The organism is Lysinibacillus sp. NPDC096418 (genome assembly GCF_044762775.1).
Taxonomy (GTDB): domain Bacteria; phylum Bacillota; class Bacilli; order Bacillales_A; family Planococcaceae; genus Lysinibacillus.
In genome coordinates, this window is sequence record NZ_JBIWEY010000002.1 from 1 (window position 1) to 115,343 (window position 115,343).

Consider the following 115,343-nt stretch of genomic DNA (forward strand, 5'->3'; position numbering starts at 1 on the left):
ATGCCACAGCAGGACGATATTCCGCTATTTGGCTTTGCGATTCAGGCGCGTGTGACAACAGAAGACCCTGCGAATGGCTTTATGCCGGATACTGGAAAGTTGATGGTATATCGTTCAAGTGGCGGTTTTGGCGTCCGCTTAGACGCGGGAAATGGCTTCCAAGGCGCGGTTGTTACACCTTACTATGATTCGTTGCTCGTGAAAATTTCGACATCGGGCATGACATTTAAAGAAGCTGCGGCGAAAATGGACAGGAATTTACGTGAATTCCGTATTCGCGGCGTGAAAACGAATATTCCGTTTTTAAATAATGTCGTTGTCCATGAGAAGTTTTTAAGTGGCGCATTCGATACAAGCTTTATCGATACAACACCTGAACTATTCGAATTCCCTGATCGTAAAGACCGTGGCACAAAGTTACTAAGCTACATTGGGAATGTCACATTAAATGGTTTCCCAGGCGTAGAACAGAAAGCAAAGCCAATTTTCGCGCAACCAAGCATTCCAAAAGTAGACAAGTTAATCGTACCACCAGCGGGCACAAAACAAATTTTAGACACGCAAGGTGCAGATGGGTTAGTGAAGTGGATTTTAGCGCAAGAAGATGTGCTGTTAACAGACACAACTTTCCGTGATGCGCATCAATCTTTACTAGCGACACGTGTTCGCTCACAAGATATGTTCGATATCGCGGACGAAACAGCGCGTATGATGCACAATTACTTCTCACTAGAAATGTGGGGCGGTGCAACATTTGACGTAGCTTATCGCTTCTTAAAAGAAGACCCTTGGGCGCGTCTAGCAAAACTACGCGAGCAAGTGCCAAACGTATTATTCCAAATGTTATTACGTGGGGCGAACGCAGTCGGCTACACGAATTATCCAGACAATTTAATCCGTGAATTTATCGCAGAATCTGCGTCAACTGGTGTCGACGTGTTCCGTATTTTCGATAGCTTAAACTGGATTAAAGGAATGGAAGTGGCGATTGATGCCGCGCGCCAATCTGGCAAAATTGCAGAAGCATCCATCTGTTACACTGGTGATATTTTAGATGATTCAAGGGCGAAATATTCGGTGCAATATTATAAAGATATGGCAAAAGAGCTTGAACAAACAGGTGCACACATTTTAGCGATTAAAGATATGGCGGGCTTACTGAAACCAGAAGCTGCGTATCGTTTAATTTCTGAGCTGAAAGAAGCTACAAACCTACCAATTCATCTGCATACGCATGATACAAGTGGCAATGGTATTTTCTTATATGCAAAAGCGATTGAAGCAGGCGTGGATATCGTTGATACAGCACTCGGTTCAATGGCCGGTTTAACATCACAACCAAGCGCGAACTCATTGTATTATGCGATGAAGGGCGGCAAACGTGAGGTGCGAGCGGACATTGCCTCGCTTGAAGATCTATCATACTACTGGGAAGATGTACGAAAATACTATGAAGATTTCGAAAGTGGCATGATTAGTCCACATTCTGAAATTTACGTCCACGAAATGCCGGGCGGTCAGTATAGTAACCTACAACAACAAGCGAAAGCAGTAGGTTTAGGCGACCGTTGGGATGAAGTGAAGCACATGTATTCTCGCGTAAATCTACTATTTGGTGATATCGTCAAAGTAACACCATCATCAAAAGTAGTCGGTGATATGGCATTATTTATGGTGCAAAATGATTTAGACGAGGAAACAGTCATTACGAGAGGGCAAGCCATTGACTTCCCAGACTCAGTAATCGAGTTCTTCCAAGGCTATTTAGGACAACCTCATGGCGGTTTCCCAGAAGAACTACAAAAAGTTGTCTTAAAGGATCGTGAGGCCATCACAGTTCGCCCTGGTGAGCTGTTAGAGCCAGTGAATTTTGAACAGCTTGAAATGATACTAGAAGAGAAATTGAATCGTTCTGTGACGAAACAAGATGTGTTAGCGTATGCGCTGTATCCGAAAGTATTTGAAGAATATGCAAAAACACTTGATAACTTCGGAAACATTTCTGTATTAGACACACCAACATTCTTATATGGCTTGAAATTAGGCGAAGAAATCGAAGTGGAAATCGAAAAAGGAAAAACGCTTATTATTAAGCTCGTATCGATTGGCGAATCGCAGCATGATGGCACACGTGTGATGTACTTCGAGCTAAACGGTCAATCACGTGAACTCGTTATTCAAGATATGACCGTGGAAGTGGACGGCAGCATCACGCTAAAAGCAGATCCAAGCAATCCAAACCAAATCGGTGCAACGATGCCTGGTACGGTGTTGAAAGTCGTTGTCTCAAAAGGCAGCTCAGTGAAACGCGGGGATCACCTACTCATTACAGAGGCGATGAAGATGGAAACAACTGTACAAGCACCGAAAGACGGTGTGGTAAAAGAAGTGTATGCGAGTGCAGGAGATGCGATATCAACAGGGGATTTGTTGATTGAAATTGAATAGTTACTAATGAAAAAAGACTATTTCACGGCTTATAGAGCGTGTTAATAGTCTTTTTTTGTATGAATGTTGAAATAGCAAAGGAATATTACCGAAATACGCATTTGATTTAGATAAAATTTTACTATAGGCAAGCGTATGGAACGGAAGACGAAGACTTCTAGGGGGATTAGCTAGTAACTGGAGTTCCTGCTGTGGAATGAACTATATAAGTACAGATATTAGTGTAGAGTCAAAATAAACGATATATATTTTAATAGAGGCGTGATTGGTTCAGAAGTTACAAAGTAGAAAAATATAAAAAAACGACGCACAATTTGCTGTCGTTTTTTTAATATTATTTAATTTTCTTATTATTGTTGCTACGTGAAACTAGCATTATCATATAGCATAGTAGACCAAATAGAAGTGAAATGAGTAATGAATGTACGAGTGCAATAGATAAATTCAATCTTGTTAGTACGACTAACATACCAGCTATAACTTGTAAAACAACAATACTGAAGGCGATGATCCAGCCCCAATAGATAACACGTTGATCTTTGTATTCTTTTACTGCATGCCACGTTATGTATGCAATCCAGATGAAGATTATAAGAACGGCAAAGCGATGGCCCATTTGTACCCATTCATACATGTTGTTTGGTAATGCATTCGGTGTTTCGTTATAACAAAACGGCCAATCTGGACAAACCAAACTTGAATCTGTATGGCGTACAAGAGCACCTGTATAAACGACTAAATAAGAATAAATTGTGACAGCAATCGTATGCCATCGTAATTTCTTTCCAATAAATACTTGGTCAGCATCAAACTTCCGATCTACTTCAAAAACTATCATAGAAAGGAGTAAAACCGCTGCAAAGGAAATAAGTGAAATTCCGAAATGAAGTGCTAAAATGAAATCCCCTTGACCCCATAATACTTGAGCTGCACCGATTAAAGCTTGTGCGATTAAGAAGAACATCGCTAAAAATCCTAAAAACTTCACTTCACGAATATGACCAAGTTTACGCCAAGTCCAAACTGTTAAACCAAGAATAGCAATCGATACGACTCCTGTTACTAGACGGTGTGAAAATTCGATTAATACTTCTGGTGTAATTTCTTTTGGAATAAGAGAACCGTTACAATCCGGCCAGTTTCGACCACAGCCCAAGCCACTATCTGTCTTTGTTACGAGTGCGCCTCCAATTAAAATGAAGAGCATTCCAAGCGTAGCGGCAACAGCAAACCACTTCATATACCTGTTGTGTTGCATCAAATAAGTCACCCACTTTGTCTATCCACATTACATCTTCGTGTAATGTTTCTGCTACTAGATGATATCTAAAAAATGTATAAAAAACAACTTGTATTCCAATGGCGATAAAAGATGTCAGTTCCATTTCACAAATTGTTCATAATTTCGTACTTTAACCTTCACAATTCAATTTGGAAAATGATTTACTATAGATATGTTGATTTTAATTATATTTCTAGACGAGCTAAATTTTACATCTTCATCTAAATTTCACTAAACGTCTAGAAATCAATCGCAAATTTCGCTATAGTTATGGTTAGCGGAATATGCTTACAAAAATGAAAGGAGAGGTATTATGTCAAACGGTCGTACTGTGACTGCTACAAGAAATACTGGTCCAGAAACAACATCCGTTGTAAAAGATTTCCTAGCACTGATTAAAATCGGCATTGTTAACTCGAATCTTGTCACAACCTTTACAGGAATGTGGTTGGCGTTTCAGTTTACAGGCGGGCACTTCTTGCAAGAGCTTGATGTCATCTTTTGCACGATGGTAGGTGCAGCACTCATTATTGGTGGTTCTGGCGCGATGAATAATTTCATTGATCAGGATATTGATCCGATAATGAAAAGAACAAAGTCAAGACCTACAGTTACTGGCAGATTTAAACCAAGTCTTGTACTGACCATTGCCCTCTCATTTTTATTTGTAGGTGAAATTTTGTTATTTGCGGCATCATTTGCGGCCGGCATGTGGGGACTAGCAGGGATACTTGCTTATGTAGTTCTATATTCAATGTGGTCAAAAAGGAAGCATGTTAGTAACACGATTGTCGGAAGTCTTTCAGGAGCCATCCCGCCAATTATTGGGTGGGCAGCTGTCGAACCAGCGTTAGCTTCAGGAGCACTTGCTTTATTTCTCATTATGTTTGCTTGGCAACCTCCGCATTTTTATGCACTTGCGATGAAGCGAACAGAAGAGTATCGTGCAGCTAATATTCCAATGTTACCTGTTGTAAAAGGGTTTAAACGAACGAAGTACTCTATGTTTTTTTGGATTCTTTTATTATTACCGTTACCGTTCCTTTTACCCGAGCTAGGAAGTGGCTTTTTACTCCTTGCAACAGCATTGAATGTAGGTTGGTTAATTCTAGCGCTTAAAGGCTTCACAGCAAAAGATGATTTGAAATGGGCAAATAAGATGTTTATTTATTCGCTGAATCATATGACAATCTTATTTGTATCAATGATTATCTTTGCAGTGTTTAGCTAACTACTGGAATTCTTTCTTACTATAAGAATTCACATAGACAGAACCAATGTCCTAGGTACACATGAAAATACAACAAAGAAAGAGGGGTTTAATTAAGCTATGATGAAAGGGCTTAAAAAGTGGCGTCTTTTTTCACTACTAGCGGTGATGATGGTCTTCCTTTCTGGATGTGGTGAAGAGTTTATTTCTACACTAAAACCATCTGGACAAGTAGGTAAAGAACAATTCAATCTATTACTGTTAGCTACTGGAATCATGACGTTAGTAGTAGTAGTTGTGTCTGTTATCTATTTACTTGCATTCTTAAAGTTCCGACGTTCTAAAGTCGGCGAAAACGTAATTCCTAAGCAAGTAGAAGGAAGTCACACTCTTGAAGTGATTTGGACTGTTATTCCGATTATTTTATTATTAATTTTAGCTGTACCAGTTGTTACGGCTACTTACAAATTTGCAGATGTAGCTGCAATGGACGAAGTAGACGAAGATGGCAACAAAACTGCACTTACAGTTAATGTAACTGCAAAACTTTACTGGTGGGAATTCGAATATCCTAACCAAGGCATTATTACAGCTCAAGAATTAGTTGTACCAACAGGTCAAAAGGTTTACTTTAACCTAAAAGCAGCTGATGTTAAGCACTCATTCTGGATTCCTGCAGTCGGCGGTAAAATGGATACAAACGTAGAAAACGTAAATAAATTCTACCTAGTATTTGACGAAGAATCAGAAGGCCTAAAAGATGGCGTATTCTATGGTAAATGTGCTGAGTTATGTGGTCCTTCACATGCTCTAATGGACTTCAAAGTTAAAGCGTTAAGCCCAGATGCATTTGATGCATGGGTTGCAGCAATGCAAGCGACAGAAGGACAAACTGCTGATAAAGAATCTGCGGATCTTGGTGAAGCAACATTTGGTAAAAGCTGTCTAGCATGTCACGCAGTTTCAGGTTCAGGTTCGACTCCAGGAATGGGTCCAAACTTAGCGACATTCGGTGATCGTAACCGACTAGCTGGTTTCTTAGACCACACTGAAGAAGATTTAAAAGCGTGGATTAAAGACCCTGAAGAATTCAAACCTGGTAACTTAATGATGAATGCTGATGGCACTGCTCCAATCTACGGCGACTTAACTGACGAAGAAATTCAAGCTCTTGCAACTTATATCATGGGCTTATCTGTTGAAAAATAATTTTTAGTTTATGTTACAAACTTTAAGGGAGGTAAAAAGTTGTGAGCTCATATACACAGAAAAAGGGCTTCGGAGCAACTGTCTGGGATTACATTACTACTGTTGACCATAAAAAGTTAGCAGTCATGTATTTATTAGCCGGTACATTGTTCTTCGCTATCGCTGGTTTTGAAGCGTTATTAATGCGTATTCAGTTAATGAAACCAAATAATGATTTCATTTCAGCAGGTTTTTTCAATGAATTATTAACAATGCACGGAACAACAATGTTATTCCTAGCTGCGACTCCATTGCTATTCGCATTTATGAACATGCTTGTACCATTACAAATTGGTGCACGTGACGTTGCATTCCCATTCCTTAACTCTTTAGGGTTCTGGTTATTCTTCCTAGGTGCGGTATTCCTTCACCTGTCATTCTTTATGGGTGGCGCTCCTGATGCGGGCTGGACTTCTTATGCATCATTATCATTATATTCTCCAGGTCATGGTATTGACTTCTATGTACTTGGTTTACAAATTTCAGGGGCAGGTACATTAATTTCTGGTCTTAACTTCATCGTTACGATCATTACAATGCGTGCTCCAGGTATGACATTCATGCGTATGCCATTATTCGTGTGGACTTCACTTGTATCAAGTGCTTTAATCTTATTCGCGTTCCCTCCACTTACAATCGGTTTATTAATGATGTTAATTGACCGTATGTTTGGCGGTCAATTCTTTAACCATGTTATGGGTGGTAACACAGTAATTTGGGAACACTTATTCTGGATCTTCGGACACCCAGAGGTTTATATCTTAGTATTACCAGCGTTCGGTTTATTCTCTGAGATTATTCCAACGTTCTCTCGTAAGCGTTTATTCGGATACTCTTCAATGGTATTCGCAACAATTTTAATCGGGTTCCTAGGCTTCATGGTTTGGGCTCACCACATGTTCACAACTGGTCTTGGGCCAACTGCAAACGCAATCTTTGCTGTTGCAACAATGGCTATCGCCGTTCCAACAGGTATGAAAGTGTTTAACTGGATCCTCACAATTTGGGGCGGTTCTATTAAAGTTACAACACCAATGCTTTATGCACTTGGTTTCATCCCGTCATTCGTTGCGGGTGGTGTTACAGGGGTAATGCAAGCATCTGCTCCTCTTGACTATCAATTACATGATTCTTACTTTATCGTAGCTCACTTCCACTACGTAATCGTTGGTGGTATCGTTACAGCATTATTCGGTTCAGCGCACTTCTACTGGCCAATTTTCTTCAACCGTATGTTAAACGAAACGCTTGGAAAATGGACTTTCTGGGTATTCTTCATTGGGTTCCATTTAACATTCTTCGTACAGCACTTCCTTGGTTTAATGGGTATGCCACGTCGCGTATTCACTTACATGGAAGGTCAAGGTTGGGATCAGTTCAACTATATTTCAACAGTCGGTGCAGCAATGATGGGTGTAGGGGTTGTCATGATGGTAATCAACTGCTTACTGTCAATTAAACGTCCACCAGCTGGTCAAGATCCATGGGGAGATGGACGTACTTTAGAATGGGCGATTCCACAACCAATTCCATTCTATAACTTCCGTCAAACTCCACTAGTTCGTGGATTAGACCCATACTGGATTGAAAAACAAGAAGGTAACAAAGAAGGTATGACATATGCTGAGCCAATTGGCGATATCCATATGCCAAACAACTCTGCAATTCCATTCGTAATTTCAATGGGTATGTTTATTGCAGCATTCGGTGCTCTTTACAACCCAGATGCTGATAAACCTTGGTCAATCTATATACTAATTGCTGGTTTAGCAATTACATTTGGTGCTATGATTACTCGTTCTGTTAAAGACGACCATGGTTTCCATTTACACAAAGAAGAAATTCTTGAAATTGAAGAACAACTTTACGGCAAAGGAGGAAAAAAATAATGGATTACAACACTAAATTTACTCCTCATACTTGGCCAGATCATCCTGAACAAGCTACAATGGAGGGGAAGAATAAAGTTGTTGGTTTCTGGATTTTCCTTGCATGTGAAGTTGTACTTTTTGCAAGTTTATTCGCAACATACTTAGCACTTAAGAACAAAGGGCCAGCAGGCATGAAGTTCTCAACACAAGAATTATTTGAATTACCGTTAGCATTTGCAATGACAATGTTACTTTTAACATCTTCATTGACATCGGTTTATGCAATTTACCATATGCGTAACTTTAACTTTAAGGCTATGCAAACTTGGTTAGCAATTACGTTACTTTTAGGTTTAGGTTTCTTATGTTTAGAAATATATGAGTTCTATCACTATGTACACCTTGGCTTCACATTTGGCCAATCTGCATTCGCAACTGCGTTTTATTCGCTAGTTGGTACACATGGTTTCCACGTAACGTTAGGTCTAGTTTGGATTTCAACATTAATGATTCGTAACGCTAAACGTGGTCTTAACCTATACAACGCACCAAAATTCTTCGTAGCTGCTTTATACTGGCACTTTATCGATGTAGTTTGGGTGTTCATCTTTACAGTAGTATACTTGATGGGAGTGATCGGATAATATGTCACACGATACACCTGTAGTTGCTAAGTCTCAAGCGCAGTACGAGTATGATCGTCATCACAATGCCGTTCATATGCGTAAACAAGTAATTAACTTTGCGATCATGATTTTCTTAACGTTCATCGCGTTCGCAGTAGTTGCTGCTGATTTTTCAGTATATTTAATCGTACCTTTCGTTTTGTTATTAGCAGGTATTCAAGTAGTGCTTCAACTTTATTCATTCATGCACTTAGAAGATAAAAAAACTCACTTCGGTGGCGTTATTGCGTTCTTCATGTGGTTTGGTATTCTTATAGCATTCACTTTCTTCCTTGCGTTCTTGACGATCGTTTGGTGGTAATCTTTAAAAAGCACGTTCCTACTAATAGGAACGTGCTTTTTTTGCCTCCATATCATGTTAAATGTGGAGAAATTGTTCACTGATCGTTCATTGCAGTTCACATGTAAGGGCTTTATAATAGGAGTATTGAAGTTTAAAGGGGTGCGTTTAACATGTCACTTAGTATATTTGGTTTCCAAGCATTATGGAGCCCGTATTTAATAGGGGTTCTCGTTTTCATAACAGGATTGTATTTTTTAGTAACAATTAAATGGAGAAAAGACTTTAAAGTAAATGAGCCTTTGAAAAAGGGTGAGGCAATATACTTCCTATTAGCCATGGTGACGATATATATTATTAAAGGGTCTCCTTTAGATTTAATGGCACATATAATGTTTACGGTACATATGGTGCAAATGGCTGTGTTATTATTACTTGTACCAATCTTCATTATTAAAGGGATTCCTTGGTGGCTGTGGAAGGTTGTAATTGAGGCACCGGTCATAAAGACAATTTTTAGGGTGCTTACATTACCTGTAGTAGCTGTTTTAGTATTTATCGGACTTTTCTCATTTTATCATTTACCATCTGTATTAGATTACATTAAGTTAAACGAAACATTCCATGGTACGTACACATTTATATTGTTTATTTCTGCGGTATTAATGTACTGGCCAATCATTCAAAAAATGCCAGATCGACAACAAATGAAGCCGCTGTATAAAATAGGCTACATTATTGCAAATGCAGTATTGATCACACCGGCTTGTGCCCTTATAATTTTCGCACCAGAACCTATGTATGATACATATACAAATGGTGATGCATGGTTGAAAGCAATGGAGTTATGTGTACCTGCATCGACTTTATCAGGATTATCGCTATCTGGTCCCGAGCTATTTACAGATATGAAGCCTATTGAGGATCAACAACTTGGCGGTGTAATAATGAAAATTTTACAAGAGCTGATTTTTGGGGTTTTACTTGCTTCTATCTTTACAAAATGGTATCGCTCTGAACAAAAGGATTCCGATAAAATTACTGCAGATGCATTAAAAGCGCATCAACAGAAATGGGAAAACGAACATCAAATGTAAAACTAGAAATTTTATATGTATAAGGGGTTTTGAGGATGAGTTTAGAAATTTTACCCACGATTAGTACATCATTTATCGTCATTAGTGCGGTATTAGTGGCAATTGGTTGGGGTTTAGTAGTAAAAGGAAAAGTAGAAGCACATAAAAAAGTAATGTTGGCTGCAGGTGTTGCTGCCCTTATTTTCTTCATTATCTATGCTTCACGTACAGTCTTTATTGGTAATACTGCATTCGGTGGTGGAGATGATTTAAAACCATACTATACATTCTTCTTAATTTTTCACATTATTTTAGCAACAACAGGAGCTGTTTTTGGTATTGTTAGTATTATTTCAGGTTTAAAAACAAACTTGAAACTTCACCGTCGTATTGGGCCGATTACGAGTATTATTTGGTTCTTTGTAGCAATTACTGGTGTCATGGTTTATTGTCTGTTATACGTACTGTTTGAGCCAGGTGAAACTACATCAGTTATTAAAGCGATTCTAGGGTTTTAATATGAATCAGTGGCAAATCTGCTAAAAGCGGAGCTATGGCTAAGAACGCCGCTTCTGCGACAATGCTTGAGTGACTACGGAATTACGCCGAGTCGTTAATTGTTTAATAAAATCTCCCTTCTTACTCTTCGGTAGGAGGGAGATTTTTTGATGGTGGTGGATTGATGAGGGTCATAATAACAACAATAACTAATGGACCGATTAATATGCCAAGAAAGCCGAAGATTTTGAAGCCAATGAACATCGAGATGAGTGTAGAAAGAGAAGATAATCCAATTTGGTCACCAATGATTTTAGGTTCAATCATACGGCGAATTAAAAATAGCACGACAGTTAAAATTATTAGAGCCAATGAAAATAAATATTCGCCAGTTACAACATTGTAGATAGCCCAAGGACCGAGCAATATAATCGAATCTAAAAAAGGAATAAAGTCAAGTATCACGAGCAGCAGCGCTAATACAATTGGAAATGGCATCTTTAATAAGAAGAATGCAAGCAATGCCACAATAAAAATGCAGACTGCTACTAAAACTTGTGCCTTGATAAATCCAAACAAAGCAATCTTAACTCGCTGTGCAATAAGTATTAGTTTTTGTTGATGATGAAAAGGAACAGGTGACAATAACTTTTGATTAATGGATGGTAACTCTAATAGTAACATGTATAAGACGAGCCAATAGATTAATACATCAAAAAGTAGTGTCGGTAAATGGGTCATAAAAGATGACCAATAATTTAAATTTGTTAGTGAAAAGGCAAAATCTTCGAGAGAAATAAGCCCTCGAGAAATTAGTGTTTGAATTTGAATCACAAGTTCGAGAGGTAGAGGATGCGTATAGACGGCTAGTTTTGATTGCATCTGAATCCAAAATGCAGATAATTGGTTAATATATTCTGGGAAATGGTTTAAAAATGTTGAAAATTGCTTCCAGGCTATATATCCTATTAACAGACATATCAAAGTGCTGAGAATGAAAAAAATTATGGATAATATCGAAACGGTGGCACTTCTTTTGAAACGAAGTCGCTTTCCGATCTTTAAGACAAAGGGCTCCAGTAAAAGGGCAGTTAAATAGGCAAGGATAATCGGAAGCGATAGGGATATTAACCAAAGCATCGCAGTACCTATTAAAATAACTGTAATTGGATGACGGAAAAAGGGTTTTTGGAAAAAGCTTTTCAATTTAACCACCTACATCATTATGAAAGATGTTGTTAGTATGAGGAGAAATTTCTTTTTTACAAGGGCAAAATAAAAAAGACTGGGTATCCAGTCTTTGATCAGTAAATTATGCGCGTACTTCAAATGCTTCTAAATCTAATTTTACTTTTTTTAGAATTTCTTCACATTTTTTTACAAGGTGTGCTGGGAAAACTTCATCTTCACCATATTCTACACCGTGTGGATAGTAATATTTACCGATAACTGGTTTCATTAAAGTTAAGACTGCATCGTGTGCGCCAACATCACCAGATTTAGCATATGCGAATACACGAAGGTAGTAACGACCCTCACGAGTATCGAAACGACGGTCGAATGTCATGCGTTCATAATCCCAGCCACCATCACATTCAAGACCATTTTTATTCATAACGCTTTCAATTAATTCTTGGTCGGCTATTACATTTTCAAGGTTAGTATTTTCAAAATACATCTAAATAATCCTCCTTTAGCATTTCGTACATATTATACGCTCATTTTTATAATAGAGCATATTTGACATTGTTGCAATGACAACATTGTGTCAAGCGACTTACAATTGATATAATAACTACCAATAATGGTGATGAAAAGGAGTAATATATGAAAGCTTTATTTCGCATATTATTAGCTTGTGCAGCGATTGCATTGATCGGCTTTATGTTCTTTAATACCGCTCGTGAAAATGAGCCGTTAAAAGGCCCTAATGCAAATTCCAATGTAATTCCCAAAACAGAATTAGAACAACCTGATGAAGGTGCGATAACACGTCCACAAAGCGGCTTGTCGCTATTTATTGGGCAAGGAGTGGGGGCAGTCCTTGAACAGTATGGAGAGCCAGCAAGAATAGAGCCGTCGTCGTTCGGGTATGATTGGTGGGTATATAAAGAAAGTGCTGCGACGTTTTTTATGTTAGGTGTACAAAATGACATTGTGACACAAGTATACATAGCTGGTGATGAGCTAGATGCTTCTCCTTTTAAAATTGGTCAAAAGCGAGATGACATATATCGCATGACGATCATTGACTATGAAGTTGCCGCCAATGTGGACGATAATATTTTCATTTTCTCCATGGATGAAAAAGATATGCAGACACGTTTACTCGTTAAATTTGACGGCGTTTTTGCACAGTTGTATATAGATGGTGAAACAGGTGAATTGCAAGGTGTACGTTTTACAGATAGCGAAACGTTAGTATTACATCAGCCTTATGAAATGATATATCAAGGTGAGCTTGTAACATCAACACCGCCATCTTCTTTTTTACAGCAAGATATTAACGCAGCAAATGCTGCACAGCTAAATGATTTAATTAATATCACACGGGAGCATCATGAGCTGCCATCTTTAGAAGTAGACAAGGCTCTTGGAAATGCTGCACAAATGCATAGTGAGGATATGAAAGTACAAAATTTCCTCGCACATGAGTCACCAACCCATGGAGATTTAAAAAAGAGATTAGAAACACAAGAAATATCCTTTAGCGATGCACATGAAAATCTAGCGACTGCTTATTTTGATGCAATTGAGGCGATGCATGGATGGCTCAATTCAGCAGAGCATCGTAAGGTTATTATGAATGAGAAATATTCTGTTGTTGGCTCAGGTGTATATTTAAATTACTATACACAGATCTTTATTGAACCTTCTAAAGATAAAGAGAGCAGTGAGAAACAGAACAACGAAACCCCTGTTGAAGAACCAGAAAATATCACTAGGTAAATGAAAAGCAGTGTACACGGTAGGAAACGTGTGCACTGCTTTTTTTCGTCACCCCGTTACAAGCGCCGACATATGATAGGGAAAATAGGGGAGGGGAGTTGTATGATGCAATTAGCAGAGCTGTTAAAAGAATGGCCTTGTACCGTTACAGGGGGCTCGATTCGGACTATTATTACAGGGGTGGAGGATTATGCACAGGCAGTTAAGCCAGGTGATATTTTTGTCATACGAAAAGGTGTCAAAACAACAGGAAGTCGTTTTATAAAAGAAGCTTTGGAACGAGGCGCTGTTGCGATTGTGTCAGAAGAGAGTATCACAATTCCTTCAAATGACAAAAAGATACCTTATGTATGGGTTCCTAATACAGCTTTGTTTCTTTCATATGCAAGTGCGAAATTAGCTGGTTTTCCAGCAGAAGCATTAACGGTAATTGCTGTAACAGGAACAAATGGAAAAACAACAGTTAGTCACTTTATCAGTCAATTACTAAGGGCCTTACATAATAATGTGGCGGTGATTGGAACTGTTGGCTATTTTATCAACGGTCAAAAACAGCAAACAAACTATGAAGAATTAACGACAGTACAGGCAAAGGAGCTACATCCGATTTTAAAAGAATGTGTGTCTGCTAGAGTCAAATATATCGTACTAGAAGCTTCATCGATGGGCTTGCAGCAATATAGACTTGATCATTGTGATATTGATTGTGGTGTTTTCTTAAATTTATCTGAAGATCATTTAGAGGATCACGGAGGAATTGAAGCATATAAACGTGCAAAAAAGAGATTAGCAGATTTGTCGAAAAAACTTGTATTAAACGGTGATGATAATTTTTGCCGTTCTGTAGGGATTTATGATAAGAAAAAGGCATGCTCATTTGGCTTTGAGAATCACAATGATTTACATGTTCAAATATTAGGTGAATCGACTGGAAAAACAACATTATGTTTGCAAACGAGTGCAAGTGAGCATATTGTGGAAATTCCTTTTGTTGGCCGTTATCATGTTCAAAATACGATTGCTGCGTTAATGGCTGTCTGGCGCCTCGGCTTTACAATAGAAGAAATAATTACGCATATGTGGGCTTTGAAATTACCACAAGGGCGGCTCGAAAAAATAGATAATCCATTTGGTATTGATGTTTATGTCGATTATGCGCATACAGCAGAAGCATTACAAGCGGTTTTACAGACTTTTGATGATAAAAAAACAATTCTTCTTGTGTTTAGTTGTGGTGGAAATCGAGATAAAGCAAAGCGCTTTTCAATGGGGGCCGTGGCGAGTAAATATGCGGACATTATTTTTTTAACGACCGATAATCCTCGTGATGAGGATCCTATTACTATTAATGAAAGTATTATAGCCGGTTTTTCTGAACAACAATATTATGAAGTATTTTTAGACCGACAAGTTGCCATTCATCAAGCGTTATCAAAGGCGAAGAAAGGTGATATCGTGCTTGTTGCTGGAAAAGGGCATGAACAAACGCAGCAAATTAAAAATCAAAAGTTCCCCTTTTCCGACCAACAATGCATTCAAGATTATTTTGCCAATCTCACGACGGGCGACGTTTAATGACGAAGAAGGAAGCTGTTGCAATGGCTAGCTTACGTCCAGTTTCATCCTCAACATCGCACTCCATTACTAATGTTTGACGTCCTTTATGCACAAAACGACCTCGAGCAATTAGCTCTTTATTTGTTGTTGTCGCAATATATGAAATGTTGATGTTTGTAGTGACCACGTTAAAGCCTTCTGGTACAGAGCGTGAAGCGAGCCCTCCCATCGCCGCATCAGCGATTGTTGCAATTATTCCTCCATGTGGCACTTTAATCGTATTATGAATAACTGGCGTAATTGGTATTCGAACCTTACTTTCTTCAGGTTTGAATTCTCCCACCATATGAAGTGCAGCATTTATATATCGACGATGGGTGCCTTGTTGCTTATCGCGAAGCCCACCTAGTAAATGACGTAGTACCTCCTCATCTTCTTCCGTACTATTTTGTAAAATGTCAGCTAGTAACTCTTCGATTTGTTCTTTCGATGATATGGCCAATTGTAAAAAACTCCTTTAAGTTGAAATATCATTAATGTAAAATTACCATAAAATCTGTTATGATGGGAAAGAGATTGGGGGAATTAATAATGATGATGACCTCTGAATGGGCACTCATTTTAGATAAGGCCGATGCGCTTTGTGAGATGATTCTTTCCTCCGAACCAGCAAATACGCTACAGCAAGCGTATAATGCCGTTTATAGCGATCCGAAATTAGTAGAAGCTATTCACGCATTTGGGCGTATGAAAGAGCAATACGAAGATGTACAACGTTTTGGGAAATATCATCCTGATTATCATACAATCATGAAGTCGATCCGCCAGCAAAAGCGTGAGCTCGATTTAAATGATAAAGTTTCAGCGCTAAGGCTAGCTGAAAACGACTTTCAAGATTTGCTTGATGAAATTAGCTTACTGATCGGTAAAACTGTATCTGAAGCGGTAAAAGTTCCAGTAAGCAATCCATTTTTTGCATCAAATTCTGCTTGTGGGAGTGGCTGTGGTTCAGGAGGCTCTTGCTCTTGCTCGGCATAACGATAGAAGAAGTGTAGGCGTTACACTTCTTCTATTTTTTTTGTGGTGAGAAGCGTGTATAGTAAATTATGTAAGGTAAGTTCAAACAAGGTTCATCATCAAAAGTAGGGTATGCAATTTAATCAAGATGCGTATTGACTTTAAAAAGTTCGTTGATTGGAGTAGGGCTGGGCAACTCCTGGGGAGACAATAAAGGAACGAAGGCTAGAACGTCACGTCTCGTGACAATTTATTTGTGCTACTGCAGTGCACGCCCTGAAAAGCGCCTAGCACGAACGAAAATCAACCCCATGATCTGGTGATGAGCTTCAAACAGGGGGTTATACATATGAAAATTTATCGAATTGCAGTAATACCAGGAGATGGCATAGGAAAAGAAGTTGTTCCAGCAGCAATGGAAGTACTCGACAAGGCAGCACAACTAGATGGCAGTTTCCAATTTGAATGGACAACATTTCCGTGGGGCTGCGAATATTATTTAGAAACAGGAAAAATGATGCCAGACGATGGCATTGATATTTTAAAAGGCTATGATCAAATTTTTTTAGGTGCGGTGGGCATGCCAGACCTTGTGCCGGATCATATATCACTTTGGGGCCTACTCATTAAAATTCGTCGTGAGATGGAACAATCCATTAATGTACGTCCGGCAAAATTATTACAAGGTTTATCCTCACCATTACGTAATCCAAATGGTTTTGATTTTGTAGTTGTTCGTGAAAATTCTGAAGGAGAATATTCAGAAAGTGGCGGCCGCATCCATAGTGGACAGGATGAGGTAGCTATTCAAAATGCTATTTTTACACGCAAAGGAACAGAACGTGCGATGCGCTATGCCTTTGAGATGGCACAAAATCGTCGTCAGCATGTTACAAGTGCTACAAAGTCAAATGGTTTAACATACAGTATGCCATTTTGGGATGAAGTATTTGGAGAAGTAGGGAAAGATTACGAAAATATCGGACAATCAACAAATCATATTGATGCATTAGCTGCTTTTTTAGTGATGAAGCCACAAGTGTTTGATGTGATTGTTGCATCGAATTTGTTCGGAGATATTTTAACGGATTTAGGTGGGGCAATTATGGGGAGTATCGGGATTGCACCTGCTGCCAACTTAAATATTGAACGAGAGTATCCATCGATGTTCGAACCTGTTCATGGTTCTGCACCAGATATCGCTGGTAAAGGTATAGCAAATCCACTTGGACAAATTTGGACAGGCAAGATGATGCTCGATTTCTTAGGCTATTCAGAAGTAGGAACAAAGGTGTTAAATGCTATAGAAGCGACATTGGCTCAAGGAGTGAAAACAGGTGATATAGGCGGTACAGCCAATTTACGTGAAGTAACAGATGCAGTGCTTGCTAACTTAAAATAGGTAATAGTGAAAAGAACGTCTCCTAAGTCGAATTGAACTTAGGGGACGCACTTTGTTATTGATACTTTTGTAGTAGCACCATTGCGATATCAGGGCGGTCGGTAATAATACCTTTTGCACCATTTCGTATAAGCTTATTCATCGTTACTAAATCATTGATTGTCCAATAATGGACTGGAATATTAAGATTGTTCAAGAACTGAATGAACTTTGGTGAATCCAGTGCAACTACACCAGACTTTGTAGGGAGTTGGAATACATCCACTTTTGGATGATACAAATGCCCGAATTGACTTGAAAAAGATGTAAATGCTTTTCGTACATCTGATTCACCGGCGCTAAGTGCAACACGGTTTTGTGCATATAAATTAAAGCGATCTACTTGTTCGCCATAGTAGCTTGCTACAATAACGCGATCTTCTACGCCGAGCTCTTCAATTAAACGCCATAGTTTGGACGGTATTAAACTACCTTCATACGTATCTGGTGCATCTTTTATTTCAATATTTATTAACATATCTGAATATGTTTCTAGTAATTCACGAAGTGTTACAACGTCGACTTTCTGATCACGGTAAGTAGGTACACCATCTAAATCTTCAAACTGGTAGCCATGGTTAAAAGCATTAATCTCTTCTAATGTCATGTCAGCTACTAGGCCATAACCATCTGTTGTACGGTCAATTGTCGCATCATGGAAGACTATAATCTCTTCATCTTTAGTTAAACGAATGTCGACCTCAAAGCCATCAACGCCTAATTGTGCAGCTTTTTCAAAAGCTGGCATCGTGTGCTCTGGTGCTAAATGTGCACCACCGCGATGTGCAAGTACAATTGGGCGATCAAATTGTAACGCTGTTTTTCCTTCTCGCTGTTGCGGTTTAGAAATAGCTTTACTCCCTGCCCATGCTGCTGCACTAGCAGCTGCGATGGCAATTGCTATCTTTGTTTTCTTCCCCATATTCGTCCTCCTTAACAATCATTTTTATCCTAAAAGGTACTGGTGAATTCACTTAATCAATCACAAGTGAGTAGACTTCGGTCATCAAAAAATTCTATGCTTTTCCATTATAACGGAAAAACGATCCAGCTGTCAGCTAAACTCTGTTGCTATCAATTTCACGTGTATGGTATTCTTTTAGATAAGAAATGAGGGAATACTTATGAACGAACGACAAGGGCTAATCGTTTACGTCCATCAATTAAAACATGCAAAATCACTTCGGAAATATGGTCATGTTCATTACATTTCTCGTAAGCAAAAATATGTTGTACTTTATTGCAATCGAGAGGACATTGAAACGATGACTACAAAAATACAACGCCTTCCTTTTGTAAAAGACGTTGTGGAATCTTATCGTCCATTCCTAAAAACTGAGTTTGAAAATGCTAAACCAGATAAAGCGAAGGAATATGACTATAAAGCGGGTCTATAATATCAGTTTAATGCTGGGATATAGTGATGTAGTCTCATTATTCCAATAAGGTATTGATAAAATAGTTTTGACTCCGAAAATATAGATGAGTGCTTTATTTCTACAACTACTGCTTTTCTACCGCGTTGTTCAATACATTCTTCGAACATTAATTGACGTTTTGATGGCTTCTCCTCATTATAAGGAATGCCTTCACGGCAAATGTAAATGGGCATGAATTTACTGTCACCTGCTGGTTTAAGGGCAACTGCTAAAGAAGCAACTGTTTGTTCTTCTTTTGTTGATGTTAGAATGAAGGCTTGATGGAAGCGGCTGTTATTTGATTTAATAATCTCCAGTAGCTCGTATACATCACCGTAGCCTTCACCTAGTTCTATAAATTGTTGTGGCATTATATCTGCACATCCTTTCCAATACACATAGTATCATGCTGCGGGAGGTCTAGCATATGAAATTTGCATTGAGTTTTTTTTCCATACTAGCGTTAATTATTACAGGTACATTGTTTTTCCAATATCAGGCATACTCGTCTGATTTAGAAGCAGGTAATGGCGAATTCCACTATTCGCAAGAAATTGAGATTGTTTATCGTGAAAATAGTTTAGATGTTAGACAGCATTTTAAAAATTTACCAAATCAAAAAGTAAAAATTAAATGGCCAAAAAATGCAGTTGATCCAACTTGTTTCATTGAGACTGAAAATAGTTGTAACCGATTATCAGAAGAAACAACATATTTTAAAAAAGGTGAGACGAAAGCACAATCGGTTTCATACATAATTCCACTTGAGGGTGGTCTACAAGATAAAATGTTGATCCAGGATGTATTTGCTACACTTCAGAATGGAGAGACCTCGTACTCTGTTGTACATATTTCAACGGACGTTAAAATGGCAGGACAGTGGGTAACAGGTCTGCCATTAATAGGGCAACAACAATTATCGCTTGTGAACTATACAATGTTTAGTGGAGACGGTGCAGTTCGTGATTTATATTGGCAAGCAGGAAATTTACAAGTGCAAAAGCAAACCCCAGTATTATCGATTTATGCAAAGCAAGCGGTATCTAACGAATTTTTAAAAGCTCTTGAAAGCATACAGTTTTTAAATGATGAGCATATTTCTATTATACAGGAGCAAAAGCCAGTTGCTGAGCATGATGATCGTATATTATTCTTACCGGAGCTAACGACACAGGCAGTAGAACAACAGGTTATTCTTTCGCAAATCAAGTCAAAGTTAGCGTTTAAGGATGCGCCTGAATGGTTAATAGAAGTTGTAGCGTCGTACTTAGTAAGTGGCTCAATCGGCTCTGATAAGGCGAAAGAAATGGTGGCTACATTGAAGGAGTTCATGTCTAATGACCAAGAACGTGCTTGGCAGGAAGCTGTGAATAACTTAGGTGAAGGGCCAATTTCCCCAACTACAATGGATGAACTATTATCAGAAGTATTAACAGAAAAAACATCTTATTTTGAGTTAAATGTTGCGCAAGAAAAGGGCGTTTATCCATTATTAATTGAAGATGAGAGAAGCGTTTATGTTGATGATGTCATTAAAGAAGATGTAGATATAATTCAATATGAGGGCCAAATATTATATAATGCTGATACACTCTTACCGCATTTAGGCTACACTGCTAATGAAGGGGAAAATGGTTACTATGTAAATAGTGAGACACGTACATTCCGATTCCCGAAAGAACCAGGGTTTTATGTATTTAATCAGCGCAGATATTCAACAATATCTGAACCAATCCTCAAAATTGCCAATAGCTATTATGTAGAAGAAGCGTGGTTACAACGTTTATTCTTAGTAGAATTGCAAAAAAGTGATGGACGTATCCAAGTATTAACACAGAATCAAGAATAGTAAGTGTAAAAAGCGACACATTTGTGTTGCTTTTTGCTACTAGGCGTAAATGAAAGTATGGTGAAAATTACATCTATGAGAGTGGTAGCAGGAGAACGTAAAGGCATGCCGTTAAAGGCGATTGCAGGTAATACAACGAGGCCGACAACAGACAAAGTAAAGGAATCAATCTTCAATATTATTGGCCCTTTTTTTGACGGTGGAACCGCGCTCGATTTATTTGCAGGTAGTGGTGGCCTTGGTATCGAGGCACTAAGCAGAGGCGCTGAGCATGCCGTATTTATCGAGAAGGATTTTAAGGCTTTTCAAGTACTACAAGAAAATATCGTGAAATGTCGATACGAAGAATATTCCGAGCTTTTCCGTATTGATGCTAAACGTGCTGTGAAAGCGCTGTTAAAACGTGATATCGAATTTAAATTGGTGTTTTTAGATCCGCCATACCATCACAAAGAGTATTACGATTTAGTGCAAGTACTTGTCGACAACGGTAAAGTGCAAGAAGATGGCATCATTTTATGTGAACATGCGAAGGAAGTAGAGCTACCACAAAACTTTAATACCTTCACATTACAAAGACAAGAAACATACGGTGGAACGATTATTTCGGTGTATCGTTGTACTGGGGAAGAGGGAGAGTAAGGTGTCAGAGAAAATTGCTGTTGTTCCTGGAAGTTTTGACCCTGTCACATTTGGTCATTTAGACATCATTAAACGGGCTGCTGATATTTTTGATGTCGTATATGTGGCAGTCTTAAATAATTCATCTAAACAGCCTTTGTTTTCAGTAGAAGAGCGCATAGCGTTAATGGCGGAAGTTACAAAAACGTTGCCAAATGTTCGTATTGAATCTTCGTCAGGCCTTCTTATCGATTATGCTAAAGAGAAAGGTGCTAAAGCAATCGTACGTGGCTTACGAGCAGTTTCAGATTTTGAATATGAAATGCAAATAACTTCGATGAACCGTTTCCTAGATGAAACTATTGAAACTTTTTTCATTATGACAAAAAATCAATATTCATTCTTAAGCTCAAGTATTGTTAAAGAGGCAGCGAAATATGGTAGTGATGTTCGTGAGCTTGTACCTGATTGTGTGGAACGCGCATTAAAAGAAAAATACGGTTTTGCAAAATGATAAAAGCACATGTACCTGTTCGGGTACGTGTGCTTTTGTCTATAAAAAAAATAATGCATAGATTGTTGGCACGACGACGATGCTAAGAAGACGAAATTTAATATATGGGCGAACGGACAGTTTAGCTGATTTGGCGATTACAAATATTTGTAAGTGAATGCTAATACTTTGCATCGTCAACAAGATGACCACGAATAACGGTAAGTACGGATGTGAGGAGAAGCTTGTAATGGTCATTTTTATGCCATTTGTTACTTCTAATACGGCAGCAATCATAAACTCTAACGAATGAGGTAAGCCCGGAATCAATTCTACTAAACTTTTTTGAACAATCGTTTGAATAGCTGTGAAAAAAATAACGGTTGTTCCGACTAGTAGTAATGTAGGGGCGGTTTCCTTAATACTTTCAGAAAAAGGTGATCCGTGTAATGGTGTATTGTGTACAGAAATAGTAGGAGGCTCAGTTTTACGAAATAAAAAATAGCCACTGAGTAAACAAACAATGTTAAAACTATGTAATAAACATAAAAACAACCATCCAAACGTATTGTTTTGTAATAAATCTAGACTGACAAAGCCAAGTACAAAAAGTGGACTAGGTGCATGACAAACAGCTAATAAAAAATTCGCTTCTTTTGGATGAAGTTGCCCACTGTTTTTTAAGTACACAATTGTTGTTGCACCTGTCGGATAGCCGCCAAGTGCGCTAATAACGTAAGCTTGTACGTATAGAGAAGCTCTTTTTGCTTTGGTACGAAGTGGTGCAGTTAAACGCAGTAGCCATTGTGTCAGTATGAGATAAGGGAGTAGATATGGGAAAAGAGCTTCCATAAAAAGTTTTAGACCTAAATCAGTCCCCGAATGAGCGGTCTGTGGAAATAACAAGAGTAATAGAATAAGAAGTATACAGAGCAATATTTGGACTGTCGCAATCATCATATCATCTCGTTTCAACTTTTTGTCATTCACATAGGCAAATGCTAAAATTAATATATGTGTAAAAGGAGAAAACATGAACAAGTTGGTTTAGTGCGTCTAGGGAGGTGTCTTTCATTATGAAGAAAAAGATTAGTTTTTATGTTTTGTTTTTATTGCTCATTGTTTTTTTGTCGTTGTACCGAATAGACGCTTATATTATGAAGCCAGGAAGTGCTTATGATGTTAGTAAATTTGTTACTGTAGCTGATGGTGATACAGATGACAAGGGATCATTAAGTCTGATGACTGTTGCCATGCAACAGGCGACGCCTATGTCCTATTTATGGGCAAAAACGCAAAAGTACCAAAAATTAATGGATATCAACCAAGTTAGAAATCCATTAGAGGATAATGAAGAGTACAATGTTCGTCAGTTAAAACTCATGTCTGATTCACAGTTTAATGCGAAGTACGTAGCTTTCAAGAAAGCAGGGCTAGATGTAAATGTGAAATTTGAAGGCGTTTTTGTATTAAATGTTCTTGATGGTGGTGCTTCCGATGGTGTTTTAAAAGCGGGGGATGAAATCGTTGAGGTTGATGGACAAAAAATTGAAAATCAAGCAATGCTTGTAGAATTGTTAAAGACAAGGCAAATTGGTGATGAAGTAAATATTCAATTTATACGCAGTAAAAAACTAAAAGAAGCAACACTTCCATTAAAAGAAATCCCAGGTACTGAGGCGAAACGTGCTGGTTTAGGCATTACGTATGCAGAAAGTAAAGCAATTGAAACAACGCCAGTAGTTTCAATGGAAACAGAAGAAATTGGTGGGCCTTCAGCGGGTTTAATGTTCACACTTGAAATATTAAATCAGTTATTACCAGAAGATATAACAAAGGGCTATACTATCGCAGGCACTGGTGAAATGCAAATCGATGGTAAGGTTGGGCGCATCGGTGGAATTGACTATAAAGTCATCGCAGCTGATCGTGATGGTATGGAAATTTTCTTTGCTGCAGACGATGAAATCTCACCTGAATTAAAAGCGAAACACCCAGAGCTAGAATCAAATTATGCAACAGCAGTTAAGACTGCTGAGGACATTGGCACGAAAATGAAAATAGTACCCGTAAAAACAATAGATGACGCTATTAACTATTTAAAACAACTGGAGCCAAAGTAAATAATGCCGCACTGCATGAAAATATGTTGTGCGGCATTTTTATGATTTTTAAAAAGGAAGCACTGAGAAATTTACAATGATTTGCTTATTCGCCTACTAAAAACGAATTGGAGGTGTTTGATAGTCTTTTGGGAGTTTATGTGAAGAACCACCTGACTCAACACTAAAATTATAAATTTCCGCAACATGAAGATCGATAGCAAGCAATTTATCTTCGGTCGCAGCAACCCTGCTAATTAGTGGTAGGGTAAAATTTTTTTTATGCAGTCCTAAATATTGCTGTCCTTGAGCTGTCATACCGAGTAAGCGAATTGTCGTTGGTGTATCAAATGAATGTAATTGCTCCTTAGTAAAGCCTGTATAAATATGAGTGAGCATACGTTGTAACCGTGTCCACGTATAACGTTTTGATTTTATCTTTTCCATAAAGTTTTTGAATGTATCGCTTGTTTTAGCAGCCTTCAAAAGTGCGTGTTCAATCCCTTCGGTAACTTCTGCATAACGCGTTAACTCTTTTGGTGAATGGCGGATAATCGTAAATTGGAGGAGCGGCCAAAATGCTTCCCAACTGGCGAATTGAGCATGTCTTTCATGCCAATTGCATAAATATTCATAGGACGATTTAGGTAATACATTTTTCACACCATATAATGATCCTGTTTCAGCGAGTTCCTTTCGTATCCCAGTGGCACTGGCAATGCTGGCTCCCGCTTGTAAATCGTCATGATAACCAGCTGCGATACGTGGAATCGTTAATGGTTTGATGGAGCTCCCTAGATTATCTGCAGCTTCAATATAATGGAATCCTAAAATGTTATTTGGTTGCGCTAAATTAATGTATGTTGAAGGGTAATTTTGTGTAAGCTGATCGTATGCGTAATGTAGGCTTTTTGGAAAGCTCGCACCAGTCTGTAAGCTTGTTCTAACATATGCATCGTATTCGTCTCGGTGCTGTTTAATGAGGTGATAGGTATTTAAAAAAGGCTGGACAGAGCCGTCCTCGCTGCCAAAAACAAAAGAATCACAACCAATCGCTGAAAGGAGGGCAATCGCACCTTTTGCGAAATCTGTTGCTGATGCGGTACTATAGACATATGGTAGCTCTATCACAATATCGACACCGTTTGCGAGTGCCATTTTTGTGCGTGTCCATTTATCTACCATAGCTGGCTCACCACGCTGTAAAAATGAACCACTCATTACTGCAACAGCGATATCAGCTTGTGCTGCTTGTTTTGCTTGTATTAAATGATAGGCATGCCCATTATGGAATGGGTTATATTCAACAACAATGCCGACTGCTTGCATGACGTAAAACCCCCTTAGCTGTATTTAAGTAAATAGATAATGCGGTAGAATCTGGTTCATCACCAAAAGTCGGAAATTAAAACCAAGTTATGGTTATAGGACTAGAATTTGGACGTTATTGCGCCAAGTTGTAATTGATAGTATGTCTAATTATAAGTGGGTTTTCAAGTGGTGACAAGAAATTATCTTGACATCTATTTTCACACAATATATAATCAACAGTGTTGTCTCGAGGTGATTAAACGAATGAAATGGTCAATTCATCAATTATCTAAATACCGCCAAGACGGAATGCCAATTGATGCCTATGTACAGTTGGACGAAGTGATGGAGCGAAACCAGGATATTCGTGCGATTTCGCCCGTTCATGTAAAAGGGCTATGTACTTTTGGTGCATCGCAAATGACTTGTCAGTTGACAGTGACAGCTACGTTAACACTTCCATGTGCACGCACGTGGGAAGATGTTGAGTTTCCTATCGAAATCGAGACAGTTGAAGTTTTCAGCTGGGTAGATGAAGAAAAACGAGGGGAAGATGACGGTGAGGTTCACTATCTTGATGGTGATGTTATCGACATGAAGCCGGTTCTTGAGGAGTTAATTCTACTTGAGGTGCCAATGCAAGTATTCAAAGAGAATACCGAAGGACAAATGCACGGTGGCAAAGACTGGACTTACGCAACGGATGAAGACGTAGAACTTCACAGAAAAGCTGACGAACCAAAATTGGATCCAAGACTGGCTGCTTTAGCTAAGTATTTTGATCAAACAGACGAATAAACGATCTGTAAGGAGGTGCCATCAATGGCTGTACCATTTAGAAGAACTTCTAAAACTGCAAAAAGAAAGCGTCGTACGCATTTCAAACTATCTGTACCTGGTATGGTAGCTTGCCCTAACTGTGGTGAAGCTAAATTATCACACCGTGTTTGCAAAGCTTGCGGACAATACAAAGGTAAAGAAGTAGTAAGCAAATAATTCAGTGTTTGCTCACTTAAAAGGCTAGTAGAGAGACCATGGCTCTCTACTAGCCTTTTTTTATATTGCACTTGGAAATATGTATTGGTGTAATCGATTATAATAAAATGACCGAATTTTTCGTTAATAATGTAAAAATATATAGTGGAATAATAGTTGTGTGATACAATTTATCTTATGAAACAAAGGGGGACTAGAAATGGCTTATATAATTGACAACAATGATGGCATCATTACGTTTACGATTAATCGAGAAGAAAAACATAATGCTGTAAATGATGAAGTAATGAATGGTTTGAAGGAAGTAATTACATATATTCAAACGCATAATGATGTACGTTTCTTAGTTGTTACGGGAGCAGGAGAGAAATCATTTTGCTCAGGTGGCGATTTATCAGAATTTCATTCACTAGAAACGGAAGACGAAGCGTTCGGCATGCTTAGTAAGATGGGTAAAATTTTGTATGATTTAGCGACGTTGCCAGTACCAACGATTGCGCTCATAAACGGAACTGCTGTAGGTGGTGGTTGTGAGATCGCAACAGCTTGTGATTTCCGTCTAGTTGCGAGTCATGCGAAATGTGGATTTATTCAAGGTACTTTAGCAATTACGAGTGGCTGGGGTGGTGGCACGTATTTGTTCGAAAGAGGTTTACGTCATGACCGTGCGATGAAGATGCTTGTAGATGCGAAAAGATACCCGGCAGATTTACTATATGAAATTGGCTGGGCGATGCGTGTCTTTGAAGGGTCTAAAGATGAGGCACTTGAGGATTTTGTGGAACATATGTGTAAAATCCATCCATCTGTGCATAAAGCGTATAAGGAAATTGAACTTCGTAAATGGCGTGAGCGTAATATGTATGAGCGTGTGATGGAGGAAGTGCGCACATGTGCAAAGCTTTGGGAAAGCGAAGCACATCATGAAGCAGTCAATAACTTTTTGACGAAGAAAAATAATAAATAATATTTTATAAGCAATGATTATTGGAGCGTACAATAATCATTGCTTTTTTCGTAGAATGATTCTATTTTCTTCACTAAAGCATATAGTAGTAAAAAATGCGAGGGTGATAGATTATGGAACTTAAAAAAAGAAAAGATCAATGGACGAAGGATGACGATGAAAGATTAGCGGAAATTGTGTTGCATAATGTGCAAAATGGTAAAACGCAGTTAGAAGCATTTGAATTAGCGGCGGAAGAATTAGGTCGGACAAAGCAGGCTTGTGGTTTTCGTTGGAATAAAACGTTGCGTGGTCAGTATAGTCAGTCGTTATCGGCAGTCCGCAATCAACCGCAACAATCCATGCGTAGTCATTTGAAGTTAGCGTTAACAAGTTTTGATGAACTGACAGAGGCCTATCAAAGTCTAGAGGTGCAACATCGAGAATTACAAAATGAACATGAAAAGTTAGTGAAATGGCTGCAGCAAGGCTATTCATTAATGAAAGATTAGCAATCGAGTAACAATGTAAGATATGGGTATGAAAAATGAGTGTCCGTTAATTTTATTGCGATATTCGTAACGGATATTCATTGGATAGAATCTAAACAAATCCTTTTACTGTATCGAAAACAATGAGTGAATCCTGTATAATAAAAACATCTGCGAAGGTCTGCCATCTAGTCGGCAGACCTTTTGCGCATAAGAAAGCGGGTGATTTTGTGAATGTTGTTGTTGTAGGTGGAGGTGCTGTCGGCATGTTGACGGCAAGTTTTTTAGCGGAAGCTGGTATACATGTGACAGTAGCTGTTAGGAGACAAGAACAGGCACAGGAACTTAATAGAACTGGTTTGACACGAGTCAATCTGGACGGTACTAAAACGCAAAGTCAGGTTGAGGCAATTACAAGTTTAAACATGCTGCCTCCACAAAATTTAGCTGTTATTGCTGTTAAATACGGTCAATTACATACGCTTTATAAGGAACTATCGGCCTTACCGAAAGATGTACCATTGCTGTTTATGCAAAATGGCTTAGCGCATTATGAGGAAGCCCTACAATTACCTCAACAGACGATTGCCTTTAGTTCAGTTTCGTTTGGTGCGCAAGTTAAAAATAATACGACTGTCTTACATAGAGGACCCGGTTTGTGCAAGATTGCACCTGCTCGTGGGAATCATACGTTTTTTTTAAAACTTCAACAAATGGTTGGCCCTTATTTTCCGGTTACTTTAGCGCAAAATGCCGAACAAATGCTGTTTGAAAAGGCGGTATTTAATTGTTTGATAAATCCATTAACGACTGTGTTGCAAATAAAAAACGGAGAGTTATTAACGAATAAGCAGGCATTTTTGTTAATGCAGACTATATATAAAGAGTTAATAGATGCTTTTTCGGGACTTGAAGTAACCGTTCCTTTTTCTGATGTTATTACGTTATGTGAAAAAACGGCAGAAAACACATCTTCAATGCTAGCAGATCGTCTAAATGGGCAAAAAAGCGAAATTGACACAATTGTAGGTGCAATTTTAAAAAAGGCTTTAATTAATGGGTACACATTACCGACTTTGCGCACATTCTATCATCAAATACTAGCAATTGAGGAGAGTGGTGAACTGAATTGAAAGCTTTATTACATATCCTAATTAGTATTGTGATTTTTTGTCCTGTACTAATTTTTTTACTGGTATTTTTCGTTGGAAAGAAAATAAAAATTAAAGGAACACATGCATTTGGTATGGCATCGGATGTAACGACATTTTTTTTATTTTTTTCAGTTCCACTTGCAATCGGAGCGGTTTGGCAGATTAATATAGGTATATTTTTAGTAATATCAGCTATCCTTATGGCGATGATATTTACATATGTGGAATGGCGCACGAAAAAAGAAATTGAGGTAAAAGCATTACTAAGGAAAATTTGGCGATTCTTATTTTTATTACTAAGTGCAGCATATATTATTATTTGTATAGTAGGTGTAATCCAATCGCTGATAGAATATTTACAGGTTGTATAAGCATTTTCTTTTCATGTTTCTGAGGAAAGCGTTAGAATAATAGAATTAACAGCGTAGAAATATTAATTAAGATGATTTAGTGAGTAGAGGAGTTTATGTTAAATGAAACTGGAGTCAATCCAAGTACCTGTACGAAATCGTGTGCTAGCGGACTATTGGTCGCAAAACACTACCATTCATTCGTTTTTTGAGTACGAATATAATGATGAGTCATTTCAAAAGCGAGCAGTATATTTAGAAAAACAGACGATGGACCAAACTGAATTAGCCGCGGTCATTCGTCGATTTATGGAGCCGCTTGGTATATCGGATAAAATAAATAAGCATTTAAAACAATTAGAACAAGGGGCATTGGTTGTTGTTGGTGGACAGCAGGCGGGTGTTCTAACAGGTCCTCTTTACTCTGTAAATAAGGCGATTACAGTTATTGCGTTAGCGAAAGAGCAAAGCATCAAGCTTCAAAGACCAGTCGTTCCGGTATTTTGGATTGCTGGAGAAGATCATGATTTAGAAGAGATAAATCACACTTTCACAATACGTGGGATGGATGTGAAAAAGCGTGCTTATGGGGAACGGTCGAAACGTAAAACAATGGCTTCGACAACAGCTTTAAACAAAGAAGCGATGACTCAATTTATAAATACAGTTGTAAAAGATTTTGGAGAAACAGCTTATACGGAAGAACTCAGAAAAAATTTGCTAGAGGCTTTAACAGAAAGTGACACGTTTACCGATTTCTTTGCGCGTTTAATGAACCAATTGTTCAAAGAAGAAGGATTGCTGATGATTGATGCAGCAGATACGAAATTCCGTCAATATGAAAGCCGAAACTTTGCGCATATTATTCGTAATAATGCAGAAATTGCTCAAGTTGTAACCCAACAAGAACAAGCATTTGATCGTGCTGGATATGGAACGCCTATTTTTGCGACAAATGATGCTGCTAATTTATTTTATGTAAAAGACGGTGAACGACATTTACTAGAGCGACGTCACGGTGAATTTGTGAATTTAGCTGCGAATATTAAGCTGTCACATGAAGCTTTACTAGAAATCGCTGAAATGCATCCTGAACAGTTAAGCAATAATGTTGTCACAAGACCATTAATGCAGGAAATGACATTGCCTGTACTGGCATTTGTTGGAGGCCCAGGGGAACTTGCTTATTGGGCTACGTTAAAAGGTGCCTTTTCGGTATTAGGTTTACAAATGCCTATTTTTGCACCGCGTCTTAACATTACGGTTGTTACTAGACAAGTAGAACAACTGCTGAAAGAGTACGATTTATCTGTCCAAGATGTGTGGAATGGTAAAGCGCTGCAATTAAAAGAACAGTATATTGCTGCTGTACAAGACGAAGAGGCGAAGCAACAAATTCAGGCTATACAACAATTACTTAATGAGAAATTTGATGAACTTGAAGCGCATTTAGAAGCCGAGCAAATTTCGTTAGATAAAGTCATTATGAAAAATAAAGAAATGCATATAAAACAGTTTAATTATTTACAACAAAAAATTGAACAAACAGTACTTGCTAAGCACGAAGTGACAATTCGTAAGTTTATGACATTGCAAAATGAATTGTATCCAAATGATGGGTTCCAGGAACGTTCTTTTAATCCTTATTACTATTTAAATGAGTTTGGTCCGAATTTAATCGATGAAATGTTAAAAAAATCATACGGCATTGGAAATCATCACTATTTACTTTATTTGTAATGGAAATGAAGTGAGTTTAAATACCTATATGTATAATAAAATAACATATAGATTTGATTGTGAATGTCGTTTGTCATAATAGAAAGGGGGCTACTCTATTAGGAGTGGCTCTTTTTTTATGCCAAATAGCACGCATCCAATATTTTACTAAAGGTCTATTTGCATATTAAGAGTAAAAATGTCAAGTTTTTTATCAAAAAAGTGGAGGAAAGTGGGGGGATGTGGTACATTATTTAGTAAAGTGGGGTGAGTAGCATGTTCATGGGAGAATATCAGCACTCCGTTGATGCGAAAGGACGGTTAATAGTACCAGCAAAATTTCGTGAAGCTTTAGGCGAAACGTTTGTTGTTACACGCGGTCTCGACAACTGTCTATTTGGCTATCCTATGAATGAATGGCGAAAACTCGAAGAAAAATTAAAAGGCTTACCGATGACGAAGAAAGATACACGCGCATTTGCGAGGTTTTTCTTTTCTGGTGCAACGGAGGTTGAAATAGACAAGCAGGGTCGGATTAACATCCCATCTACTCTTATCACGCATGCACATCTAGAAAAAGAATGTGTTGTGCTAGGTGTATCGAATAGGATTGAGATTTGGGCTAAAGATGCTTGGGAAATTTATTTCAATGAGTCTGAACAATCTTTCAATGAAATTGCAGAAAATATGATTGGCTTTGATTTTTAGTAAAAGAAGAAAGGCCTGGAGGGAGCGATTAGTATGTTCGATCATACAACCGTGCTATTAAAAGAAACTGTTGATGGCTTGAACATCAATCCTGATGGTGTATATGTGGACTGTACGCTTGGCGGGGCAGGGCACAGTGAATATCTAGTGCAACAACTATCAGAAAAGGGTCGTCTCATTTGTTTTGACCAAGATACAGTAGCTATCGAAAATGCAAAAGTTCGTTTAGCACCTTATATAGAGCGTGTCACATTTGTGCACTCGAATTTCCGTTATTTAAAAGAAGAATTACTCGCATTAAATATTGAAAAAGTGGATGGCATTTTATATGACCTAGGTGTATCTTCACCACAGTTGGATACGCCAGAGCGTGGTTTTAGCTATCATCATGATGCACCTCTTGATATGCGTATGGACCAGACAGCGCCACTTACGGCATTCCATGTTGTCAATGAATGGGCATATGCGGATTTAGTCCGTATTTTCTTCCGTTATGGAGAAGAGAAATTTTCAAAACAAGTAGCCCGTAAAATTGAGGAAGCACGCAAAACTGCCCCAATTGAAACAACTGGACAACTTGTAGAACTTATTAAAGATGGTATTCCTGCAGCTGCACGTCGTAAAGGCGGACATCCAGCGAAGCGCATTTTCCAAGCAATTCGTATTGCTGTGAATGATGAGTTAGGCGCAGCAGAAGACTCACTTGTAGATGCTATTGAAATGATTGGACTCGGAGGACGCATCAGCGTTATTACATTCCATTCATTGGAGGATCGTTTATGTAAGACGATTTTTAAAGAAGCTTCGTCACTACCTGAATTACCACCGAATTTACCGGTGATTCCAGATAATATGAAACCGACTTTAAAGCTTATATCAAGAAAGCCGATTCTACCTTCAGAAGAGGAGTTAGCAGTTAATAATCGTGCACGATCAGCAAAGCTTAGAGTGGTGGAGAAAATTAACGACAAAGGACGTGAGTAAATGGCAGCAGTACGTGTAAGGCAACAACAGCAACAACATGTGCAACAACCAGTAACGCCACCTAGTCCAAAACCCACCATTAAACATCGCAAAAAAACGAAGCAAAAATTCGAAAAAACGATGTTACTCGTTTTAGTAGCTACAATTGCAGTGCTATCGGTCTTTGTATTAAACAAACAGGCAGCAATTCAAACGACGACGATTGATATCCAAAATATCGAAAAAGAAGCAGCAGAGATATCAAATGAAAATGTAGATTTGAATGTTCGCATTAGTGAATTATCTACACACGATAGTATATGGAAAAGAGCACAAGAACTCGGTTTAACTCAAAATGAGAAAAATGTAAAGGTAGTGCCGGGAGAATGAAAAAAAAGAGATTTCGATTCCAATGGGGAGCCTTTCTATTATTAGTTTTTTATGGAGGGCTCTTTTTCCTATTGTTTGCAAGAATGGTCACAATTCAAGCTACTGGAGAAGTGGAAGGACAAGAATTGGTAGCGAGGGCTGCCGCAAAATATCAAAAAGAGAGTGTTATAACTGCTAACCGAGGAAAAATCTATGATACGAATGGCAATGTAATAGCTGAAGATACACTTAGTTACCGACTAATTGCTGTTGTAAATGAAAGTGCTACGACAAATAAAAAAATACCTCGTCATGTTGTTGATCCTGAGAGAACTGCAGAAATATTGGCAGATAATATAGAAATGGATAAAGAGGCAATCTATCATCGATTAACGAAGCTCAGAGAGGATGGTACATTACCTTACCAAGTTGAATTTGGTAGTGCAGGACGAGGGATTAGTCATGAAACTATGAAAAAAATAGAAGAAGAAAAGTTGCCAGGAATTCTGTTTATTAGTGATAAAAAGCGCTATTATCCGAATGGTATTTTTGCGTCACACCTGATTGGCTTTGCGTTAAAAGAAGAGAATAAGGATGGTACGGTGACAACTAAAGGGAAGATGGGGCTTGAACTTACGTATGACAAGGCATTAACTGGCGAAAATGGCAAGGTTGAGTATCAGACAGATTATTTCAGATATTTATTACCAAACAGTGAGAAAATGGTCACACCAGCTAAAGATGGTGATGATATTTATCTTACGTTAGATAAAACGATTCAAAGCTTTTTAGAGGAGGCAATGACACAGGTGGAAAAAGAGTATAATCCTGATTCGATGTCGGCAGTCGTAGCCGATCCGAAAACAGGGAAAATACTCGCGATGTCACAACGACCGACATTCAATCCTGATACACGCTCTAGCGAAAATATGAAATGGTTAAACCAAGTTATTGAAGAAACGATTGAACCTGGTTCGACTATGAAGACCTTTACACTTGCAGCGGCCATTGATACAGATAATTGGAATCCGACTAATAGCTATAATTCAGCACCGTATAAGGTAAATGATCGAATTATTAGGGACCATAATAGATACGGTTGGAGCTGGATTACTTATTTAGAAGGTATCCAACGTTCTTCTAATACAGCAATGGCACACCTTTTGAATAAGATGGGGGACGATGTTTTTCTAGACTATTTAGATCGCTTTGGCTTTGGTCAAAAAACAGGCATTGATTTACCAAATGAAGCACCAGGAATTATTTTATCGCAATATCCGGTTCAGCGTGTGACAACATCATTTGGTCAAGGTTCCACAGTAACGCCGATTCAGCTAATACAAGCAATGACAGCAATTGCAAATAATGGGAAAATGATGCAACCGTATGTGATTGATAGAATTGTAGATTCGTCAACTGGAAAAGTGATTGAAGAACACGAGCCAAAACAAAAAGGACAGCCTATTTCAGCAGATACTGCGAAGCAAGTCCGCGAAATATTAGCATCCACGTTAACAGCTAAGTACGGAACAGCAAAGGCTTTCGTGCTGCCTGAATATCAAGTAGCTGGTAAAACAGGTACAGCAGAAATTCCGAAGCCAAGTGGGGGCTATTATTCAGGAAATGATCACTACCTGTACTCCTTCTTAGGGATGGCACCTGTAGAAGATCCGCAGCTAATCATGTATGTGTCGGTTGAAAAACCGAAGCTGAAGGGCAAGGGAGGCTCTTTACCTGTAGCTGAAGTTTTTAACCCTGTAATGCAAAAAAGTTTGAAATATTTAAATGTTAGCACTGAAGATGTAAAAGAAGTAGAACATGTCACTATTCAAGATTACACAGGTAAAAATGCAGAAGCAATGCAGGTGGAGCTTGCAAATGATGGCTTGCAACCAGTACTTGTCGGTGCAGGTGGCGAAATTATTGAGCAATATCCAAAAGGAAAGCAGAAGCTTGTAAAGGGCAGCTTTGTATTTTTAAAAACGGCAGGAAATAGTACATTACCAGACTTTACGGATTGGTCATTACGAAACATTCTAGTGTTTAAAACAATGTCGGGCATGGAAATTGAAGCTGTAGGGGAAGGTTTTGCAGTCAGTCAAAGTGTGTCTGCTGGAACAGTTATTTCAGATAGTGCACCAATCGTCGTTAAACTAAAGACCCCTGCGGAAAGCTTCATTCCAGATGTAGAAGTTTCTTCAGAAGGTGAACTTGAAAATGTACAGATTGAATAGACATTGAATAGAAGTCCACTTCATTTCATACGTTGTAAAAAACAAGGTGTGATGTCGAATGAAGTGGATTTCTATCCATTCAAAAAAGCGGTTACGTATTTTGTATGTATTGTTTATTTGTCTGACAGCGGCGGTAGTAATTAGGCTCTTTTTCTTACAAGTCTTTGACCAAAAAGAATTAACAAAAAAAGCAGAAGAGAATTGGGACCGTGAAATTCCGTTTGCTAATGAACGAGGGCATATAACGGATCGAAAAGGAGAAAGTATTGTAACGAATAAATTGGCACCGACTTTATATTTTATGCCATCTCAGAGCAAAGATATTGAAGGAGCTGCTGAAAAAATTGCGCAAGTACTGGAAGTGGATGCGCAAACACTACTAGAAAAGATGAATAAAAAAGTGTATTTAGTGAAGTTGGCACCAGAAGGGAAGAATATCCCTTATGAAAAGGCAGTTGAACTACAAGGCTTACAGATAGAGGGTTTATATAGTGGTGTTGATTATTTACGGGACTATCCTTATGGCACATTGTTATCGCGTTTTCTCGGGTTTACTGGTTATGATGCGCAAGGGCTTGCAGGTATTGAGTATGAGTACGATAAACTTTTACAGGGCAATGCCTCGGCCATCCGATTATTTACAGATGCACGGGGTAACAACTTACCGAATGTAGCAAGTGCATGGAAAGCGGGCGATGATGGCGCAACAGTAGAACTGACAATAGATCTGGATGTACAAAAAGTAGTGGAGCGCGAATTATCACAAGCCATGGATCGGTATGATGCTGACCAAGCCCTTGCGATTGCTATGAATCCTAATACAGGAGAAATTTTGGCACTTTCATCATATCCAACTTTCCATCCCGCGGAATATCAATCAGTGGAGCAGTCAATTTACAATCGGAACTTGCCTGTATGGATGGCGTATGAGCCTGGATCGACTTTTAAAATTATTACTCTAAGTGCTGCATTAGAAGAAAACCTAGTTGATTTAGAACATGAAAGATTTTATGATCCAGGTTATTCTATGGTCGCAGGAGCGAAATTACGCTGTTGGAAACGCTCAGGCCATGGGGATGAAACATTCCTACAAGTTGTTGAAAATTCTTGTAACCCAGGTTTTATTGAATTAGGGCAACGACTAGGTAGTGAGAAACTCATGCAGTATATTAAAGACTTCGGTTTTGGAGCAAAAACAGGATCAGGTATTGCTGGCGAAGCTTCGGGGATACTATTTTCAAAAGAAAGATTTGGACCTGTTGAGCAAGCAACAACTTCATTTGGTCAAGGTGTTTCAGTAACACCAATACAGCAGGTGCAGGCGGTGTCAGCAGCAGTAAATGGGGGTAAGTTGTACACTCCATATGTTGTGAAAAAGATATTCGATCCTAAAAGTGGAGAGGTTATTGAAGAGACTGAGCCAACAGTGAAAAAACAGGTTATTCGCGAAGAAACATCTAAGAAGGTGCGAGCAGCTTTAGAATCTGTTGTAGCAAATGGTTCTGGACGCCAAGCATTTCGTGATGGTCTACGTATTGGCGGTAAAACGGGGACGGCGCAAAAAGTGGAAAATAACCGCTATATGGAAAACAATTATATTGTATCCTTTATTGGTTTTGCGCCAGCTGATAATCCACAAATCGTCGTATATGTGGCAATAGACAATCCCAAAAAGGCGACACAGTTTGGCGGTGTAGTAGCAGCACCGATTGTTGGTCAAATTATCGAAGATGTTGCGCCTTTTGTCGGGATAAAAAAATCGACTGAACAGTTAGAGAAAGTATATCGTTATGGGGATCTGATTACCGAAAAAATGCCGGACTTTATAGGTCAAACAAAAGATGACATTGCAAAGCAGTATTATCCTTATAGAATTGAGTGGCATGGTGAAGGTACTAAAGTTGGCAGTCAATTACCTGAAGCTGGTAGCGTGATCGCACAAGACGGCACAATTCATTTATATTTAGTAAAGTAATGTAACTTTGCCTTTAAAAATAGAGAAATAACAACTATTATTATGGAGGGCAGGATTAAATATATTATGGTTTTAACTTTCTTCGTTAGGAAAGAAGTTAAACAAGATTTAAAGGAGATTTTTTAATGGAACTCGCAACAACGCTTACCATCTTAGCTATTGCCTTTATAGTAACAGTTATTTTGGCACCAATTAGTATACCCCTTCTACGTCGCTTAAAATTTGGGCAAAGTATTCGCGAAGAAGGACCGCAATCTCATATGAAAAAAGCTGGTACACCGACGATGGGTGGCATTATCTTTTTATTGTCAATCATTATTACAACAGTCGGTGTAGGTAGTTATTTAGAATTATTCACGACACAAACAATTGTCTTATTACTAGTGCTAGTAGGGTTTGGTGTTATTGGCTTTTTAGATGATGGTTTAAAGGTTATTTTTAAACGAAATCTAGGATTAACATCTATTCAAAAATTGATTGGGCAAATTATTATTGCAATTCTTGCCTACTTCTTATTACATGTAGGGTCATTTGACACGACATTAGCCATTCCATTTACGGATTGGTCGATTGATTTAGGCATTTTCTATGTAGCCTTTTTAATTTTCTGGCTTGTTGGTTTCTCCAATGCGGTGAATTTAACAGATGGATTAGATGGCCTAGTAGCAGGGACAGCTTCCATTTCGTTTGCGGCATTCGGTGTTATTGCACTATTCCAAAACCAAGCGGATATTGCAGTATTTACGTTTGCAGTAACAGGTGCTTTACTCGGGTTTTTACTTTTCAATGCAAATCCGGCGAAGGTGTTTATGGGTGATACAGGTTCACTTGCGCTTGGTGGAGCTATTGCAATGGTTTCGATTTTAGTAAAAGAAGAGTTCTTATTATTATTAATAGGGCTTGTGTTTGTCATTGAAACATTATCTGTGATCCTTCAAGTAGGAAGCTTTAAACTTCGTAAAAAACGTATTTTTAAAATGAGTCCTATTCATCACCATTTTGAATTATCAGGTTGGTCAGAATGGAAAGTTGTTCTTGTATTTTGGTCAACTGCTTTAGCAGTAGCATTGATTGCAGTCTTATCGGAGGCGTTATTATGAGAGATTACACAGATTTACAACATAAAAAAGTGCTTGTTCTAGGTTTGGCTAAAAGTGGAGTAGCAGCTGCGGAAATTTTACATGAGCTGGGTGCATTTGTGACGGTCAATGATTCAAAACCGTTCGACGAAAGTCCTGATGCACAAGGACTACTTCAAAAAGGCATTACAGTTATTTGTGGACGTCACCCAGAGGACTTACTTGACGAAGGTTTTGAATTAGTAGTGAAAAATCCAGGGATTCCATATAGCAATAAAATTGTTGCAGATGCACTTAGTCGTGAGATTCCTGTATGGACAGAGATTGAACTTGCTTATTTAATCAGTGACGCTCCGTTTATTGGGATCACAGGTTCAAATGGTAAAACTACAACTACAACTCTTATTTTTGAAATGCTTGAAAACGGAGCAAAAAAGCCACTAATCGCCGGGAATATTGGGACTGTAGCCTGTGGTGTAGCGAGAGAAGCCGATTCGGATAATAATATTGTGACAGAACTTTCCTCGTTCCAATTAATGGGCACTGAAACGTTTAAGCCAAAAATCGCTATTTTAACGAATCTATATGATGCACATTTAGACTATCACGGTACATTTGACAAGTATGCAGAGGCAAAATTTAACGTCACACGCAATCAAGACGAAAATGATTATTTCATTTACAATGCTGACCAACCGATCGTGGTTGGTTATGCCGCAAGATCGAAGGCGAAAAAAGTTCCATTCTCTTCAAATGGACGAACTGAAGAAGGTATTAGTGCTGATGAAACAACAATTTACTGGCAAGGCGAGCCGTATATGGAACGTGCCAATATTGCTCTTCCTGGTAAGCACAACTTAGAAAATATTTTAGCTGCTGTAGCTGCTTGTATTTTAGTAGACTGCGATAAAACAAAGATGGAAGAAGTATTAAAGACATTTGCAGGCGTCCGTCATCGTACACAATTTGTAGGTGAATGGAAAGGGCGTAAAATTTATAATGACTCGAAAGCAACAAATTGCTTAGCGACGAAGAGTGCATTAGAAGCATTTACGGCACCTGTTATTTTGCTAGCTGGTGGTTTAGATCGAGGACATTCGTTTGAGGAACTGCGACCTTCTATGCACCATGTAAAGGGCGTTGTCGCATTTGGTGAAACGGGCTTGCGTTTTGTCGAATTTGCCAAATCCTGTGGTGTTCAGCAGACAGTCATTGCGCAAAATGTAGAAGATGCGGTGCATTATGCTGCACCAATGTCAGCTGAAGGCGATATTATTTTATTATCACCAGCATGTGCTAGTTGGGATCAGTATGATAGTTTTGAGATTCGTGGAGACGTATTTATTGATGCTGTAAAGAAGCTGTAATGAGCCTGTAACTATTTTAGAATATAATTGAGATGGAAGGATGGCATTACTGAGAGGGAAAGAAAGCTATTTATTGCTCATAACAACGTTGATGCTATCAATAATCGGCATTATTTTCGTCTATTCTGCGGGCACTTACTGGAGTGCAATTCATTATAGTGAAAAAATGCCGTTTTATATGAAGCAAAGTGTATACTTCGTCGTAGCGATTGTAGTATTTTTTGTCACTGTTCGACTAGAGGTTCTAAAAACTAAATCCTTTTGGAAAATGGCTTATATATTTTCTTTAGTTTTACTTGTACTCGTTTTGATTCCAGGAATAGGTCTTGTCCGTAATGGCTCACAAAGCTGGATTGGAGTAGGGCCTTTAACAATACAACCAGCAGAGCTAACAAAAATTACGGTACTTGTATACATGAGTCACATTTTAGCTGAGCATAAAACAGGGAAAGCTATTGTAAATTGGCGACATGGTGCGATTTTATTGCTACCAATTGTGCTTATCATGTTGCAACCTGATTTTGGTTCTGTTTTTATCTTAGTGGTGTCTGTATTTTTGTTGTTCTTTGTTGCAGGCTATCCATTAAAACTCTATGCATTGTTTATTGTGGCAGGTATTGCTGGGTTAGCGACTTTAATTGTAACAGCGCCATATCGCTTGAAGCGTATTGAGGCATTTCTTGATCCATGGATAGACCCTTTAGGGAGTGGCTTCCAAGCTGTACAATCATTGATGGCTATTGGGCCAGCGGGTATTTTCGGACATGGATTTGGACAAAGTAGGCAAAAGTTTTTATATTTACCTGAGCCTCAAAACGACTTTATTTTCGCGATTATTTTAGAAGAAATTGGTTTAGTGGGTGGGTTGGCCATTGTTGCATTATTTGTACTTGTTTTGTATGCGGGGTACAAACTAGCGATCCAAGCTACGACAAGAACAGCCTTTTACGCGATTATAGGACTTGTTACCATGTTGAGTGTGCAAGCTTTTTTAAATATTGCTGTAGTAATTGGTTTAGTACCTGTAACTGGAGTAACATTGCCTTTTATTAGCTATGGAGGTACATCTTTAGTAACAATGTGGTTAATAATAGGTATTATTTATCAATTTGCAAAATAAATATAAAGGAGGGAGTGCATAATATGGAGAAGGTAATTGACATTGAAGATCGTATACCAACACTGAAAAAACGTAGGAAGAAGCGAACCAATCGTAAATTTCTAGTGTTAATATTACTTTTCTTTTTAGTATTATCTGTACTCCTCTATTTTCAATCCCCTTACAGTGATATAAAAACAATACATGTCAAGGGTGCTCAATTAGCAGACGAAAGTTATTATGTTAAGGCAAGTAAGATTGTTGAAGGGCAATCTATGTGGGGCTTCAAAGTAAAAGATGTGGAGCAAGCATTATTGAAGAATAAATGGGTTGAAGATGTACAGGTAAAACGAAACTGGTTAAGTAAAGTTACAATCGAAGTCGAAGAGTGGAAAAAAGTTGCTTACTTAGCGGAGAATGGCACATATTATCCGTTGTTAGAAAATGGCGAGCGTTTCGAACAAGCTGATGACAATATACCGATTGATGCTCCTGTCTTTATCGGTATTACCAGTGAAAAAAAGATTGAGAAGCTTGTCAAGCAATTAGCGCTCTTAAAACCTGAAGTACTTGCTCTCATCTCTCAAATCAATTCGAACGAAAGTGAAACGAATCCAAATGCCATCAAGCTATATATGAATGATGGCTACGAGGTACGTGCAGTCATTTCGACGCTCGCGGAAAAACTCAATTTTTATCCGTCGATGGTAGCGCAAATTTTGCATTTAGACAAGGGTATTATTGATTTAGAGGTTGGCTCATCTTTCAAAGCGTACAATAAGGCCTACAATCAAGTGGAATTGGACATGTCAGAAGATGTAGAAAAGACCGAGCAGGAAGTGGCTGAAGATGAACAATAAGAACACCAAAGGGAGCTTTTTATCTAGAAAGCAGTTCGAAATCTTAATCGTATGTATAGTTACCGGGTTTATCATTGGCTATTCTTATAATCAGGCACAGGATAAAAAAATGTCAAATTCGTTAAATTCACAGCTTTTTGCACAAGAGGATTCATATCGAGGGGAATTAATTGAACAGCAAGAGCGTAACAAAGAGCTTGCTGAAGAGACGAATCACTTACAAGATAAAATTCGTGAATATGAAAAGAAGTATGCTTCTACTGAAAATGAATATGAACAGCTTGTGGAAGAAGCAGAGGATTTACGATTATTGTTAGGAGAATTAACAGCGGAGGGAAAGGGCATTCGAATGACATTACAGGATGCCGAATACGATCCAACAGCGGTTAATCCAAATGATTATATTGTACACGAGAGTCATGTGTTTAAAGTCTTGCATGAATTGAAAATTTCGGGAGCACAAGCAATCGCTATCAATGGCCAGCGTTTAATGGCCAATTCTTATATTCATTGTAATGGACCTGTTATTACGATTGATGGAAAGCAACATCCAGCCCCTTTTGTTATTGAGGCAGTTGGGGATTCCGCCACTTTAAGTGCTTCATTAAATTTAAAGGGTGGAGTAATAAATCAATTATTAAATGAAAATATTGTCGTAACGTTAGAAGAAAATCAAAAAATAATGATGTCAAAAGTAAAATCGGACAGTTAATACGATATGTCTAGGTGGGGACAATTTTGAAAAAAAATATGTATACCCGAATAACCATTGTGCTGTTTATTATCGGACTAATGATGGCGATACAATACAATACTATTCGCAAACCGGCAGAACGTGATACTCGAGATATATGGGCAATTCGTGAGGAACTCTCAGAAGAAAAGAAACGGCATTCTACTTTATTAGCGGAAATTCGTTCACTAAATGCTGTTGTAGATCGCTATGAACAATCTGAGGAGACGAATATGCAAGTTGTATTGAGTGAAACAGTTGAAAAGTTAAAACTGCAAGCTGGACTTACAGAGATTACTGGACCAGGTGTTATATTACGCATTAATCCAGCACCAGAATTAGTAGCAATGGGGTATGAAATCGAAGAAGTATCTCCAGATTTACTAATTCAATTAACAAACGCGTTGTTTAAATATGGTGCGACGAATGTGGCGATTGATGGGCATCGAATTGTACTTACGTCTGCTATACGAGATATCAATGGGAAAACAACTGTCAATAGTGTGCCGTTAAGTTCACCACCATTTGAAATTTACGTGGGCACAAATTCGCATAAAGATGCACAAAAGATGTACAATTCTATACAAGCCTCTACTTTTATAGACTCGTTCTATTTGGACAACTTTAACCTAATTATTGAAGAACCAATCGACGAATTAACCATCCCAGCATTTGAAAATTCGTTAACAAATGACTTCTTAAAAGAGGTTAAAAAAGGAGAATAGCATATGTGGCTACCATTTTTAGGTTTACTACTAGGAATTGCTATTGGTTTATTAACGAATATTCAAATTCCTGCAATTTATGAAAATTATTTATCTATTGCAGTATTAGCTGCATTAGATACTTTATTTGGTGGGATACGTGCTCAATTACAACAAGTGTATGATGATAAGGTTTTTATGTCTGGATTTTTCTTTAACATTATGCTTGCAGCAGGTTTAGCATTCCTAGGTGTACATTTAGGCGTGGATTTATATTTAGCGGCAATTTTCGCGTTCGGTGTACGTTTATTCCAAAATATAGCAATAATTAGGCGTATTCTACTAACTAAGTGGGGGGAGAAACGTCACAAGAAGAAAATTTCGTCCATAAATTAAGAGGAAAATTGATTGAAATACTCGATTTGCTTAGACATTATGGGAAATTTACAATAGAATGAAAATAAGAGCATTTTCAAGGAGGTGCAGCGAGTTGAATCAGCAAGAATTATATATATCTCTTGATATAGGATCTTCCTCTATCAAAGTATTAATAGGTGAAATGAGTGACGGTCAATTACATGTAATTGGCGTTGGAAACGTCAAGTCAAATGGTATTCGAAAAGGAGCAATTGTTGATATAGATGCAACAGTACAATCTATTCGAAAAGCGGTAGAACAAGCAGAACGTATGACAGGCTATACGATAGAAGAGGTAGTCTTAGGAGTTCCTGCTAACCAAACCATGTTACAATTAGTAAAAGGTGTTGTGGCTGTCAGCAGCGAGAATAGAGAGATTACAGATGATGATTTAGACAGAGTAGTAGAGTCTGCACAAGTCATGTCCATACCTCCTGAACGTGAGCTAGTCAATATAATACCTAGACAATTTATTGTAGATAATCTTGATGAAATTAAAGATCCACGTGGCATGATTGGTATTCGTCTTGAAATGGATGCCACAATGATTACTACATCTAAAACACTTTTACACAATGTACTTCGGTGTGTAGAACGAGCCGGTTTAAGCATCCGAGAAATATATCTGCAACCACTCGCGGCAGGTTTCTTTTCACTAACCGAGGACGAAAAGAATCAAGGAACAGCTTTCATTGATTTGGGAGGCGGTTCGACGACAATTGCAGTGTTTGAGGATGGGCAGTTAACACATACAGGTGTTATACCTGTCGGTGGTGATCACATCACGAAAGACTTATCAATTGTTTTAAAAACACCTACAGAGCAAGCCGAACAAATTAAGCAACAATTTGGACATGCCTTTTATGATGATGCATCAGACGATGAATTATTTGAAGTGCCAGTTGTCGGTACAGATTCAAAAGATCAGTATAGCCAGCGCTTCATTTCAGAAATTATTGGGGCACGTTTAGAAGAAGTATTTGAGCTTATTATTGATGAATTAGCACGTTTAGGTGTACGGGATTTACCAGGCGGTGTAGTTTTAACAGGTGGCGTTGCTCAACTTGAAGGAATCGCACCTTTAGCACGTCAAGTATTGCAAACACGTGTTAGAATTTATACACCTGATTATATTGGCGTTAGAGAGCCTTCATTTACGACAGCGGTTGGACTTATCCGTTACGCCTATTTAGAAGACGATTTCTATGGAAAAAGTACGATTACACATCCAAGTGAATATGCACCTGTAGGAGTTCAAAATGTTGCTACAAAAAAACAAGAATACGCGACAACAGAGCCTAAAGGCAGTGTAATTGGGAAAGCTAAAAAATTTCTTGATAAATTCTTTGATTAATGCGAATGCGTAATGGATGAAATAGAGTCGAGTTACCGTGGGAGGAAAATAGTATGTTAGAATTTGATACAAGTGTCGATCAGCTTGCAGTTATAAAAGTAATTGGTGTTGGTGGCGGCGGTAACAACGCCGTAAACCGAATGATTGAGCATGGTGTACAAGGTGTTGACTTTATTGCAGTCAATACTGATGCACAAGCTTTAAATTTATCTAAGGCAGAAGCTAAATTACAAATTGGAACAAAGCTAACTCGTGGTTTAGGTGCAGGAGCAAATCCCGAAGTTGGGAAAAAAGCTGCTGAGGAAAGCCGTGAACAATTAGAAGAAGTACTACGTGGTGCGGATATGGTATTTGTCACTGCTGGTATGGGCGGTGGTACTGGTACCGGGGCAGCTCCAGTTATTGCACAAATTGCACGCGATTTAGGTGCTTTGACAGTTGGGGTTGTAACGCGTCCATTTACATTCGAAGGACGTAAACGTCAAACACAAGCAATCGGCGGTATTAATGGCATGAAGGAATCGGTTGATACATTAATCGTTATTCCAAATGACAAGCTATTACAAATCGTGGACAAGTCTACACCGATGCTTGAAGCTTTCCGTGAAGCGGACAATGTATTACGTCAAGGTGTACAAGGTATCTCGGATCTTATCGCAACACCAGGTCTTATTAACTTAGACTTTGCAGACGTAAAAACGATTATGTCTAACAAAGGTTCTGCATTAATGGGAATTGGTATTGCTACAGGTGAAAATCGTGCCGCAGAAGCTGCGAAAAAAGCGATTTCAAGTCCATTATTAGAGTCTTCAATTGATGGCGCTAAAGGTGTACTAATGAATATTACAGGTGGCTCAAACTTAAGTTTATTTGAAGTACAAGAGGCGGCTGATATCGTTGCTTCGGCATCTGATGAAGAAGTAAATATGATTTTCGGTTCTGTTATTAACGAGAACTTAAAAGATGAAATCATCGTGACAGTTATTGCGACTGGCTTCTCAGAGGAAGCTTTACAACAACGTAGCCCGTCACGTCCGACGTTGAATACTACTCGTCAGGCAGCACCTCAACAACAAGCGCCTGTTCGTGAACATCGCCAAGAAGTCCATGTTCAACAAGAACAGCCGCGCCAAGCTCAACAAAATTATGCACAAGATGATATGCTAGAAGTACCAGCATTTTTACGTAATCGTAAAAACCGCGGTTAAATAGCAGATACGTAGTATAAAAAGTTCGTATTTTACATTAGTAAAATACGGACTTTTTTTGTTTTAAAATCAAGTGAGTTAGGGAATGTTGTATAAATTTATCGTTAATCATTTAGCTCTCTATGAAGATTTAACGGATATAAGTTTATTTATAGATTGTAGCCCGGAGCGGAAATCCACTTTTTTATTAGTAGGGTTGGATAAAATCGGTTAGTTGGTAGGTCTGTTTTAAAATGTAAGGAAAGCAGATTTTTTGTCAAAATGTTTTTCAAAATCGATGCTACTGTTTGACAATATTTGTGTAAGTCGCGTGCTAAATTAGTAATTAGGAGGCGGCTGTTATGTATGGAGAATGGCTGGTGCTCATTAATACGCTTTATAATCTGGCGATACTTACGTTTGCAGCAAAGGTGACCGGAGTTCATGTAAAGAATAAGAGACTATTGATGAGTTCGATTTGTAGTAGTTTCATAGCTGTTGTAGGTGGACAGACGCTAATGATTACGTTGTTGAGTTTTATTGTACTAATTGGTATTGCTTTTCGTTTTAAAGTACGTAGCTTTCAAAAGCAAGGACCTATCGTATTGACGGCAACGGTCATTGTGGGAGGGCTATTAACAGCATTACAACCGTACTTAAGTAACCTTTCTGTCATTCATTTCATTTTGATTTGCTTTTTGTTAGCAGTCGGCAATTTGCTTGTTTTTTATAAACAATGGGGATTTGTAAAGCTCGAACGTTTCAGTGGTCAATTTGTCTACGAGACGACTTTAAAGATTTTTGGTGAAACGATTCCACTTTCGGCATTTGTCGATACAGGGAATCAATGTATTGAACCACTATCTGGAAAACCAGTCCACTTTGTATCGTATACAGCTTTGCGCCCAAATATACCGACATCTATAAAAAAAGCGTTAGCAGAATGGCAAGAAACAGATCCGTATAATGTGTCGATGTTTTCGCCAGATTACCAGCGGATTATACGATTTATTCATGTCAATACGGTACAGCAACAGACGATTGTACTTGGTTTTCGCTTTGATGAATTGCATATCAAAGGGGAATCATCTCAAGTGAAAACAAATGAATATATCGTTTTGACAAAAAAAGCGAAAAATTTTCCACATAGCACAGCAGCGATATTACATTTTTCAGCGCTTTCAAATCAATCATAGAGGGGGAAAACTATTGCTTCTTAGGCTACTTGCTAGCTTGAAAAAAATATGGGGTAAGTTTCGTAGTAGTGAGACGTACTATATAGGGGGTAACGATTCATTGCCAGTGCCATTAAGTCGAGAAGAAGAAGTGTCGGTGATTGCATCCTTTATGAACGGGGATTTACGAGCAAGAGATACACTAATTGAACGCAACTTGCGTCTTGTTGTCTATATTGCGAGACGTTTTGATAATACAGGAACTCCGATAGAAGATTTAATAAGTATCGGATCGATTGGCCTTATAAAAGCAATTGAAACGTTTAATACTGATAAAAACATTAAGCTAGCTACTTATGCATCTCGTTGTATTGAAAATGAAATTTTAATGCATCTGCGCAAGACGAGCCGTATGAAAGGTGAAGTTTCACTAGATGAGCCACTAAATTCCGATGCGGATGGAAATGAGCTACTACTGTCGGATATTTTAGGGACAGAAGAGCATATTATTTTAGACAATGTTGAGAAAAAAATTGAGCGTCAGCATATGTTCCATGCGATTAATTTACTTGGACAGCGCGAGCGTTACATCATGGAATGTCGTTTTGGTTTAAATGGGAAAATTGAAATGACACAAAAAGAAGTAGCTGATCATTTAGGTATTTCACAGTCTTATATTTCTCGTTTAGAGAAGAAAATTATTCAAGATTTACGAGAAAATTTAAATCAACCAATTTCGTGAGCAGGAAATATTGCCCTACCTGAAATTGGCTAAGACTTTTGTGCATATTCTTATTTCTTCAGGACAAACTGATTTCACGGTTTAAGTCAGAGAACAACATCCGGAGGAATCGAATATGCGAACAAAAGTAGATCTTTGCGGCTTAGATACATCGACTTTGCCAATATTAAAACATGAGGAAATGAAGGAACTCTTCATTCGCTTACAAGCAGGAGAAACCGAGATTAGGGAAGAGCTTGTCATGTGTAATTTAAGATTGGTGCTCAGTATTGTTGGGAGATTTGCCTATAGGGGAGAACAGGCAGATGATTTGTTTCAAGTAGGTAGCATTGGGCTTATGAAAGCCATCGATCATTTCGATTTGAAGCATAATGTAAGATTTTCAACATATGCTGTACCAATGATTATTGGTGAAATTCGTCGCCATTTACGTGACCATCATGCGTTACGAGTTTCTCGTTCATTGCGAGATATTGCCTATAAAGCTATGCAGGCAAAAGAGCAATGGATTACAGATAATTTACGTGAGCCAACGATAGAGGAAATAGCTGAAATGATTGATATGAAAAAGGAAGATGTCTTGTTTGCTTTAGATGCTATTCAAGACCCAGTATCATTGCAAGAGCCAATATATGCAGATGGTGGTGATGCAGTCTATATGATGGATCAACTTCGTGATGATGCTGTATCAGAAGATCAGTGGGTTGCCTATGTATCGGTGAAAGAGAGCATGCAAAAATTAGATGTACGTCAACAAATGATTCTAGCGAAGCGTTTCTATTTTGGCGAAACTCAAACAGAAATTGCGAAGGAACTTGGCATATCACAAGCGCAAATTTCACGCTTAGAAAAAAATGCAATTGAAACAATGCAAAAAGATTATAAGTAACTAGACAATGCGCACCTGAGATTTCGGTGCGCATTTTATCTTCATTTAGCTTTAAATTAGCGTCTCTAAAGGAATGTGGTTTTATCTTTATTCAGCGGGTGTCTAAACGTCCGCTGAATAAAGATAAAGCCCTCAAGGATGATATAAGATGCTACTTTGTTGCTGAAAGCTTAGCGGCACATCTAATTATGCCGAGGTGTAAAAGATTTAGGGGGGATATTGATGCGTTTTTCTGTTTTACAACAAAAGGAAGTAATTGAAGCGGGCAATGGGCGATTTTTGGGCTTTGTGGTGGATGCAGAAGTTTCAAAAGAAACTGGTTATGTGACAGCCTTTATGATTGCAGAACCTCGCAAATATCTTGGTTTTTTTAGAGGAGAAGAGTCTATTAAAAAAGTTTTCATGAAAGATGTACTTGTCGTAGGCAAAGATGTTATTTTAGTCAAGTCACTCTCTTAGATGTCTAGGCATTTGTACCGATTGGGTATACTAAGTAAGTAATTATGCTTTTGCTAATAGGTCAGGCTATTTATTGATAAATGAAGCATTGCTTGTTACAATGTAGAAAACTAATGTTGTAAAGTTGGGAAAAATAGTGACTAAAATTTCAACAAATTTAACAAAAATTAATGAGCAAATTATAGCAGCACAAAAACAAGCGCATCGTGAAGGGGATAATATACACATTATTGCTGTTACGAAAGAAGTCTCTGTGGAAAGAACACAGGAAGCGATTGTTGCAGGGCTAACACATTTAGGCGAAAATAGACCTGAAGGCTTAAACAACAAAATCCAAGCTATTAATGAACCAGTACACTGGCATTATATTGGTTCTTTACAAACAAGAAAAGTAAAACAGGTTATTAATCAGATTGATTATTTACATTCGTTAGATCGATTAAGCCTAGCAGAAGAAATAGAGAAAAGAGCAATAGAACCTGTGAAATGTTTTGTTCAAGTAAATGTTTCAGGTGAGGAATCTAAGCATGGCTTAAATGCTACGGAAGCTGTATCATTTATTGAATCTTTAAAGGACTTTACGAAAATTCAAGTAGTTGGATTAATGACAATGGCGCCAAATACAGAGGATGAATCGGTAATTCGCTCTGTTTTTAAGCAATTAAAACAATGTCAACAGCAAATAGCCGTTCAAGGATTAGCACACGCACCTTGTACCGAGTTATCTATGGGCATGTCAAATGACTTCCAAATTGCGGTAGAGGAAGGAGCTACATTCGTTCGAGTTGGCACGGCTCTTGTTGGAAATGAAAGAGGGGAACAGGATGAGCATGAAAAATAAAATTAAAAATTTCTTTTATCTCGAAGAAGAAATAGAAGAAGAAATCACGCAGGCTCCTATTCAACAGCAAGTACAACAGCAGCAACCACTACAAGCAGTGAAGTCAAAAAAAATGATGAAGGAACGTAAAGCTCCGATTCATGAAGTGGTGCCACAAAATAACGTACCGAATAACAATATTGTTAGCATTCAAGCGGCAATGTCTTCTAAAGGTTCTAAAGTGGTATTAGTAGAGCCAAGAATCTATGCAGAGGCGCAGGATATTGCGGAAAACTTAAAAAATAAGCGTGCTACAATCGTAAACTTACAACGTATTGATCGTGAGCAAGGAGTTCGTATAATCGATTTTTTAAGTGGAACTGTTTATGCACTTGGTGGCGACATACAACGTATTGGTAAAGATATCTTTCTTTGTACGCCGGATAATGTAGAGGTATCTGGTGAAATTTCTAATTTTATTATTGACGATAACTAATGAGCGAGGATTGTAGGATATATGATTCAAATTATAAATCTAATAGGTATGGCATTCAATGCTTATTCACTAATGTTAATAGCCTATATTTTAATGTCTTGGGTACCAGCTGCCCAAAATTCAGCAATTGGTCGTATGCTTGAAAAAGTATGTGAGCCATATTTGGGAGTTTTTAGGAAATTCATACCACCGATTGGGATGATTGATATATCTCCAATTGTAGCAATCTTCTTGTTGAATTATATTCATCGGGGACTTATTATTGTAATTGGAAAAATTTACTTTTTGTTCTAGTTGAAAATCCTCACTAATTGGTGGGGGTTTTTTATTTGTTTAGGAAGAGATAAAAGGGGTGGCACTATTTGGAACATTTAATTCAACATTTTAGAAAAGATGAACAACCTTTCATTGAACAAGTTATCAGTTGGCAACGTGAAGTAGAAGATCGCTATGCTCCAAAGTTAACAGATTTTCTAGATCCGAGACAACGATTCATTGTGGCATCTATTTTGGGGCAAACGGATGAATTACAAACAGTGAGTGCGGGGGCGTTTGAAGATGCTGAACGGCAGCGAATGCTTATTTTTCCGTCATATTTTGAGCCACAGGAAGATGACTTTCAACTGACTGTGTACACCATTCAATATCCATCTAAATTTGTACAACTTCGTCATCCAGATGTGCTAGGCGCTTTACTGTCACTTGGTTTGGATCGTGCTAAATTCGGCGATATTCGTGTGAATGAGCACCAAGTACAATTTGTAGTTGCACAAGAGGTGGCCGATTACGTCCGATTACATTTAACTGGTATTGGTAAAGTGAAGGTGCATATAGAATTTATTAAAGAAACAGAACAGCTTATTCTAAATGAAGATGAATGGCTAGAAGAATCACATACAGTATCTTCTATGCGTTTAGACGTTATTTTAGCTACCGTACTAAACGTGTCCCGCCAGAAGGCTCAAGCGTTGATTACAGGGAATAAAGTGCGTGTAAACTGGACAGAACGTGATACAGTGGCGTTTGAATTACAGGAGGGCGATATTTTATCGGTTAGAGGGAGCGGCCGTGTGAAAGTAATTATGACAGAAGGTCGAACAAAAAAGGATAAAATTCGACTTCAAATTGGTCGATTGACACAAAAAAGCTAAAAAACTTGTGAATTTCATTTATTTTTACTGCGAAGTTGTTAGAAGAAATGTATAATAGTGAGTACGAATGTTAATGTAAAGGAGAGAAGGATCGTATGCCATTATCACCTATTGATATACATAATAAGGAGTTTACGAAATCTTTCAGAGGTTATGCAGAAGATGAAGTAAATGAATTTTTAGATCAAATCATTAAAGACTATGAAATATTGCTACGTGAAAAGAAGGAAGCCGAAAAGCAATTAGAAGCAGCTCTAGAACAAACAAGATATTTCAATTCTTTAGAAGAGACGTTACAAAAATCGATTGTTGTAGCTCAAGAAGCAGCTGATGAAGTACGTCGGAATTCTCAAAAAGAGGCAAAATTGATAGTCAAAGAAGCAGAAAAAAATGCTGATCGTATTGTCAATGAAGCATTAACGAAAGCTCGAAAAGTTACAATAGAGATTGACGAGCTAAAAAAACAATCAAAAGTTTTCCGCAACCGTTTCAAAATGTTAGTGGAAGCACAGCTGGATTTATTAAATACGGATGATTGGGAACATTTGCTACAGTACGATATTGACTTAACAGAGATTCAATCTTCTGTTGAAGGTGCACAGGAGTCAGGCAAAGTATAAGTAGTTAATTTCACTTGACGATAGGCACTGATTTTCATATACTTTGTAAAAGTAGTTATTATATATTGCATAATACAGGCAGAGACGGAAACAGTATTTGTTAGCTGTAGTGTTAGCGATTTGGGGATAGTGCGAGCCCAAACAAGCAAATAACAAAGAAAATCATTCCTGAGCTAAATAACTGAACTAACAGTAAGTTATTTCGTGGCGCACGACGTTAATGTGCTTTCAAGAGGTAGTATACTTATATACTGCAACTAGGGTGGTACCGCGAGTTCAAGCTTCTCGTCCCTTTTTTAGGGATTGAGAGGCTTTTTTATTTGTTTGAAACCCTTTGAAGTAGTGCATGAATGCCTCAATAATCTGTAGGAAATTGAAGGAGGAATACTAAATGGTAGAGTATAAAGAAACATTATTAATGCCAAAAACAGATTTCCCAATGCGTGGAAACTTACCGGCTAATGAACCGAAAATGCAAGAAAAATGGAATGGGATGGACATTAACAAATTACAAATGGAGCGTACAGCAGATCGTCCAGAGTTTGTTTTACATGATGGCCCTCCATACGCAAATGGGGACATCCATATCGGGCATGCTTTAAACAAAGTTCTTAAAGATATGATTACTCGTCATCGTTCAATGACTGGCTATCATGTGAATTACATTCCTGGTTGGGATACACATGGTTTACCAATCGAGCAAGCATTAACAAACAAAGGCGTAAAACGTAAAGAAATGTCTATCGCAGATTTCCGTCAACTTTGCGAAGAGTATGCATACGAACAAATCGATCGTCAACGCACACAGTTCCGTCGTCTAGGTGTTCGCGGTGACTGGGAAAATCCTTATATTACATTAAAGCCTGAATTTGAAGCGCGTCAAATCGAAGTATTTGGACGTATGGCTGAAAAAGGTTACATTTACAAAGGTCTGAAACCAGTATACTGGTCACCATCTTCTGAGTCAGCACTTGCTGAAGCAGAGATTGAATATCAAGATGTAAAATCAGCTTCAATCTATGTTAGCTTTGCGATTAAAGATGCAAAAGGCGTAGTACCAGCAGATGCGAAATTCATCATCTGGACAACAACACCTTGGACATTACCAGCAAACTTAGGGATTTCATTAAACCCTGAATTCACATATGTTGTTGTTGCGGTAGAAGATAAAAAGTTCATCATCGCTAAAGATTTATTAGAAACAGTTTCGACTGCACTTGAGTGGACGTCATATGAAATCGTACAAGAAGTAAAAGGCCAAGAAATGGACCGCATTGTTGCGCAGCATCCATTCTATGACCGTGAATCATTAGTTATGGTTGGTGAGCACGTAACAGCTGAAGCTGGTACTGGTTGTGTTCATACTGCACCAGGACACGGTGAAGACGACTACAATATCGGTAAATTATATGATTTACCAGTACTTAGCCCAGTAGATAATCGTGGCTGCTACACAGATGAAGCACCTGGCTTTGAAGGTGTGTTCTACAATGATGCCAATAAAATGGTTACAGCTAAATTAGAAGAAGTAGGTGCACTTGAGAAGTTAAGCTTCTTTACGCACTCTTACCCACATGACTGGCGTACGAAGAAACCAGTAATTTACCGTGCAACACCACAATGGTTCGCTTCTATTGATGCTTTCCGTGATGAGCTACTTGCTGCGGTTAAAGATACAACATTTACACCAACGTGGGGTGAAACTCGTCTTTACAACATGATTCGTGACCGAGGAGATTGGGTAATTTCTCGTCAACGTGCATGGGGTGTGCCGATTCCAATTTTCTACGCAGAAAATGGTGAACCAATCATTACACCTGAAACGATTACGCATATTTCTGCATTATTCCGTGAGCACGGTTCGAATATATGGTTCCAAAAAACAGCGAAGGAATTACTTCCTGAAGGCTTTACTCATGAGGGTAGTCCGAACGGTGAATTCACTAAAGAAAATGATATTATGGACGTTTGGTTTGACTCGGGTTCTTCACACCAAGGTGTGTTAGTAGAGCGTGGCATGAAATATCCTGCTGACCTTTACTTAGAAGGCTCTGACCAGTACCGTGGTTGGTTCAACTCTTCACTGATTACAAGTGTTGCAATCAACGGTCACGCACCATATAAAGGCTTATTATCTCATGGTTTCGTATTAGACGGCGATGGTCGCAAAATGAGTAAATCTTTAGGGAATGTCATCATTCCTGAAAAAGTAATGAACCAATACGGTGCAGATATTCTACGTCTTTGGGTAGCATCTGTTGACTACACAGCTGACGTTCGTATTTCAATGGATATGCTAAAACAGGTGTCTGAAGTATATCGTAAAATTCGTAACACATTCCGTTTCTTACACGGAAACGTTTCAGATTTCAATCCACAGACGGATCGCGTAGCATATGCTGATTTACGTGAGATGGATCAGTATGTATATATGCGACTACAAGATGTGCTTAAAACGGTACGTGCTGCATATGATCGTTATGATTTCGCAGCAGTCTATCACGCGGTAAACAACTTTGTAGCTCTTGAATTGTCTTCGTTCTACTTAGATATCGCAAAAGATGTTGTGTATATCGAAGGACATGACAATAAAGACCGTCGTGCAATGCAAACTGTGATGCATGATACATTAATGACATTATTAAAGGTTATGACACCAATCATCCCACATACTACGGATGAAATGTGGTCTTACTTAGATGTTGAAGAAGCATCTGTTCAATTAACGGACTTCCCAGAAGTAGTTGAACAAGCAAACTTCGAAAGCCTACGTGCGAAATGGGACAACATCATCGCTGTCCGTAATGATATCTTAAAGGCACTTGAAGAGGCTCGTAATGCAAAAACAATTGGTAAATCTTTAGAAGCAAAAATTACGGTTTATGCAAAAGAAGATATCGTGGCACTTTTAAGTGATGCTAATATTGACTTTGCGCAGCTTTCAATCGTGTCTGCTTTTGAAGTAGCTCCACTTGACGCAGCTCCAGCAGAAGCGTTGGCACTTGAGCACGTTTCAATTGTAGTTGAAAAAGCAACAGGTGAGAAATGTGAACGTTGCTGGTCAATTTCTGAAACAGTAGGCTCACATGCAGAACACGCAACAGTTTGTGCGCGTTGTGCAGAAGTAGTAGAGAAATATTACGCTTAATATTAGATAGCGAATTTATTTAAATAAAAATGAGCAGCCGGATGATTACAACGGCTGCTCATTTTTTATTTGAACAATATTTCTTTGGTATTGCGGTATTCGCTCGGGCTAATACCTACATGCTTTTTAAAGGTTAGGCTGTAATAATTAGATGTATTAAACCCTGAACTAGTGGAGATTTTATCAATGGTATAATCATATTTTCGTAAAAATGGTAATGTTTTGAGAATACGTGTAAATGCAACATAATCAACGAAATTACGACCTGTCTCTTTTTTAAACAAGCGGCTAAAATGGGCAGGACTAAAGTTAATATAGTTGGCTACATCACATAACACAAGTTGTTCATCGTAATGCTCTTCGATGTAAGTTATTGCTTTTTGTAGCTGTTCATTTTTAGTTAAGTCTTCATAAAATCGCACGTTAAGATTATCGACGGATGGTTTTTTTCGTGCTTTTCTTGCCTGACTATAGGATTGATAGACTTGCATTGGTTGTTGGTAAACATCACCGATCCCCATAAATAAAAAGATGTTGTAATCTCTTTTTAACACTTCAATAACTTCTAGTAAACATGCTAATCCTTCTGACCAATGCCTAAAGGATGTGTAATCAGAAGACATGCGCATAAGTAGTAATAAATAACGTTCAAAATTTAAAAAAGAGATGGATGCTTTATTTGCAAAGTGATTCCTAAAAACGTTAGTAATGATACTTGCAGCGTCAATGTCTTTAGGGTGATTTTCGTCAATAACCCTATAGCCTTGAATTAAAAACACAATATTCGGAATATTATCGACCGATAAAAAGGAAGAAGCTTCAATAATTTCTTGTTCGTTTTCAATTTCACCACGAATAAGTCGTCTCAAAAATGCTTCACGGAATGGTGAAGTATGATCTTGCGGAATTTGTTGAGACAATTCATACATAGTCAGCTTAGGAGTCTGTTTTTCATGAAGAGATGCATAAAGTTTTTTCACGATACGCAAAAATTTAGTCTTATGTAGCGGTTTAATTAAAAGAGCTTGCAAACTAAGTTCAATCGCGATACTAGTAGAATAAGTTAAGTGTTGTGCAACAATAGGAATAATAATGTTATTAGGATAATTTCTATGCAAACGATTTAGCTTAACCCAGTCAAACAAGTAGTTTATTTCATATACGATAATTGTCGTTTTGTTTGCTGGTGGGACTTCACATTCAACAAAAGTATTTGGAAGAAACTCCTCTAACCATGCCGTCATACACTTTTTATCAACCGGATTTTCAATTTTCCACGCAATGCTTAAAATGATCAACAGCCCCTTCCTTATATAATTATATGAAAACGCCCTATAAAAATATTTTAACTTAAAATAGTGTTTTTTTGTACTAATACAGCAATATTTTGTAACATTTTTATTCTAAATATGAAATAAAATAGAAGTTATGAGTGAAGGAAGAGGATTTTCAAACATTATATATACATAGCAAAAGTATAGGAAGGCATGATGATATAAGGTTCGGAGTAATAATATGTGCTTTTTTAAATAATAAGTAAAACAGCTACGATTCTTTTACAAAAAACTAAAGATTTGATTTTCATTAAAGGGGCAAAAGGATTTCGTGTTATAATTTAGGGGAAGATTTAGTAATATTATCTATAAGAAATAGGTAGGTGAACCTTATGCAGCACATACAATCGGCATTATCGACGATACGTGATACATCACAGGCATTCCAAGAAGTTAGTGCTCAGTTGCATTCAAATCCTGTGCTTATTCTTTTTTTTACAAGCACCATCCATTCTTTTGAACAATTGACTGTATTATTTCAAGATAAATATCAAAATTGCGAAGTTGTTGGTGTAACAACGACGGGTGAAATTGGTCCACAAGGATTTGCTGACGATAGTTTAAGTGCACAAAGCTTTGGGCAGGAGTTTGGACGAGTAGAGGCTTTACTTTTGGAAAATATCGAAAAATATCCTGTATTTGATCGCAATAAACTATTACATAGTGTGAAGAAATTAGATATTCGTGTAGAGAACGAGCAAATTGACAATGAAGGATTAGCACTTATTTTTCCGACAGGCTTAGTTGCTGGTGAGGAAAAAATGCTTTCCGTTGTAAATTCAATTTTTCATTATGACGGCTTTCCTATATTCGGTGGAACAGCCGGTGATGATGCTAAATTTGTGCAAACTTTAGTGAGTTTAAATGGTCAGCTATCTTCAAAGGGCGGTATTGTAGTTTTCATTAAGCCTAATCTAGATTTTCACATACAAAAAGAAAACATTTTTACAAGTACCGGCATTTCGCTAAAAATTACGAAGGCGGATGCTGAAAAACGGATCGTTTATGAAATTAATCATGAGCCAGCTACGAGAGCTTATGCAAAAGCATTAGGGGTAAGTGAGCCACAATTGCCTCAATATTTTATGACGAATCCTCTCGGTCGACGCTTTAATGAGGAAATATTAATTGCTTCCCCATTCCGTGTCGAAGCTAATAGTGCACTGGCGTTTTATTGCCAAGTATTCCAGGATGCAGTAGTAGAACTGTTAGAGCCAAAGGACCCTGTCATAACTCTGCAAAAGACACTTGCTGAATTCACATCTCAGTTTGACAAACTAGAAGGTGTACTGGCGTGTAATTGTATTTTACGGAAATTACAGTTTCAAGAGCAGCGTTTATTTCCGGCATTAAATAATCAGCTAAGCCAATTGCCAAATCTATCAGGATTTTGTAGCTATGGAGAACAGTTGAACAAATCTTTAATTAACCAAACCTTATTATTAATTGGCTTTGGCAAGCGAGGATAGGAGAACAAACATGCTAAAACAATTATTTATGCGCACAAAAGATGAACAAACTGTAGAGGCATTAAAACAGGAAATTGAAGGTTTAACAACTGAAGAACAGGATATGATTTTAACCGGTATGTTTGATTTGATCTCTCTGTTAACGACTGCCAACGATAAAAATGCCAAGGGTGATAGCTTTTTTATTGAACGTATTACGGGTATTAAGGAATCATTAGCAGTACAGCACCAGGATTTGCAACATTCAAATGAAGGTGCGATGAGAATTGTAAGTGAAGCTGAGCGTGTCCATGAAATAACAAATGCTGTAGAAACACAAGGCAAAGATAACATTCGTTTAGTTGTTGAAGGTAATGATAATATGAACAAGCTCTTCGCGCAAATGGAGAAAGTGATGGATGTGTTCAAAGGCTTTGAACAATCCATGCAGGAAGTCCAAACGGAAACGGGCAATATTATGGCTTTTACAAAAATGATCAGTGATATTGCTGACCAAACAAATCTTCTAGCACTTAATGCTTCAATTGAGGCTGCACGAGCAGGTGAACATGGTAAAGGCTTTGCGGTAGTGGCGGATGAAGTCCGGAAACTAGCGGAGCAAAGTAAAGATGCACTTGTACATATTCGTTCTAAGGTAACAGAAATAGTTGACCGCATGGAACAACTTTCTATAACAATGAAGCAAGAAGCGTTAATTGTTGGTGAAACTCAAGACATGACGACGTATACGAAAGCATTCTTTGAGAAAATCGAACAATCTGAGCAGGCGCTTTTTACCAATATGTCTGCCATTCAACAGGCAACAGATCAAACGATGACAGAGGTGGTTGCTTTCCAAAAGCAACTTATGGCAATTATTGAAGCGACAAAAGTGTCCATTGAAGGGATTAATGAACTTTATACGTTTTCACAAGATAAATTTTATAATGCCAATGACATTACATCGTATATTGCACAACTGTATTATTTAGCAGAAGCAGTACGTCAGCAGCGCTTATAACTTTATTTCCACTACAGCACTCGTACATTCAGAGGGCGCTTGAATTCGTCTAGTGACGGACAATTCAGGCGCCCTATTAGCGTTTTCACCATATTTTCATGTACTATTAGTTATTCCTGTATGTTCTCTTATGGTAGAATAGATAAGATATCGTGCAAACGGAGGAATGGCTTGTGTATAAATATTATGGATTGGCCGCTTTTGCTATACTTTTAGATCAATGGACAAAATGGCTAATTGTGAAAAATATGGATTATGGGGAACGCATTTCAGTATGGGACCCGTGGTTAGGTATCTTGTCTCATCGTAATAGAGGCGCTGCATGGGGCATGTTAGAAGGTCAAATGTGGTTGTTTTCGATTGTGACAGTTGGGGTGATTATTGCCATCATTTACTTCTATCATAAAGAGGCAAAGGGTAAACCGATTTTCCAAGTAGGTTTAATGCTGCTATTGGGCGGTGCAATAGGGAACTTTATTGATCGATTATTTAGAGGTGAAGTAGTCGATTTTGTGGACGTATTAATCCCGGTTATTAATTATCATTTCCCTATTTTTAATATTGCAGATGCAGCATTAACGATTGCGGTAGTCGTATTAATGATTGGTTTAATCATTGAGGATAAAAAAGAAAAGAAACAGGTGGAACAATGACAGTAGTAACATATACAATGGAAGAACAACAGCAGGGAGAGCGCATTGATAAGGCAGTCTCGGGCGTACAAACAGAATGGTCACGTACACAAATTGGCAACTGGATTACTGAAGGTATTGTCAAAGTGAATGGTGAAATAGTAAAAGCGAAGTATAAAGTAAAAGCAGGCGATGTCGTAGAAATCACTGTACCAGAAGCGGAGCCTCTAGACGTAATAGCAGAAAATTTAGATCTTGATATCGTTTATGAGGATGCAGATGTATTAGTCGTTAATAAGCCAAAAGGTATGGTTGTCCATCCTGCACCAGGTCATTTAACAGGTACACTTGTAAACGGCTTAATGTACCACTGTAAAGATTTATCGGGCATTAATGGTATTATGCGACCAGGAATCGTCCACCGTATCGATAAGGATACATCGGGTCTATTGATGGTTGCTAAAAATGATGTGGCGCATGAATCGTTAGTCGATCAGCTTGTGAAAAAGACGGTAACACGCAAATATACAGCACTTGTACACGGGCATATTGCACATGATAAAGGTACGATTGAAGCACCAATTGGCCGTGACCAAAAAGATCGTCAAAGACAAGCAGTAGTGGATAATGGTAAGCATGCTGTAACGCACTTCCAGGTTACCGAACGTTTCGGTGATTTTACGTTAGTAGAGTGTCGTTTAGAAACAGGGCGTACACACCAAATTCGTGTGCATATGAAGTATATCGGCTTCCCACTTGTCGGTGATCCAAAATATGGTCCGAAAAAGACGATTGATTTTGGTGGACAAGTGTTACATGCAGGTGTTTTAGGATTTGTACACCCTGTTTCAGGCGAATATTTAGAGTTTGAAGCACCACTTCCTGCTGATTATGTGCAATTAATTGATGAACTGCGAAAATAATCGTTGACGAATATGGACATAAGGTCTATAATAACGACAGTGAATGAATAATTTAACTTAATATTCACCTTTAATGGCAGTCCAGAGAGGCTGAGAAGGTACATGTGATAGTGTTGAAAGAAATTTGTGCTGCAAATTCTTCCAACGCGCTTATTAGACACGTATATAACCCTCTCAAGCCATGCGCTTCGAGAGGTTTTTTTATGGACACATGACCAAACTAAGAGGAGAGAGGAGGAGTCAAACATGACAAAAAACGAGTTATTAGATGGACCTTCGATGACGAGAGCGTTGACTCGTATTGCACATGAAATTATTGAACGAAATAAAGGAATTGACGAATGCATTTTAGTTGGTATTAAAACACGTGGAGCTTATTTAGCCAAACGCCTAGCTGAGCGCATCGAAAAAATCGAAGGAAAGCCAATCCGTACAGGTGAATTAGACATTACATTGTACCGAGATGATTTATCGATGAAGCATGATAATGAACAAGCACATGTAGAACAAGTAGATATCAACTATGTGGTTGCAAATCAGAAAATTATTTTAGTTGATGATGTATTATACACGGGACGTACTGTAAGAGCAGCATTAGACGCGGTGATGGATTTAGGCAGACCTTCGCAAATTCAATTAGCAGTTTTAATCGACAGAGGTCATCGTGAATTACCGATTCGAGCAGATTACGTTGGAAAGAATGTTCCAACATCTGGTGCAGAACGAATCGTTGTACATCTGCAAGAAGTAGACGGAGAAGATTGCGTCACAATTTATAAAGAAGACTAAACATGAGGAGACGAAGTTAAATGTCAAAGGCAGTTTTAGACATCAATGAAAAACCAACATCGGTCCAATGGGTCACATTGAGTTTCCAGCACATGTTTGCCATGTTTGGTTCCACAATTTTAGTACCACAACTTGTTGGGCTAAGTCCAGCAATAGCCTTACTTACAAGCGGGATTGCAACACTTGTATTCTTATTAGTTACACAGTTTAAAGTACCTGCTTACTTAGGCTCATCATTTGCCTTTATTTCACCAATGTTGATTGCCTCAAACGGTTTAAAGGATGGTGTAAGTGTAAGCCCTGGAAATGCGATGATAGGCGCAATGGCAGTTGGCTTAGTGTACGGTATAGTATCCTTATTAATTTGGAAAACGGGTTATAAGTGGTTGATGCGCTTGCTACCACCAATCGTAGTAGCGCCAGTCATTATCGTAATCGGTTTAGGTTTATCAGGTACTGCAGTAAATATGGCGATGAATATCAATGTAGAGCAGCTGAATGCGACAACGGGAGTTGTTGAAGTAGTATCGCAATACAGTGCTTTACACTTCTCAGCAGCTTTAGTCACTCTATTCTCAGCAATTATTTTCACAGTGTACTTCAAAAACATTCTAAGTGCGATGCCGATTCTTATGGGTCTAATCGTTGGCTATATTTATTCAGTCATCATTGGAATTGTTGACTTCACACCGGTAAAGGAAGCAGCATTATTTGCTTTACCAGACTTCTTAATTCCAGGGGTAGATTATGAAATTAATATAACAGCTAAGATTTTACTAGCAATGGTACCGATTGTCATCGTAACAATCTCAGAACACATCGGTCACCAATTAGTTTTGGGGAAAGTTGTGAATCGAAATTATGTAAAAGATCCAGGTCTTCACCGCTCAATATTAGGAGATGGCTTAGGAACATTAGTGAGTGCCTTTATCGGAGGACCACCAAAAACAACTTACGGTGAAAATATCGGTGTATTAGCAATCACACGTGTTTACTCTGTGTATGTCATCATGGGAGCGGCAATTATTGCGATTGTTGTGTCATTCTTCGGGAAAGCAATGGCGTTAATCGCAACAATTCCAACAGCGGTTCTTGGTGGTATTTCAATCTTACTATTCGGTATCATCGCATCTAGTGGTTTACGTATGCTTGTTGAAAACAACGTAGATTTCGGGAATAATCGTAACATGGTTATCGCATCTGTTATTCTAGTAGTAGGAATCGGTGGTGCAGCATTAAGATTTACTGAATCGTTTGCCATTGAAGGAATGGCGTTAGCTGCCATTATCGGAGTTATTTTAAACTTACTATTACCAGGCCGTGATAAAGAAGTTGCGGACTATGATTAACTAAATAAGTAGTACCTTTTAAAGAATTGTCCAGAGAGGCAGAGAAAGGGAAGATGTAGACTAGTAGAAAGGAAGAATAACATTCTTTCTTCAACTCGTCACGCCTCCTTATGCCTCGCTGATGACATCAGCGGGGCTTTTTTATAACAATTATAGTAGAACGTCATACATAGGCGTTCATGACACACAACCTAATGGAGGTACATGATGAAGAACTTATTATCGATGGAACATTTAACTAACGAAGAAATTAACCACATCTTAGATCGTGCGCAGGCTTTTGAAAATGGAGAAGCATCATCGTTATCTCGCACATACAACGTCGCAAACTTATTTTTTGAACCGAGTACACGTACGAAGACGAGTTTTGAAATGGCAGAGCGCAAAATCGGCTGTACGGTCATTCCTTTTGATGCAGGCTTCTCGAGCATGACTAAGGGTGAAACGATGTACGATACGGTAAAGACATTAGAAATGATAGGCATGGATGCAGTAATTATTCGAGCGAAAGAAGATGAATATTACAACGAGCTTCTAGAAGGCATAAACGTTGCTGTTATTAACGCTGGAGATGGCGCTGGCCAACATCCGTCACAATCTCTACTAGATCTTTACACAATCAAAAAAGAATTCGGTTCCTTTAAGGGGTTAAATGTTACAATCGCAGGAGATATATCGCATAGTCGTGTTGCTAAATCTAACGCAACTGCACTACAGCGTTTAGGTGCAAATGTAAGATTCCTTTGTCCAGAAGATTGGGCAGGCGAGTTTGAGGCGCATCATTCTTGGGATGGATTAATCGATACGAGCGATGTCATCATGTTACTACGTGTGCAACATGAACGTCATAAAGTGAATAAAAGCTTTTCGAAAGAAAGCTATCACGAAGAGTTTGGCTTAACAATTGAACGCGAAAAGCAAATGAAAGAATCTGCAATTATTATGCATCCTGCTCCGGTTAACCGAGATGTTGAAATAGCATCTGAGTTAGTAGAATGCGAACGTTCTAGAATTTTTGATCAAGTACGCAATGGTGTTTTCACACGTATGGCAATTGTTGAAACGATTTTAAAGGAGAGAAACTAACATGAAAAAAATACTTCAAAATGTTCGAATTGTAAATGAACAAAGTGAATTAGAAACAGTAAATGTAGCTATCGAGAATGGGAAAATCGCAGCAATTGGCGCAGATGTAACACTAGATGGCGCAGAAATAATTGAAGGTAATGGAAACTTATTATCACCAGGCTTTGTTGATGTACATACACATTTACGCGAGCCAGGCTTTGAGCATAAAGAAACGATTGCAACAGGCACAGCTTCAGCAGCTAAGGGTGGTTTCACAACAATATGTGCAATGCCAAATACTAAACCAGTACCAGATTCAGTGGAAAACATGCAACTAATCAATGGTCTAATCAAAGAAAGTGCAGTTGTACGTGTGCTACCATATGGTTCCCTTACAAAAGATATCTCTGGTGAAGTTCGCACAAGTATCGAAGAGTTAAAGGGACAAGGCGCTGTTGCATTCTCGGATGACGGTGTTGGTATCCAACTTGCATCAACAATGTATGAGCAAATGAAGGAAGCTGCGAAACATGATGTAGTCGTTGTTGCACACTGTGAAGATAATTCGCTTATCTATGACGGCGTGATGCACGAAGGAACACGAAATGTAGAACTTGGTTTACCTGGTATTCCGTCAATTTGTGAGTCAGTCCAAATTGCGCGCGATGTTCTACTTGCAGAAGCAGCGGGTGCTCGCTATCACGTATGCCACGTATCAACGAAGGAATCTGTACGTGCAGTGCGTGATGCAAAAGCAGCAGGTATCCGTGTAACTGCAGAAGTTTGCCCACATCATCTTCTATTAGAAGAAATGGATATTCCATCAGATGATGCAAACTGGAAGATGAATCCCCCATTACGTGCAAAAGATGATAAAGATTCGTTACATGCAGCATTATTGGATGGCACAATCGATTGTATCGCAACAGATCACGCACCACACACAGAAGAAGAAAAATGCTGTGGTATGGTCGGCGCTCCATTCGGTATTGTAGGGTTCGAGACAGCATTCCCATTGCTTTACACACAATTTGTAGAAACAGGTAAATGGACTTTAAAACAATTAATCGATTGGATGTCTGTCAAAGCAGCACAAATTTTCGATCTGCCATACGGAACACTTGAAGTTGGCGCATCAGCAGATATGATTCTGATTGATTTAAATAAAGAACAAACTATTGATGCAGAAGGTTTTGTATCAAAAGGCCGTAACACACCATTTAATGGTTGGGTAGCTAAAGGCTGGCCAGTAGTTACAATTTTCGAAGGCAATATCGTATACCAGGAGGCAGAGTAATGAAAAAACGTTTACTTATTTTAGAAGATGGTACAGTATTCACAGGCACAGCGTTCGGTAGCGAGCGAGCATCACAAGGTGAAGTTGTATTCACAACAGGTATGACAGGCTACCAAGAAACTATATCAGATCCTTCATTTTATGGACAAATCGTAACATTAACATATCCGTTAGTTGGTAACTACGGTATTAACCGTGACGACTTCGAATCAATCACACCAGCAATCCGTGGTTTCGTAGTACGTGAACTTGCAAAAACACCTTCAAACTTCCGTTGTGATTTAACGCTAGATGCGTATTTAACATCAAAAGACATCCCTGGGATTGAAGGTATCGATACACGTAAATTAACACGTATTATCCGTAGCAAAGGTTCAGTAAAAGCAATTTTAACAGCAGCGGATGAAGAAGTGAATGTAGAAGAAATCGTTGTGAAATTACAAGCTACTCCAGTGATTACACACCATGTCCGCGAAGTATCACCAAAAGCAGCATATCCATCACCAGGACGTGGCAAACGTGTTGTTGTGATTGACTACGGTATGAAACACGGGATTTTACGTGAATTAAATAAACGTGATTGTGACGTACTTGTTGTACCTTACAACACTTCTGCAGAAGACATTTTAGCATGGCATCCAGATGGCATTATGCTGTCAAACGGTCCTGGTAACCCAGAAGATGTAGAGGAAGGCATCGAAACTGTGCGCAATTTAATCGGAAAAGTTCCAATGTTCGGTATTTGCCTAGGTCACCAAATCTTCTCTCTAGCAAGTGGTGCAAAAGCATTCAAATTACCATTCGGTCACCGTGGAGGTAACCACCCTGTAAAAGATTTACGTACAGGTCGCACAGATTTAACATCTCAAAATCATGGCTATGCAATCGACATCGATTCATTAAAAGATACAGATTTAGAGTTAACACATGTCGCTTTAAACGACGGTACTTGTGAAGGGGTTCGTCATAAGAAATACCCAATCTTCACGGTTCAGTATCACCCTGAAGCATCACCAGGTCCAGAAGATTCAAACCACTTATTCGACGAATTTATCGAAATGATGGAAGTAGAAGCAGGGAAGGGGAAACAACATGCCTAAACGTACAGATATAGAAACTATTTTAGTAATCGGGTCAGGCCCAATCGTAATCGGACAAGCAGCAGAATTTGACTACGCAGGAACACAAGCTTGTCTTTCATTAAAAGAAGAAGGCTACCGCGTTATTTTAATCAACTCAAACCCTGCAACAATCATGACAGATACAGAGATTGCCGACAAAGTATACATCGAGCCAATTACGCTTGAATTCGTATCACGTATTCTTCGTAAAGAACGTCCAGATGCTATCCTACCAACTCTTGGTGGACAAACAGGATTAAATATGGCAATCGAGTTAGACGAATCAGGTATCTTAAACGAATTGAACATCGAAATTTTAGGAACAAAATTAGATGCAATTCATAAAGCAGAAGACCGTGATTTATTCCGTAACTTAATGTTTGAGCTAGGTGCTCCAGTACCTGAATCAGACATTATTCATAACATGGAAGAAGCAAAAGCGTTAGTAGCACGTATCGGCTACCCAGTAATCGTACGTCCAGCATTCACACTTGGTGGTACAGGTGGCGGGATTTGCTACAATGACCAAGACCTAGAGGAAATCGTAACATCAGGGTTAAAATATTCTCCAGTAACACAATGTTTACTAGAAAAATCAATTGCTGGCTATAAAGAAATTGAATATGAAGTAATGCGTGACGCAGCAGATAACGCAATCGTTGTATGTAACATGGAAAACTTTGACCCAGTAGGTATTCACACAGGTGACTCGATTGTAGTGGCACCAACACAAACACTTTCTGACCGTGAAAACCAAATGCTGCGTAATATTTCATTAGATATTATTCGCGCATTAAAAATCGAAGGTGGCTGTAACGTACAGTTAGCATTAGATCCATATAGCTTCCAATACTATGTAATCGAAGTAAACCCACGTGTATCACGTTCATCAGCATTAGCATCTAAAGCAACGGGTTACCCAATCGCGAAGCTTGCTGCTAAAATCGCTGTAGGTCTTACACTAGATGAAATTAAAAACCCAGTAACAGGTTCAACATACGCTTGTTTTGAACCAGCACTTGACTACATTGTTGCTAAAATCCCACGTTGGCCATTCGATAAATTCGAATCAGCTAAACGTAATCTTGGTACACAAATGAAAGCTACTGGTGAGGTTATGGCTCTTGGTCGTACGTTTGAGGAAGCAATGCTAAAAGCCGTGCGTTCTCTAGAAACAGGTCAAGTTCACATCGAATTGAAACATGCGGAAGATAACTCGGATGCTTGGATTGAAAAACGTATCCGTAAAGCTGGGGATGAGCGCTTATTCTTCATCGGAGAAGCACTTCGTCGTGGTGTAACGATTGAGCAAATTCATGAATGGTCGGCAATCGATTTATTCTTCTTAAATAAACTTAAAAATATCGTGGACATGGAGCAAACACTTTCAGACAATAAAAACGATAAAGACGTATTACGCACTGCTAAACGTCTAGGCTTCGCAGATAAAAAAATCGCAGAACTATGGGAAACGACTCCTGAAGAAGTATACGCATTCCGTAAAGAGACTGGTATTATTCCAGTGTACAAAATGGTAGATACATGTGCAGCAGAATTCGAATCAGAAACACCATACTTCTATGGCACATACGAAGAAGAAAATGAATCTATCAAATCTGATAAACCATCAGTAGTTGTTCTAGGTTCAGGTCCAATCCGTATCGGTCAAGGGGTTGAGTTCGACTATGCAACAGTACACTCTGTATGGGCAATCCAAGAAGCAGGTTACGAAGCAATCATCATCAACTCAAATCCGGAAACAGTTTCAACAGACTTCTCAATTTCCGATAAATTATACTTCGAGCCATTAACAATCGAAGACGTAATGCACATCATTGATCTTGAGCAACCAATCGGTGTTGTTGTACAGTTCGGTGGCCAAACAGCGATTAACCTTGCTGATAAGTTAGAAGCGAACGGCGTAAAAATTCTTGGTACAACACTAGAAGATATCGACCGTGCGGAAAACCGTGATAAATTCGAGCAAGCATTACACGAAATCGGCATTCCACAACCACTTGGTAAAACAGCTACTTCGGCTGAAGAAGCACTAGTAATCGGGAAAGAAATTGGCTTCCCAGTACTTGTTCGCCCTTCTTACGTACTTGGTGGACGTGCAATGGAAATCGTTTATAACGAGGAAGAACTACAACACTATATGGAAAATGCAGTAGAAGCATCTCCCGATCACCCAGTACTTGTAGACCGTTACTTAACAGGTAATGAGATTGAAGTAGACGCAATTTGCGACGGTGAAAACGTGTTAATCCCAGGTATTATGGAACATATTGAACGCGCAGGGGTTCACTCTGGTGACTCAATTTCTGTCTACCCACCACAAAAATTAACACAAGCACAAAAAGATACATTAGTAGACTATACAACTCGCTTAGCAAAAGGTCTTGGCATAGTAGGTCTAATGAACATCCAGTATGTAATCTCAAAAGGTGAAGTATTCGTGATCGAAGTAAACCCACGTTCTTCACGTACAGTACCATTCTTAAGTAAAATTACAAACATCCCGATGGCTAACATTGCTACAAAAGCAATTCTAGGCACGTCAATTGTAGAACAAGGTTACCCAACAGGATTAGCAGCTGAGCAACCTGGTGTGTTTGTAAAAGTACCAGTATTCTCATTCGCGAAATTACGCCGTGTTGACATTACACTTGGCCCTGAAATGAAATCTACGGGGGAAGTAATGGGTAAAGATTCAACGCTGGAGAAGGCTCTATACAAAGGGTTAGTAGCAGCAGGAATGGAAGTACGCACAGAAGGTACAGTATTATTCACGGTGTCTGATAAAGATAAAGAAGAAGCAATTGCATTAGCAAAACGCTTCTCAACAGTAGGCTACCGTATCGTAGCGACAGAAGGTACAGCGAGAAGTTTCGAGGAAGCTGGCGTACGTACAGATATAGTTGGCAAAATCGGTGCAAAAGGCACAACATTACTAGATATGATCCAAAACGGTGAAGCACAGCTTGTTGTTAACACGCTTACGAAAGGCAAACAACCAGCACGTGATGGCTTCCGTATCCGACGCGAATCAGTAGAAAACGGCGTACCTTGTTTAACTTCACTAGATACAGCTGAAGCAATGCTTCGTGTTATCGAGTCAATGACATTCACTGCAGAACAAATGCCAAAAGCGGAGGTAGTACACTAATATGATTCGTCAAGAGAAAATGACGGTCGTCTCTCAAAAGCAAATCGCGACAAACATTTTCGAATTGACACTTCGTGGGGAACTGGTTCAGGACATGACGCCTGGCCAGTTTGTCCATGTAAAAGTGTCGGATTCACTGGAGCCGCTTTTACGTCGACCAATCAGTATTGCTAACATAGACAAAGACAACAATGAATTTACAATGATTTATCGCGCAGAAGGTCGTGGAACAAAAGTGCTTTCAACAAATCGCGAAGGACAAGTAGTAAATGTGCTAGGACCAATCGGTAACGGCTTCCCTGTGGATGCAGTGAAAGAGGGCGGAACAGCATTACTTGTCGGTGGCGGTATTGGTGTACCACCACTGCATGAATTATCAAAACAACTGAATGCGCGCGGAGTGAAAACAATCCATGTACTAGGTTTCCAAACAGAAGACGTATGCTTCTACGAGGATGAGTTCAACAAGCTTGGTGAAACACACTATGTCACAGTAGACGGTTCAAAAGGTACAAAAGGTTTTGTCACAAATGTATTAGAAGACCGCGCACCTGAATTTGATGTGTTTTATTCTTGTGGACCACTACCCATGTTAAAAGCATTAGAAAACTATTATCCAGAAAAAGAAGGCTACTTATCTTTTGAGGAACGTATGGGTTGTGGCATCGGTGCATGCTTTGCTTGCGTATGTAAAACAACTGAGCAAGTAGAAAAAGATTACGTCAAAGTATGTTCTGACGGTCCAGTTTTCCCGAAAGGTACGGTGGCATTATGAGTCGTTTAAATATTGAGTTACCAGGTTTAGATTTAAAAAACCCGATTATGCCAGCATCTGGTTGCTTCGGCTTTGGACGTGAATACGCACAACTTTATGATCTTTCAAAGCTTGGTGCGATTATGATCAAAGCAACAACTGTAGAAACTCGTCCAGGGAACCCAACACCGCGCGTTGCTGAAACAGCAGCAGGCATGCTAAATGCAATCGGCTTACAAAACCCAGGCCTTGAAAAAGTGATGAATGAGGAATTACCGTTTTTAGAAGCATATGATGTACCGATTATTGCAAACGTAGCAGGGACAGGTACTGAAGACTACGTTGAAGTGGCACGCCGTATTTCAACTGCACCAAATGTTAAAGCATTAGAATTGAATATTTCTTGTCCAAACGTGAAGTGTGGAGGAATTCAGTTTGGTACAGATCCAGCTACTGCGCGTGAGCTAGTAGCTGCGGTAAAAGCAGTTTCTAAAGTTCCTGTTTATGTAAAGTTATCACCTAATGTAACAAACATTGTAGATATTGCTAAAGCAGTGGAAGCAGGCGGGGCAGACGGCATTACAATGATTAACACATTAATCGGTATGCGTTTAGATGAACGTACTGGTAAACCAGTTATCGCAAATGGAACGGGTGGATTATCAGGTCCAGCAGTTAAACCAGTGGCAATTCGTATGGTTTATGAAGTGTATAAAGCCGTGAAGATTCCGATTATCGGTATGGGCGGTGTGACAGAAGCACAAGACGTTATTGACTTTATGTCTGCCGGCGCATCTGCAGTTGCAGTTGGTACAGCTAACTTTGTCGACCATTTTGTATGCCCAACTATTATTGAAGAATTACCCGAGAAACTAGACGCATTAGGCGTTCAACATATTTCAGAAATTATCGGAAGGAGCCACCGCTAATGAATACAAAGCCAATACTTGCACTTGATTTCCCAGGAGAAGCGGAAGTTTTCAAGTTTTTAAACCATTTTAATGAGCCTCTTTTCGTGAAAATCGGGATGGAGTTATATATGCAGGAAGGTCCAGATATCGTGCGTAAAGTGAAAAATCTAGGCCATGATATTTTTTTAGACTTAAAGTTGCATGATATTCCAAACACAGTCGGTTCCGCAATGAAGGGCTTAGCAAAATTAGGTGTGGACTTAGTAAATGTTCACGCAGCAGGTGGACGTCCGATGATGGAAGCTGCACTTGAGGGCTTAGAAGCGGGAACACCTGCTGGCAGAGGACGTGCAGCACTTATTGCAGTAACACAACTAACTTCTACGACAGAAGAACAAATGCAAGCAGAACAAAAGATTTCGTTATCATTACAAGATTCTGTATTACATTATGCAAGCTTAACGAAACAAGCTGGTTTAAATGGCGTTGTTTGTTCGGTACATGAGGCAAAAGCAATTGCTGAAATTTGTGGCGAAGATTTCCTACGCGTGACACCAGGTATTCGTCTAGCAGGCGGAGAATCACACGATCAAAAACGTATCGCTACGCCAGATGGTGCTAAACGAGACGGCTCTTCATTGATTGTAGTAGGACGCGCTGTAACAGGTGCACAAGATCCAGTAGCAGCATATAAAATCGTAAGCGAATTATGGGAGGCATAAACATGACATTACAAAATGAAATCGCACACGCTATGTTAAAAGTAGGTGCAGTAGAATTAAATCCAACAGACCTATTCACTTGGGCATCAGGCATCAAATCACCTATTTATTGTGATACACGTTTAACAATCTCTGATCCTATCATTCGTAAACAATTAGCAAATGGTCTAGCATCAGTTATCAAAGAAAACTTTGCAGCTACAGAAGTTGTAGCAGGTACAGCAACAGCTGGTATCCCACACGCTGCATGGGTAAGTGATATTTTAGATTTACCAATGGTTTACGTACGTTCAAAAGCAAAAGAACATGGCCGTGGTAACCAAATTGAAGGTAAATACACAGCAGGTCAAAAAGTAATCGTTGTAGAAGATATCGTATCTACAGGCGGCTCTTCAATTACAGCAGTAGAAGCATTACGCGCAGCAGGTTGTGAAGTACTAGGTGTTGTATGTGTGTACACTTATAACTTACCACGTGCAGAACAAGCATTTGACGAAGCTGGCATCAAGTACGTCTCTTTAACAAACTTCGACTACTTAATCGAAGCTGCAAATGAATCAGGTGCAATTAAAGAAGCGGATATTCCATTCTTAAAAGATTGGCATAAAAAGTTAAAAGCAGGGGAACTGTAATAATAAAGATACTTAAAAAGAAATAAAATCTTTAACTAAAGAGAGTCTGCGACGAAAGTGGAGCGGCAGTCGCACCGCGAAATTAAAAGCAGGAGAATTGTAATTCCTCAAGGTATTTAAAAGGAATATGTCCTAAATAAAACACGGTACGAAAAATTATTATATTTTTCGTACCGTGTTTTTTGTTGTGTTCGTAAATTATTGAAGGTAGATCATGGGGATTTTTTTGTAATGTATAGTTAATTAAGTTTAGGAAAAATTAAGATTCATCACCAAAAGTCAGAGATGATATTTACTTAAATTACGGATTGATTTTAGAATGCTAGTTGATTGGAGTAGAGGCTGGGTGAGCGTAGCTGACGCCCCTCGAAAAGCACCCGGCTGGAACGAAAAATCAACCACGGGTTTTGGTGAATAACTAAATTAAAGTACTAACTATGAAAAAGCAATAATCATGAAATTATATGATAAATCATTTGAGAGAGGTGGAATACGTTTGAGTTCAGATAGTGTGTTATTAAAGATAAAAAATTTGAATACGAGCTTTCGCATTAAAGATACGTATCATGCTGCTGTAGATGATGTTTCACTGACCCTCAATAAAAATGAGATTTTAGCGATTGTAGGAGAATCAGGTTGTGGGAAAAGTACTTTAGCCACGGCAATAGTAGGTTTACATAATCCATTGCATACAAAAACGACTGGAGAAATTCTTTATAAAAATAGTAATTTAACCAATCTTACTGATGAGCAATTTAATCGCTTAAGAGGAAAGGATATTGGATTTATATTTCAAGATCCGTTATCTGCACTCAATCCACTGATGCGTATAGGTGAGCAAATTGCGGAGGGGATAAGCTTCCATACAAAACTAACGAAGCAACAACAAAATGCGCGAGTTATAGAATTGCTAGAACAAGTTGGGATATCTGATGTAACCCGTGTTGTAAGGCAATTTCCTCACCAATTATCAGGTGGTATGAGACAACGTGTCATGATTGCTATTGCGCTGGCGTGTAAACCAGCTATCATCATTGCAGATGAACCAACAACGGCGCTAGATGTAACAATTCAAGCGCAGATTTTAGATTTGCTCAAAACCTTACAGGATGAAACAGGAGCAGGCATTATTTTAATTACCCATGATTTAGGTGTGGTGGCTGAGATTGCAGATCGAGTAGCGGTTATGTATGCGGGACAGGTTATTGAAATTGCAAGTGTGCAAGAGCTATTTAGAAATGCCAAACATCCTTATACAAGATCCTTATTAAACTCTATTCCACAAACACATAGTCAGGGAAATAAACTGAAAATTATTCAGGGGATGGTGCCCTCATTAACAAAGTTACCACGTGAGGGTTGTCGTTTTTCCACGCGCATTCCATGGATAGATGCAACAGTGCATGAAGAGCAACCGGAGCTTTATGAGGTTGCACCGGGACATTTTGTCAGATGTACTTGCTGGCAACACTTTTACTTCGAAGATGAAGGAAGTGCGTGTATATGAGTTTCATGAAAATTGATGATTTATGTGTGCATTACCCAATTCGCGGTGGTTTTTTAAATACTATTATCGATAAAACATGTGCAGTAGATGGTGTTACGATGGAGTTCGAAAAAGGAAAAACATATGGGCTAGTTGGTGAATCAGGATCTGGAAAATCAACCACTGGCAAAGCGATTATCGGTTTAGAAAAAGTGACATCAGGTCACATTATTTATGAAGGTGAAAATGTCACGAACCAACGTCGAAAGCGTGCATCTTCCTATAATCGTGATGTCCAAATGATCTTTCAAGATTCTCATTCGAGCATGAATCCACGGAAACGGGTTATTGATATTTTAGCAGAGCCGATTCGTAATTTTATGAAGGTTAGCGCGCAAGAGGAGCGGAAGCGTATAAAGGAGTTACTAGCAATTGTGGGGATGTCAGAAGATGTACTTTTAAAATATCCACATGAATTTTCAGGTGGGCAAAAACAGCGCCTTGGGATAGCTCGAGCCGTTGCTTGTTATCCGAAGCTCATCATTGCAGATGAACCTGTATCTGCTTTAGATATCTCTGTACAAGCTCAAGTATTAAATTTTATGAAAGATATTCAAGATGAATACGGCTTAAGCTATTTGTTTATCTCACATGATTTGGGAGTGGTGAAACATATGTGTGAGCACATTTCCATTATGTATAAGGGGCGTCTGGTCGAAACTGGAACGCGCGAAGATATTTATCATGAGCCACAGCATTTATACACAAATCGCCTATTATCTGCCATTCCTAATATTGAGCCGGAAACACGCCGTAAGCGCAAGCAAGAGAGACAGCAAATTGAAGTCCTTTATCAGAAAGAGCAACATAAATACTTCGACGATCAAGGCAAAGTATATCCATTAGTACCAATATCCAAGACACATATGGTCGCCATGAATGAGGAGTGGGTGTAGTATGTGGAAAACGATTGTGCGACGTATGATACTCATGATTCCGCAGTTATTACTATTAAGCCTATTTATTTTTATCTTGGCGAAGAATATGCCGGGAGATCCATTTACAGGCCTTATTACACCGGAAACAGATCCTACACGTATTGAGGAATTACGGATTCAAGCAGGTTTTTATGACCCATGGTATGTGCAGTACTTTAACTGGATTACGAATGCACTTCAAGGTGATTTCGGGCAGAGTTATACGTACAAAGTAGATGTTTCTACATTGATAGGTGAACGGGGATTGAACACATTCTGGTTATCTTTATTAAGTGTAATTTTAGTGTATTTACTAGCCATTCCCCTAGGCGTTTTGGCGGGGCGCTATCAAGATACGTTTTTAGACAAATCCATCGTGCTCTATAGTTTTATCAGTTATGCAATACCTACATTTGTATTGGCACTTATTTTTTTATATATTTTTGGCTACCGATTGCAATGGTTTCCGACGAGTGGGACCGTTGATATTGGATTAGAGACTGGGACCTTCGCTTATTACTGGAATAAATTTTATCATATATTGCTACCAGCTATAACGTATGCAAGTTTAGGTATAACAGGGATTGTCCAATATTTACGAACAGAAATAATCGATGCAAAGACGCAAGATTATGTTAAAACTGCGAGAAGTAAAGGGATTCCGATGAATAAAGTATATTCTCGTCATATATTCCGAAACTCTTTACTACCCATTGCAGCTTTTCTAGGTTTTACAATAACGGGCTTATTAGGTGGCTCGATCTTCATTGAAACAATCTTTGGTTACCCAGGGATGGGGCAATTATTTGTTAATTCTATAATGAGTCGTGATTATAGTGTGATCACTGCACTGGTATTACTGTATGGCTTCTTAACATTAGTAGGAAGTCTATTGTCAGATATTATTATGAGTATCGTGGACCCAAGAATTCGTATAGAGTAAGCCCACAAAGGAGAGTTGAATTCAAATGGAACAACAAACAATCGAAAAATTTGAAAGCTCTCCGCCAAGTGGTTTACAGGTCATATTGCGAGAGTTTAAAAAAGATAAAGTTGCTTTTTTTTCGCTTATTGCCATATCATCGTTGATTCTAGTCATACTGAGTGCGGCTTTTTTTATTGATCAAGAGAAAGTGATGACTATCGATTTACATGAACGTTATACTGAGCCAGGGGTTAATGGCTTTATTCTAGGGGCTGATCAGGCGGGACGGGATATATTAGGGCAATTGATAATCGGTTCACGTAATTCTATTGTGATTGCAATGGTAATTACCGTTATTACAGGTGTTGTCGGTATTATACTGGGTGTACTCATGGGCTATTACGGTGGCTATATCGATAACTTTTTAATGCGAATGATAGATTTCTTTATGACATTGCCAACTTTAATGATTATTATCGTGTTTGTTTCCATCATTCCAAAATATGGAGTGTGGGAATTAATCTTAATCATGAGTTTATTTCTTTGGATAGGAACAGCGCGGTTAGTACGAAGTAAAGTACTGTCAGAAGGTCGACGTGATTATGTAAGTGCATCGAAAACAATGGGAACAAGTGATGTTTCAATTATGTTTAAAGAAATTCTACCTAACTTAAGTTCCATCTTAATCGTAGAGTTAACGTTAAGTTTCGCCGGAAATGTTGGGATTGAAACAGGGTTATCTTTTTTAGGGTTCGGCTTACCTCCGTCAACACCAAGTTTAGGAACTTTGGTCAGCTATGCCACAAATCCTCAAGTATTAGCAGATAAATATTGGGTTTGGTTGCCAGCATCTTTACTGATTTTAGTGCTTATGCTGGGCATTAACTATATTGGTCAAGCGCTACGTCGTTCAGCTGACGTCAAACAAAGATTCGGTTAAGGAGAGTGGGATTGTAATGAGAGGAAAAGGTGTTTTTTTGTTATTACTTTTTTCTATAGTACTTCTAATGTTAACAGCATGTTATGGACGAGAGAAAGATACTTCAACAATAGACATCCACTCTTTACCGCTTGCTGTAACGAATGAGGGCGAAGTAATTTCAGGTGGTACATTAAAAGTAGCGCTTGTTACAGATTCACCGTTCCAAGGTATTTTTTTAGCAGAGCTATATGAAGATGCATTTGATGCTGAAATCTTTGGGTATGCATCAAATTCACTGTTTGAAATAGATGGTGATTTTTTAGTAAAAGATACTGGCATTGCAAAGTTAGATGTTCATACAGAACAAAATAAAGCGACTGTTACCATTCGAAAAGGTATTAAGTGGTCAGATGGACAGCCATTAACAGTGGATGATTTAATTTATTCCTACGAAATTATAGGTCATCCAGATTATACAGGCATTCGTTATGATGGGAGTTCTCAAAATATCGTGGGGATGACAGAGTACCACGAGGGGAAAACAAAAACAATCTCAGGTATCCAAAAAATCAATGACCAGACGATAGAGATTACTTTCAAAAAAATAACCCCAGCGATTTATTCCATTGGGGACGGGTTATGGGGATATGCGGCGCCTAAACATCAGTTACAGTCTATAGCAGTAAAAGATTTACTTTCATCTGAGGCAGTGCGTAAAAATCCGGTAACGCTTGGAGCGTTCAAATTCGACAAAGTGATTAACGGTGAGTCAGTTCAATTTGTAGCAAATGAAAACTACTATAAAGGCAAGCCTAAAGTAGACAAAGTCGTCGTACAAGCAGTACCTTCAACTTCAATTAGTGAAGCACTTAAAGTAGGGAAATATGACATTGCCACACCATTTCCTACAAATCAATTCGATAGTGTAAAAAATCTTATGAATGTAGCAATATTAGGGCGCCCTGAGATGGCTTATTCCTATCTTGGCTTTAAATTAGGCACATTTGATACGTCAAAGCAAATTAACGTGTATAATTCATTGTCAAAAATGAACAATCAAAAATTACGTCAAGCAATTGCATATGGCATGGATATTGAAACCGTAACTGAAGTGATCTATCAAGGGTTACATAAACGAGCGAATTCGTTAATTCCACCAGTATTTTCGTTCTACGATGTTTCGTTAAAAGGGTATGCTTACGATGCTGAAAAGGCAAAAGCACTATTAGATGAAGGTGGATATATCGATACAGATGGTGATGGTTTTCGTGAAAATCAACAAGGTGAAAAATTGGTCATCCGCTTAGCCGCAATGGCTGGATCAGATGTGGATGAAGTCATTGTCGCGTATTATCGTCAAAACTGGGCAGATATCGGTTTAAATGTGGAGTTAACGACCGGACGTTTAATAGAATTTAATAGCTTCTATCAGAAAGTACAATCGGATGATCCAGAAATTGATATGTTTATGGCTGCATGGGGGACTGGGACTAATCCGTCTCCTTCGGGGTTATATGCAAAGGAAGCAGCATTTAACTTCAGCAGATTCGTATCTGGGGACTTAACAAAAATGCTAGAAGATATTGATTCTGAAAAGTCCATGATGGCGGATTATCGTTCGAAAGCATTTCGTATATGGCAAGATTACATGGATGAGCAAGCAATCATCATTCCAATGTATTTCCGCACTGAAATTATCCCTTTAAATAAACGTGTGAAAAACTATAACGTTGACTATCAAAACGGTACCGAACTTCAAGATATCGAGTTAACTACTAATACACCAATTCAGTAAAAATAAAAACTACTTCCCTCTTAGCGTTATCTAAGAGGGGAGTAGTTTTAGCGATTGGCAACCCAAGTTTTCACTATGTTTGCACTTCCGTATACAAAATGTTGTTCTCCAACTGTATGATACGTTTCGCTATCGTCAAATTCAGTATGCTTGTATGGAATCCGTTGACGCCTTTTCTCTGACATAGGATCTGGAAGCGGTATCGCAGAAAGTAATGATTTTGTATACGGGTGGACAGGGTGGTTGTAAATATCATCTGCTTTCCCAATTTCCACAATTTTACCACGGTACATAACGGCAATTCGATCACTAATATATTTAACCATCGATAAGTCATGGGCGATGAAAAGATACGTTAAACCACGTTCTTTTTGTAGTTGTTTTAAAAGATTTACAACTTGTGCTTGAATCGATACATCAAGTGCTGAAATAGGCTCATCAGCAATGATAAACTTAGGATCTAAGCTAAGTGCACGTGCAATGCCGATACGTTGCCTTTGCCCACCAGAAAACTCGTGAGCATACCGATTTGCGTGTTCTTTGTTTAATCCGACTGCTTCAAGTAGTTGAGTTACTTTTTCACGACGCTCTTTTTTATCCTTGTATAGCCCGTGAATTTGAAAACCTTCACTAATGATTTCTCCAGCAGTCATACGCGGATTTAAAGAAGCATATGGATCTTGGAATATCATTTGCATTTGACGATTAAATTTTTTTAATTCATTTTTTGATTTTTGTCCATGAACATTTTCGCCTTCAAAAATGATTTCGCCGTCAGTAATATCGTATAGGCGGATGATAGAGCGACCTGTTGTCGATTTACCACACCCGGATTCACCGACAAGTCCTAATGTTTCACCTTCATAAACATCAAAACTTATGCCGTCAACAGCTTTAATAGCATTATTAGAAGAACCGAAATATTGTTTTAAGTTTTTGATTTCGAGAATTTTTTTTGCTGTATCAACCATTTGACTGGACCTCCTTTGCTAAAAATCCTTCGATGCGTTTTGCAACTGCATCTGGTAGTGGAATGTTTGGCGCATCAGGATGAAGTAACCAAGTTTTTGCGAAATGCGTATCACTTACTTGGAACATCGGTGGCTCTTTTTCATAATCAATGGCCATTGCAAATTCATTGCGTGCAGCAAAAGCATCACCTTTTGGTGGGTGTATAAGATCTGGTGGTGAACCAGGAATTGCACGCAATAGCTCATTTGAATCATTATCTAAGTATGGCATTGAGCCGAGCAAACCCCACGTATAAGGGTGTTTTGGGTTATAAAAAATATCATTAACGGATCCATATTCAACGATTTGACCGGCATACATCACCGCAACGCGATCCGCTACGTTAGCCACTACACCTAAATCGTGGGTAATGAAAATAATCGATGTTTTCGAATTTTTTTGGATTTCTTTCATTAACTCTAAAATTTGAGCTTGTATTGTTACGTCTAGGGCAGTTGTTGGTTCATCGGCAATTAAAAGTTTTGGGTTAGCTGCAAGTGCAATGGCAATTACAACTCGCTGCCGCATACCACCTGAAAATTCGTGTGGATACTGCTTAAACCGTTTTTCTGGGAAGGGTATCCCAACTTGTGTTAATAATTCAATTGCACGTTTTTTAGCATCATCTTTTGTTACTTTTTGGTGCTGTAAAATCACTTCTGTTATTTGACGTCCGACCTTCATAGTAGGATTAAGGCTTGTCATTGGGTCTTGAAAGATCATTGCTATATCATTACCGCGTATTTTTGACATTTCTTGATCAGTTAGTGGAATTAAATCACGGCCATTGAACAAAATCTGTCCTGACTCATAAATACCAGGTGGCTGTGGGATTAATTTCATAAGTGCATTACTTGTAACACTTTTACCCGAACCTGATTCACCAACGATTGCTAGTGTCTCACCTTCTTTTAAACCGAAGTTAACGCCCCGTACTGCATGGACAAGGCCTGCATATGTTTTGAAATTTACTTTTAAATCTTTTACTTCTAAAATTGTTTTACTCATCATTAGCCACCTCCTTATTTACGTAGTTTTGGATCGAGTGCATCACGTAAGCCATCTCCGATAGCGTTAAACGCGAAAATTGTTAGTGAGATGAATATCGCTGGGAAAATTAAACGCCAAGGTGCATTTGAAAGCGCTTTAATTCCTTCAGAGGCCATCGTTCCCCATGATGCGTTTGGGGCTGGAACACCGAGTCCAAGGAAACTAAGGAATGCTTCAGTGAAAATAGCAGTTGGAACAGTTAGTGTCATTGTTACTAATATTGCACCTAGTGCATTCGGGATTAAATGTTTTAATATCAAGTGCCATGTGTTTGCGCCCAATGTCCTTGCAGCAAGCACAAATTCTTGATTTTTAATTGAAAATACTTCCCCACGAACGATTCGAGCCATGTTAATCCAGCCGGTGATTGACAAGGCAATTATCATTGGTATTATACCTGCTTCCATTACCACCAGAAGTACAATAACAACTAATAGGTAGGGGACTGCTGTTAAAACATCTGCAATACGCATCATAATATTATCGACACGCCCCCCTGCTAAACCAGCAATACTGCCCCAAAGTACGCCGATAATTAAGTCAATGACAGCGGCTGAAATTCCAATAAGTAGAGAAATACGCGCACCAGCCCACACTCGAACGAAAATATCACGACCTAAATCGTCAGTTCCAAACCAAAACTGTGCAGATGGTGGGGCATTATAAACACCTAGTTGATCACTCGCTTTGTAAGGTGAGAGCAACGGTACGAAAGTCGCCATTACAATGATAATAATTAGCGCAATGACACCGATAATCGCCATTTTATTGTGGGTAAAACGGATATATACTTCTTTCCAAAAGGAAACGGATTTTTCGGCTAATTTTTCAGTTGCTTCATAGTTGCCGCCAACGATTTGAAACATCTCTTTTTCTAACTGTTGTTGAGTCATGATTTTTTCGCTCCTTTCAATTTAATTCGCGGATCAATAAAGCTGTATAAAATATCAACAATTAATACTGCGAATAAAAGGATGATCGAGTAGAACACTGTGGTTCCCATGATGACTGTATAGTCACGGTTTGTAATACTTTGAACAAAGTGTTTCCCTAGACCTGGGATTGCGAAAATATGCTCTACGATAAAACTACCTGTCACGACGCCGGCTGTAAGTGGACCTAAGTAAGTGACTACTGGTAGTAGGGCGTTGCGTAATGTATGACGGAAAACAATTGTCCATTTTCCAAGCCCTTTGGCACGCGCCATTTTTACGTATTCACTATTGTTTTGCTCCAACATGCTGGAACGAGTTAATTTGGCGATAAAGCCCATATGCGAAAAGGCAATCGCTAACGCTGGTAATACACTATAAATAAATCCCTTCCATCCACTCACGGGGAAGATTGGGAATTTGTATGCTAAGAAATATTGCATTAATCCCGCTAAAATGAATGAGGGAACAGAAATGCCAAGTACCGCAAAGGAAGTTGCTAAATAGTCTGGAAACTTATTATGATAAAGTGCGGAAAAGGCTCCTATTAATACACCAAAACCTACCGCTAGTAACATAGCTTCTATTCCAAGCGTTAAAGATACAGGGAAACTTTCCGAAATCATATCATTTGTCGAGCGTGCTTTATATTTCATAGATTCACCGAAATTGAATGTTGCTGAATCAATTAAATAATCTTTGTATTGAATGTACCAAGGGTTATCTAAACCGTATGTTTTATTTAAATTTGCCTCAATTTGAGGAGGGAAATTACGTTCACTTGCAAAAGGGCTACCGGGAGCCAGACGCATTAAGAAAAACGTAATTGTGATGATGACGAAAAGCGCGAGGAGTATATACATCAGTCTTTTGAAAATGTAATTAATCATATAAAGTCCTCCTTTCAACTATTAAATATCAGATAAATGCTAAATGTTTTTGTATCAATCATATCTTGGCGCGATTGTCGTCTTTATACGACGTAATTAGACTAACGGCAACTTCAAATAATTCTTTCCAACATATGTACCTATCCCTTTAATTTCGGTACATTCAAGTATTGATGCCAAAAACATCAGTGCTTCCTGAAAGAGGTGAAAAAAAGCTGACTCGTGCCGAAGTCGACTGCGAGTCAGCTCTTCGCTGTAGAGCTTTCTAATCTTTGGCTAATTCAAAATTCTGAATCATTCAACATCAACTGATTTAAGTTGAATGTCTCCAAGAGCATTCGGGAACATATTAGACACCTTTTCGTTTTTCACATAAAGGTTTGTGTAGTAGTAGATAGGTGCTACTGGGAATTCCGCTACTGCAATCGATTCAGCTTTTTTCATGATTTCTAAACGTTTTGCAGAATCAGTTTCAGCAACTGATTGTTTCATTAGAGCGTTATACTCTGCATTTTCCCAACCAGTATCGTTATTACCGTTGTCAGCTGTTGAGTACATCTCTAAGAATGTATACGCGTCATTGTAGTCAGCAATCCAACCGAGGCGACCTGCTTGATAATCAAGAACGTTAAGTTTCTCTAAGTAAACTTGCCACTCAGAATTATCAAGTCCTACTGTAATTCCTAAGTTTTTGCTCCAGCCTTCTTGGATGAATTGTGCGATAGCACCATGTGCTTCAGAAGTATTGTAAGAAATATTGATTGTAATTTCGCTTGGATCAGTAATACCAAGCTCTTTCATACCTGCTTCTAGTGCTGCTTTTGCACCTTCCATATCATTATCTTTGAAATATCCACGGTCTTCTTCAAAACCAGCAATTGCAGAAGGGACCATACCTAAAGCAGGTTTTTGTTCACCTTTAGTGATGTTGTCAACTAAAGTTTGACGGTCTATTGCTAAAGTAAGTGCTTTTCGAATATTAGCATTGCCAGTGAATTTATCAGTTGTGTTTAATTTGTAATTGTATAACGCTGCATAGTCAACGATCTGTAATGAGCCATCTGCTTTGAAGCCGTCAATTGCATCAAGTGCTACTGTTTGAAATGGAGAACCTAAGTAGTCAATTTCGCCAGCTTTAAACTTAGTTGCAGCAGTGGTTTCATCTTCCACCATGCCAATGTTTACTGTTTCAAGTGCTACACTCGCAGCATCCCAATAGTCAGCATTTTTTTTCAGTACGATTGAATTGTTATGTTTCCAAGTGTCCAATTTGAAAGGACCGTTTGTTACATAATTTTCATCGGCATTTGTATACCATTTGTCGTTTCCTTCGACTACTTTTTGGTTAAGAGGAAAATAAGTTTTGAATGCAGTTAATTCTAAGAAGTATGGTGTTGGGTTTTCTAAAGTAACGACTAATGTTTTTTCATCTTCAGCTTTTACACCTATCGCATCTCCTAATTTAGCGAATTCTTCCTCAGTACCTTTTTTTGTATCGTACAGGTTGTAAGCTTCGCCGCCTTTAATGGCATAAAGAAGTGAAGAGTACTCAGAAAGATTATTTGGGTTTAATGCCCATTTCCAAGCATATACAAAGTCGCTAGCTACAACAGGGTCCCCGTTAGACCACTGTGCATCACGTAGCTTGAATGTATACGTTAATAGATCATCGCTAATTTCCCATGACTCAGCCATAGCTGCTTCTGGTTTAGATTCATCATTTAAACGAGTTAAACCTTCAAAAACATTAGTTAAAACTGCACCAGATGTATTATCTGTTGCAAGTTGTGGGTGTAAAGATGGTGGCTCAGAAGGTATTACTAAATTTAGCTCTTTAGAAGACGTAGTTTCTGTTGTATCAGAATCATTGTTGTCTTCTTTTGGTTTTTCAGCTGTCTCTCCGCCGAAGCCACAAGCAGCTAGTACAATTGAAAAGACTGCAAGGACAGTTAGTAATAAAAACTTTTTATTCTTAGTCATGTAAATCCCCCTTATACAAAATTTAAGCCCTTTGTGAAGCTCACATTCAATATACCAAAAAAGTCATTTAGCGCAAAATAAAAAATATTCTGATTATTGCGAAGGCATTTGATGATTAGAAGAATGATATTTTTATATGATTTGTTACTTTAAATTAATGAAGTGTAAAATTATTAATATTATGATTAAAACGTATTTTATTTATCGTATTTTTGATTAAAAGTAATAAAACGCTTTATTTAATAAAAATATGTTATTTTTTAAGTTTCTGCAAAGTTCTAATAAAAATAAATCAAAAGTCCTATTTGCGTTTTGCGAGAAATTTAACGTATTTTGTAGAAAAAACACGTATTTTATTCGTGTTATCATGAAAAGTCGTCATCTAATAGTATGTCATTCCTTCTTTAAATGTAGAGTGAAAGGATTATGAAATGATATTTTTATAATTTATGTAGTAGGGAATTTATATAATGTTTTGAGGAATTAAAAATAAGATGTTTGGCGAAAAATGATTATATTAAAGTAGGTTTTTATTAGAATAATAGAATGTAGGTGATCAACGATTATATTTAAAATACTTTATTGATATAATATTATTTAAATTTTAACAAGCGATGAAAAAACTGCCCAATTCATAATGATAATGGACAGTTTTTTTGTATTGTTGATTTTAAGATTGTTTTTTTAATTGTAAAATGACTGTTTCATCCGGATCGATGAATAGTGTTTTTTGTTCGAAATAAATAACAAAACCTGGCTTGGATCCATTTGGCTTTTTCACTTGACGAATTTCTGTATAGTCTACAGGAACTGAGGATGATTCACGCGCCTTTGAAAAGTAAGCTGCAAGAGTTGCTGCCTCACGCAATGTTGTATCGTCAGGTTCTGTTGCGTGAATAACGACATGAGAGCCGGGGATATCTTTTGTGTGTAGCCAAATATCTGTACGCTTTGCGATTTTGAAAGTTAGCATGTCGTTTTGTTTATTGTTTTTGCCAACAGAAATTGGAATGCCAGTCGAAGAGACGAAACGTTCAGGCTCTGGTTTTGTTTGTTTTTTCTTTTTCTTCGCATGGCGCATTTTCAAATAGCCTTGCTCTGCTAATTCTTCACGAATTTCTTCAATATCGCGAGGTGAGGCTTGCTGTACTTGCTGTGCAAGCATTTCGAAATAAGCAATTTCGTCTTCTGTTTTTTCTAGTTGCTCTTTGACCATAATTAGTGCGTTTTTTGCTTTTGTATATTTGGTAAAATAGCTTTGCGCATTTTCGATCGGCGTTTTACGTTCACTGACAGGAATAGTAATTTGTTCTCCTGATTCTGTGTAATAGTTGATAACTGTTACTTCTTTCACGCCTTTTTCAAATGCATAAATATTTGCCATCAGTAATTCACCATATAACTGGAACTGATCGAGCTTGGAGGCGCGGTCGTAATCCTTCGCAAGTTTTTTCGTTTTTAATTTTAGTTTGTCAATTTCATTTTGTAGCCAGCGTTCTAAATCACCTGCTTGTTGCTTTACCCGATCCCGTTCAGCTCGTGCAAAAAAGACACGGTCTAATAAGGCATGAACATTTGGGTATGTAGTGACTTCGCCTTGCAAATGCGTAAGCGTAATCGGTGAAAAATACGTTTTGTTGTTTGCTGCGATGAATGTTGGTTGTTTGCCACCATCGTTAAATTCTTGCATAAATAGCTTGAAGCAAGATAAAGTATCTGTTGCATTGCTTAAACGAAACACTAGTTCTTCTGCATGAAGTGGAGAGAAGCCTGAAAATTGGGCAACGACTTCTTTTGCTGTTTTTTCTGCGCTGAAAAATGTCTGTAGCTGCTCATCCGAAACAGTCAGCGGATGCCATTTATCTTGTGTAGGTGGTGCAATATACGGTTGACCAGGCAGTACCGTTCTATAGCTATTTACTGAAGGTGATAGATGTTTTAAGCTATCGACAATTTTAGATTGCTCTTTATCAATTAATAGTAAGTTACTATGACGCCCCATTACTTCAGCATGAAGCTCACGAACAATAGGATCACCGATTTCATTTTTACTCTCAATTTCTACAATTATGACACGGTCAAAATCGTGTTGTTTAATAGAAGAGATAAATCCACCTTCTATATGTTTGCGCAATAGCATACAAAACATAGGGGGTTCTGCTGGATTTTCAATCGTTTGTTCTGTTAAGTGAACCCGCGCATAGGAAGAATGAATTGAAAACAATAATTTATGATTGCCACCATTGGCACGAATTTGAAGCACTACTTCTTGTGCATTTGGTTGATGTATTTTTGTAATACGGCCTGTTACAAGTTGCTGTAAGTCAGCTGTCATTGAATAGGTAAATAAGCCATCGAATGCCATATGAATTCCTCTTTCAAACGATGCAAGCACCGTTGTTTTTCTATTTTATCGGCTCATCACCAAAACTAGAGGTTGATTTTCGTTCCGCCAGCGTGTTTCCTGGGGGCGTATGGTAAGCCCCAAGGAGTCACGCTGGCGGAACGAAAATCAACAAATGCTGCATTTAAAATGTTAACTCTATATTATGGTGAAGAACCATTTTATCCTCATTCAATAGAAAAATTTCACTTCTATTAGGTGGTGAGATGAATGTAGTTTAAGTTTACTTTCGGTTGGTATCCAAACGCCAGCTGAATGAAGATAAAACCTCCGGCGGATGTCACAGATGTTTTTTGCGCGAAAGCGAAGCATCAGCAACAATTACACCAAGGCGTAATTGATACGTTTATCATAGCATTTTTAAGGTAAATATTAAATTATAGCTTCGGTTGTGGTAGAATAACGTTTTGCTCTGTCTAATTTTTTGTGGGAAGACGTCATAAATGATAGAGCTTATGTTATAATAATTTGAGTATGCAAAGAAAGGTGTGACTAACCTTGGTGCGTAGTATGACTGGTTTTGGCAGAGGTGTCACAACAACAAGGGACTTTCAATTAACAGTAGAAATGCGTTCGGTCAACCATCGTTTTTTAGAAATTCATTCGAAATTTCCAAAAGAATGGCTTGAAGCAGAAATTTTTGCGAAAAAGTTAATTACACAAGCTTTGTCACGTGGGAAAATTGACGTGATGGTATATGTTAAGGACTTAGAAAATGTCGAGCAATCTTTTGATATTAACTGGTCATTAATCGAAGCCTATCGTAAAGCGAAAGAGCAACTAGCGAGTAAAGTACCACTCGAAGAAAAATGGACGATGCAAGAACTTTTATCACTAGATCAGGCACTTGTGCAAGAAAAACCTCAACTTACGCCACAAGATTTACTAGATGCTGTAGAAAAAGCAGTATCAGCGGCGTTAAGTCAGTTAATACAAATGCGTGAGCGAGAAGGTCAAGAGTTACAAGAAGCTGTCGTTCAATATAAAGAACAACTAATGGAGCAAGTCGAGAAGATCCGTCCTTTTTCATCACTAGCTGTTGAAAAATATCGTACACGTTTACTTGAGCGAATTGCTGAAGTAACAGAAAGTTCGATTTTAGAGGATCGTTTACTTACTGAAGTAGGCATTTTTGCAGAACGTGTAGATATTACAGAAGAATTGGATCGATTAGAAAGTCATTTTGGGCAATTTGAAGAAACATTACAAGAAACGATATCTATCGGTCGTAAATTAGACTTTTTAATGCAGGAGATGCACCGCGAAATTAATACGATTGGTTCCAAAAATCAATCAACAGAAGCTTCTGTTGCGGTAGTTCAAGCAAAAACGATTTTAGAAAAGATGCGTGAACAAGTTCAAAATATCGAATAAGGATAAGCATCTGCTATCAATAAGGGAGACTTAGAGAATAAATGATAAAAGAACGTGGATTATTAATTGTCCTATCTGGCCCATCTGGTGTTGGTAAAGGGACAGTACGTAAAGAATTATTTTCTCAGCCAAACACAAACTATGAGTACTCCATCTCGATGACAACACGAAATCCTCGCGAAGGTGAAGTAGATGGTGTAGACTATTTCTTTAAGACACGCGTTGAGTTTGAAGCATTAATCGAACAAGGCGGCTTACTAGAGCATGCTGAGTTTGTAGGTAACTATTATGGTACACCGCTAGCTTATGTCAATGAAACACTAGATGCAGGTCGTGATGTATTTTTAGAAATCGAAGTACAAGGTGCAGCACAAATTCGTGAAAAAGCACCAGATGCACTATTTATTTTCTTAGCGCCACCAAGTTTAACGGAATTAAAAGACCGTTTAGTTGGTCGTGGGACAGAAACAGCGGACGTTATTGCAAAACGTATCGCAACGGCAAGTGAAGAGCTTGAAATGATGAGTTTATACGATTATGTTGTAGAAAATGATGAGGTAACAAATGCTTGTGACCGCATCAATGCTATTATTAAAGCAGAACATTGTCGTAGAGAACGTGTTGAAAAAAGATATTTGTCAATGTTGAGAGGAGAATAAACCTATGTTATACCCATCAGTAGATGCCTTGAAAAAAGAAATAGATTCAAAATATTCTTTAGTGAGCTTAGCTTCTAAGCGCGCTCGTCAAATGCAAGAGGAAGAAAATACAGAACGCTTACACAAATATGTTTCTCATAAAACTGTTGGTCGTGCACTTGAAGAAGTAGCAGCAGGTGTATTAACAAAAGTTTCACAAGATGAGTCAACGATTTATGAAGACGAAATTTAACATTATGTAGCAACTATTTTGTTACCTAGTGTTAGAGTCTCCTGCATGTATTCGGGTTTTCATGGTATGCAAGCTCGAAGTAATTATGCAGAGACATAATTGGTTTAGAGCCATTTATAAAGAACGCTTAAAGCTCCCGAGGAAACATCCTTTGGGAGCTTATCATTTGAAAGGGAGACATTGTACATGAATAAAAACATTTTACTTTGTGTTTCAGGTGGCATTGCTGTCTTTAAGGCTGTAGCGCTTGTTAGTAAATTATCTCAAGCGGGTGCAAATGTTAAAGTTATTATGACAGAATCCGCAAGACAATTTGTGAATCCGTTAAGCTTTCAGGTGATGTCAAAAAATGATGTTTTTTTCGATACTTTCGATGAAAAAGATTCGCGTGTGATTGCACATATAGATTTGGCAGACTGGGCTGATTTAATTCTTGTTGCCCCTGCTACTGCAAACATCATTGGTAAATTAGCAAATGGAATTGCTGATGATATGGTGACAACGACACTTTTAGCGGCAACGGCACCTGTGTGGATTGCCCCTGCCATGAATGTGCATATGTACGACCACCCAGCGGTGAAACGTAATTTGGCACAATTAGCAGCAGATGGTTATCGGTTTATCGAGCCGTCTGAAGGATTTTTAGCTTGTGGTTATGTGGGCAAAGGACGCTTAGAGGAACCAGAAAAAATTACGGCGCTTGTCCTTGATTATTTTTCTCCAAAACTAAAACCATTAGCGGGTAAAAAAGTGCTCGTTACAACGGGTGCATGTAGTGTACCACTTGATGAAAAACATGTGATTAGTACCACTGCCAATGGTGAGGTGGGAAAAGCAATTGCTGCTGTTGCCGATAATCTTGGCGCACATGTGCAAATGTTTGGAGAAGAAATTCATGATGCGTATGCACTGGTAAATAAAGTAGAAAGTTTTAAACAACAATTTCCGAATCCTATCCTAATTCATGCTGCTAATATGCCAACAGTCGAGCATACGCCTAAAATTTCAGTTGAACAAACTACCCTTTCAGTTACATTTGGTCAGCCTATTATTGGGGAGGCGTCTATTAATGTAGAATCGATGGGGTGGATTGAGCAGAGTAATGAAGCAATGATCAATGGACAAGTATATGGTACGCAAGATGCTACACAATTTGCTAAGGCACTTTGGTCATTACTACTTGAAGGAGAAGTATAATGAGTTATTCAGTAGCTGAAGTCATTGTTGACGTGGCTACATACCATGTAGACCGTCCGTTTGACTATGCTGTTCCACAAGAGTGGCGTGAAATAATCGAAGCGGGCTGTCGCGTGAAAGTACCGTTTGGACCCAGGAATGTGCTAGGTTTTATCGTAGGCTTAAAAAATGAAACTGAAGTACCTCCTAATAAAATCAAACCTATTGCCCAAATTCTTGATATAGAGCCAGTCCTAACTGAAGAAATGCTGAAGATGGCAAAGTGGCTTAAAAATGAAACGATTTGCTATGAAATTGATGCTTTACAGGTGATGTTACCCTCTGCTCTACGTGCTAAATATGAAAAAATTGTAAATCTACAAGTGGAGTTAATCGATCTGCCATTAGAAGTACAATCGCTATTTGGAAAGCGACAAAAAGCGAATTTCAAAGAGTTTGAAAAAGCAGAGCTATTGCCTGCATTAAAAGAACTAATAGCGAGTGGAAGTGTGAAGATTGAAAACCATGTCAAACAGCAAGGTAAAGTTAAGGAAGTACGCATGGTGGAAATTACAAACGATGTGCATGCACTCGAACGGTCATTAGAATTAGCAACTAGAGCTGTAAAGCAACGTCAGCTTATTACTTGGATGCAAGAGCATTTAGGTGAAATTATAGCGCCACATCAATTATATGAAGAGACTGGTACTTCTTCGGCTGTATTACAGGCAGTTATTGAAAAAGGGGCAGCTCGCTTCGTGCAAGAAGAAGTTTACCGAGATCCATTTACGAAGGATGTTGTACGGACGCAGTCATTACAATTAACACCAGAGCAAGAGATCGCACTGAAGGCTATTGAAAAGTCAATGGATGTTAGGGATGCTACGACCTTTTTACTTCGAGGGGTGACTGGGAGTGGCAAGACAGAAGTCTATTTACAAGCCATACAAAAAGTATTAGATGATGGTAAAGAAGCAATCATGCTCGTACCGGAAATTTCATTGACACCCCAAATGACAGAACGCTTTCGTAGTCGCTTCGGTGAATTAGTCGCTGTGTTGCATAGTGGTTTATCTGTTGGGGAGAAATACGATGAATGGCGTAAAATTCAACAAGGTAAAGTCCGTGTTGTTGTTGGTGCTCGTTCAGCGATATTTGCCCCGTTTACGAATATTGGACTTATCATATTGGACGAAGAACATGAATCGACGTATAAACAAGAGGATTCCCCTCGCTATCATGCACGCGATGTAGCAATTTGGCGTAGTCAGTTTTATCAATGTCCTGTTATTTTAGGGAGTGCGACACCTGCACTTGAGTCTTTCGCGCGTGCTAAAAAAAGTGTTTATAAATTGCTGTCTTTAACACAGCGAGCGATGAATCAGGCACTGCCAACTGTCTATGTTGCGGATATGCGAGAAGAACTTCAAAAGGGAAATCGTTCAATGTTTTCAGAACAACTCATTGAAGGGATCCGTGTACGACTAGAACGTAGGGAGCAAATGGTGCTGTTTTTAAATCGCCGTGGTTACTCATCTTTTGTGTTATGTAGAGACTGTGGGACGGTTGTCCAATGTCCAAACTGTGATATTTCATTGACGTACCACCGTACACAAGAGAAGTTGAAGTGCCATTATTGTGGTTACGAGGAGCATGTTCCACAAATATGTCCACAGTGCCAAAGTGATCATATTCGTTATTTTGGTACAGGTACGCAAAAGGTCGAGGAAGAAATTTATAAGCTTTTTCCCGAAGCAAGAGTCCTTCGGATGGATGTCGATACGACCAAACATAAAGGTGCCCATGAAGAAATCTTACAGGCATTTGGTGAAGGGAAAGCGGATATTTTATTAGGTACGCAAATGATTGCAAAAGGGCTGGACTTCCCAAATATTACGTTGGTGGGTGTATTAAGTGCAGATACATCATTACATTTACCAGATTATCGTGCAGCAGAACGCACTTTCCAACTACTAACGCAAGTAAGTGGCCGGGCGGGACGTCATGATAAACCTGGTGAAGTGGTAATTCAGACGTATACGCCAGAGCATTATGCAATTGAGCTGTCCAAAATGCAAGACTATGAACCGTTTTATGAGCGTGAAATGTTTTTACGCAGACGCTCAGGCTATCCGCCGTACTATTATGTAGCACTAATACAAGTGTCGCATGAGGATGTCATGATGGCTGCAGAGTATGCTGGGCGAGCCGCCGACTGGCTTCGTGCGAATTTATCAGAGAAAGTAGCGATTATCGGGCCAACAACTGCAAGTATTAGTCGTCTCCAAAATAGATATCGCTATCAATGTTTGATAAAATATAAAATTGAACCAAATCTGATTCCAGTGCTGCAGCGGTTACTAGCAATGTACCGTGCTGACTGGATTAAACAAGGCATATTAATGACAGTCGACTTAGACCCGTCCACTATATAGAAAAGACTAAAGTGTTTTAGTCTTACATTGTCGAAAAATAAAAATTTAATAAATTCTTTGTGTACGTTATGAGAGTTTGTTCAAGGCTTCGTTGATTGCAGTTTCAGGCGGACACCCCTGGAAAGCGCCCAGCCGGGACGGAAATCAACCTAACGTTACTGTATTTAGAAGAACTTTCAAGTACGGATTTTGGTGTAGAGACCATTTTTTAGAACGATTTATTCACACAATATCTATGGGCAAGATAATTTATTAACAGAATGAAGCTAAAGTAGTTTAGCTTAGATAAAGATAAGAAATGAGGAAATAGAATGGCTATTAAAGAAGTTGTGAAACACCCAGCGAAAGTATTATCAACGCCTTGTGCGGAAGTAACTGAAATTAATGAAGAAATCATTACACTGTTGGACGATTTATATGACACTATGGTGGAATATGACGGCGTAGGCATTGCTGCACCACAAATCAATGTTCCATTACGAGTGGCAATCGTTGAACTAGGTGAAGAGCGTGATGTTTTAGAAATGATTAATCCAACTGTTGTTGAAACAGAAGGTGCAGAAGTGGATGTTGAAGGATGCTTAAGTTTCCCTAATCTTTACGGTGAAGTGGAACGTCCTGAATACGTGAAAATTGAAGCTTGTGACCGTGAAGGTCGTGTATATGAACTTGAAGCAGGTGGCTTTGATGCGCGTGCGATTTTGCATGAAATTGACCATTTAGATGGTATTTTATTTGATTCAAAAATAAAACGTGTATTGACTGAGGAAGAACTAGAAGCTATGTACGCTGAAGAGGAGGAATAAAATGACGTCAATTGTTTTTATGGGGACGCCGGATTTTTCTGCACCAATCCTCCGTATGTTGTCTGAAGAGGGCTATGATATTAAAGCGGTTGTTACGCAACCAGACCGTCCAGTTGGTCGTAAGCGTGTACTAACGCCTCCACCAGTAAAGGTTGAGGCACTTGCACTTGGTTTACCAATTATCCAACCTGAACAGTTACGTGGTTCTGAAGAGCTACAACAAATACTAGATTTGCAACCGGATTTAGTGGTTACTGCAGCTTTTGGTCAAATTTTACCGAAAGAATTGTTAGATGCACCACCACTTGGATGCATAAACGTCCATGCCTCGTTACTACCAAAATACCGAGGAGGCGCCCCGATTCACCAAGCAATCATTGATGGTGAAAAAGAAACGGGTGTCACGATTATGTATATGGCTGTGAAGCTTGACGCAGGTGATATTATATCGCAAAAGGCAATTGCAATCGGTGAGCAAGATCACACAGGTGGCATGTTTGACAAGCTAAGTTTTGTTGGGCGTGACTTATTAAAAGAAACACTGCCATCAATTATTGATGGCACAAATACACGTACAGTGCAGGATGAATCAAAGGTAACATTTGCTAGCAATATTTCGCGCGAACAAGAGCGGATTGATTGGACAAAAGATGCATCATCTTTATACAATCAAGTACGTGGGTTACATCCATGGCCTGTTGCGTATACATCGTTTGAAGAAGGGAATTTCAAAATTTGGTGGGCGCAAGTTGGCAAAACGCAGCATAATGAGACACCAGGTACAGTGGTAGCGATTGAAAAAGAGTACTTTGAAGTTGCAACTGGAAACGGTGAATCACTGGCTATTTATGATTGCCAACCAGCTGGTAAAAAACGCATGACTGCCGAAGAGTATTTGCGTGGTACCGGTTCAAAATTACAGATCGGGGACCAGTTTAAATGAGTAAGAAAAGCGTAGTGATTTGGGATGGAAATGTGCGTGATGCAGCACTTTCAATCCTGTTAGCAATTGATAAAAACCAAGCATATAGTAATTTATTATTACATGAAACGATTAAACGTCATAAAATTGAAGCGAAAGACCGTGCCCTACTGACGGAAATTACGTACGGTACATTACAATATAAAATGACGCTTGATTATTATTTAGAGCCGTTTGTTCGTGGGAAAATAGATCACTGGGTACGTTGGCTATTGAGATTATCTTTATATCAAATGCATTACTTAACACGTATCCCACCGCACGCTGCCGTAAATGAGGCTGTAGAAATTGCAAAGCGTCGTGGCCATCAAGGGATTGCTTCGACAGTCAACGGTATTTTACGATCTATCTTACGTCAATGTGTACCTTCATTAGACGATATCAAAGATCCAGTTGAACGTCTTTCAATTGAATCGAGTCATCCACACTGGTTAGTGGAACGCTTTGTGAAAAATTATGGGGTAGATGTTGCAACAGAAATGCTACATGAAAATAATATGCCACCAGTGCAAACTGTTCGCGTGAATGCTACGAAAGCAACAGTAGCTGAAGCTATTGCAAGCTTAGAGGCGGAAGGGTTAACGGCGAAGCAAAGTGATATGATGCCAGAATGCTTACATGTAACGAATGGTCAACCCGCTCGTACGCAAGCATTTAAAGATGGATTGATTACAATACAAGATGAAAGCTCTATGATTCCTGCGAATGTCTTAAATCCAACGCCAGGTATGCGCGTCTTAGATATGTGTGCAGCCCCAGGTGGGAAAACTACGCATTTAGCCGAAATAATGAATAATGAGGGTTCAATTTTAGCAACAGACCTTCATCCACATAAATTAGATTTAATTGACCATAATACTGAACGTCTAGGACTTGAAATTGTGCAAACTGCACCAATAGATGGTCGTAAAGCCCCGGAGTTTTTACAAGTAGAATCTTTTGATGCAGTACTTGTCGATGCACCTTGTAGTGGATTAGGGGTGATACGTCGCAAACCTGACATTAAGTATACGAAGCGTGAAGAAGATTTAGAAAATCTGCAAAAAATTCAATTAGCTTTACTTGATGCAGCAGTTAAAGTGTTAAAACAAGACGGCAAGCTGGTCTACAGTACATGTACGGTCGATCAACAAGAAAATGAGGGCACTGTACAAGCCTTTTTAAACGAGCATCCAGAAATGGAAGCAGTACAACTAGAATCTTTACCAACAAAATTAGCGAAAAAAGCAGTGAATGGTATGCTTCAAGTCTTCCCTCAGGACTTTGGTAGTGACGGTTTCTTCGTCGCAGCCTTTCGTAAAAAAGGAGAATCCAACTAATGGTGGAGCAAGAAAAGTTTAATGAACGTATTACCGACTTAGTCGAAGAAGCAGAGGACAAGCCGGTACGTCGTGTGAAAAAAGAAAAGCCGGATTTAAAAGAATCTATTTATTCTTTACAACTGGGGCAATTAGAAGAATGGTTAAAAGAAAACGGTGAAAAATCGTTCCGTGCTTCACAAATCTTTGAATGGTTGTATAATAAACGCGTAAAAACAATTGAAGAAATGTCCAACCTATCAAAAGGGTTACGTGAAAAATTAGAAAAAAACTTTGCATTAACAACACTTTCAACAATTATTCAACAAGAATCGAAAGATGGCACAATCAAATTCTTATTCCAACTTCAAGATGGGTATTCTATTGAAACGGTGTTAATGCGCCATGAGTATGGAAATTCTGTTTGTGTCACAACACAAGTCGGTTGCCGAATTGGTTGTACGTTCTGTGCATCTACTCTTGGTGGGTTAAAAAGACACTTACTAGCAGGAGAAATAGTTGAGCAAGTCGTAAAAGTGCAGCAAACGTTGGATGAATTGGGCGAACGTGTAAGCCATATCGTTATTATGGGTATCGGTGAACCATTCGATAACTACGATGCGATGATGAACTTCTTAAAAGTCATCAACCATGAAAAAGGCCTAAATATTGGCGCACGACATATTACTGTATCAACATCAGGAATCGTACCTAAAATTTATCAATTTGCGGATGAGCAATTACAAATTAACTTTGCTGTATCGCTACATGCACCAAACCAAGAGGCACGACAAAAATTAATGCCGATTGCGCGTGCATATAAATTAGATGAATTAATGGAAGCTGTTCGTTACTATACGAAGAAAACAGGTCGACGTGTAAGCTTTGAATATGGATTAATGTCTGGTGAAAATGATTCAGTTGAAGTTGCAGAAGAATTATCTGCACTCATAAAAGGGATTAAATGTCATGTTAACTTAATTCCTGTAAACTACGTACCAGAACGTGATTATGTTCGTACAGCTCGTAGTCAAATTTTTGCTTTTGAAAAAACATTAAAGAAGAATGGCATTAACGTAACGATCCGCCGAGAGCAAGGTTCTGATATCGCAGCTGCGTGTGGCCAATTACGTGCGCAAGAGAGATCTGAAGAGACGAGGTGACCTGTGATGAAATACACAGTCGAAAGTGATATTGGGTTAAAAAGAGCGATAAATGAAGACCGTGCTGCATATTTTAAACGTCCAGATGGCTACGAACTTGCATTAGTAGCAGATGGCATGGGTGGTCATAACGCTGGTGATGTAGCGAGCGATATGGCAATGAAGCAAATGGAAGCCGAATTTTTACAAGCAGAAGCGCATCATTTTGAGTCTACAACATCAAAAAAAGAATGGTTATTACAAGCAGTAGAACAACTTAATACTACTATTTACGATTATTCTTTATCACACGAAGACTGTAAAGGGATGGGTACAACATTTATTGCCGTATTAATTGAACAAAATCATTGTTTAATTGCACATGTTGGCGATAGTCGTGTGTATTATTTCTTTGACGAAGGTGCAAAACAAGTAACAAAGGATCACTCATATGTAAATGTACTTGTTGAAAATGGTGAAATTAGTGAAGAGGAAGCGTTAACGCATCCAAAGAAAAATTTTATCTTAAAAGCAATTGGTACCGAAGAAACAATTGAGCCCGATTTTTATGAACTAGAGTTAGCCCCACAGTCGTATTTACTCGTATGCTCGGATGGTTTAAGTAATAAACTATCGGTAGCTGAAATGGCATCGATTATCACATTTCCAGACTCGATGGAAGAAAAAGGACAGAAACTTGTGAAACTAGCCAACGCTAGTGGGGGCGAGGATAATATTTCCCTCGTCCTGCTCACATGGCAACATGAGGAGGTGTAAGCATGCTTGTAGGAAAAAGAATTAGTGATCGCTATAAAATTATAGAGCTCATCGGTGGTGGCGGCATGTCCAATGTGTATTTGGCGCATGATGTCATTTTAAACCGTGATGTTGCGATTAAAGTTTTGCGCTATGATTTTACAAATGAAGATGAGTTACATCGTCGTTTCCAGCGAGAGGCGTTATCCGCAACAAGCCTTACACATCCAAACATTGTTAGCATTTATGATGTAGGTGACGATGGAGACTTACATTATATTGTAATGGAATATGTACAAGGGAAAACTCTAAAGCAATACATACAGGAATTCGCACCGATTTCACCTGCACGTAGCGTGCACATTATGAGGCAGCTTACGTCAGCAATCGCGGATGCGCATGAAAATCATATTATTCACCGTGACATTAAACCACAAAATATTTTAATGGACGGCGAAGGTAATGTGAAAATTACGGATTTCGGTATTGCCATAACATTAAGCTCAACTTCTTTTACGCAAACGAACTCAGTACTTGGAACAGTTCATTATTTATCACCAGAGCAGGCACGTGGTGGGACAGCGACCAATCAGTCAGACATATATGCACTTGGTATTGTGTTGTACGAATTGTTAACAGGTGAATTACCGTTTTCTGGGGAGTCTGCGGTATCCATTGCACTTAAGCATCTGCAAACAGAGACACCTTCTATCCGTGCATTTGATGCCACGATTCCGCAAAGCCTAGAAAATGTGGTATTAAAAGCAACCGCAAAAGACCCTGCTCATCGTTATGCGACTGTGGAAGAATTACAGGCGGACTTAGACACAGTTCTTTCTCTATCCCGCATTCACGAAAAGAAATTTGCTACGCCTATTGATAATGATGCAACAAGGGTGATTCCAATCATTAAGGAACAGCCTATACGAGAGAGCGAAGATTTAACAGAGACTAGAGCCATGGATCCAATTAAGCAATTTGAGCCAAAAAAAGCTACTAAAAAAGTAACTGAAAAAGTGAAGCCGGTTAAGAAGAGTCAGAAGAATAATAAAAAGAAATGGCCTATAATGGCAGCTGGGATTGTAGTGGCTATTGCGATTGTTTTATTATATTTATTTTTAGCAACAGATGTATTTAGTCCGAAAAAATTCCCTGTGCCGAATGTAACGAATGAAACCGTAGATGTTGCTACGAAGAAGTTAGAGGCAGCAGGCTTTGTTGTAGGAGAACGTATAGAACGGAATTCAGAGGAAATAGAGGAAGGTAAAGTCATTGAGACGGACCCTGAAGAGAGTACTATGCGTGTCAAAGGAACGGAAATCGATTTAATTGTCAGTCTAGGAGTGGCAAAGGTCAAAATGGATGATTATACAGGTCGTTCATTTTCACAAGTGAAGGCACTATTGGCAGGCAAGTTTGCACATATCGAAGAAAAGTACGTGTATGATGATGAACCTGCAGGTACGATTATCGATCAAACCCCCGCAGCGGGCGAGGAGGTCGTACCAACAGAGACGACAATTGTCTTTACTGTGAGTCAAGGTAAAAATATGATTACCGTTGAGAGCGTTAAGGGCTATACAAAGGCGGAACTAGAACGCTATGTGAATTCTAAAGGGCTGAAATATCGTGTAGAACGTGAGGATTATTCTTCAACGGTTCCTGCAGGTAGTGTGATTTCGCAATCGCCGAATGCTGGTAGTAAATTAGAACCGGGTGGCACAATTTCGGTTGTATTAAGTAAAGGGCCAGCTGAGAAACAAGAAGAGATTCGCAGGATACTTATTACAATTCCATATGAACCAGCAGAGGAAGGTGCGGAGCAAAAGGTTCGCGTTGAAATTCAAGATAAAACACGTACAATGGCGAAGCCTCATAAAGAATTCACCATTAAATCTGATGAAGTATATGAGATAGTATTAACTATTGTTGAAGGTGAAGAAGCAGCTTATAAAGTTTTACGTGATGCAAGTATTATTGCTGAAGATTCATTTAGATATGGTGATAGAGACTAAGGGGGTATTTGATGGCGCAAGGCCAAATTCGTAAAGCATTAAGTGGATATTATTATGTATATGATGGAAAACAACTCATTCAATGCCGTGGGCGTGGTGTATTTCGTAACCGTGGTGAATCTCCACTCGTTGGAGATGTAGTCGAGTATACGGTTGAAACTGAAGGTTCTGATGGCACGATTCAAAAAATAAACGAGCGTCAAAATGAACTTGTCCGCCCACCTATTGCTAATATCGACCAGGGGATTTTAGTGTTTTCTGTAAAGGAACCAAATTTTAATACAATTTTATTAGACCGTTTTCTAGTTGTATTAGAGTCATTCCGCGTGCATCCGATTATTTGCCTAACAAAGTTGGATTTGTTAGAAGAGGATGAACGTGAGGAATTACAAGGCTACATCGAGGATTACGAAAAAATGGGCTATACTGTATTACAAACATATAAAGATGAAGTAGAGTTAGTTGAACGTTTACAGCCGATTTTAAAAGGGAAAACGTCCGTATTGGCAGGGCAATCAGGTGTCGGGAAGTCGACATTATTGAATACGCTCATTCCGGAATTGAATTTAAAAACCGGAATTATTTCACAAAGCTTGGGTCGAGGAAAACATACGACACGACATGTAGAGCTAATCGAAGTATGTGATGGATTATTAGCAGATACACCTGGATTCAGCTCATTCGATTTTGATGAAATTGAAAAAGAAGAGCTAGGCGCTTGTTTCCCTGAAATGGAGCGTATTTCAGCTAATTGTAAGTTTAGAGCATGTCTTCATCTTAAGGAGCCTAAATGTGCAGTTAAGGCAGCGGTAGAGCAAGGGGAAATTCGAGACTATCGCTACAAGCATTATGAACAATTTATGCAAGAAATTATGGATAGAAAGCCGAGGTATTAGAAAATGATCAAAATAGCACCATCGATTTTAGCAGCAGACTTCGCAAAATTAGGCCAAGAAGTGAAAGAAGTAGAGCAAGCAGGCGCAAAGCTTATTCATATTGATGTAATGGATGGACATTTCGTACCGAATATTTCATTTGGTTCTATCGTGTTAGATGCCATTCGTCCATTAACTGATTTACCTTTAGATGTACATTTAATGATTGAAAATCCAGATCAATATATCGAACAATTTGCAAAAGCAGGAGCAGATTATATTACGGTACATGTGGAAGCTTGCCGTCATTTACACCGTACAATTCAATTAATTCGTTCATACGGTGTAAAACCAGGTGTCGTGTTAAATCCACATACGCCAATTGAGTCGATTCAACATATTTTAGAGGATATTGATATGGTATTATTTATGACGGTTAACCCAGGCTTTGGTGGTCAAAAATTCATCCATTCTGTTGTCCCAAAAGTAGAAGCGTTATCAACGATTATTAAAGAACGTGGCTTGAATATCGACATTGAAATTGATGGCGGTATTAATGCTGAAACAATTGTGCCATGTGCTAAGGCAGGGGCGACAATTTTTGTAGCTGGCTCAGCAATTTATAGCAAAGAAGATCGTACAGCAGCATTACAAGAAATTTTAGCGGCTGGTGAAGCAGCGATTCAAAAATGACAACCATCGTCGTTTGTGCAGGAGGGCCAATAACTGAACTTTGTTCTTTGTCGCCTTATAAGGGGAGAGACGACGTGTATTATATCGGTGCGGACCGAGGTGCCTTGTATTTAATCGAGCAGGGTATTACGCCACATGCAATTGTAGGCGATTTCGATTCGTTATCACAAGCGGAATATGGGCGAGTGATGGAACATACGAATGATGCACAGCGCTTTAAAGAAGAGAAGAATGAAACCGATACAGATTTAGCACTATTGAAGGCACTTACGTATGTACCGACAGAAATTATCTTAATAGGTGTAACGGGCGGGCGTCTTGATCACTATGAGGCGGCTGTTCGCTCAATTTATCGACTACAGAAAGAAAATCCTTCGATTACGCTGAAAATCGTCAATAATGCGAATACCCTTCAATTTTTACTGCCAGGTACACATGTTATTGAAGCAGATGAACGCTATCGCTATTTGTCATTTTTCGCTCATGAAAACCCTATTGAAGGCGTTACATTGCGTAATGTGAAGTACGAAACGACGAATGAATATATATCATTAGGTTCAACTCGTTTTACGAGCAATGAAATTATTGGAGCTTTCGGGTCTATATTTTTTTCACATGGCATATGTTTAATGATAAGAAGCATAGATTAGTGTGAGGGGGAGAGGGTCCTGAAAGTATACACATTCCAGTTACCTAAATTTGTAAGTAGTATTACGCGCACATGTATCCAGCTTTTCCGAAAAGATAAGAAAGAAAAAAAACCCGACTAATGGCAGTCGGGTTTTTTCATTTAGTAATTTTAAGTGAATGGAAAATTACTAAATAAGGATACTAATATTAAGAAAGAAAAAAATCGATTTGCGCTCGAGGCGAAATCGATTTTTTTATAAGCAGCGATTATACGCGCTCAACTTTACCTGATTTTAATGCACGAGCAGAAACCCATACACGTTTTGGTTTACCGTCTACTAAGATACGAACTTTTTGAAGGTTAGCGCCCCAAGTACGTTTAGAAGCGTTCATAGCGTGGGAACGGTTGTTACCAGTACGAGCTTTACGACCAGTGATTACACATTGTTTTGGCATGTTGTATTCCCTCCTTACAGTTGATGCTGAAAGATTATTATTTCAGTTCGGTATTTCACATACCATAATAATTTAACATACGTCAGCGTTCAGTGCAATAGTTTTAACACAACCTTTCAAGAAAAAAACCTTTACAGGCATATAAGCGGCATAAAACGTAAAAATAGAATATGCTTTCTTATACTGGCGTGTCTAAACTAGACGAAGATGAACGTTTTCTTTTATAATCACAGTTAGTGTAGTACAATATATATTAGTCAAAAAGAGCCAAGGGGGCATTTCAATGTCAATTGAATTAAATAACGAATTCGGCCAAATTGATATTTCAACGGATGTACTTGCACAAATTGCAGGAGGCGCTGCTGTAGAATGTTACGGTATTGTCGGCATGGCATCTAAACATCAAGTTCGCGACGGTCTAACTGATATTTTACGTAAAGAAAACTTTGCTAAAGGTGTTGTCATTCGACAACAAGCAGAAGATCTACATATTGATATGTATATAATCGTAAGTTACGGTACAAAAATTTCAGAAGTTGCGTATCAAGTGCAATCTAAGGTGAAATATACAGTTAATAAAACATTAGGTATGAGCGTGAAATCTGTCAATATTTTTGTACAGGGCGTTCGTGTAGCGAAAGTGTAAGAGGAGGAACAAAATCGAATGCAGTCATTAGACGGATTAAAATTTGCTGAGATGGTACAAATGGGTGCGCATCATTTGTATCAAAATGCAAATTATGTAGATTCATTAAATGTATTCCCTGTACCAGATGGCGATACAGGTACAAATATGAACTTATCGATGACTTCAGGTGCGAAGGAAACTGAACTTCAAGCATCTGAACATATAGGAAAAACTGCTCAAGCTTTATCGAAGGGCTTACTTATGGGCGCGCGTGGTAACTCAGGCGTTATTTTATCGCAATTATTCCGCGGCTTCGGTAAGTTTGTAGAAAAAGAAGCAACAATCGATGCTAAAGGTTTGGTAGATGCTTTCCAAGCTGGTGTAGATACGGCATATAAAGCAGTTATGAAGCCAGTAGAAGGAACAATTTTAACAGTGGCACGAGAAGCGGCAAAAAAAGGTGTGGAAGTGGCTGAAACTGAAACTGATCTTATTGCTGTGATGGAAGCATTCACAAAGGAAGCAAAGGCATCTCTTGATCGTACACCAGAACTTCTTCCTGTATTAAAAGAAGTAGGTGTTGTTGATAGTGGTGGTCAAGGTTTACTATTTGTTTACGAAGGTTTCCTTGCTTCGCTAAAAGGTGAACCATTACCAGAGAAAAATGATGCAACATTAGATGATTTAATCAACGCTGAACATCATCGTGCACAAGACTTCATGAGCACAGCAGACATCGAATTTGGTTACTGTACTGAAATCATGGTACGTCTTGAAGATGATAAAGAACCATTTGATGAAGAGAAATTCCGCAATGAATTAAATCCACTAGGTGATTCTTTACTTGTTATTTCAGATGAAGAAATTGCAAAGGTGCATATTCATTCTGAACAACCAGGGTCTGTATTAGCAATGGGTCAAAAATATGGTAGCTTAATTAAAATTAAAGTCGACAATATGCGTGAACAACATTCAGCGATCGTCGGCGAAGATCATAAAGCATCACCTCAAGCGAAAAAAGTGGAAAAACATCCGTATGCAGTGGTAACAATTGCAATGGGTGAGGGTGTGGCTGAATTACTACGCTCAATTGGTGCTTCTTACGTAATTGAAGGTGGACAAACAATGAATCCATCAACAGAAGATATCGTAAAAGCGGTAAAAGCAATTGGTGCGGAAAAAGTGTTGATCTTACCGAATAACAAAAATATTGTGATGGCAGCGGAACAAGCTGTTGAGTTATTAGATATTGAAGCCGCAGTTGTACCAACAAAAACAATTCCTCAAGGGATGGCGGCTATTTTATCCTTCAATCCAGAGGTAGCGGTAGAAGCAAACCAAGCGACTATGACAGAAGCTTTTGCTCACGTGAAAACTGGTCAAGTAACATTCGCGGTTCGCGATACATCGATTGATGGTGTTGAAATTCATAAAGATGACTTTATGGCACTTGCTGAAGGCAAGATTGTTCTTTCAACTCCAGCACTTAAAGATGCAGCGGAAAAAGTGATTGTTGACTTAGTTGATGAAAATTCTGAAATCGTGACGATCATTTATGGTGAAAATACGACAGAAGAACAAGCAAATGAACTAGCGGCGTTTATCGAAGATCGTTATCCAGATGCTGAGGTTGAAGTATTTAACGGTAAACAAGGATTATACCCATATATTATTTCAGTAGAATAGTCTTAGCTATTTTGTAAATAACGGGATGGAAGCAGTGCACAAATTGTGTACTGCTTTTGCTTATTGCAAAAGGATTTTTACAAATGAAAGTATATGAGAATTATAGCAACGTTAATTTTCTGAAATTTGATGAGGTAGTACTTTACTTTTATTATGACTATCAAGCATGATATAAATAAGGGTCAATGTTATTATTCAAATAGAATAGAGGGGTAGTTATATGAAATTTACATCGGTATTTGATATTATCGGACCTGTAATGATTGGGCCATCTTCCTCTCATACGGCCGGAGCTGCGCGTATTGGACGAGTAGCGCGAGATTTATTTGGGCGTCAACCAAAATGGGCGAAAATTCACTTGTATGGGTCTTTTGCAGAAACATATAGAGGACATGGAACAGATGTGGCACTTATCGGAGGATTATTAAATTATGATACATTTGATGAGCGCATAAAAACAGCTTTTGCAGATGCGAAAGAAGCGGGATTAGACTATGAATTTATCCCTGAAACGGCAAACACTGAGCATCCAAACACGGCACGTCTTGTTCTTGGTGATGATGATGGTGAGATGTCTGTTGTCGGAATATCTATTGGTGGCGGTAAAATTGAAGTAAGTGAGGTCAATGGCTTTAAGTTACGTTTAACGGGAGGCATGCCAGCTATTCTAGTTGTACATGATGACCGAGCAGGCTGTATTGCGAATGTAGCAAACTGTTTGGCAATGCACAATGTTAATATAGGTCATATGGAAGTATCTCGTATCGAACGTGGTTTGACAGCGTTGATGGTCATAGAAGTCGATCAAAATATTGAGGATAAAGTATTACAGCAGATTTCGCTGATTCCATATATTACGAAAGTATCGAAAATTAATAATTAGGGAGGCGTGGCAATATGGACGTATTATTTCACAATGTACGCGAACTGGTCGCGCGTGCAGAACAAGAAGGTAAGCAAATTTCTGAGCTGATGATTGAGCAGGAAATGTTAATGAGTGGTCGCTCACGTGAAGAGATAATGGTACAAATGGATCATAATTTAACGATTATGGAGGAAGCTGTTGAGCGAGGCTTAAAAGGTGTGCAGTCGGTTACCGGATTAACTGGCGGTGATGCAGTACTTCTGCAAAATTATATTGCACAAGGGAAATCTTTGTCAGGCGATTTATTATTGGATGCTGTTAGTAAGGCAGTCGCGACAAATGAGGTAAATGCAGCTATGGGTACAATTTGTGCTACTCCTACAGCTGGATCTGCGGGGGTTGTGCCAGGTACATTATTTGCAGTGAAAAATAAATTAAATCCAACACGTGAGCAAATGATTCGTTATTTATTTACGTCAGGTGCTTTCGGCTTTGTTGTGGCAAATAATGCATCAATTTCTGGTGCTGCTGGCGGCTGTCAGGCAGAAGTTGGCTCGGCAGCTGGGATGGCAGCAGCAGCAATTGTAGAAATGGCTGGTGGTACACCTCAGCAATGTTCTGAAGCATTTGCGATTACATTAAAAAATATGCTCGGTCTAGTTTGTGATCCAGTTGCTGGTTTAGTAGAAGTACCATGTGTTAAACGTAATGCGATGGGCGCAGCAAATTCACTTGTAGCAGCTGATATGGCGTTAGCTGGTGTTACAAGTCGTATTCCGTGTGATGAAGTTATTGGTGCGATGTATCGCATTGGCCAGTCGATGAGTCCGAATTTAAAAGAAACAGCGCGCGGAGGCTTAGCTGCGACACCTACTGGAAAGGCATTAGCAGCGAAAATTTTTGGAGGAGCTGTCGTGCAAGGTGACTGATTTGAGTAGTCCAGTCTCTACGTTAAAGGGGATTGGGAAAGAAACAGCAGGACATCTAGAAGCATTAGGCATTGAGACGATTTCAGATTTGTTATGGACATTTCCACATCGACATGAAGATTTTCGATTAAAAGATTTAGCGCAAACGCCGCATAATGAGCGTGTTACTGTTGAATGTAAAGTAGAGCGTGAGCCAACTGTCCTATTTTTAGGGCGTAATAAATCACGCCTACAAGTAACGGTTTTAGCAGGAAGACATTTAGTAAAAGTGGTATTTTTTAATCAAAACTACTTAAAACAAAAATTAGTTCCTGGATCAATCATTACGGTAACCGGAAAGTGGGATCGAGGCAGGCAGGTTATTAACGGGACAAGTGTGAATTTTGGTCCGAAAACCGACCAAGTGGATTTTGAACCGGTTTATAGCTTAAAGGGGACAATTCCTCAGAAGCGTTTCCGTAAATATATGAGGCAGGCACTTGATGAATTTGCATTGGAGTTACCAGATGCCATTCCGTTGAGATTGCAAACTGCCTATAAACTTGTATCAATGCATGATGGCATGGAAGGTATTCATTTCCCACAAAATGCCGAGCATGCCAAACAGGCGAGAAGGCGTTTTGCTTATGAAGAATTATTAAACTTTCAATTGCGTATTCAGGCATTGCGAAAAATACGAAAAGAGAGTGAGAAGGGGACAGTCATACATTTTGATTTGGCGAAAGTCCGCGCTTTTATTGGATCGTTACCGTATGAATTAACGGGTGCGCAGAAACGTGTTGTCAATGAGATTTGTAAAGATTTAAAAGAACCACATCGTATGAACCGCCTCTTACAAGGGGATGTAGGTTCAGGGAAGACTGTTGTGGCAGCAATTTGCTTGTATGCGGCTGTAACAGATGGCTTCCAAGGTGCATTAATGGCACCGACGGAAATCTTAGCCGAACAACATGCTGAAAACTTAGTAGAGTGGTTTGAACCTTTCGGGGTGCGTGTGGCCTTATTATCGGGATCCACAAAAACGAAAGAACGACGCTTGTTACTAGAGGCATTGGCTAGTGGAGATATTGATATTTTAATTGGAACGCATGCACTGATTCAGCCAGATGTTATATTTAAGAGACTTGGCTTTGTTATTACGGATGAGCAGCATCGCTTCGGAGTTGAGCAACGCCGTATTTTACGCGACAAAGGTGAAAATCCTGACGTGCTCTTTATGACAGCCACACCGATTCCAAGAACGCTTGCAATAACAGCGTTCGGTGAAATGGATGTTTCGATGATTGATGAGATGCCTGCAGGGCGAAAAGAAATTGAAACACATTGGATGAAAAAAGAACAACTTGGCTCAGTGCTTTCAAAACTCGAGTTAGAGTTAGCAGCAGGGCGACAAGCATATGCGATTTGTCCACTCATTGAGGAGTCTGATAAGCTGGACGTACAAAATGCAGTAGAGATTTATGAGCAGTTAGCCATGCATTTTAATAATCACTATAAAGTGGGATTAATGCATGGGCGATTGCCAGCAGATGAAAAAGATGCAGTGATGCGTGCTTTTAGTGATGGCGAAATTCAGGTACTCGTTTCAACGACGGTTGTCGAAGTAGGCGTGAATGTTCCAAATGCCACATTTATGGTCGTTTACGATGCTGAACGTTTTGGTTTAGCGCAGTTACACCAATTACGTGGGCGTGTTGGACGTGGCGAACATCAATCGTATTGTGTATTAATTGCAGACCCGAAGTCAGACGAAGGTAAAGAACGAATGCAGTCGATGACAGAAACAAACGATGGCTTCCGACTCGCTGAAAAAGATTTAGAGTTACGGGGCCCTGGTGATTTCTTTGGTCGGAAGCAAAGTGGGTTGCCTGATTTCAAAGTAGCCGATTTAGTACATGATTATAGAACCCTTGATACAGCACGAAAAGATGCGACTGAAATGATTGAGACGCCGGCTTTTTGGCAAGATGATGAATACAAAGCCTTACGTGAAATGCTTGAAGATTCAGGTGTTTTACAAGGTGATCGTTTTGATTAGAACTTAGAAAGAATATCATCGAAGTGTATTTTATAGGGGAATGCAAAACCTGTTTTATAAAACAGGCCTTGCATTCTTTTTTTACTATCTATATACTGATGTTAGTACCAAGTGCTAATAACAACTGCAAAGGTGGCGAATGACGTTGAGAAAATCCAAAAAAGAGCGACAGCGACAATTAACTGAAACGATTGCTGAAAATCCATTCGTCACAGATGAACAGCTGGCAACTGAGTTTCAGGTGAGTGTCCAAACGATTCGCTTAGATCGTATGGAATTATCAATTCCAGAATTACGCGAACGTATTAAAGATGTGGCTTCAAAAACTTATGAAAATGAAGTGAAATCTCTACCGATTGATGAAGTAATCGGAGACATTATAGATATTGAATTAGATAATCGTGCATTATCTATTTTTGACGTAAAGGAAGAACATGTTTTCCAGCGAAACGGTATTGCCCGAGGCCATCATTTGTTTGCTCAGGCAAATTCATTAGCTGTAGCGGTTATTGACGATGAACTAGCCTTAACAGCTCATTCAAATATTACGTTTGTGAAACCTGTAAGGGCAGGAGATCGTGTTATTACTAAGGCGACAGTTATTGGACATGATGATGAAAAGCATCGTACGAAGGTAGAGGTAGTTTCTGTAGTAAATGGTGAGACAGTTTTTGTCGGTGAATTTAGTATGTACCGTACGAAAGGTGAAGGTGAACAACAATGAAATTAGCACTCGATGGAATGGGTGGCGACAACGCGCCAAAGTCAGTAATTGAAGGTGCATTTTTGGCACTAGAGCAAATTCCAAACTTAGAGATTCAGCTGTATGGACAACAAGAAAAGCTTACACCTTTCTTGAAAACACATGAACGTTTAACGGTCGTTCATTGCGAAGAAGTAGTAGAAGGATCGGATGACCCTGCACGCGCTGTTCGTCGAAAAAAAGATTCTTCAATGGCACGCATGCTAGAAGCGGTTACTGAAGGGAAAGCGGACGCTTGTCTTTCAGCGGGGAATACAGGGGCATTAATGGCAGGTGGATTATTTAAAGTAGGACGTATTGATGGTATTGCACGCCCTGCGCTTGCGACAACGTTACCAACCCTCGATGGTAATGGATTTTTAATGTTAGATTTAGGGGCGAATGCAGATGCTCGTCCAGAACACTTATTGCAATATGCCATTATGGGTGACATTTATGCGAAAAAAGTAGGTGGTCTGCAAAAACCGCGTGTAGGCTTACTGAATATTGGAACAGAAGATAAAAAAGGCAATGACTTAACGAAGGCAACATTTGATTTATTAAAAGAAGCGGACTTGAACTTTGTTGGGAATGTTGAGGCACGTGATTTACTGAATGGGGTAGCGGACGTTGTAGTAACGGACGGATTTACAGGAAACATGGTGCTTAAATCCATTGAAGGAACAGCAGACGCGATTTTTAAAATGTTAAAAGAAGCATTTATGTCTTCAACAAAAACAAAAATTTCCGCTGTCCTTATGAAAAATGATTTACGCAGCTTAAAAGACAAAATGGACTATACAGAGTATGGTGGCGCAGGGTTATTTGGCTTACAAGCGCCTGTTATTAAAGCGCATGGCTCGTCGAACGCAAAGGCGATTTTCAGTGCGATTCGTCAAGCAAACACAATGGTGGAACATACTGTTGTGTCGACGATTACTGAAACAGTACGCCACTTAGAAAACGACTAAGTATGTTCGCGTGTAGCTAAGTAGAGTTGAAGGCTCTGACTAATGTTACAGATTTTTTTACACAAAGGGGATTTTAGAGAAATGACGAAGATTGCATTTATTTTTCCAGGGCAAGGTTCTCAAGTAGTTGGGATGGGGCAAGAGTTCGTAGGAAATACACCTGCAAGCAAAGTATTTTATGAAAATGCAGACCAGGTACTAGGTTTTGAACTATCGAAAATTATGCTGGAAGGGCCAGCGGAAGAATTAACGCTGACGTATCATGCGCAGCCAGCGCTGTTAACTACAGGTGTGATGGTGGCTGAAAAATTACGTGCAGCGGGTATTACACCTGATTATGCAGCGGGTCATTCGCTTGGGGAATACGGAGCTTTAGTGATAGCAGGGGTGTTGTCATTTGAGGACGCAGTAGCAATTGTTCACAAGCGTGGTTTATATATGAACGAAGCAGTACCAGCGGGGAAAGGCGCAATGGCGGCAATTTTAGGGATGGAATTAGACGCATTGCGTAATGTAACAGATCAAATCACAGCAGCGGGTGATGAAGTACAGGTTGCAAACGTCAACTGCCCTGGGCAAATCGTTATTTCTGGAACGAAGGCCGGGGTAGAAAAGGCTTCTGTAGCCGCAAAGGAAGCGGGAGCAAAACGTGCGATTCCATTAGTTGTGAGTGGGCCATTCCATTCAGAGTTAATGCGACCATCAGCAGAACAATTACGCGTAGCACTAGAAGCAATCACTTTATCAGCTCCTCAAATTCCAGTTATCGGAAATGTTAAGGCGGATGAATTACAAGATGTGTCGGCAATTGAACATGAATTAGTTGAGCAAGTATATTCTGCTGTGCAGTGGGAAGCCTCTGTTCGGGAAATGATTGCAGAGGGTGTAGATGTCTTTATTGAATGTGGACCTGGGAAAGTATTAAGTGGTTTAGTGAAAAAAATAGACCGTTCTGTTACGACGTATTGTGTTTTTGATGAAGCGTCACTTGAAACGGTTGTAGAAGCATCAAAGGAGTGGGCAATCAATGCGTAAACTAGAAGGTAAAGTAGCAGTTGTAACAGGTGCATCACGTGGGATTGGCCGCGCAATTGCTGTGAAACTTGCAGCTGAAGGTGCCAAAGTGATCGTCAATTACAGTGGCTCACAAGCAAAGGCAGAGGAAGTTGTTGCCGCTATTCAAGAAGCTGGCGGTGAGGCACTTGCCGTACAGGCTAGTGTGGCAAAGTCTGATGAGGTTGCGGCTTTAATGGATGCTGCAGTAACAACATTTGGATCACTTGATATTTTAGTAAATAATGCAGGGATTACACGTGATAATTTACTAATGCGTATGAAGGAAAATGAGTGGGACGATGTTATGGACACGAATTTAAAAGGTGTATTCCTTTGCACGAAAGCTGTGACACGTCAAATGATGAAACAGCGTGCTGGCCGTATCATTAATATTTCTTCTATTGTTGGTGTAGCAGGGAATGCTGGGCAAGCTAATTATGTAGCAGCAAAAGCGGGTGTTATTGGTTTAACAAAGACAACTGCAAAAGAATTAGCATCACGTAATATTTTAGTTAATGCTATTGCTCCAGGTTTTATTGAAACGGAAATGACAGCAGAATTACCAGACGATTTAAAACAAGGTATGCTAACGCAAATTCCACTGGCGAAACTTGGGCAGCCAGAGGATATTGCCAAGGCTGTTGCTTTTCTTGCTTCTGATGATGCTAACTACATGACAGGTCAAACGTTACATATCGATGGTGGTATGGTAATGTAATATTATTTGAATAATAATATTTCGTAGGAATGAAATTTGATTTTTTGTTTAATCATTTGAGGGGAGGTGAACGATTTGACTACAGTATTAGAGCGCGTAACAAAAGTAATCGTGGACCGTTTAGGTGTTGAAGAAAGTGAAGTAACATTAGAAGCTTCTTTCCGTGATGATTTAGGTGCTGACTCATTAGACGTAGTTGAGCTTGTAATGGAGCTTGAAGACGAATTCGATATGGAGATTTCTGACGAGGACGCTGAAAAAATCTCAACAGTTGGAACTGCAATTTCATACATCGAAAGTAAACTAGGTTAATTCTAGTTATGGGAGGCACGGAATGGTTCATCATTTGGACTATAGCCGTGCCTTTTTCAATTTAACCGAAATGATTATATTATTTCCAGAAAAATTACTAAACGTTGCATTTACACCGAAATACTTTTGCATAAACTGCTTTAAAAAGGTAAACTATTACGGTAGAAACTATTAGGAAGGCAGATTGTTCAATGGCTATGAAAAGAAAAGGAATTATGCACAAATCAGGCGTACTTCCTGAGAAGGTGCGCAATCAATTCGAATTATTGCAAGACGAATTGAACATCCAGTTTATTAACAAAAATTTATTGTATCAAGCATTTACACATTCATCTTATGTGAATGAGCATCGCCGTAAATTGTTTACGGATAATGAGCGTCTAGAATTTTTAGGTGACGCAGTACTTGAACTATCTGTTTCTAAATATCTTTTTGAGAAATACCCTCATATGAGCGAAGGTGAACTGACGAAGCTGCGTGCATCGATTGTTTGCGAGCCATCACTTGTTATTTTTGCAAATGAATTAGGTTTTGGTCGCTTTGTATTGCTTGGAAAAGGTGAAGAATTAACAGGTGGTCGGGAACGCCCAGCCCTCTTAGCAGATGTCTTTGAATCATTTGTAGGGGCGCTTTATTTAGATCAAGATTTACAAACGGTCGTTAAGTTTTTAGAACGAATCGTGTTCCCAAAAGTCGAAGTCGGTGCTTTTTCGCATGTGATGGATTTCAAAAGTCAATTGCAAGAAATGGTGCAACAAACGAACAATGGTCTTCTTCATTACGAAATTATCGATGAAAAGGGACCTGCTCATAACCGTACCTTTGTATCGAGTGTATTGTTAAATGGACTAGAACTTGGTGTAGGTCGTGGGAAATCGAAAAAAGAAGCCGAGCAGCAAGCTGCACAATGTGCTATGCGCGAAATGCGAGTGAGAACTGCACAAGAGGAGGCTTAAGCAAATGTTCTTAAAACGACTCGAAGTGATTGGCTTTAAATCTTTTGCGGAGCGCATCGGTATTGATTTTGTACCGGGTGTCACAGCTGTTGTCGGACCAAATGGTAGTGGCAAAAGTAATGTGACAGATGCGATTCGTTGGGTGCTTGGGGAGCAATCGGCAAAGTCGTTACGTGGTGCAAAGATGGAGGATATTATTTTTGCTGGGAGTGAGTCTCGAAAGCCACTAAACTTTGCGGAAGTCACGTTGATTTTAGATAACACTGATGAACGTATTGCTTTTCCGTATACGGAAGTAAGTGTGACAAGACGCGTATACCGTTCAGGTGATAGTGAATATTTACTGAATAACCAGCAGTGTCGCCTGAAGGATATTACGGACTTGTTTATGGACTCGGGACTTGGGAAAGAAGCATTTTCAATTATTTCACAAGGCCGTGTCGATGAAATTTTAAATAGCCGCCCTGATGATCGCCGTTCGATTTTTGAAGAGGCTGCGGGTGTATTGAAATATAAGTTACGAAAGAAAAAAGCGGAACATAAACTTATTGAAACAGATGAGAATTTATACCGCGTGTTAGATATTTTGCATGAGCTAGATAGTCGTTTGGAGCCGCTTGAAATTCAGGCTTCAAGCGCTAAAGATTATGTACAAATGTCAACTGAGTTAAAAGATTTTGATATTGCGATACTTGTGCACGATTTAAACAATTGTGCACAATCTTTGCATGCACTCAAAACGGAGTTTGCGCAGTTGTCAGAAACTGGGCAAAAACATGCGGATGACATTCATACGTTAGAGGCACAAACTGAAGCGATTCGAAAACGTTTAAAAGAAATTGATGATACATTAGATGCAGCGCAATCTGAGCTTGTGGAAGCGACGATGGAAGTAGAACGTTGGGATGGCCGTAAAGCATTAATGACGGAAAAGCGTCAAAATGCATCGAACCAATTACACCAATTAGAAGCATCTTTACAAGAGGCGAAAGAGGAAGTAACCTCTCTTGAAGCTCAGGAGCTCGAGAAAAAGCAACAATTTACAGAAAAGCAGCAAGAAGTACAGGCGCTCAAGCAAGTGATTAAACAGCTAGAGCATTCGTTAAATCGTTCAGTTATAGAAATTGAGCATGAAATCGAAGAGCAAAAGAACCGTTACATCGATGCATTAAATGAAGAAGCAACCGTGAAAAATGAATTAAAAAATATTGAGCAACAGCTAGTGCAACAAAAGGAAATGGCTACGCGTATGACGGGGCAATCCGATGAGATTGAGCAAGAACTAGCTCAAATTCTAGTGGAGAAAGAAAAGCTAGCTGTAACATATGCCACAACGGCAGATACCTTGCAAAGTAAGCTTGAAAAATATGAAGTCATGCAAAGGCAGTTCAAAACAGCAAGTACATCATTTGATGACAAGCAAGCAATGCTGTTTAAAGCATATCAACACCAGCAACAATTGAAAGCAAGAAAAGAGACGCTAGCTGAATTAGAAGCGGATTTTTCAGGTTTCTTCCATGGTGTAAAAGAAGTATTACTAGCTCGAGATAAAGGACAGCTTCAGGGTATTGAAGGGGCCGTTGCTGAATTAATCCATGTCGGTGGTAAATATACTCAAGCAATTGAAACGGCATTAGGGGCAGCTTCTCAACATATTGTGACAACGAATGAACAACATGCCCAACAAGCGATTAGTTGGTTAAAGCAAAAACGAGCAGGACGCGCGACATTTTTACCAAAAACGGTTATGAAATCCCGCAAAATTAATCCGTCTGCTATTCAACTTGCAATGGAGCATCCAGCCTTTGT

General features: G+C 38.8%; 109 protein-coding genes, 1 pseudogene and 1 other annotated feature (1 of these 111 running past the window's edge). Of the genes and pseudogenes, 94 read left to right on the forward strand and 16 right to left on the reverse strand.

Features of this window, described 5'->3' with window-relative positions; genetic code table 11:
* Nucleotides 1-2,448, forward strand: a 2,448-nt coding sequence (pyc, locus tag ACIQZG_RS02550; protein WP_402753599.1) for a pyruvate carboxylase, incomplete at its 5' end; no start/stop codon positions are given.
* A 334-nt stretch (nt 2,449-2,782) separates the two neighbouring features.
* Here the strand turns inward: pyc and ACIQZG_RS02555 are convergent.
* Entirely contained in the window at nt 2,783-3,706 is a 924-nt protein-coding gene (locus ACIQZG_RS02555) for a COX15/CtaA family protein (protein WP_402753600.1), read from the reverse strand.
* Between the two features lie 337 nt (nt 3,707-4,043).
* Here ACIQZG_RS02555 and cyoE point away from each other — a divergent pair, with 337 nt between their 5' ends.
* From cyoE to ACIQZG_RS02590, 7 genes are all read left to right on the forward strand, one after another.
* Nucleotides 4,044-4,961 carry a heme o synthase gene (cyoE, locus tag ACIQZG_RS02560; protein WP_402753601.1) on the forward strand — a complete coding sequence of 306 codons (918 nt, stop codon included), beginning with the start codon at nt 4,044-4,046 and terminating at the stop codon, nt 4,959-4,961.
* Nucleotides 4,962-5,060: 99 nt separating this feature from the next.
* The gene (gene coxB / locus ACIQZG_RS02565; protein WP_402753602.1) at nt 5,061-6,149 is read left to right on the forward strand and encodes a cytochrome c oxidase subunit II; all 1,089 of its coding nucleotides are present in this window, start codon (nt 5,061-5,063) and stop codon (nt 6,147-6,149) included.
* 41 nt (nt 6,150-6,190) lie between these two features.
* The gene (ctaD, locus tag ACIQZG_RS02570) at nt 6,191-8,077 is read left to right on the forward strand and encodes a cytochrome c oxidase subunit I (RefSeq protein ID WP_402753603.1); all 1,887 of its coding nucleotides are present in this window, start codon (nt 6,191-6,193) and stop codon (nt 8,075-8,077) included.
* Complete coding sequence (locus ACIQZG_RS02575) at nt 8,077-8,703, forward strand: cytochrome (ubi)quinol oxidase subunit III (RefSeq protein WP_402753604.1); 627 nt, start codon at nt 8,077-8,079, stop codon at nt 8,701-8,703. The genes ctaD and ACIQZG_RS02575 overlap by 1 nt, the downstream gene beginning before the upstream one ends.
* Nucleotide 8,704: 1 nt before the next feature.
* On the forward strand, nt 8,705-9,046 hold the full coding sequence (locus ACIQZG_RS02580) for a cytochrome C oxidase subunit IV family protein (RefSeq protein ID WP_402753605.1): 342 nt from the start codon (nt 8,705-8,707) through the stop codon (nt 9,044-9,046).
* Between the two features lie 152 nt (nt 9,047-9,198).
* Nucleotides 9,199-10,122, forward strand: coding sequence for a cytochrome c oxidase assembly factor CtaG (gene ctaG, locus ACIQZG_RS02585; RefSeq protein WP_402753606.1), 924 nt, complete (start codon nt 9,199-9,201; stop codon nt 10,120-10,122).
* A 35-nt stretch (nt 10,123-10,157) separates the two neighbouring features.
* A complete protein-coding gene (locus tag ACIQZG_RS02590; RefSeq protein ID WP_402753607.1) occupies nt 10,158-10,619 on the forward strand; it encodes a DUF420 domain-containing protein in 462 nt (153 codons plus the stop codon).
* A gap of 121 nt (nt 10,620-10,740) precedes the next feature.
* Here the strand turns inward: ACIQZG_RS02590 and ytvI are convergent, their stop codons facing one another.
* Both ytvI and ACIQZG_RS02600 read right to left on the reverse strand, forming a co-directional pair.
* Entirely contained in the window at nt 10,741-11,814 is a 1,074-nt protein-coding gene (gene ytvI, locus ACIQZG_RS02595; RefSeq protein WP_402753608.1) for a sporulation integral membrane protein YtvI, read from the reverse strand.
* Between the two features lie 97 nt (nt 11,815-11,911).
* On the reverse strand, nt 11,912-12,277 hold the full coding sequence (locus ACIQZG_RS02600; RefSeq protein ID WP_402753609.1) for a YugN family protein: 366 nt from the start codon (nt 12,275-12,277) through the stop codon (nt 11,912-11,914).
* Nucleotides 12,278-12,426: 149 nt separating this feature from the next.
* Between ACIQZG_RS02600 and ACIQZG_RS02605 the strand changes: the two genes are divergently transcribed.
* Both ACIQZG_RS02605 and ACIQZG_RS02610 read left to right on the forward strand, forming a co-directional pair.
* Entirely contained in the window at nt 12,427-13,548 is a 1,122-nt protein-coding gene (locus tag ACIQZG_RS02605; protein WP_402753610.1) for a CAP domain-containing protein, read from the forward strand.
* A gap of 102 nt (nt 13,549-13,650) precedes the next feature.
* Nucleotides 13,651-15,123 carry a UDP-N-acetylmuramoyl-L-alanyl-D-glutamate--2,6-diaminopimelate ligase gene (locus ACIQZG_RS02610; RefSeq protein ID WP_402753611.1) on the forward strand — a complete coding sequence of 491 codons (1,473 nt, stop codon included), beginning with the start codon at nt 13,651-13,653 and terminating at the stop codon, nt 15,121-15,123.
* Here ACIQZG_RS02610 and ACIQZG_RS02615 read toward each other — a convergent pair.
* Nucleotides 15,104-15,607, reverse strand: coding sequence for a PaaI family thioesterase (locus tag ACIQZG_RS02615; RefSeq protein WP_402753612.1), 504 nt, complete (start codon nt 15,605-15,607; stop codon nt 15,104-15,106). The two genes, ACIQZG_RS02610 and ACIQZG_RS02615, sit on opposite strands and share 20 nt — an antisense overlap.
* An 89-nt stretch (nt 15,608-15,696) precedes the next feature.
* Between ACIQZG_RS02615 and ACIQZG_RS02620 the strand changes: the two genes are divergently transcribed.
* Entirely contained in the window at nt 15,697-16,143 is a 447-nt protein-coding gene (locus ACIQZG_RS02620) for a YlbF/YmcA family competence regulator (protein ID WP_402753613.1), read from the forward strand.
* A 328-nt stretch (nt 16,144-16,471) separates the two neighbouring features.
* Nucleotides 16,472-17,524 (forward strand): tartrate dehydrogenase, encoded by a 1,053-nt coding sequence (locus ACIQZG_RS02625; protein ID WP_402753614.1) that lies wholly within the window; start codon nt 16,472-16,474, stop codon nt 17,522-17,524.
* A 55-nt stretch (nt 17,525-17,579) separates the two neighbouring features.
* On the opposite strand, the gene ACIQZG_RS02630 is transcribed toward ACIQZG_RS02625, so the two are convergent.
* Entirely contained in the window at nt 17,580-18,485 is a 906-nt protein-coding gene (locus ACIQZG_RS02630; protein ID WP_402753615.1) for a glycerophosphodiester phosphodiesterase family protein, read from the reverse strand.
* Between the two features lie 202 nt (nt 18,486-18,687).
* On the opposite strand from ACIQZG_RS02630, the gene ACIQZG_RS02635 reads away from it, so the two are divergent.
* Nucleotides 18,688-18,960: a YlbG family protein gene (locus ACIQZG_RS02635; protein WP_402753616.1), complete on the forward strand. Its 273-nt coding sequence runs from the start codon at nt 18,688-18,690 to the stop codon at nt 18,958-18,960.
* 2 nt (nt 18,961-18,962) lie between these two features.
* On the opposite strand, the gene ACIQZG_RS02640 is transcribed toward ACIQZG_RS02635, so the two are convergent.
* On the reverse strand, nt 18,963-19,352 hold the full coding sequence (locus ACIQZG_RS02640) for a DUF7147 family protein (protein WP_402753617.1): 390 nt from the start codon (nt 19,350-19,352) through the stop codon (nt 18,963-18,965).
* Nucleotides 19,353-19,408: 56 nt separating this feature from the next.
* Between ACIQZG_RS02640 and ACIQZG_RS02645 the strand changes: the two genes are divergently transcribed.
* The 3 genes from ACIQZG_RS02645 to coaD all read left to right on the forward strand — a co-directional run bounded on the left by ACIQZG_RS02645 (nt 19,409) and on the right by coaD (nt 21,965).
* Nucleotides 19,409-20,830, forward strand: coding sequence for an RNA polymerase II (locus ACIQZG_RS02645; RefSeq protein ID WP_402753618.1), 1,422 nt, complete (start codon nt 19,409-19,411; stop codon nt 20,828-20,830).
* Nucleotides 20,831-20,905: 75 nt separating this feature from the next.
* Nucleotides 20,906-21,472 carry a 16S rRNA (guanine(966)-N(2))-methyltransferase RsmD gene (rsmD, locus tag ACIQZG_RS02650; protein ID WP_402753913.1) on the forward strand — a complete coding sequence of 189 codons (567 nt, stop codon included), beginning with the start codon at nt 20,906-20,908 and terminating at the stop codon, nt 21,470-21,472.
* Nucleotide 21,473: 1 nt separating this feature from the next.
* Nucleotides 21,474-21,965: a pantetheine-phosphate adenylyltransferase gene (gene coaD / locus ACIQZG_RS02655; protein WP_402753619.1), complete on the forward strand. Its 492-nt coding sequence runs from the start codon at nt 21,474-21,476 to the stop codon at nt 21,963-21,965.
* Nucleotides 21,966-22,004: 39 nt separating this feature from the next.
* On the opposite strand, the gene ACIQZG_RS02660 is transcribed toward coaD, so the two are convergent.
* Nucleotides 22,005-22,979: a hypothetical protein gene (locus ACIQZG_RS02660; RefSeq protein WP_402753620.1), complete on the reverse strand. Its 975-nt coding sequence runs from the start codon at nt 22,977-22,979 to the stop codon at nt 22,005-22,007.
* A 41-nt stretch (nt 22,980-23,020) separates the two neighbouring features.
* On the opposite strand from ACIQZG_RS02660, the gene ACIQZG_RS02665 reads away from it, so the two are divergent.
* Nucleotides 23,021-24,067, forward strand: a complete 1,047-nt coding sequence (locus ACIQZG_RS02665; protein WP_402753621.1) for a SepM family pheromone-processing serine protease — start codon at nt 23,021-23,023, stop codon at nt 24,065-24,067.
* 96 nt (nt 24,068-24,163) lie between these two features.
* Here ACIQZG_RS02665 and ACIQZG_RS02670 read toward each other — a convergent pair whose 3' ends face one another.
* On the reverse strand, nt 24,164-25,375 hold the full coding sequence (locus tag ACIQZG_RS02670; protein ID WP_402753622.1) for a nucleotidyltransferase: 1,212 nt from the start codon (nt 25,373-25,375) through the stop codon (nt 24,164-24,166).
* Between the two features lie 246 nt (nt 25,376-25,621).
* Here ACIQZG_RS02670 and ACIQZG_RS02675 point away from each other — a divergent pair, with 246 nt between their 5' ends.
* From ACIQZG_RS02675 to ileS, 31 genes are all read left to right on the forward strand, one after another.
* Nucleotides 25,622-26,155: a YceD family protein gene (locus tag ACIQZG_RS02675; RefSeq protein ID WP_402753623.1), complete on the forward strand. Its 534-nt coding sequence runs from the start codon at nt 25,622-25,624 to the stop codon at nt 26,153-26,155.
* Nucleotides 26,156-26,179: 24 nt separating this feature from the next.
* Nucleotides 26,180-26,353, forward strand: coding sequence for a 50S ribosomal protein L32 (gene rpmF, locus ACIQZG_RS02680; RefSeq protein WP_010858320.1), 174 nt, complete (start codon nt 26,180-26,182; stop codon nt 26,351-26,353).
* Between the two features lie 199 nt (nt 26,354-26,552).
* Complete coding sequence (locus ACIQZG_RS02685) at nt 26,553-27,320, forward strand: enoyl-CoA hydratase/isomerase family protein (RefSeq protein WP_402753624.1); 768 nt, start codon at nt 26,553-26,555, stop codon at nt 27,318-27,320.
* A 113-nt stretch (nt 27,321-27,433) separates the two neighbouring features.
* Nucleotides 27,434-27,811: a transcriptional regulator gene (locus ACIQZG_RS02690; protein ID WP_053584456.1), complete on the forward strand. Its 378-nt coding sequence runs from the start codon at nt 27,434-27,436 to the stop codon at nt 27,809-27,811.
* Between the two features lie 122 nt (nt 27,812-27,933).
* Nucleotides 27,934-28,923: a ketopantoate reductase family protein gene (locus ACIQZG_RS02695; RefSeq protein ID WP_402753625.1), complete on the forward strand. Its 990-nt coding sequence runs from the start codon at nt 27,934-27,936 to the stop codon at nt 28,921-28,923.
* On the forward strand, nt 28,920-29,315 hold the full coding sequence (locus tag ACIQZG_RS02700) for a DUF3397 domain-containing protein (protein WP_402753626.1): 396 nt from the start codon (nt 28,920-28,922) through the stop codon (nt 29,313-29,315). Before ACIQZG_RS02695 ends, ACIQZG_RS02700 begins: the two co-directional genes overlap by 4 nt.
* A gap of 102 nt (nt 29,316-29,417) precedes the next feature.
* On the forward strand, nt 29,418-31,034 hold the full coding sequence (gene bshC / locus ACIQZG_RS02705; RefSeq protein WP_402753627.1) for a bacillithiol biosynthesis cysteine-adding enzyme BshC: 1,617 nt from the start codon (nt 29,418-29,420) through the stop codon (nt 31,032-31,034).
* A 255-nt stretch (nt 31,035-31,289) separates the two neighbouring features.
* On the forward strand, nt 31,290-31,721 hold the full coding sequence (mraZ, locus tag ACIQZG_RS02710) for a division/cell wall cluster transcriptional repressor MraZ (RefSeq protein ID WP_402753628.1): 432 nt from the start codon (nt 31,290-31,292) through the stop codon (nt 31,719-31,721).
* Between the two features lie 33 nt (nt 31,722-31,754).
* Complete coding sequence (gene rsmH, locus ACIQZG_RS02715) at nt 31,755-32,705, forward strand: 16S rRNA (cytosine(1402)-N(4))-methyltransferase RsmH (RefSeq protein WP_402753629.1); 951 nt, start codon at nt 31,755-31,757, stop codon at nt 32,703-32,705.
* Entirely contained in the window at nt 32,706-33,074 is a 369-nt protein-coding gene (ftsL2, locus tag ACIQZG_RS02720; protein WP_402753630.1) for a cell division protein FtsL, read from the forward strand.
* Nucleotides 33,071-35,287, forward strand: a complete 2,217-nt coding sequence (locus ACIQZG_RS02725; RefSeq protein WP_402753631.1) for a penicillin-binding protein — start codon at nt 33,071-33,073, stop codon at nt 35,285-35,287. The genes ftsL2 and ACIQZG_RS02725 overlap by 4 nt, the downstream gene beginning before the upstream one ends.
* Before the next feature lie 58 nt (nt 35,288-35,345).
* Nucleotides 35,346-37,262: a stage V sporulation protein D gene (locus ACIQZG_RS02730; RefSeq protein WP_402753632.1), complete on the forward strand. Its 1,917-nt coding sequence runs from the start codon at nt 35,346-35,348 to the stop codon at nt 37,260-37,262.
* A 125-nt stretch (nt 37,263-37,387) separates the two neighbouring features.
* Complete coding sequence (mraY, locus tag ACIQZG_RS02735) at nt 37,388-38,362, forward strand: phospho-N-acetylmuramoyl-pentapeptide-transferase (protein ID WP_402753633.1); 975 nt, start codon at nt 37,388-37,390, stop codon at nt 38,360-38,362.
* Entirely contained in the window at nt 38,359-39,708 is a 1,350-nt protein-coding gene (murD, locus tag ACIQZG_RS02740; protein ID WP_402753634.1) for a UDP-N-acetylmuramoyl-L-alanine--D-glutamate ligase, read from the forward strand. Before mraY ends, murD begins: the two co-directional genes overlap by 4 nt.
* Before the next feature lie 40 nt (nt 39,709-39,748).
* Nucleotides 39,749-40,828, forward strand: coding sequence for a putative lipid II flippase FtsW (gene ftsW / locus ACIQZG_RS02745; protein ID WP_402753635.1), 1,080 nt, complete (start codon nt 39,749-39,751; stop codon nt 40,826-40,828).
* A gap of 23 nt (nt 40,829-40,851) precedes the next feature.
* Nucleotides 40,852-41,667 carry a cell division protein FtsQ/DivIB gene (locus ACIQZG_RS02750; protein WP_402753636.1) on the forward strand — a complete coding sequence of 272 codons (816 nt, stop codon included), beginning with the start codon at nt 40,852-40,854 and terminating at the stop codon, nt 41,665-41,667.
* Nucleotides 41,657-42,379 carry a DUF881 domain-containing protein gene (locus ACIQZG_RS02755; protein WP_402753637.1) on the forward strand — a complete coding sequence of 241 codons (723 nt, stop codon included), beginning with the start codon at nt 41,657-41,659 and terminating at the stop codon, nt 42,377-42,379. Before ACIQZG_RS02750 ends, ACIQZG_RS02755 begins: the two co-directional genes overlap by 11 nt.
* A gap of 26 nt (nt 42,380-42,405) precedes the next feature.
* Entirely contained in the window at nt 42,406-43,125 is a 720-nt protein-coding gene (locus tag ACIQZG_RS02760; protein ID WP_402753638.1) for a DUF881 domain-containing protein, read from the forward strand.
* Nucleotides 43,126-43,128: 3 nt separating this feature from the next.
* Complete coding sequence (locus ACIQZG_RS02765) at nt 43,129-43,500, forward strand: small basic family protein (protein WP_402753639.1); 372 nt, start codon at nt 43,129-43,131, stop codon at nt 43,498-43,500.
* A gap of 94 nt (nt 43,501-43,594) precedes the next feature.
* The gene (gene ftsA / locus ACIQZG_RS02770; RefSeq protein WP_402753640.1) at nt 43,595-44,875 is read left to right on the forward strand and encodes a cell division protein FtsA; all 1,281 of its coding nucleotides are present in this window, start codon (nt 43,595-43,597) and stop codon (nt 44,873-44,875) included.
* A gap of 53 nt (nt 44,876-44,928) precedes the next feature.
* Nucleotides 44,929-46,083, forward strand: a complete 1,155-nt coding sequence (ftsZ, locus tag ACIQZG_RS02775) for a cell division protein FtsZ (RefSeq protein WP_402753641.1) — start codon at nt 44,929-44,931, stop codon at nt 46,081-46,083.
* Between the two features lie 341 nt (nt 46,084-46,424).
* Complete coding sequence (locus ACIQZG_RS02780; RefSeq protein WP_402753642.1) at nt 46,425-47,258, forward strand: sigma-E processing peptidase SpoIIGA; 834 nt, start codon at nt 46,425-46,427, stop codon at nt 47,256-47,258.
* A 13-nt stretch (nt 47,259-47,271) separates the two neighbouring features.
* Nucleotides 47,272-47,979 carry an RNA polymerase sporulation sigma factor SigE gene (gene sigE / locus ACIQZG_RS02785; protein ID WP_402753643.1) on the forward strand — a complete coding sequence of 236 codons (708 nt, stop codon included), beginning with the start codon at nt 47,272-47,274 and terminating at the stop codon, nt 47,977-47,979.
* A 115-nt stretch (nt 47,980-48,094) separates the two neighbouring features.
* Nucleotides 48,095-48,868, forward strand: coding sequence for an RNA polymerase sporulation sigma factor SigG (sigG, locus tag ACIQZG_RS02790; RefSeq protein ID WP_402753644.1), 774 nt, complete (start codon nt 48,095-48,097; stop codon nt 48,866-48,868).
* 222 nt (nt 48,869-49,090) lie between these two features.
* Nucleotides 49,091-49,327 (forward strand): YlmC/YmxH family sporulation protein, encoded by a 237-nt coding sequence (locus ACIQZG_RS02795; RefSeq protein WP_402753645.1) that lies wholly within the window; start codon nt 49,091-49,093, stop codon nt 49,325-49,327.
* A gap of 136 nt (nt 49,328-49,463) precedes the next feature.
* Nucleotides 49,464-50,168 carry a YggS family pyridoxal phosphate-dependent enzyme gene (locus tag ACIQZG_RS02800; protein WP_402753646.1) on the forward strand — a complete coding sequence of 235 codons (705 nt, stop codon included), beginning with the start codon at nt 49,464-49,466 and terminating at the stop codon, nt 50,166-50,168.
* A complete protein-coding gene (locus tag ACIQZG_RS02805; RefSeq protein WP_402753647.1) occupies nt 50,152-50,643 on the forward strand; it encodes a cell division protein SepF in 492 nt (163 codons plus the stop codon). Before ACIQZG_RS02800 ends, ACIQZG_RS02805 begins: the two co-directional genes overlap by 17 nt.
* Before the next feature lie 21 nt (nt 50,644-50,664).
* Nucleotides 50,665-50,937: a YggT family protein gene (locus tag ACIQZG_RS02810; protein ID WP_402753648.1), complete on the forward strand. Its 273-nt coding sequence runs from the start codon at nt 50,665-50,667 to the stop codon at nt 50,935-50,937.
* A gap of 68 nt (nt 50,938-51,005) precedes the next feature.
* Entirely contained in the window at nt 51,006-51,794 is a 789-nt protein-coding gene (locus ACIQZG_RS02815; protein WP_402753649.1) for a YlmH family RNA-binding protein, read from the forward strand.
* A gap of 95 nt (nt 51,795-51,889) precedes the next feature.
* Nucleotides 51,890-52,414 (forward strand): DivIVA domain-containing protein, encoded by a 525-nt coding sequence (locus ACIQZG_RS02820; RefSeq protein WP_402753650.1) that lies wholly within the window; start codon nt 51,890-51,892, stop codon nt 52,412-52,414.
* Nucleotides 52,415-52,486: 72 nt separating this feature from the next.
* Nucleotides 52,487-52,710: a binding site (T-box leader), on the forward strand.
* 95 nt (nt 52,711-52,805) lie between these two features.
* Nucleotides 52,806-55,562 carry an isoleucine--tRNA ligase gene (gene ileS / locus ACIQZG_RS02825; RefSeq protein ID WP_402753651.1) on the forward strand — a complete coding sequence of 919 codons (2,757 nt, stop codon included), beginning with the start codon at nt 52,806-52,808 and terminating at the stop codon, nt 55,560-55,562.
* A 65-nt stretch (nt 55,563-55,627) separates the two neighbouring features.
* Here ileS and ACIQZG_RS02830 read toward each other — a convergent pair whose 3' ends face one another.
* Nucleotides 55,628-56,860 (reverse strand): helix-turn-helix domain-containing protein, encoded by a 1,233-nt coding sequence (locus ACIQZG_RS02830; RefSeq protein WP_402753652.1) that lies wholly within the window; start codon nt 56,858-56,860, stop codon nt 55,628-55,630.
* 368 nt (nt 56,861-57,228) lie between these two features.
* Here ACIQZG_RS02830 and ACIQZG_RS02835 point away from each other — a divergent pair, with 368 nt between their 5' ends.
* The 19 genes and pseudogenes from ACIQZG_RS02835 (at nt 57,229) to ACIQZG_RS02925 (ending at nt 78,837) form a co-directional block, all read left to right on the forward strand.
* Nucleotides 57,229-58,365: an FIST signal transduction protein gene (locus ACIQZG_RS02835; RefSeq protein ID WP_402753653.1), complete on the forward strand. Its 1,137-nt coding sequence runs from the start codon at nt 57,229-57,231 to the stop codon at nt 58,363-58,365.
* A 469-nt stretch (nt 58,366-58,834) separates the two neighbouring features.
* A pseudogene (locus ACIQZG_RS02840) lies at nt 58,835-59,365 on the forward strand (methyl-accepting chemotaxis protein); the annotation flags it as partial.
* Between the two features lie 173 nt (nt 59,366-59,538).
* Nucleotides 59,539-60,018 (forward strand): signal peptidase II, encoded by a 480-nt coding sequence (gene lspA, locus ACIQZG_RS02845; RefSeq protein ID WP_402753654.1) that lies wholly within the window; start codon nt 59,539-59,541, stop codon nt 60,016-60,018.
* Nucleotides 60,015-60,920, forward strand: coding sequence for an RluA family pseudouridine synthase (locus ACIQZG_RS02850; protein ID WP_402753655.1), 906 nt, complete (start codon nt 60,015-60,017; stop codon nt 60,918-60,920). Before lspA ends, ACIQZG_RS02850 begins: the two co-directional genes overlap by 4 nt.
* A gap of 246 nt (nt 60,921-61,166) precedes the next feature.
* Nucleotides 61,167-61,709 (forward strand): bifunctional pyr operon transcriptional regulator/uracil phosphoribosyltransferase PyrR, encoded by a 543-nt coding sequence (gene pyrR, locus ACIQZG_RS02855; protein WP_402753656.1) that lies wholly within the window; start codon nt 61,167-61,169, stop codon nt 61,707-61,709.
* Between the two features lie 20 nt (nt 61,710-61,729).
* Nucleotides 61,730-63,058, forward strand: a complete 1,329-nt coding sequence (locus ACIQZG_RS02860) for a solute carrier family 23 protein (RefSeq protein ID WP_402753657.1) — start codon at nt 61,730-61,732, stop codon at nt 63,056-63,058.
* Between the two features lie 207 nt (nt 63,059-63,265).
* A complete protein-coding gene (locus tag ACIQZG_RS02865; protein WP_402753658.1) occupies nt 63,266-64,144 on the forward strand; it encodes an aspartate carbamoyltransferase catalytic subunit in 879 nt (292 codons plus the stop codon).
* Between the two features lies 1 nt (nt 64,145).
* Nucleotides 64,146-65,423 carry a dihydroorotase gene (locus ACIQZG_RS02870; RefSeq protein ID WP_402753659.1) on the forward strand — a complete coding sequence of 426 codons (1,278 nt, stop codon included), beginning with the start codon at nt 64,146-64,148 and terminating at the stop codon, nt 65,421-65,423.
* The gene (gene carA, locus ACIQZG_RS02875; RefSeq protein ID WP_402753660.1) at nt 65,423-66,523 is read left to right on the forward strand and encodes a glutamine-hydrolyzing carbamoyl-phosphate synthase small subunit; all 1,101 of its coding nucleotides are present in this window, start codon (nt 65,423-65,425) and stop codon (nt 66,521-66,523) included. Before ACIQZG_RS02870 ends, carA begins: the two co-directional genes overlap by 1 nt.
* Nucleotides 66,516-69,713 carry a carbamoyl-phosphate synthase large subunit gene (gene carB / locus ACIQZG_RS02880; RefSeq protein WP_402753661.1) on the forward strand — a complete coding sequence of 1,066 codons (3,198 nt, stop codon included), beginning with the start codon at nt 66,516-66,518 and terminating at the stop codon, nt 69,711-69,713. Before carA ends, carB begins: the two co-directional genes overlap by 8 nt.
* Nucleotide 69,714: 1 nt before the next feature.
* On the forward strand, nt 69,715-70,488 hold the full coding sequence (locus ACIQZG_RS02885) for a dihydroorotate dehydrogenase electron transfer subunit (RefSeq protein ID WP_402753662.1): 774 nt from the start codon (nt 69,715-69,717) through the stop codon (nt 70,486-70,488).
* Nucleotides 70,485-71,396: a dihydroorotate dehydrogenase gene (locus tag ACIQZG_RS02890; protein WP_402753663.1), complete on the forward strand. Its 912-nt coding sequence runs from the start codon at nt 70,485-70,487 to the stop codon at nt 71,394-71,396. Before ACIQZG_RS02885 ends, ACIQZG_RS02890 begins: the two co-directional genes overlap by 4 nt.
* On the forward strand, nt 71,396-72,100 hold the full coding sequence (gene pyrF, locus ACIQZG_RS02895; protein ID WP_402753664.1) for an orotidine-5'-phosphate decarboxylase: 705 nt from the start codon (nt 71,396-71,398) through the stop codon (nt 72,098-72,100). The genes ACIQZG_RS02890 and pyrF overlap by 1 nt, the downstream gene beginning before the upstream one ends.
* Nucleotides 72,101-72,102: 2 nt before the next feature.
* Nucleotides 72,103-72,732, forward strand: coding sequence for an orotate phosphoribosyltransferase (gene pyrE / locus ACIQZG_RS02900; RefSeq protein ID WP_402753665.1), 630 nt, complete (start codon nt 72,103-72,105; stop codon nt 72,730-72,732).
* 496 nt (nt 72,733-73,228) lie between these two features.
* Nucleotides 73,229-74,239 (forward strand): ABC transporter ATP-binding protein, encoded by a 1,011-nt coding sequence (locus ACIQZG_RS02905; protein WP_402753666.1) that lies wholly within the window; start codon nt 73,229-73,231, stop codon nt 74,237-74,239.
* The gene (locus ACIQZG_RS02910; protein ID WP_402753667.1) at nt 74,236-75,174 is read left to right on the forward strand and encodes an ATP-binding cassette domain-containing protein; all 939 of its coding nucleotides are present in this window, start codon (nt 74,236-74,238) and stop codon (nt 75,172-75,174) included. The genes ACIQZG_RS02905 and ACIQZG_RS02910 overlap by 4 nt, the downstream gene beginning before the upstream one ends.
* Before the next feature lies 1 nt (nt 75,175).
* The gene (gene opp4B, locus ACIQZG_RS02915) at nt 75,176-76,138 is read left to right on the forward strand and encodes an oligopeptide ABC transporter permease (RefSeq protein WP_402753668.1); all 963 of its coding nucleotides are present in this window, start codon (nt 75,176-75,178) and stop codon (nt 76,136-76,138) included.
* Nucleotides 76,139-76,163: 25 nt separating this feature from the next.
* Nucleotides 76,164-77,060, forward strand: a complete 897-nt coding sequence (locus tag ACIQZG_RS02920) for an ABC transporter permease (protein ID WP_402753669.1) — start codon at nt 76,164-76,166, stop codon at nt 77,058-77,060.
* Nucleotides 77,061-77,076: 16 nt separating this feature from the next.
* Nucleotides 77,077-78,837: an oligopeptide ABC transporter substrate-binding protein gene (locus tag ACIQZG_RS02925; protein WP_402753670.1), complete on the forward strand. Its 1,761-nt coding sequence runs from the start codon at nt 77,077-77,079 to the stop codon at nt 78,835-78,837.
* Nucleotides 78,838-78,884: 47 nt separating this feature from the next.
* Here ACIQZG_RS02925 and ACIQZG_RS02930 read toward each other — a convergent pair whose 3' ends face one another.
* From ACIQZG_RS02930 to ACIQZG_RS02955, 6 genes are all read right to left on the reverse strand, one after another.
* Nucleotides 78,885-79,808, reverse strand: coding sequence for an ABC transporter ATP-binding protein (locus ACIQZG_RS02930; RefSeq protein WP_402753671.1), 924 nt, complete (start codon nt 79,806-79,808; stop codon nt 78,885-78,887).
* Nucleotides 79,801-80,856 carry an ABC transporter ATP-binding protein gene (locus ACIQZG_RS02935; RefSeq protein WP_402753672.1) on the reverse strand — a complete coding sequence of 352 codons (1,056 nt, stop codon included), beginning with the start codon at nt 80,854-80,856 and terminating at the stop codon, nt 79,801-79,803. The genes ACIQZG_RS02930 and ACIQZG_RS02935 overlap by 8 nt, the downstream gene beginning before the upstream one ends.
* Nucleotides 80,857-80,870: 14 nt before the next feature.
* Nucleotides 80,871-81,791, reverse strand: a complete 921-nt coding sequence (locus tag ACIQZG_RS02940) for an ABC transporter permease (protein WP_402753673.1) — start codon at nt 81,789-81,791, stop codon at nt 80,871-80,873.
* Nucleotides 81,788-82,720, reverse strand: coding sequence for an ABC transporter permease (locus ACIQZG_RS02945; RefSeq protein WP_402753674.1), 933 nt, complete (start codon nt 82,718-82,720; stop codon nt 81,788-81,790). Before ACIQZG_RS02945 ends, ACIQZG_RS02940 begins: the two co-directional genes overlap by 4 nt.
* 294 nt (nt 82,721-83,014) lie before the next feature.
* Nucleotides 83,015-84,700: a peptide ABC transporter substrate-binding protein gene (locus tag ACIQZG_RS02950; RefSeq protein ID WP_402753675.1), complete on the reverse strand. Its 1,686-nt coding sequence runs from the start codon at nt 84,698-84,700 to the stop codon at nt 83,015-83,017.
* A gap of 670 nt (nt 84,701-85,370) precedes the next feature.
* Nucleotides 85,371-87,065, reverse strand: a complete 1,695-nt coding sequence (locus ACIQZG_RS02955) for an Rqc2 family fibronectin-binding protein (protein ID WP_402753676.1) — start codon at nt 87,063-87,065, stop codon at nt 85,371-85,373.
* A gap of 537 nt (nt 87,066-87,602) precedes the next feature.
* On the opposite strand from ACIQZG_RS02955, the gene ACIQZG_RS02960 reads away from it, so the two are divergent.
* The 15 genes from ACIQZG_RS02960 (at nt 87,603) to spoVM (ending at nt 102,317) form a co-directional block, all read left to right on the forward strand.
* Entirely contained in the window at nt 87,603-88,478 is an 876-nt protein-coding gene (locus ACIQZG_RS02960; RefSeq protein ID WP_402753677.1) for a YicC/YloC family endoribonuclease, read from the forward strand.
* A gap of 41 nt (nt 88,479-88,519) precedes the next feature.
* Nucleotides 88,520-89,137, forward strand: a complete 618-nt coding sequence (gene gmk, locus ACIQZG_RS02965; RefSeq protein WP_402753678.1) for a guanylate kinase — start codon at nt 88,520-88,522, stop codon at nt 89,135-89,137.
* Nucleotides 89,138-89,141: 4 nt separating this feature from the next.
* Nucleotides 89,142-89,369, forward strand: coding sequence for a DNA-directed RNA polymerase subunit omega (gene rpoZ, locus ACIQZG_RS02970; RefSeq protein WP_402753679.1), 228 nt, complete (start codon nt 89,142-89,144; stop codon nt 89,367-89,369).
* Between the two features lie 180 nt (nt 89,370-89,549).
* Nucleotides 89,550-90,566 carry a bifunctional phosphopantothenoylcysteine decarboxylase/phosphopantothenate--cysteine ligase CoaBC gene (gene coaBC / locus ACIQZG_RS02975; protein ID WP_483869779.1) on the forward strand — a complete coding sequence of 339 codons (1,017 nt, stop codon included), beginning with the start codon at nt 89,550-89,552 and terminating at the stop codon, nt 90,564-90,566.
* Nucleotides 90,566-92,980, forward strand: a complete 2,415-nt coding sequence (priA, locus tag ACIQZG_RS02980) for a primosomal protein N' (RefSeq protein WP_402753681.1) — start codon at nt 90,566-90,568, stop codon at nt 92,978-92,980. Before coaBC ends, priA begins: the two co-directional genes overlap by 1 nt.
* Before the next feature lie 311 nt (nt 92,981-93,291).
* Nucleotides 93,292-93,786 (forward strand): peptide deformylase, encoded by a 495-nt coding sequence (gene def, locus ACIQZG_RS02985; protein WP_402753682.1) that lies wholly within the window; start codon nt 93,292-93,294, stop codon nt 93,784-93,786.
* A gap of 1 nt (nt 93,787) precedes the next feature.
* Nucleotides 93,788-94,729, forward strand: a complete 942-nt coding sequence (gene fmt / locus ACIQZG_RS02990) for a methionyl-tRNA formyltransferase (protein WP_402753683.1) — start codon at nt 93,788-93,790, stop codon at nt 94,727-94,729.
* Nucleotides 94,726-96,087 carry a 16S rRNA (cytosine(967)-C(5))-methyltransferase RsmB gene (gene rsmB / locus ACIQZG_RS02995; RefSeq protein WP_402753684.1) on the forward strand — a complete coding sequence of 454 codons (1,362 nt, stop codon included), beginning with the start codon at nt 94,726-94,728 and terminating at the stop codon, nt 96,085-96,087. The genes fmt and rsmB overlap by 4 nt, the downstream gene beginning before the upstream one ends.
* Entirely contained in the window at nt 96,087-97,229 is a 1,143-nt protein-coding gene (gene rlmN, locus ACIQZG_RS03000) for a dual-specificity RNA methyltransferase RlmN (RefSeq protein ID WP_402753685.1), read from the forward strand. Before rsmB ends, rlmN begins: the two co-directional genes overlap by 1 nt.
* 6 nt (nt 97,230-97,235) lie before the next feature.
* A complete protein-coding gene (locus ACIQZG_RS03005; protein ID WP_402753686.1) occupies nt 97,236-97,985 on the forward strand; it encodes a Stp1/IreP family PP2C-type Ser/Thr phosphatase in 750 nt (249 codons plus the stop codon).
* A gap of 2 nt (nt 97,986-97,987) precedes the next feature.
* Entirely contained in the window at nt 97,988-99,979 is a 1,992-nt protein-coding gene (pknB, locus tag ACIQZG_RS03010; RefSeq protein WP_402753687.1) for a Stk1 family PASTA domain-containing Ser/Thr kinase, read from the forward strand.
* Between the two features lie 11 nt (nt 99,980-99,990).
* Nucleotides 99,991-100,875, forward strand: a complete 885-nt coding sequence (gene rsgA / locus ACIQZG_RS03015) for a ribosome small subunit-dependent GTPase A (protein WP_402753688.1) — start codon at nt 99,991-99,993, stop codon at nt 100,873-100,875.
* Nucleotides 100,876-100,878: 3 nt separating this feature from the next.
* Entirely contained in the window at nt 100,879-101,547 is a 669-nt protein-coding gene (rpe, locus tag ACIQZG_RS03020) for a ribulose-phosphate 3-epimerase (protein ID WP_402753689.1), read from the forward strand.
* Complete coding sequence (locus tag ACIQZG_RS03025) at nt 101,544-102,197, forward strand: thiamine diphosphokinase (RefSeq protein ID WP_402753690.1); 654 nt, start codon at nt 101,544-101,546, stop codon at nt 102,195-102,197. The genes rpe and ACIQZG_RS03025 overlap by 4 nt, the downstream gene beginning before the upstream one ends.
* 18 nt (nt 102,198-102,215) lie before the next feature.
* A complete protein-coding gene (gene spoVM, locus ACIQZG_RS03030; RefSeq protein WP_402753914.1) occupies nt 102,216-102,317 on the forward strand; it encodes a stage V sporulation protein SpoVM in 102 nt (33 codons plus the stop codon).
* Between the two features lie 127 nt (nt 102,318-102,444).
* Here the strand turns inward: spoVM and rpmB are convergent, their stop codons facing one another.
* A complete protein-coding gene (gene rpmB, locus ACIQZG_RS03035; RefSeq protein ID WP_402753691.1) occupies nt 102,445-102,633 on the reverse strand; it encodes a 50S ribosomal protein L28 in 189 nt (62 codons plus the stop codon).
* A gap of 283 nt (nt 102,634-102,916) precedes the next feature.
* Here rpmB and ACIQZG_RS03040 point away from each other — a divergent pair, with 283 nt between their 5' ends.
* The 12 genes from ACIQZG_RS03040 to smc all read left to right on the forward strand — a co-directional run.
* On the forward strand, nt 102,917-103,279 hold the full coding sequence (locus ACIQZG_RS03040; RefSeq protein ID WP_402753692.1) for an Asp23/Gls24 family envelope stress response protein: 363 nt from the start codon (nt 102,917-102,919) through the stop codon (nt 103,277-103,279).
* Between the two features lie 18 nt (nt 103,280-103,297).
* Nucleotides 103,298-104,947 (forward strand): DAK2 domain-containing protein, encoded by a 1,650-nt coding sequence (locus ACIQZG_RS03045; RefSeq protein WP_402753693.1) that lies wholly within the window; start codon nt 103,298-103,300, stop codon nt 104,945-104,947.
* Nucleotides 104,948-105,167: 220 nt separating this feature from the next.
* Nucleotides 105,168-105,830 (forward strand): L-serine ammonia-lyase, iron-sulfur-dependent subunit beta, encoded by a 663-nt coding sequence (gene sdaAB / locus ACIQZG_RS03050; RefSeq protein WP_402753694.1) that lies wholly within the window; start codon nt 105,168-105,170, stop codon nt 105,828-105,830.
* 14 nt (nt 105,831-105,844) lie between these two features.
* Complete coding sequence (gene sdaAA / locus ACIQZG_RS03055) at nt 105,845-106,741, forward strand: L-serine ammonia-lyase, iron-sulfur-dependent, subunit alpha (RefSeq protein WP_402753695.1); 897 nt, start codon at nt 105,845-105,847, stop codon at nt 106,739-106,741.
* Nucleotides 106,734-108,779, forward strand: a complete 2,046-nt coding sequence (gene recG / locus ACIQZG_RS03060) for an ATP-dependent DNA helicase RecG (RefSeq protein WP_402753696.1) — start codon at nt 106,734-106,736, stop codon at nt 108,777-108,779. Before sdaAA ends, recG begins: the two co-directional genes overlap by 8 nt.
* A gap of 145 nt (nt 108,780-108,924) precedes the next feature.
* A complete protein-coding gene (gene fapR, locus ACIQZG_RS03065; protein WP_402753697.1) occupies nt 108,925-109,503 on the forward strand; it encodes a transcription factor FapR in 579 nt (192 codons plus the stop codon).
* Complete coding sequence (plsX, locus tag ACIQZG_RS03070) at nt 109,500-110,492, forward strand: phosphate acyltransferase PlsX (protein WP_402753698.1); 993 nt, start codon at nt 109,500-109,502, stop codon at nt 110,490-110,492. The genes fapR and plsX overlap by 4 nt, the downstream gene beginning before the upstream one ends.
* A gap of 81 nt (nt 110,493-110,573) precedes the next feature.
* Nucleotides 110,574-111,527, forward strand: coding sequence for an ACP S-malonyltransferase (fabD, locus tag ACIQZG_RS03075; RefSeq protein ID WP_402753699.1), 954 nt, complete (start codon nt 110,574-110,576; stop codon nt 111,525-111,527).
* A complete protein-coding gene (gene fabG, locus ACIQZG_RS03080; protein ID WP_402753700.1) occupies nt 111,520-112,266 on the forward strand; it encodes a 3-oxoacyl-[acyl-carrier-protein] reductase in 747 nt (248 codons plus the stop codon). Before fabD ends, fabG begins: the two co-directional genes overlap by 8 nt.
* Nucleotides 112,267-112,341: 75 nt before the next feature.
* Nucleotides 112,342-112,578 (forward strand): acyl carrier protein, encoded by a 237-nt coding sequence (gene acpP, locus ACIQZG_RS03085; RefSeq protein ID WP_053584375.1) that lies wholly within the window; start codon nt 112,342-112,344, stop codon nt 112,576-112,578.
* Nucleotides 112,579-112,769: 191 nt separating this feature from the next.
* Complete coding sequence (gene rnc, locus ACIQZG_RS03090) at nt 112,770-113,534, forward strand: ribonuclease III (protein WP_402753701.1); 765 nt, start codon at nt 112,770-112,772, stop codon at nt 113,532-113,534.
* Nucleotides 113,535-113,538: 4 nt separating this feature from the next.
* A protein-coding gene (gene smc, locus ACIQZG_RS03095) for a chromosome segregation protein SMC (protein WP_402753702.1) crosses the window boundary here: on the forward strand, nt 113,539-115,343 show its 5' portion. It continues 1,777 nt past the right edge of the window; only the first 1,805 of its 3,582 coding nucleotides appear in the window; its start codon is at nt 113,539-113,541; the stop codon falls past the right edge of the window.

Bases quoted from the DNA above. Each gene is read 5' to 3' on its own strand.
- ACIQZG_RS02695 (WP_402753625.1), top strand. From the start codon at position 27,934: ATGAGTGAATCCTGTATAATAAAAACATCTGCGAAGGTCTGCCATCTA.
- rnc (WP_402753701.1), top strand. From the start codon at position 112,770: ATGGCTATGAAAAGAAAAGGAATTATGCACAAATCAGGCGTACTTCCT.
- ACIQZG_RS02765 (WP_402753639.1), top strand. From the start codon at position 43,129: ATGTGGCTACCATTTTTAGGTTTACTACTAGGAATTGCTATTGGTTTA.
- sdaAB (WP_402753694.1), top strand. From the start codon at position 105,168: ATGAAATTTACATCGGTATTTGATATTATCGGACCTGTAATGATTGGG.
- cyoE (WP_402753601.1), top strand. From the start codon at position 4,044: ATGTCAAACGGTCGTACTGTGACTGCTACAAGAAATACTGGTCCAGAA.
- ACIQZG_RS03025 (WP_402753690.1), top strand. From the start codon at position 101,544: ATGACAACCATCGTCGTTTGTGCAGGAGGGCCAATAACTGAACTTTGT.
- bshC (WP_402753627.1), top strand. From the start codon at position 29,418: ATGAAACTGGAGTCAATCCAAGTACCTGTACGAAATCGTGTGCTAGCG.
- ACIQZG_RS02865 (WP_402753658.1), top strand. From the start codon at position 63,266: ATGAAGAACTTATTATCGATGGAACATTTAACTAACGAAGAAATTAAC.
- ftsW (WP_402753635.1), top strand. From the start codon at position 39,749: ATGGCATTACTGAGAGGGAAAGAAAGCTATTTATTGCTCATAACAACG.
- ACIQZG_RS02690 (WP_053584456.1), top strand. From the start codon at position 27,434: ATGGAACTTAAAAAAAGAAAAGATCAATGGACGAAGGATGACGATGAA.
- plsX (WP_402753698.1), top strand. From the start codon at position 109,500: ATGAAATTAGCACTCGATGGAATGGGTGGCGACAACGCGCCAAAGTCA.
- rpe (WP_402753689.1), top strand. From the start codon at position 100,879: ATGATCAAAATAGCACCATCGATTTTAGCAGCAGACTTCGCAAAATTA.
- ACIQZG_RS02955 (WP_402753676.1), bottom strand. From the start codon at position 87,065: ATGGCATTCGATGGCTTATTTACCTATTCAATGACAGCTGACTTACAG.
- coxB (WP_402753602.1), top strand. From the start codon at position 5,061: ATGATGAAAGGGCTTAAAAAGTGGCGTCTTTTTTCACTACTAGCGGTG.
- mraY (WP_402753633.1), top strand. From the start codon at position 37,388: ATGGAACTCGCAACAACGCTTACCATCTTAGCTATTGCCTTTATAGTA.
- ACIQZG_RS02935 (WP_402753672.1), bottom strand. From the start codon at position 80,856: ATGAGTAAAACAATTTTAGAAGTAAAAGATTTAAAAGTAAATTTCAAA.
- ACIQZG_RS02870 (WP_402753659.1), top strand. From the start codon at position 64,146: ATGAAAAAAATACTTCAAAATGTTCGAATTGTAAATGAACAAAGTGAA.
- fabD (WP_402753699.1), top strand. From the start codon at position 110,574: ATGACGAAGATTGCATTTATTTTTCCAGGGCAAGGTTCTCAAGTAGTT.
- gmk (WP_402753678.1), top strand. From the start codon at position 88,520: ATGATAAAAGAACGTGGATTATTAATTGTCCTATCTGGCCCATCTGGT.
- ACIQZG_RS02605 (WP_402753610.1), top strand. From the start codon at position 12,427: ATGAAAGCTTTATTTCGCATATTATTAGCTTGTGCAGCGATTGCATTG.
- pyrF (WP_402753664.1), top strand. From the start codon at position 71,396: ATGAATACAAAGCCAATACTTGCACTTGATTTCCCAGGAGAAGCGGAA.
- ACIQZG_RS02940 (WP_402753673.1), bottom strand. From the start codon at position 81,791: ATGACTCAACAACAGTTAGAAAAAGAGATGTTTCAAATCGTTGGCGGC.
- ctaG (WP_402753606.1), top strand. From the start codon at position 9,199: ATGTCACTTAGTATATTTGGTTTCCAAGCATTATGGAGCCCGTATTTA.
- ACIQZG_RS02675 (WP_402753623.1), top strand. From the start codon at position 25,622: ATGAAATGGTCAATTCATCAATTATCTAAATACCGCCAAGACGGAATG.
- ACIQZG_RS03045 (WP_402753693.1), top strand. From the start codon at position 103,298: ATGCAGTCATTAGACGGATTAAAATTTGCTGAGATGGTACAAATGGGT.
- ACIQZG_RS02945 (WP_402753674.1), bottom strand. From the start codon at position 82,720: ATGATTAATTACATTTTCAAAAGACTGATGTATATACTCCTCGCGCTT.
- rsmH (WP_402753629.1), top strand. From the start codon at position 31,755: ATGTTCGATCATACAACCGTGCTATTAAAAGAAACTGTTGATGGCTTG.
- ACIQZG_RS02620 (WP_402753613.1), top strand. From the start codon at position 15,697: ATGATGATGACCTCTGAATGGGCACTCATTTTAGATAAGGCCGATGCG.
- ACIQZG_RS02805 (WP_402753647.1), top strand. From the start codon at position 50,152: ATGAGCATGAAAAATAAAATTAAAAATTTCTTTTATCTCGAAGAAGAA.
- sigG (WP_402753644.1), top strand. From the start codon at position 48,095: ATGCGAACAAAAGTAGATCTTTGCGGCTTAGATACATCGACTTTGCCA.
- ACIQZG_RS02930 (WP_402753671.1), bottom strand. From the start codon at position 79,808: ATGGTTGATACAGCAAAAAAAATTCTCGAAATCAAAAACTTAAAACAA.
- murD (WP_402753634.1), top strand. From the start codon at position 38,359: ATGAGAGATTACACAGATTTACAACATAAAAAAGTGCTTGTTCTAGGT.
- ACIQZG_RS02920 (WP_402753669.1), top strand. From the start codon at position 76,164: ATGGAACAACAAACAATCGAAAAATTTGAAAGCTCTCCGCCAAGTGGT.
- opp4B (WP_402753668.1), top strand. From the start codon at position 75,176: ATGTGGAAAACGATTGTGCGACGTATGATACTCATGATTCCGCAGTTA.
- ACIQZG_RS02665 (WP_402753621.1), top strand. From the start codon at position 23,021: ATGAAGAAAAAGATTAGTTTTTATGTTTTGTTTTTATTGCTCATTGTT.
- pyrE (WP_402753665.1), top strand. From the start codon at position 72,103: ATGACATTACAAAATGAAATCGCACACGCTATGTTAAAAGTAGGTGCA.
- ACIQZG_RS02625 (WP_402753614.1), top strand. From the start codon at position 16,472: ATGAAAATTTATCGAATTGCAGTAATACCAGGAGATGGCATAGGAAAA.
- ACIQZG_RS02670 (WP_402753622.1), bottom strand. From the start codon at position 25,375: ATGCAAGCAGTCGGCATTGTTGTTGAATATAACCCATTCCATAATGGG.
- carB (WP_402753661.1), top strand. From the start codon at position 66,516: ATGCCTAAACGTACAGATATAGAAACTATTTTAGTAATCGGGTCAGGC.
- ACIQZG_RS02575 (WP_402753604.1), top strand. From the start codon at position 8,077: ATGGATTACAACACTAAATTTACTCCTCATACTTGGCCAGATCATCCT.
- ACIQZG_RS02630 (WP_402753615.1), bottom strand. From the start codon at position 18,485: ATGGGGAAGAAAACAAAGATAGCAATTGCCATCGCAGCTGCTAGTGCA.
- ACIQZG_RS02600 (WP_402753609.1), bottom strand. From the start codon at position 12,277: ATGTATTTTGAAAATACTAACCTTGAAAATGTAATAGCCGACCAAGAA.
- ACIQZG_RS02850 (WP_402753655.1), top strand. From the start codon at position 60,015: ATGACAGTAGTAACATATACAATGGAAGAACAACAGCAGGGAGAGCGC.
- ACIQZG_RS03005 (WP_402753686.1), top strand. From the start codon at position 97,236: ATGAAATACACAGTCGAAAGTGATATTGGGTTAAAAAGAGCGATAAAT.
- ACIQZG_RS02555 (WP_402753600.1), bottom strand. From the start codon at position 3,706: ATGCAACACAACAGGTATATGAAGTGGTTTGCTGTTGCCGCTACGCTT.
- ACIQZG_RS02640 (WP_402753617.1), bottom strand. From the start codon at position 19,352: ATGCCACAACAATTTATAGAACTAGGTGAAGGCTACGGTGATGTATAC.
- ACIQZG_RS02725 (WP_402753631.1), top strand. From the start codon at position 33,071: ATGAAAAAAAAGAGATTTCGATTCCAATGGGGAGCCTTTCTATTATTA.
- ACIQZG_RS02820 (WP_402753650.1), top strand. From the start codon at position 51,890: ATGCCATTATCACCTATTGATATACATAATAAGGAGTTTACGAAATCT.
- rsmD (WP_402753913.1), top strand. From the start codon at position 20,906: ATGAGAGTGGTAGCAGGAGAACGTAAAGGCATGCCGTTAAAGGCGATT.
- rsgA (WP_402753688.1), top strand. From the start codon at position 99,991: ATGGCGCAAGGCCAAATTCGTAAAGCATTAAGTGGATATTATTATGTA.
- rpoZ (WP_402753679.1), top strand. From the start codon at position 89,142: ATGTTATACCCATCAGTAGATGCCTTGAAAAAAGAAATAGATTCAAAA.
- ACIQZG_RS02590 (WP_402753607.1), top strand. From the start codon at position 10,158: ATGAGTTTAGAAATTTTACCCACGATTAGTACATCATTTATCGTCATT.
- ACIQZG_RS02730 (WP_402753632.1), top strand. From the start codon at position 35,346: ATGAAGTGGATTTCTATCCATTCAAAAAAGCGGTTACGTATTTTGTAT.
- ileS (WP_402753651.1), top strand. From the start codon at position 52,806: ATGGTAGAGTATAAAGAAACATTATTAATGCCAAAAACAGATTTCCCA.
- ACIQZG_RS02950 (WP_402753675.1), bottom strand. From the start codon at position 84,700: ATGACTAAGAATAAAAAGTTTTTATTACTAACTGTCCTTGCAGTCTTT.
- ACIQZG_RS02910 (WP_402753667.1), top strand. From the start codon at position 74,236: ATGAGTTTCATGAAAATTGATGATTTATGTGTGCATTACCCAATTCGC.
- ACIQZG_RS02580 (WP_402753605.1), top strand. From the start codon at position 8,705: ATGTCACACGATACACCTGTAGTTGCTAAGTCTCAAGCGCAGTACGAG.
- ACIQZG_RS02755 (WP_402753637.1), top strand. From the start codon at position 41,657: ATGAACAATAAGAACACCAAAGGGAGCTTTTTATCTAGAAAGCAGTTC.
- ACIQZG_RS03040 (WP_402753692.1), top strand. From the start codon at position 102,917: ATGTCAATTGAATTAAATAACGAATTCGGCCAAATTGATATTTCAACG.
- pknB (WP_402753687.1), top strand. From the start codon at position 97,988: ATGCTTGTAGGAAAAAGAATTAGTGATCGCTATAAAATTATAGAGCTC.
- rpmB (WP_402753691.1), bottom strand. From the start codon at position 102,633: ATGCCAAAACAATGTGTAATCACTGGTCGTAAAGCTCGTACTGGTAAC.
- fabG (WP_402753700.1), top strand. From the start codon at position 111,520: ATGCGTAAACTAGAAGGTAAAGTAGCAGTTGTAACAGGTGCATCACGT.
- ACIQZG_RS02645 (WP_402753618.1), top strand. From the start codon at position 19,409: ATGAAATTTGCATTGAGTTTTTTTTCCATACTAGCGTTAATTATTACA.
- ACIQZG_RS02780 (WP_402753642.1), top strand. From the start codon at position 46,425: ATGTATGGAGAATGGCTGGTGCTCATTAATACGCTTTATAATCTGGCG.
- fmt (WP_402753683.1), top strand. From the start codon at position 93,788: ATGACGTCAATTGTTTTTATGGGGACGCCGGATTTTTCTGCACCAATC.
- ftsL2 (WP_402753630.1), top strand. From the start codon at position 32,706: ATGGCAGCAGTACGTGTAAGGCAACAACAGCAACAACATGTGCAACAA.
- ACIQZG_RS02795 (WP_402753645.1), top strand. From the start codon at position 49,091: ATGCGTTTTTCTGTTTTACAACAAAAGGAAGTAATTGAAGCGGGCAAT.
- ACIQZG_RS02610 (WP_402753611.1), top strand. From the start codon at position 13,651: ATGATGCAATTAGCAGAGCTGTTAAAAGAATGGCCTTGTACCGTTACA.
- rlmN (WP_402753685.1), top strand. From the start codon at position 96,087: ATGGTGGAGCAAGAAAAGTTTAATGAACGTATTACCGACTTAGTCGAA.
- ACIQZG_RS02890 (WP_402753663.1), top strand. From the start codon at position 70,485: ATGAGTCGTTTAAATATTGAGTTACCAGGTTTAGATTTAAAAAACCCG.
- rpmF (WP_010858320.1), top strand. From the start codon at position 26,180: ATGGCTGTACCATTTAGAAGAACTTCTAAAACTGCAAAAAGAAAGCGT.
- pyrR (WP_402753656.1), top strand. From the start codon at position 61,167: ATGACAAAAAACGAGTTATTAGATGGACCTTCGATGACGAGAGCGTTG.
- ACIQZG_RS02810 (WP_402753648.1), top strand. From the start codon at position 50,665: ATGATTCAAATTATAAATCTAATAGGTATGGCATTCAATGCTTATTCA.
- mraZ (WP_402753628.1), top strand. From the start codon at position 31,290: ATGTTCATGGGAGAATATCAGCACTCCGTTGATGCGAAAGGACGGTTA.
- rsmB (WP_402753684.1), top strand. From the start codon at position 94,726: ATGAGTAAGAAAAGCGTAGTGATTTGGGATGGAAATGTGCGTGATGCA.
- sdaAA (WP_402753695.1), top strand. From the start codon at position 105,845: ATGGACGTATTATTTCACAATGTACGCGAACTGGTCGCGCGTGCAGAA.
- ACIQZG_RS02885 (WP_402753662.1), top strand. From the start codon at position 69,715: ATGATTCGTCAAGAGAAAATGACGGTCGTCTCTCAAAAGCAAATCGCG.
- carA (WP_402753660.1), top strand. From the start codon at position 65,423: ATGAAAAAACGTTTACTTATTTTAGAAGATGGTACAGTATTCACAGGC.
- ftsZ (WP_402753641.1), top strand. From the start codon at position 44,929: ATGTTAGAATTTGATACAAGTGTCGATCAGCTTGCAGTTATAAAAGTA.
- ACIQZG_RS02635 (WP_402753616.1), top strand. From the start codon at position 18,688: ATGAACGAACGACAAGGGCTAATCGTTTACGTCCATCAATTAAAACAT.
- ACIQZG_RS02750 (WP_402753636.1), top strand. From the start codon at position 40,852: ATGGAGAAGGTAATTGACATTGAAGATCGTATACCAACACTGAAAAAA.
- ACIQZG_RS02860 (WP_402753657.1), top strand. From the start codon at position 61,730: ATGTCAAAGGCAGTTTTAGACATCAATGAAAAACCAACATCGGTCCAA.
- def (WP_402753682.1), top strand. From the start codon at position 93,292: ATGGCTATTAAAGAAGTTGTGAAACACCCAGCGAAAGTATTATCAACG.
- priA (WP_402753681.1), top strand. From the start codon at position 90,566: ATGAGTTATTCAGTAGCTGAAGTCATTGTTGACGTGGCTACATACCAT.
- ACIQZG_RS02835 (WP_402753653.1), top strand. From the start codon at position 57,229: ATGCAGCACATACAATCGGCATTATCGACGATACGTGATACATCACAG.
- ACIQZG_RS02660 (WP_402753620.1), bottom strand. From the start codon at position 22,979: ATGTTTTCTCCTTTTACACATATATTAATTTTAGCATTTGCCTATGTG.
- ACIQZG_RS02925 (WP_402753670.1), top strand. From the start codon at position 77,077: ATGAGAGGAAAAGGTGTTTTTTTGTTATTACTTTTTTCTATAGTACTT.
- ACIQZG_RS02685 (WP_402753624.1), top strand. From the start codon at position 26,553: ATGGCTTATATAATTGACAACAATGATGGCATCATTACGTTTACGATT.